The following is a 115,343-nucleotide window of genomic DNA, read 5'->3' on the forward strand; positions in this document are numbered from 1 at the left end:
GTTTTTTGCTCGTATTTCCGCTTTTCAAAGCAATCGATTTGTGGTATACACATGCAGGGTTTGGTATGATAATACTACTGCCCAATATGCAAAAGAAAGGAACATCCATTTGAACGAACAAGAAACGATTCAGGAGAAAGCCATTTTAGTCGGATGTCAGCTGCCGCATATCACGGATGAGCATTTTGAAAATTCTATGGAAGAGCTAGCATCTCTGACGAAAACAGCAGACGGAAAAGTACTGACCAGCGTCACACAAAAACGGAACAGGGCTGACGCCGCTACATATATAGGAAAAGGGAAGGTAGAAGAGCTGAAGGCACTGGTGGAAGAGCTTGAAGCTGATCTCCTCATCTTTAATGATGAACTGTCGCCAAGTCAGCTGAAGTCATTGGCAACAGCAATTGAAGTGAAGATGATTGACCGCACGCAATTGATATTAGATATTTTTGCAAAGCGGGCGAGAACGAGAGAAGGCAAACTTCAAATTGAGCTGGCTCAGCTGCAATATGCACTGCCGCGTCTGACGGGACAAGGGATCAACCTTTCCCGGCAAGGCGGTGGAATTGGGGCAAGAGGTCCCGGGGAAACGAAACTGGAAACCGACCGCCGCCATATCAGAAATCGCATTCATGAAATCAACACACAGCTTTCCACTGTCATTCGCCATAGAAGCCGATACCGTGAAAGAAGAAAGAAAAACGGTGTGCTTCAAATTGCGCTTGTCGGCTATACAAACGCAGGGAAATCAACATGGTTCAACCGTCTGACGAGTGCTGACAGCTATGAAGAAGACCTCCTGTTTGCCACGCTCGATCCGATGACCAGAAAAATGGTCCTGCCAAGCGGCTACAGTGTTCTTCTATCAGATACAGTAGGATTTATTCAGGATCTTCCGACGACATTGATTGCTGCATTCCGCTCAACGCTTGAGGAAGTAAAAGAAGCGGATTTAATTCTGCATTTAATTGATTCTTCAAATGAGGATTATGCGGGACATGAAAAAACAGTGCTTCGGCTGCTTGAGGAGCTTGAAGCAGATGATATCCCGATGCTGACGGCTTACAATAAACGTGATCAAAAACTGCCTGATTTTATACCGACCGCCGGAAGGGATCACATTATGGTCAGTGCGAAATTTGAGGACGACGCTGCAGCCTTTAAAGAAGCGATTCAGCGCTATTTGCGCCAAGAACTGTTAACGTCTTTTGAAGCACATGTGCCGGCAAGTGAAGGGAAGCTCCTTTCCAGAATCAAATCGGAAACGATGGTAGACCGCTTCTATTTTAATGAAGAAAATGAACAGTATGACATATCCGGCTATGTCCAAGAAGAGCAAAGTATCATCGGTGAATTAAAGAAGTATATGTAGGAAGGAAATATAAAGACATGTTTGACACATTAACACACGGAGAATTATTGAAGAAAACGGCAATGGAAGTGGAAGCGGACATTGCCGGCATTCATAAACAAATAGAAGAAATCAGCGAGCGAAATGAGTGGAGAGTGCTTCAAAGCTATAGAAAACACAAAGTAAGCGACACTCATTTCACGCCGTCTACTGGATACGGCTATGATGATATCGGAAGAGACACGCTTGAAAGCATATATGCGGATGTGTTTGGCGGAGAAGCGGGGCTTGTAAGGCCGCAAATCATTTCAGGCACACATGCCATCTCAATTGCTTTGTTCGGTGTCCTCAGACCGGGGGACGAGCTCCTTTATATCACGGGCAAGCCGTATGATACGCTAGAGGAAATTGTGGGCGTCAGGGGTGGAGAAAACGCTGGATCGCTAAAGGATTTTCAAATCGGCTATAATGCGGTTGATCTGACGAAAGATGGAAAGATAGACTATGATGCAGTCGCCGCTGCGATCAATCCGAAAACCAAAGTAATCGGCATTCAGCGCTCAAAAGGATATGCGAATCGCCCTTCTTTCTTAATTAGTGAAATAAAAGAAATGATACGTTTTGTAAAAGAAATCAATGAAAACCTGATCGTCTTTGTGGATAACTGTTACGGAGAATTTGTGGAAGAGCTTGAGCCTTGCCATGTCGGAGCCGATCTGATGGCGGGATCTCTCATTAAAAATCCCGGCGGCGGCCTTGCGAAAACAGGCGGCTACCTCGTCGGAAAAGCGAAATGGATTGAAGCTTGCTCATACCGTATGACGTCACCAGGCATCGGCAGAGAAGCGGGGGCATCTCTTTACTCGCTCCAAGAAATGTACCAAGGCTTCTTTTTGGCGCCTCACGTTGTGTCTCAAAGTTTAAAGGGAGCGGTGTTTACAGCGAGATTCCTTGAAAAACTGGGCTTCACTTCAAACCCGAAATGGGATGCGAAAAGAACGGATTTGATACAATCCGTTGAGTTTTCTGACAGAGAAAAGATGATTGCTTTTTGCCAGGCTATTCAATTTGCATCGCCAATCAATGCTCATGTGACGCCTTATCCAGCCTACATGCCGGGATACGAAGATGATGTCATTATGGCAGCAGGCACTTTTATTCAAGGAGCAAGCATCGAATTATCAGCTGATGGCCCTATCCGCCCGCCGTATGTAGCGTATGTTCAGGGAGGATTAACCTATTCGCATGTGAAGAATGCCATATGCAGTGCAGTGGATTCATTGATGGAAAAGCAATTAATTTAAATTTTTTAAAAATTTCTCTGGATTCGATGTTAAGAATCCTTACATCTTATTGACACAAAATATAACATCACCTATAATGAAACTAAGTTAAGAAAAGGAGGAAATTGAGATGAGTGATAATATTCGCCGCTCAATGCCTTTATTTCCAATAGGAATTGTCATGCAGTTAACTGAGTTATCAGCAAGACAAATTCGATATTATGAGGAAAATGGACTGATATTTCCAGCCAGAAGTGAAGGGAATAGACGATTATTTTCATTTCATGATGTAGATAAACTGTTAGAAATCAAGCACCTGATAGAACAAGGTGTAAACATGGCAGGAATTAAACAGATTCTGGCGAAAGCCGAAGCCGAGCCAGAACAAAAACAAAGCGAGAAGACGAAAAAACCAATGAAACATGATCTGTCCGATGACGAACTGAGACAACTCCTGAAAAACGAGCTCATGCAAGCCGGCCGTTTTCAAAGAGGGAATACATTCCGTCAAGGCGACATGTCCCGCTTCTTTCATTAATCCGTTAGCAACTGTTTTGCTATATACATTTACCTTTTAAGAGGAGGAATTTTACCAAATGGCAAAGTACACTAGAGAAGATATCGAAAAATTAGTAAAAGAAGAAAACGTGAAGTATATCCGCCTTCAATTTACTGACATTCTTGGAACAATCAAGAATGTTGAGATTCCTGTAAGCCAGCTTGGAAAAGCGCTTGATAATAAAGTCATGTTTGACGGTTCTTCTATTGAGGGATTCGTTCGTATCGAAGAGTCAGACATGTACCTGTATCCAGATCTAAATACATTTGTTATCTTCCCATGGACAGCTGAAAAAGGTAAAGTAGCACGTTTCATCTGTGATATTTACAATCCGGATGGCACACCTTTCGAAGGTGACCCGCGAAACAACTTAAAACGGATTCTGAAAGAAATGGAAGACCTCGGCTTCAGTGATTTTAACCTTGGACCTGAGCCTGAATTCTTCTTATTCAAATTGGACGAAAAAGGCGAGCCGACGCTTGAACTAAACGACAAAGGCGGATATTTCGACTTAGCTCCAACTGATTTAGGAGAAAACTGCCGCCGCGATATCGTACTTGAGCTTGAAGAGATGGGCTTTGAAATCGAAGCGTCTCACCACGAAGTAGCACCTGGTCAGCACGAAATCGACTTTAAATATGCTGGAGCAGTCCGCTCTTGTGATGACATCCAAACATTTAAACTAGTTGTCAAAACAATTGCCCGCAAACACGGCCTGCATGCGACATTTATGCCAAAACCATTGTTCGGTGTGAACGGTTCAGGTATGCACTGCAATCTATCACTCTTCAAAAATGGTGTTAACGCATTCTTTGATGAAAGCGCAGATCTTCAGTTAAGTGAAACAGCGAAACACTTCATCGCAGGTATCGTGAAGCACGCAACAAGCTTTACAGCAGTAACAAACCCGACAGTAAACTCTTACAAACGTCTTGTTCCTGGCTATGAAGCACCTTGCTATGTAGCATGGAGCGCGCAAAACAGAAGCCCGCTTATCCGTATCCCGGCTTCTCGCGGCATCAGCACACGTGTTGAAGTACGCAGCGTAGACCCAGCTGCAAACCCATACCTTGCACTTAGCGTATTGCTTGCTGCAGGATTAGACGGAATCAAAAACAAACTGGAAGCGCCGGCTCCAATCGACCGCAACATCTATGTGATGAGCAAAGAAGAGCGCATGGAAAACGGAATCGTTGACCTTCCAGCAACACTTGCGGAAGCACTAGAAGAATTCAAATCAAACGAAGTCATGGTCAAAGCGCTGGGCGAGCACCTATTCGAACACTTCATCGAAGCAAAAGAAATCGAATGGGATATGTTCCGCACACAAGTACATCCTTGGGAGCGCGAACAATATATGTCTCAGTATTAATCTTTCAACCCCTTGGCACTATTGGTGTTAAGGGATTTTTTATGTTAATAGGTAATAATTTATGGAGCAGCACTGCTAAAAAGCAGGGTCACTTTTATCTATGTCACTAATAAGTCTATGTACTAAATTTTTAATTAGGGAAATAATTCCATGCTTAAGGAAGCAATACGCATAAATAATTCGACAAACTCTGTGATAATTCCATTGTTCAATACTTCTACCAGCAATAATAAGATGAGTGGGTAGATGTTTATCATTGACATCATAACCAAATAAATCAATAATTACGATGAAATCTAAATCAATTTTCAAAAAGGAGATTTTATGAAAAAATTGACTATCTTCTCCGGGGGATTAGGAGTGGTTTTTTCTATACTGGCTCAACTGTTTGCGGTTATAGATGACTCTTACACTTTGGGAAATTTATGGTTTTTAGGTGCTTTGGCGGGAATTATAACCATGCTTGCTTCAATCCAGACAAATAATAAACCAGTCTTCAACATATTATTAATTGCTAGTTCAGTAATAGGTCTACTTGGAACTGGTCTTGTATACATCATACCAACACTGTTCAATATAATAATAATTTATAAATTTTCAAAAGTAAGCCAATAATCCAATGGAAAAATTAGGGTTCTTTTTTTATTTAACATCCCTTTGACAAGGTCGGTGATGAATCGCAGAATGCTTATGCTTGCAACTGGACCACACAGCTGGGGTATCCGTGGGCATGATTATCGAACGCCATATTTCTAGGATACCGGAATTGAAACATTTGCTGAGGCATTTCGTGAAGCTGATCACCAAATGACCATTTTCATAGAGGCACGTCTAAAGAAGCTATCATAGGAGGACAACAATGTGTGGAAAGCTTTAAGTCAATTACTCAAGAAACAGAAAAATCAAAGCCCAAGCGATGAAGATTATATACAGATTCCAGAAAAGGATTTTAATCTAGAATTAAAACAAATGATATTTGAGTTGGAGAGCCAGGGGGAAGTAGTATCGAAAAAGCTGCAGAATAAGTATATAGATGTTTTTGAAGCACAGGGTAAACCAAACCTTAGCATCAAAATTTGTAGAGACATAGATGGAGATGTGCTAAATGATTTTACAGCTGAGAGATGTTTTGAAAAAGAGTACCGTTCACAAATAGCAATTAATTACTATCAACCTGCAATAGTCTGTGATGAAGAATTAGACTGTTTCACAATGGATTTGTGGTATTACTACGGTGGATATAAGGGTACAGGTTATGGAACATTATTCGATTTAAATAATAATGACTTAGAAAAAGAAATTGAAGAAACGCTAATATTTTTACTCAATGACAAACAATTCAAGAAATAAAAAAGAAAGCCGCAAAGAGCTTTCAATCAACGTTCATTTGCTTAGTTGTCTTGATCCTTGTCCATTTTATGTTGGTAAAGCAGGGTGGGGAACTAGGCACTCCATTCAGATATTTCTTTATTAACTCAGTCAATTTTTAAACGTTTCTTCACTTATATCTAGGATTTGATAAAAATAAAGAATAATTGTTTTTTTTTGTTATATTAAATATATAGCGTTGGAAATATGAAAGGTGGATTAAAAATGAAATATGATAAAGTTTTAGATTCAACATCTCCATATGGGCCTCAAGGTCTTTTGGAAAAAGAGGGGCTTTTAATATCTACTAGATTCTGGGCAAATACTCAAGCGGATATTCTTACTGGAACGGGTTTACCTGTGAGCGATGAAGAGATGAAAACTTATCTGGCTATACCGGATGACGTTGAAATTCCTCAAGATTTTCAAAAAATATATGATGTTTATAACGAATATAAACAGTTGTGTAACTGGTGGATGAAGAATTTATTCAGCAGTGTTCTTAATATGGTTAACGATATTAATAATATTGGATCCTTGGCAACTAGAACGATAAATAGTGATATAAAATTATTACAAATAATGTCTATCGATAGCAATGAACAAGGAAGACAAGAGGCTGCGAAGCAATTTCAGTCTTCCTGTTCAATGCTTGCTGGAGAACTCAATCAACAACAACAGTCTATAAAAGAGGTTCAAAACCAATTAAATTCCCTCCTTCAAGGTAGTAACGACTGTATAGGTGTTAGACAATTGAATAATTCTTTAGAAAAAGAAGTCGCATATTTAGATTCACAGTATAATGATGAGAGTGAGATACATGATTCAATAAATATGTTTTTAGAATTAAAAAAATTATTGGGTATATTTGTTGAAGGTCATGATATTAATGAGAAAGTAAAATTCAGCTTTGATCTAGGGCCTCTATTTGGTTTTATTGTATCTGAAATATTAGAGTGTTCTGATATACAATCAGTTAAACAACAAATTGATCATTTTCTGAATATGTTAAACAATATGGATGCACAACTTTCTTTAGAAGTAAAAGTTTTGGGGATGCTTCACAGTATCAATATAGACCTGGTTAATGTAATAGCCCAAGCAGAAAAGTCTAAGGAGTTTATAGGACAAATCGAAGGCATCTGGCATTCTATAGCAAATCAATTTTATTCACTCGCCCAAGGGTTTGAGAATGAGGATATCAATAAGCTTTCTGCGGATCTTGATCATGCTGCCGCCACTTGGGAAGCTGTTGCTAATAAAGCAAAAGGGTTTGTAACAAATTCATACCAAGGGTAAAAGAAAAATAAGGGCCTGAAAGGGCTCTTTTGCTTATAGTCATATTTCCCGAAGTATTACTTTTTTGGATTTATTGAATTTTAAAGCGTGTTTGTTGCACTGAATTCATAGTCAAAAGGGGAATGTTTTTATGCTTGGAATCAACGTTGAAAAATCAAATGAAAACTTAATTATCAATTGGCAGCTATCCAAAATTGAAATCCCAATCAAAGAAATCAATGATGTATTTCTTGATCCAAACTATGGGGGAGAGGAAAAAAGTGCAGTTAGGATCGGGTTTCCTTATGGCTCTACGGATAGGGTAGTGATTAAAACAGCAAATCACACTTACATTTTGTTCACCACTAATGCTGCTTTAATTATGAATAAAATTGTTTCTTTATAAACAGTTTATGCCCCTTTTAAATTTATTTATTAATGTTCTGTGTGGGAAAAATTTAATGAGGTGATTTAAGGAGGAGCATTTATGGAAGAAGGAAAGTTAGTTCACATGACTCTAGATGGTATTAAGAAAGCAGTTTCTAAATATGGTACATTCCCTATGTTTCATCATGGAGGATATGTCATGGAAGATGCTACTTTTCATTTCAAAGATCCTGCTAGTCCTCAAGAAATTAGCGATATAGAACAGAAGCTATGTGTTACTTTCCCTAATGACTATAAAGAGTTTTTGTTACAGCACAATGGGATGGAAATGTTTGATGGGATTGAAATACTTAGCTTAGAGGGAATCATTGAATATAATGAGGTTCAAGATTTCCCAGAGGGATACGTTTTAATTGGATATCATTTTGATGGAAGATATGTCATAGACACAAACAAATCAAAAAATGGATTAGGCTATATGCTATATCTAGACTCAATTGATGATATTGAAGATGCGATTAACTTAGATTCTAATTTCGAGATATGGTTTGATATGCTAGTGTCTTCAAATGGAACGAAATATTGGGAAGTAAATCCGAATCTCCAAGAGTATTATAAACTGGTTTCAGAATAACACTTCGGCAAAAGAAAAAATTATGACTAATTTCAACAACCAAAGAAACTGCAATTTGAGGGAAGTATAATGACAATTTACGAGCAAATTAAGGATGCTTTGAAAAATAAAATCAATGAGTTGGTTTCACCTCAAGAAGTAAAGAAAACCCTTCAAGAAAAATACGGAACTAATCCGGATAGCATTATTTTATCAGATTATTGTTATAACCGGTATAATAAGGGGATTTCTTTTAATAAGCACCTCTTTGAATATATGAATAGAAGTTCTTACAAATACTTAGGTGAAAACTCTCTTTATACAGGACTTATTTTCAGAAAATCAAAAGGGGAAGATAAGGAAGTTATCGTAGGCGAATGGGTAAACGGTGTTAAATCACTCCGAGAAGCTTCTGTTACTAATAACCAAATAAATGATCAAGCCGAAATCATTAGTAAAGAACAACTTGTAAACCTTTATAATGAATATAACCAAATCCTGAGATATGAAATGAATGTATTGAACTGTAAGCCTACAGAATTGAGGCATTTAATTGGCAGAATCGGTGAATTCATTTGTGCAATCCAAACCAACGGCACTCTGGCACGTCAAACTAATCAGCATGGATTTGATGCTGTGAGTGATGGCAGACGGATTAGTGTAAAAACAACAGCTCAATCAAGTGGTTTTATTTCGATAAATAAAAATACATTTTATGATTTTGATGATTTTTTTGTAGTTCAATACGTAAATGATGATTTTAAAGTTATTTTCTTCGGCTCAAAGGAAGAAGTGCAAAAAATAAGCAGAATTTATGGAAGCCAATACGAAGTTGAAATTTCACTTCTTAAAAAGCTTAATAAGGAATACCAATTAAATTAAACAATCTTGTTGGTAACAAACATCCTCTTACTTATTGTAAGAGGATGTTTGTTTAATTCTTACATATTTTATCTTTGCAATCTGGCTTACGAGTTGCATCCACAGTAAATGATCTTACTTCGTCTTTAGTTTTGTCATAAATTCCCCATATTACCCCTCAGAGAAGGATAGGGGGATTATTTTGGAGAATCATATTCCATTGCTTGTTCACAGTCAGTAATCCTTGAGTTGTTCTAGCAAGAGGCAATATTGTTGAATAAGAATAGTTTTAAAGAGGTTATTGTTGTCTTCATATTGAAATAAAGATTAAGTATATTAGAGGGGAGTTGCTTTAATGCACATAACAACAAAAAGGTTATTGATACGTGAATTTGAATTCAAAGATTGGCAAGCAGTATATGAGTATACATCTGATAGTAATGTAATGAAGTATATACCTGAAGGGGTTTATACTGAAGAAGATGCAAAGGCATTTGTAAATAAAAACAAAGGTGATAACGCTGAAAAATTCCCTGTCATACTAATAGATGAAGACTTTCTTATAGGCCATATTGTTTTTTATAAGTATTTTGGTGAACATACATACGAAATTGGGTGGGTGTTTAATCCCAATTATCAAAATAAAGGGTATGCTTCTGAGGCAGCCCAAGCTATCTTGGAATATGGATTTAAAGAAATGAACTTACATAGGATTATAGCTACGTGTCAACCTGAGAATATTCCTTCATACCGAGTTATGGAGAAGATCGGAATGAGAAGAGAAGGATTTTTTAAAAAATGTATTCCGAAAGGCAATGAATGGTGGGATGAATATTATTACGCTATTTTAGAGGAAGAGTGGAATTGTAAGAGGGGTAATGCAGGAATTTGAAACCATAACAGCTATAGAACGTATAGTGATAGTAGGGCTTATAGTGCTTAATATGAATGATGTGAGAGGGGTATCCAAATGCAAATTCATCTCACCAAAAGCGGAAAACAAGACAATCATCATAAATGGTTAGGAACTGTCTTGCTCAGTTGGGGAACATTCGTATTTGCTTTGTTTTTTGCTACTTTAGTCGGTTCAATGGCTAGCCAAGCAGGAGCTTCCAAGCTTTTGAAGCAAGGCATCCAAGCAGGTTTAGTCACATTAATAACTGTCCCGTTGCTCTACATTCTTCTTAAACGGATGTCTAGTAGACCCTTTTATTCTATAGGACTGTCTGGGTGGCGGCAAGCCATTCCGAAAGCCATAATAGGAGCAATATATGTGATTGTACTATCCGGGTCTGGTTTCGCTATCGCCCATTTATTAGGCTGGATCAAAGTTACACAATTTCACTTCTCTGTCCATTTAGTGACAGCATTGCTCTTAAATATGATTATCGCTTTCTTTTATGAAGCTTTTCCAGAGGAATTAACTTTTCGGGGGACGGTGTACTATGCTCTAAATAAGCGTTGGAACTGTTTTATGGCCTTACTCCTACAGCCGATCCTGTTTGTGCTTGCACCAATAACTGTAAGTGGCTTGCAATATATAGTTGGAATTGAATCATCTGCTATCACATTAGATTACATTGTTTTATTGTTGGGTTTTGGATTCATCCTTCAACTCCTGCGTATTGTAACAGGAAGCTTATGGACGTCTATCGCTTTTCATCTAGCCTTTCTTGAAAATTCTCGGTTCTTCGTCCTGCAGGGGGAGGAGCGCTTTATTACCTATGAAGAAATTGTTCCGGGAACAGGTGCGCTGTTTGTGATCTTTTTTATGTTGCTTATTGTCGGTACTCTACTATTAATACCTGTTGCAATAACTCGCCGAAATACTATTCAATTGCGGAAGAATGAGAAATGCGACCAAGATGTTTAATTTCTAAGTAGAACAGTAGTTTTAAGGAGGATCGACAATGTTGAAGAAGCATTCATTAAGAAAGAGGTTATAAACATGCAAGTTTTAAGGATTATATTTGTTCATGTCTTGTCCGCGTTATCAGCTGCTGTTGTTTATGTTTTTGGCATTGGTTATGACGGCTACATACCATACTTCCTAATAAGTGTTTTTCTCTTTATCTTTTATTTAATCTTTGCTGCACCTGTTCAATATTTCTTAAATCGCAATCCAAAAAGGTTTAACGCGAAATATTTACTCATATACATATTCTTTTCCTTCTTAGTATGGTTATTCTTCGCTTTCATTACTGATCCAAAAAACACCTTAAACTTTCTGATGGGATATGAAATTTACTTGTTTAGCATCTCATTTGCTGTGATATTTTGGATATGGGACTCGGTTTTTCTGCAAAACATTGGGAGGGTAGCAGCGTAGCTTAAATCATCATAATCCTTTTCCTTATGTACAGTCAAAAAACCCTTTCATTTACCGAATTATGCCATAATTGTGTAAGGGAGAGAGGGATGAAAAGGGTTAATCGTTTAACTTTGGTTTGCTTAGGCTTAGTCTCAAGTTTTAATCTTCCGAATGCTGAAGCAAAGCTAACGGTGGATTAAACAAATGTAGACTTTGTTTTGAGCGAGGAATCAACAATTGTCTTCATGGCAGATAATTTCGACCGGAATTCCGACCGCACTTGGTTATAAATTCACAATACACAATAATAAAGACTGTACTCTAAATATGAAACTTAGCAGAATAGCTCTAACTGATGGATATTTTCAAGGAGCGAGAAAGAATTCCAGGAAGTTATTTGGACTACAGTGCAGCAGATCGAGTAGAAGGTGATCAGTTGGAAATAACAAAAAGTTCAGGCTTCGGCGATGTGTGGATAAAAGGTACTTATGGATTTGAACATGAAGAGCGGGATTATTAAATTCAGCGAGGTCAAGGATCCATTATAAACTTAATGATCATTTTAAGTGATCAAAAATAACTAAAAGGTGAGAATATGATTAAATCAAAGGTAAAAACGATTATAGACCAAAGAAAGATCAGTATCCGGAAACTTTCCAGAGATATTGATCATGAGTATCCAACTGTCAGAAAGCTATATAATAACGAAATGGAGCGGTATCCGAGAGAGCTGTTTGATAAAGTCTGGCCCTATCAAAACATCGAACTGCATGAGTTGTTGATATTCCAAAAAGATCATATTCCTAAAGTGAGAATGTCTAAATGAAGATAATGGAGTATATGGAGGAAAGGTTTCAAAACCTCGAATTCATTCCTAGCATCTATAATCAATGGGGCATAGGAATCCATTTTTGTCTTGGGGAAAATATCTATCAACTCAAAGCAAATGAAGAATTGAATCTAAAGATGTTTCGGGTTGTATATGAACAAACCTCAATCATTTTTAATGAATTATTTGAACAAAACGATGACATATTCCTCGTAACGAATATGTATAAGCACAAGAAAGAGAAATGTATAAGAAAATTAAAGGTCTATCAACCGTTTCTAAAGTGTAAAAATCATTTGAATCAAATTCTGGTGAAGACATATCCCTACCCTTTCGAAATCAATAAAGCTGAAGAATACGAGATGCAACAATTTTCCTTGTTATGCAAACCTCGAGACTTACGTGTAACTGAATTACTTAAAGCAGCCAGTAACGAGGATTTTCCATTAAAACCGAAATTCGGAGGTTACTCTATTGATTACCCTGATGTTTTCTTTGTGAACATTACAAAAGACATTATTTTCTTTATCTATGATGATCGTGGATGTGAAGTCATAGCTCTTGATTTCAAACGAATACGTCCACTTTATGAAAAATATCACGACTGGGTAGAAGAGTATAAGTGCATGTAATACTCTTTCATAAAACGATTTATACCAGAAAAAGCAGAATTAGATTATGGGGGCCTTACATACTAAACGGTTATTGAAACTAAGAAACTTAGAATTTTTTCAGTTGGTATTGATGATGAGAGATCTGCATTTTTATTAGTACTTGATGAAAGATTAGTAGATTTTGATTCTCAAGGTGGAAACCTTATTAGTGTTTATTTAGTTACTCACTTTGAGTTATCTGATCAATCGTATAAAGATGTATTAAGCTTTAATGATGATCTTTTGGGTATGAAGCATAATTGTTCGTATTCAATGGATATTCTAAGCGTTAAAGAGGAATTTGATTTGATTTCCCATTTAATATGCTTGCAATAAAAAGCTATGTACAAGAATTAATAAAAATGTTAGGGATTGATATCACTCTGCCTGAAATGAAAGAAAGAGATTTTGACAAACTTTCTCAAGACTAAATAAAACTACAATTTTAAGGAGAACGGAGACTTGCTTTCAATATGAATGTTAAAAAAGCTGCAGCTGTTTTTTCAATCACTATTCCAATTATCTCAGCCATCTTAATTATTAATTTTTTTACAGGATTTATGTCAATTCCATGGCAAGGAATGCTGGTGTTTTTTCCATTATTACTTTCTCCTATAGGAATCATTTTAGCGTTCGTTTCAATAAAGACAAATAAACGGTGTGCTGTATATGGGATTGTCTTAAACGCAATTATGTTTTCTATTTCCTTTTTTCTGGTTTATCGGAGGGGCTTTGTTTTTTGGAGTTTAAAATCCGTTAAGCATTACGCTTATACATTGGTATTTTCGAGCTTGTCAAAAGAAGGAATAAAAAAATTTCAGAATTGCTTGGCTTTACTTTATTTTGAAAGGGGTCGAGTAAGATGGATAGGAAAAAGGATGAAATACAAAGAAAATATAGGGAATAATTGAGGGAGAAGAAAGATCGAGAAAAAGAAGATGGCAGTTCACATGCTTTTGAGATTGTTGTTGTAATAGCCATCATTATTTTAATGTTGTTCTTTAATTCAGTATCAAGGCCTTTTAGATAAAAGAATCCTTTTAAAATGACCTTCAATCCAATTCTGAGTACTGATACTCAATTTATTTTTCTTGTGAGAAAAGGGTTTAAATGAGTTTGTGGTATTTACTACATGAAACAAATTGAGGGCTTAAGAAAAATCAAGAAACAATTGAATCTTAGTAATCATACAACAAATATTAGGGAGGTAAAAATGAAATTGTATAATGAATTTATCAATATAGCTAAAACGTTTAATAAAGAGTTAGGCATAATTCCATTATTATATGGCTCTTTAGGTCTTGAAAGGGTAACTGGGTTGGACTTTTCCCCAGAAGATATTGATATCCTTATTCCTTTAATTTTTTTAGAGGAAAAGTGGGAAAAACTAAATAAACTTATGGAACTGCAAGGGTACAAAATGGTTGATTTACATGAGTATGAATTTAAAAAAACTAATACTAAAATAGGCATTGCTTACATCGAGGATTTAAAACCATTTGCAGATGTAGACTATAATAACTTAGAGGTATTTGAGGATGGTGGAGCGAAATATCATTTGCTAACGATTGATGATTACCTCAAGGTTTATAAAAAGTCTTTATTAGATGGCTATAGAAGAACAAAGAAGAACTATAAAGACCAAAGGAAAATCAATATATTGAATAAACTAATACAGAACTGATTTCTGTATTCCTCTTTTGTTCCAATTTCAATAACAAAGTCGCAACAAAAGACAACATGGAATTTGCTTGGATTCTTAATTTAATATTTAGATAAATAGTGTTTGGCTCATAACATAAGCCACTCTGGCCAATCCTTCTTTCAATTATGTTTCAAGACCAGACTTGTCATTAACCAAAACGCACGGCTAACAGTCTTCCATAATTATCTGTGATCAACTTTCTCAAACTCTAATTGCAGCTTACCGCTGCTAACCACTTCCTTGTTTCGCATAGTTCACATTGTTGCCATATGATTGAACATAAGAATCCTGTTTTCTTAGTCTTTGGAATGATTATGAGTAAGTAACAAACTGTAACAAAAAGACTGGGTGTCATTAATTGATACGTGCATTCTTAAATATTATTCGAGACAATGCTTAAACTTTCTGAAAAAGCTGTTGAAAAAGTCGAAAGGATTTTATAATATTAAATCAAGTTAGTTTGTTCGATCAACAAACTAATAAGATGAACTTTCATTGTCCACAAGATAAGGTCTTACTGAATATGGATGGAAGGGGGATAAGAGGGTCGATTTAATGGAGCTAAACAATATAAGAAACGAAAGAATGAGGCTTTTATCCTTTTCCAGGTATATAAGGTATGACGAAAAAAGATGAATTTTTTGCTTGCTGATCACCATATTTTTTTGCACTGTTTTGAAAGCGCTTTTATAAAAGTTTACTGACCGTAAATTCGAGAAATTGTTATACCGTTTCACACTGTTCCATATTAAAGGATCGAAAAGGGGAGAAATCATGCTCAGTGAAAATGTAAAGAAGATTAGCATGGTTGAAAAAGTTGGATATGCGTCTGGAGATTTTGCTTGTAATTTAATTTATGCAACAGTGTCTACGTATCTTTTGTTCTTCTATACAGATGTTTTTGGTTTATCGGCAGCAGCAGCCGGTACTATGTTTTTAGTGGTTAGAATAATCGACGCTCTCGCTGATCCTTTTATCGGAACAATAGTTGACAGAACGAACAGCAGATTTGGACGCTTTAGACCGTATCTTTTATTCGGAGCTTTTCCATTTGTCATACTGGCAATACTCTGTTTTACAACACCAGACTTTTCGGATATGGGGAAATTAATATATGCCTATATAACCTATGTTGGCTTGTCGCTTACATACACAACGATAAACGTTCCATATGGCGCGTTAACTTCTGCAATGACTAGAAATAATCAAGAAGTTGTTAGTATAACTTCTGTTCGCATGTTATTTGCGAATCTTGGGGGACTTGTCGTTGCATTTTTTGTTCCCTTACTGGCTGCTTATTTAAGCGATACTTCCGGCAACGAGTCTCTTGGCTGGCAACTAACCATGGGTATTTTGGGAATGATAGGCGGGTGCCTTTTAATCTTTTGTTTTAAAAGCACAAAAGAGCGGGTCACTCTTCAAAAATCCGAAGAAAAAATTAAATTTACGGATATATTTGAGCAGTTTCGTGTTAATCGTCCACTTGTTGTATTAAGTATTTTCTTTATTATTATTTTTGGAGTGAATTCCATCAGTAATTCGGTTGGCATTTACTACGTAACGTATAACTTAGAAAGAGAGGATTTGGTGAAGTGGTACGGTTTGATAGGAAGCTTGCCCGCTTTGGTCATTTTACCGTTTATTCCAAGGCTTCATCAATTTTTGGGGAAAAAGAAATTACTAAACTATGCATTATTACTGAATATTATCGGCCTCTTAGCTTTACTGTTTGTTCCGCCAAGTAATGTTTACCTCATACTTGTCTGTCGATTAATCGCTGCTGCTGGAAGTCTCACTGCCGGGGGATATATGTGGGCGCTTATTCCTGAAACAATTGAATATGGAGAGTACAGGACTGGGAAAAGAATGGGTGGGCTCATTTACGCTATAATCGGATTTTTCTTTAAGTTTGGTATGGCCTTAGGAGGAGTTGTTCCGGGTCTGGTTCTTGATAAGTTTGGATATGTAGCAAATCAGGCACAAACCCCGACGGCATTAATGGGGATTTTAATTACAACAACCATTATTCCCGTGTTCTTGCTTGTTCTAGCTTTAATTGATATTAATTTCTATAACTTAGATGAGAAAAAATATAAAAACATGGTTCGAGAATTAGAGAATAGAGACAAAGTTTATTTGGATCATATTGATGATTTCAAGGCTTAAAAAAGAAAATAAACTGAGGAGGAGTCCCAAATGAAGATTACCAATCCCGTACTTAAAGGATTCAATCCCGATCCAAGTATTTGTAGAGCAGGAGAGGATTATTATATCGCTGTATCTACATTTGAGTGGTTTCCGGGAGTCCAGATACACCACTCAAAAGATTTAGTAAATTGGCACTTAGTTGCACATCCATTACAGAGAGTTTCACAATTAGACATGAAAGGAAACCCAAATTCAGGTGGAGTTTGGGCACCATGTTTAAGCTATAGTGATGGGAAGTTTTGGCTGATCTATACGGATGTTAAGGTAGTAGATGGCGCATGGAAAGATTGTCACAATTATTTAGTTACCTGTGAAACGATTAATGGTGATTGGGGGGAGCCGATTAAATTAAATAGCTCGGGGTTTGATGCTTCTTTGTTCCATGATACGGATGGAAAAAAGTATTTATTAAATATGTTATGGGATCACCGTATTGATCGGCACTCATTTGGAGGAATTGTTATACAGGAATATTCTGATAAAGAGCAAAAATTAATCGGTAAACCAAAAGTTATATTTGAAGGAACGGATAGAAAACTGACAGAAGCTCCGCACCTTTATCATATCGGGAACTATTATTATTTATTAACTGCAGAAGGAGGAACACGGTACGAACATGCTGCTACAATTGCCCGTTCTGCAAATATAGAGGGGCCATATGAAGTTCATCCCGATAATCCAATCTTAACGTCATGGCATGACCCAGGAAATTCATTGCAAAAATGTGGTCATGCATCCATTGTTCAAACACATACAGATGAGTGGTATTTAGCTCATTTAACAGGACGTCCTATTCATCCTGACGATGATTCAATTTTTCAGCAGAGAGGATACTGTCCTTTGGGCAGAGAAACAGCTATTCAAAAACTTTACTGGAAAGATGAATGGCCCTATGTAGTAGGTGGAAAAGAAGGAAGCTTGGAGGTAGATGCACCTTCTATACCCGAAACAATATTTGAAGCAACGTACCCGGAAGTTGATGAATTTGAGGATTCAACATTAAATATAAATTTTCAAACTTTAAGGATTCCATTCACGAATGAATTAGGTTCATTGACTCAAGCGCCAAATCATTTACGATTATTCGGTCATGAATCATTGACCTCGACATTTACTCAGGCATTTGTAGCCAGACGCTGGCAAAGTCTCCATTTTGAAGCCGAAACTGCTGTTGAGTTTTATCCGGAAAATTTTCAACAAGCCGCTGGATTAGTGAATTACTACAATACAGAGAACTGGACGGCTCTTCAAGTCACGCATGATGAAGAACTTGGCCGCATTCTTGAATTAACAATATGTGACAACTTTTCTTTTTCACAGCCATTACACAATAAAATTGTTATTCCTCGTGAAGTAAAGTATGTATATTTAAGAGTAAATATTGAAAAGGACAAATATTATTATTTCTATTCTTTTAACAAAGAAGATTGGCACAAAATTGACATTGCACTGGAATCGAAAAAATTATCAGATGATTACATCCGTGGGGGAGGATTCTTCACAGGGGCCTTTGTAGGGATGCAATGCCAAGATACCAGTGGTAATCATATTCCGGCCGACTTTAGATATTTTCGTTATAAAGAAAAATAATTTGCACATGAAAAAGGAGATTTCTATTTTAGAACTCCTTTTTCATATGAGAAGGTGCCTATGTCACTATTGCTTCAGAAATACTCCTAGAATAAAAAAACTCATCTTTAAAGATGAGCTGTCCATTCCATTAAAATTACATTGTAACCATGTCCAGAAAATGATCAATCACAATGGAGGACATTCCTAATGCCGGCGCATTCTGTCCTAAGGAAGATGGCAATAATTCATAGCTATTGCCTAATTGGGAATAAACCCTTGACGACACTTCACTTCTCATTGAATTTAAAACCATAGGATGCGATTCAATTATGCTATTTCTTAAAATTACGGCCTGTGGGTTGAAAGTATTTAAAATATTGGTAAGGCCTATTCCTAAATAGAATCCAAAATTCTGTAATGCGTTTAAGGTTCCGATATCATTCAGATGGGCGAGGTCTATGATATCTTGATAGGACAGTTTTTTCTCTTTGGTCTGAAGAGATTTTAATAAAGCCTTCTCTGAAGCATACAATTCCCAGCAGCCTCGGTTTCCGCAACTGCATTTAGGACCATTAAAGTCTATTGTCATATGTCCCATTTCTCCAGAGAAGCCGCTTACTCCTCTATATAAATGATTGTTGATAATAACACCGATCCCTATTCCTGTGCTGATACTTACGTAAATAATGTTATCGTGATTTTTTGCAGCTCCAAATACTTTTTCTCCATATGCGCCAGCATTTGCCTCATTTTCAATAAAAACAGGCACATTGTACTTCTCTTGTATTGAAGATTTTAAGTCAATATCTCTCCAGTTGGAGTTCGGAGTGAAAACAATTTTTTGATCTTTATCAATGAGTCCAGGCACGCAAATACCTATACCAATAAGCCCGTACGGAGATTGGGGCATTTGCGTAATAAAGTGATGAATCATATCAATCAAAATGTCTTTCGTTATTTCTGGAGAATTGGATTCCAAATGGCGGTATTGATCAAGAACGATTGTTCCTTCAAGGTCTGTTAAAATGCCATTGATATAATCCACACCAACATCTATTCCTACGGAGTATCCTGCCTTTTTATTAAAAACAAGCATGACAGGTCTTCTTCCGCCACTTGATTGTCCTTGACCTATTTCAAATACCAGATTTTCTTTCATTAACGTGCTTACCTGTGATGAGACAGTTGATTTATTTAATCCAGTCATTTCAGATAATTTTGCTCTTGAAATAGGTGAATTTTTAAGTATTTCTTTTAATAATAACTTTTGATTTACTTTTTTAACAAAGGCTTGATCTGCGATATCCACTTCATCCACTCCATTTGTATAACCTTTAAATTAAGTATGAACATAGTACATAGCGAATCTTATCTTTATTATATCTAATATGTTCATAAAAAACTAAAAAAAATATTGAAAATACTGACGAGGTTATATAAGATGAAAATAAGTTAGTTTGTTTAAACAACAAACTAATAGGTAACTTACAAGATGAAATAAAATGCATTTGTATTTGAATGATCATGTTTTGAATTTATTTTTAAGGGGGAAATTACATGGCTCAATCTCATTCCAGTTCAATCAACTATTTTGGAAGCGCAAACAAAGTGGTTTACGAAGGGAAAGATTCGACTAATCCTTTAGCATTTAAATATTATAATCCTCAAGAAGTAATCGGCGGAAAAACGATGAAAGAGCATTTGCGATTTTCTATTGCCTATTGGCATACATTTACCGCTGATGGAACAGACGTTTTTGGAGCAGGTACGATGCAAAGACCATGGGATCACTATAAAGGCATGGATCTAGCGAAGATGAGAGTAGAAGCAGCATTTGAGATGTTTGAAAAACTAGATGCACCATTCTTTGCTTTTCATGACCGGGATATTGCACCAGAAGGCAGTACGCTAAAAGAGACAAACCAAAATTTAGATATGATCGTGGGCATGATTAAAGATTACATGAGAAATAGCGGCGTTAAGCTATTATGGAATACCGCAAACATGTTTACGAATCCCCGTTTCGTCCATGGTGCCGCGACTTCTTGCAATGCAGATGTGTTTGCGTATGCTGCAGCACAAGTGAAAAAAGGGTTAGAAACAGCAAAAGAGCTTGGCGCTGAGAACTATGTATTTTGGGGCGGCCGTGAAGGATATGAAACATTGTTAAATACCGATTTAAAATTTGAGCTTGATAATTTGGCTAGATTTATGCATATGGCAGTGGATTATGCGAAGGAAATCGGGTACACAGGGCAGTTTTTGATTGAGCCAAAACCAAAAGAGCCGACCACCCATCAATACGATACAGATGCAGCAACAACCATTGCCTTTTTGAAGCAATATGGCTTAGACAATCATTTTAAATTAAATCTTGAAGCCAATCATGCCACATTAGCCGGGCATACATTCGAACATGAATTACGCATGGCAAGAGTACATGGTCTGCTTGGCTCTGTTGACGCAAACCAGGGTCATCCTCTTTTAGGCTGGGACACGGATGAATTTCCGACGGATTTATATTCTACGACATTAGCAATGTACGAAATCCTGCAAAATGGCGGCCTTGGAAGCGGCGGATTAAACTTTGACGCGAAGGTCAGAAGATCTTCTTTCGAGCCTGATGATCTAATATATGCCCATATTGCAGGGATGGATGCATTTGCAAGAGGATTGAAAGTTGCCCACAAATTAATCGAAGATCGTGTGTTTGAAGATGTGATTCAACATCGTTACCGCAGCTTTACTGAAGGGATTGGTCTTGAAATTATAGAAGGAAGAGCTAATTTCCACACACTTGAGCAATATGCGCTAAATCATAAATCAATTAAAAACGAATCTGGAAGACAGGAGAAATTAAAAGCGATATTGAACCAATACATTTTAGAAGTATAACAGGATAAGCTCCAGATCCTGCTATCAATACCAAATCACTGAATTACCCGTCATGATTCCTTTCCTATTGCTTGTTGTTATGACGGGTAACTTCTATAATTAGGATTTATTTAGAGTGAATGGTTTTTTAAAAGGGCAAGGAGTGAAAAAATGAAGTATGTCATTGGAATAGATCTTGGAACGAGTGCTGTTAAAACCATTTTAGTTAACCAAAACGGCAAGGTTTGTGCAGAAACGTCCAAAAGGTATCCGCTCATCCAAGAGAAGGCGGGATATAGTGAGCAAAATCCTGAAGACTGGGTGCAGCAAACAATTGAAGCATTGGCTGAATTGGTTTCTATATCCAATGTTCAAGCCAAGGATATTGACGGGATAAGCTATTCGGGACAAATGCATGGATTAGTACTGCTTGACCAAGATCGTCAGGTGTTACGTAATGCAATTCTTTGGAATGATACCAGAACAACGCCTCAATGTATAAGGATGACCGAGAAATTTGGCGATCATCTTCTTGACATCACAAAAAACCGTGTTTTAGAAGGGTTTACATTACCTAAAATGTTATGGGTAAAGGAACATGAACCTGAACTTTTTAAAAAAGCTGCTGTGTTTTTGCTTCCGAAAGACTATGTGCGATTCCGTATGACCGGTGCCATTCACACCGAATACTCCGATGCAGCAGGAACTTTACTTTTACATATTACTCGCAAGGAGTGGAGCAATGATATTTGCAATCAAATTGGTATTTCTGCAGATATTTGTCCTCCGCTTGTTGAATCTCATGATTGTGTAGGGTCGCTGCTTCCGCACGTTGCCGCCAAGACCGGGCTATTAGAAAAAACAAAAGTGTACGCTGGGGGAGCAGATAATGCTTGCGGCGCTATTGGAGCAGGTATCCTTTCTTCCGGAAAAACATTATGCAGTATTGGGACGTCAGGGGTCATACTTTCCTACGAAGAAGAAAAAGAAAGAGACTTTAAAGGGAAAGTCCACTTTTTTAATCATGGAAAAAAGGATTCTTTTTATACGATGGGCGTCACGCTCGCTGCAGGATACAGCTTGGACTGGTTTAAAAGAACGTTTGCACCAAACGAATCGTTTGAGCAATTATTGCAGGGGGTGGAAGCTATTCCGATAGGAGCCAATGGACTGCTATACACTCCTTATTTGGTTGGTGAAAGAACGCCGCATGCTGATTCTTCTATTCGGGGAAGCTTGATCGGAATGGATGGAGCCCATAATAGAAAGCATTTTTTGAGGGCAATAATGGAAGGTATCACATTCTCTTTACATGAATCAATTGAGCTATTCCGCAAAGCGGGAAAATCAGTTCATACTGTTGTTTCTATTGGTGGGGGAGCTAAAAATGATACGTGGCTGCAAATGCAAGCTGATATTTTCAATACGAGGGTAATTAAGTTAGAAAATGAACAAGGGCCAGCTATGGGGGCTGCAATGCTGGCTGCCTTTGGAAGCGGATGGTTTGAATCCCTTGAAGAATGTGCAGAGCAGTTCATTCGTGAGGCTGCTGCATTTTATCCAAAGGCACAAAATGTTCAAAAATATAAAACACTATTTGATTTGTATAAGAACATTTATACTCACACAAAGGATCTCAATACAGCTTTGAAGAGCTTTCGAAAAAACTAATGATGTTATTGTCCGGAGATCAACCGAAAAACAATTAATGATCAATCATCATCAAAGGCCTTTGATGACATGGCTGCCTTCTTTTGAAAAGATGGTGAGAATAAGGTATCGCAACCTTTAAACAGTATTGGAGTTTCCAGCAGACAAAACGAACGAGCGGAACCGTATTCTGTCAGCGAACACTTCAAGAAGTGGGGAAGCTTAGGAATGCCAATGGGTAAGATGTATGAAACCGCGCTAACGACGGTAGAGGGATCTCTTGATTTTTGATGAAATAGGAAGGATGTTTACACACAAATAACCCCCTCACATTGACGTGAAGGGGTGTTTTTTATTGTTACTATACAGCGGAAATTTTACAGGCTAGTTGCATGATTTTAGCTTGATAAGCAGAATGGAAACTAGACACGCCATCATCTCTTTCTCATTCTTTGGAAACTGCATTCTGCTAGGTTTGCTGCTTTTTTTAACAAACAGTGTTTTTCTATTTCACACAGCCATTAAATCCTCTGTTCGTCACAAAACCGCTCTTACTCCAAATTGACAGTTTATCTGATTTTGCTTCTTGCTCATCTAGTCTGAATTGGTCTATGTATTTTGTGTTAGGCTCATATACATATGCTACTCTGGCCAATCCCTCTTTCAATAATGTCTCTTGAACAGATTTGCCGTCAACATATACGTATGCTAACAGTCTTCCATACTTATCTCTGCGATCGCCTTTATCAAATTCCAGCTGTAGCTTACCGCTGTTGACCAATTCTTTATTTCGTTTCGACGCATCCTCACCGTATGGTTGAACACAAGAATTTGGTTTCTTCGTCTCAGGTGTATCAACGAGCAAGTAGCGAACTGTGTCTTTCTTTCCGTTGTAAATAACCTTAATCGTATCTCCATCTATTGCTCTATCTAATGTAACATTGACCAATTTCTTCTGCTTTTTTGAATGAGGCGTGCCGGCCTTTTGTTCTGTCTGATTATATTCATTAGATTGAGTATCTTGAGAGACTTGCTCCGTCCCATTAGAATCTGAATGGTTTTTGGCTGCGTGATGTGATCCGCAAGCTGCCAAAGTAATACTTAAAACGATTGCGATCATACTGATCAAAATCTTCTTCATATTGATTCCCTCTTTATCATTTTCTCTTTTCGCGATTAAACATCATCATTATAACGATATGGACATTTTTTGTGAATGGAAAACTTCAAGGGAACTTATAACACTCAAATTGCCAATAGTTAACTTCACAACGAGATGATCAAAACATCACCATCACATAGCGGAAATAAATAATCCTGAAAATAATATTGACTGAAAATGCTTTTGGAATTATGATAATATGAGAAATGACAATGATGTGACAAAAACATTACTACAACATAACAATTAATAGCTTAGGTTTATTCTATTGACTAAAAATGTAAACGGTTACAAATCCAGAGGCGAAAATCTAAGATAGAGATGACTTTAGTTTTGACTCAATATCCACACTGAAAGAGCTTATTAAGTATTCTTAATAAAGGCAGGGGAAATGGATATGAATGAACATCGAAATCGAAGGTTGAAATTAATAATGATTTCAGCAACTTTTGGAGGGCTTCTCTTTGGATATGACACCGGAGTTATAAATGGAGCTTTACCTTTTATGGCAAGGCCAGATCAGCTTGATTTAACACCGGTTACAGAAGGGCTTGTTACGAGTATTCTTTTATTAGGTGCCGCGTTTGGAGCGTTGTTATGCGGAAGATTGGCTGATCGATATGGCCGCCGTAAAATGATCCTTAATCTTTCCTTTTTATTTTTCCTGGCATCACTGGGAACAGCGTTAGCACCTAACGTTTTCATCATGGCGGTCTTTCGTTTTTTACTGGGGCTGGCTGTTGGAGGAGCCTCGGCGATGGTGCCGGCCTTTTTAGCAGAAATGGCACCGCATGAAAAGAGAGGGCGTATGGTAACCCAAAATGAACTAATGATTGTTGGCGGGCAATTTTTAGCATATGTTTTTAATGCGATCCTCGGTGTAACAATGGCAAATACGGGACATGTTTGGAGATACATGCTTGTCATTTGTGCTGTACCGGCTATCATGTTATTTGCCAGTATGCTTAAGGTACCAGAAAGCCCCCGATGGCTAATCTCCAAAGGCAAAAACAGTGAGGCGCTGCGAGTTCTTAAACAAATTCGAGAAGATAAACGTGCAGAAGCTGAATGTAGAGAAATTCAAGAAGCGGTAGAAAAAGATACAGCACTAGAAAAGGCATCACTCAAGGACTTTTCTACACCATGGCTGCGCCGTCTTTTATGGATTGGAATCGGTGTTGCCATAGTGAATCAAATTACAGGTGTGAACTCGATTATGTATTATGGCACACAAATCCTTAAAGAATCTGGTTTTGGTACAAAAGCGGCTTTAATCGCTAATATTGGAAATGGGCTGATATCAGTTATTGCAGTTATATTTGGGATTTGGCTGGTCGGAAAAGTGAGACGGCGTCCAATATTATTGATTGGTTTGGCGGGGACGACTACAGCGCTCCTATTGATTGCGATTTTCTCAATTGTGCTTGATGGATCTATGGCACTTCCTTATGTAGTGCTTTCTTTGACCGTTTTATTTCTTGCCTTTATGCAAGGGTGTGTAGGACCTGTGACTTGGCTTGTCATAGCGGAAATATTCCCTCAAAGGTTAAGAGGACTTGGTTCTGGGATAAGTGTTTTTTTCCTTTGGATATTAAACTTTGTGATCGGTTTTGCTTTCCCGATCTTGCTTAGCTCTGTAGGTTTGTCTTTTACATTCTTTATATTTGTGGCTTTAGGTGTATTGGCAATCGGTTTTGTATACAAATTCATGCCGGAAACAAAGGGGCGTACACTTGAAGAATTAGAAGCGCATTTTCGTTCTCGACACGATCATAATACTCCTGAACAATCAATTATTGAGGTATAAATATGTTGAAAATCTCTCTTCTTATAGGAGGGATTTTTTTAGTTTCAGAAAAAACAAAATCCCTCTGGTAGAGGGATTTTGATTCAGCATTTTAAGATGTTCTACACGTATAATACTGGAGTTGATACTTTAAAAATCTCGCCATCTCTTATATAAAAACGAGGGATGCGGCGGCTTAATGTAGACACGACTTCATAGTTAATCGTATTGAGCATTTCAGCCACTTCATCAACGGAAATCTCGGCTCCTTTTTGCTTACCGTAAATCACGACTTCTTCTCCTTGTTTACCTTCACCGTTTTCTCCTAAACTGACCATGATCATATCCATTGTTACTCTTCCCGCCACTGGCACTCGTTTTCCGCGATGAAGAACAAACCCGCGATTGGAAAGGGCACGAGAATAGCCGTCAGCATAGCCAATCGGGAGTGTAGCAATTACTTCATTAGGTTCTGCGACGTATGTAGCACCATAGCTAACGGTTCGGGGTTCTGTACGCATGGTTTTCACATAAGCGATGCGCGCCTTTAAACTTAACGCAGGTTCAAGCTTAACGAGATTTAGTTGTTTAATATAGGCTGAAGGATATAAACCATATAAGCCGATACCTAAACGGATCATATCAGCGCTAAATTCCGGAAATGCGATAGCTGCAGCCGTGTTGCACATATGCACGGTGGGCAGCTCAATCCCCTGTTTTTTTAAAAAGCTGAGAAAACTGATGAATTTTTCGTGCTGCAGCTTTGTGAGTGTTGTGTCCGGTTCATCAGCTGTCGAAAAATGTGTGAAAATTCCTGTCCATCTGAGGAATTTACTTGCCTTTAAGGCTTTCACTACTTCTAAAAGTTCTTCCTTTGTGCGTACACCTAATCGTCCCATGCCGGTATCCACGTTAATATGAATGGCCAGCCGGTTAGCACTCGCTTCTTTTTCCAATATCTCGTTTGCTTCTTTCATCCAATCAACCTGAAATGCTGATAATGTTATATTCCAAGCTGCTGACTTCTTTACACAACTAAGGGATGTAAAACCAAGCACAAGGATAGGCGCTGTAATCCCAGCTTTTCGTAAAACGATTCCTTCCTCCACACTGGCAACAGCGAGCTCACTCGCCCCGTGTTCCAGTGCATGGCGTGCCACTTCTATAGACCCGTGACCATAACCGTTCGCTTTTACGACAGCCATAATTTTGCTCTTATGTGGAATATGACGGCGGATCGCTCGCAAATTCTTTTTAACGGCATCAAGATTGACTTCGATCCAAACTTCTCGGCAAAGCTTTATCATCAACGCTTCCTTCCTTCTTATGGATTGTAAATACCACCTATTGCCGCAAGAATAAATGTTAATTGTTGGATGATTCGATCTTATTTTATTCAACTTTATTTGAAATCATTCAACAGCAAATCCATGTGATACGAGAAGGTGCCTATCAATGTTCGAATAATAGCAAGTACGGGATACATGAGGCTTGTAAGTGGGGTGTTAATGGGTACGGCGACCGAGGATTACAAAAATGATTATTTGTTTTGGGACATTTTTTTCTAAGGGTAGATGATAACGAGAAATCTAATCAGGAAATACTTACCGTTCATCAATACAAAGGATACAGGTTAGAATTAGTGATGTTTGATGTTTGATGTTTGATGTTTGCAGTATAGAAGCACAGAAAAAGCAAGGAAGTAACAGCAATCTTCCTTGCTCCATTGGATTCCTATTAGAGAGCACGCACTTTTGCAAAAGCTTTTATCTTAGCTCCATCATCATTTTGACAGCGAATATAATATGTTCCGGTTTTATAGTGTGATACGTCAAGAGTTAGAGTTACACTTTTGCCAGGTTTAACTGTATAGCCGGAAGCGATTGTTCCACCACCTGGTTTTACAATTTTGAATTCAAATGGATTGCTTCCTGTATTCTCAACAAAAACTCTGATTTCGCCATCTTCACTTCCATAATAATCAAAATAAAATTTTCCGTCACCTCTAAACGTTTCTTCCTCTTCTAGTATAATATCGGATTGTGCGGCAAACGCAGTGACTTTTTTAGGTGTGTGGTCAATTGATGCAGCTGAAGCATAAGTAGAGCTTAATCCTGTAATTGAACTAACTAAAATCGAACCTACCACAATTTTCTTAAACACTTTTCTTCATCTCCTATATAAGAAATAAATTACAAAATTATACATTCGGTAAAGAGTTGGAAAGACCTTTGGGAAATCCTATAATTCACAAGAAATACAAAAAGGGTATGTTTATTTCTGGTGAATATTTATGACGGAGTAAATATGTCATAACATCAGGATGATTAAAGCGTAATCAAGTACGGTCTGAGACAAGCAGGACACTACATATGAAGGCACTGACTGGCTAACTTTTCTCAACAAAGACAAGAGAACAAGAGGGCGTCTATTGTTATGAACATTGAAGAACCTTTTAAATGAGGAGGGCTGAGGAAATTCTGTAAAAGATAATCGGTTGAAAAGGCAGTCGATTCCTTGTTCCATAAACCTAACATTAGAGTATATAATTAAACTCGTACTCACAAAAATCGTTTAAGTAAGGGGTATACGTGAGTAGGGGAGTTAGTTTTCAAATACCGAATGAATATGGAAATTTTCTATGGAGAATACTGCAGCCGGTAGAAATAGCTAATTAGAGGTGGCAAACGAGTGGGGAATCTTATTTTGTTGTAGAAGGAGAGCTCGATGATGAGGAGCTTTTTCATGACTACGCAATTGTTGAAGGGGCAGTTTTTGAGCAACAATTAAAAACGAATCAGTACTATACCATTTTCGTTGAACTGAAAGCATTTCCATATGGAAAAATGGTTAATCAAGTCAATACATATGAAGAGTTTGCTGACAGTGATTGCGAACTTGTCCTTTTGATAGCAGATAATAGCTACGTTTCGATTTACTGTAAAAACAAAAATATCATTGAAAAACTTTACTTCAATGCTTTACAGAATGATTTTGAAGACGTTCAATTTATAACTGATGAAAATGACACAAGAACAAGCCTTACTGTATGGATAGTCAATAAAAATTAAAGGAGCTAGTACATGACAATGCAAATTAAAATCAAGTATCTAGATGAAACACAAACAAGAATCAGCAAAATTGAGCAGGGAGACTGGATTGATCTTCGGGCAGCTGAAGATGTAACAATCAAAAAAGATGAATTTAAGCTTGTCCCATTAGGTGTTGCAATGGAGCTGCCTGAAGGTTACGAAGCACATGTCGTCCCTCGTTCAAGTACATATAAGAACTTTGGCGTTATTCAAACAAATTCAATGGGTGTTATCGATGAGTCATATAAGGGAGACAACGATTTCTGGTTCTTTCCTGCTTATGCATTGCGTGATACTGAAATTAAGAAGAGTGATCGTATCTGCCAGTTTAGAATCATGAAGAAAATGCCGGCGGTTGAATTGGTTGAAGTCGAGCATTTGGGAAACGAGGATAGAGGAGGACTCGGTTCAACAGGTACTAAGTAAACAAAATAAATCCTTGGCTGTCTTCATGCTGTGTGATTGATCAATGGAGGTTTCAGCCAAGGTACAAAGAAATACTTTTATCTAAATTTTTATAAGTAGGGGAAGGCAACTACAAACTAGTAATGCCACTAATAATAAGCCAAGTTAAATGACATGTGTTCATTAATAATTGAATTTACAGCAGCCATGAGAACAAGTTCAAAATATAAGATGAAATGAGACATAAGACTTCACAAAAAAATCTGAGTATCGTCGATAAATATCATAAAAAAGCCCCCGGTATGTCGCCGGGGAATAAATAGACGTTTAAGAGATTTAGTGATGTTTTTTATATGATTCGACAAAATCATAATAATGATCATCGTCATCATAATACTTTTTTTCGTAATGATAATCGTGATCATCGTAATACTTTTTATCATAATCATAATGTTTTTTATCATGATCATAATACTTGTCGCAATCATAATGCTTCTTATCATTGTCGTAATACTTTTTGTAATATGTTTTTTTCCAAGTGTAATACTCTTCTTTATATTTTTTATAATAACCCAATTAAATTCCTCCTTTATGTTATTCGAATTTAATTTATGAAGTTTAAATGATATGGTATGGTCAAATGAAATAAGAATAGTAAAAAGAGGCTGTTTAAAACACTTTCTGAAAAACAAAACGGATAGCTGTTTAAGAGCGAGAGAGCACTCAATCACTGTAAAATAATAGTAAAGTGTATAGAGAAGATTAGTATACGTAAAAAGGGACTTTCTCATTGAAGAATATTTGAACGTTATGGTTAAGTTTCAAGAGCTCTATGATGTGATTTTTAACACTGCTTTTGAAGGGTTTAGAGTTAGACATCAAAAACAAACATCAAAACCGGTTAGAAACAGATCATATAAGGAATGAACCGCTGCCAAATATCATAAAAAAAATGAATGAAATTAGAGAGAATTTATTTTAAAGAAAGCCCAATTGCACATGGACAAATGACAATTGATATTGAGGTAAAATACAATGCATTAAATCAGAAAAAGCTATTGGAGGATTTAATGTGTTTAGACAATTTCCAATTTGGTATACACAAACACCTGACTATTTGAATTTTTATGTGCCGCAATATCAAACCATTTCTTATAATCCTCAACAATGTTATCAACGGTGTATGTACCAAACTGGCGGTAACTATGAGCTATGTGACAGACTATGTTATGGAGAAATACAGGTGTAAAAGAGGGGGTTATTAACTCCTCTTTAAACACACAGTGAGTGGAATAAGATCCTCACTTTATCTGCGAGTGCTTAGTATTTGCGATAATATTGCATTCGTAATAAATTATGCTTAGAACTGAAAATGAAAGAAGGATATGAATAGTTATGACGCAATTCGATAAACAATACAATTCAATTATAAAGGATATTATAAATAATGGAATCTCAGACGAAGAGTTTGATGTGAGAACCAAGTGGGACTCAGATGGAACACCGGCACATACTCTAAGTGTAATCAGTAAGCAAATGAGATTCGACAACTCAGAGGTTCCGATTTTAACGACAAAAAAGGTTGCCTGGAAAACAGCCATTAAAGAGTTGCTCTGGATTTGGCAGCTGAAATCTAATGATGTTAATGATTTAAACAAGATGGGCGTACATATTTGGGATCAGTGGAAACAAGAAGACGGCACCATCGGACATGCATATGGATTTCAGCTGGGGAAGAAAAACAGAAGTCTAAATGGAGAAAAAGTGGATCAGGTAGACTATCTTCTTCATCAATTGAAGAACAACCCATCTTCACGGAGACACATTACAATGCTTTGGAATCCTGATGAATTAGACTCAATGGCCTTAACACCATGTGTATACGAGACACAATGGTACGTTAAACAAGGGAAACTCCATCTGGAGGTAAGAGCACGGAGCAATGATATGGCGTTGGGAAATCCATTCAATGTATTTCAGTATAATGTGTTGCAGCGCATGATTGCTCAAGTCACAGGTTATGAGCTTGGTGAATATATCTTTAACATTGGGGATTGCCATGTGTACACACGTCATATAGACAATTTGAAAATTCAAATGGAAAGAGAACAGTTTGAAGCACCTGAACTATGGATCAATCCTGAAGTGAAAGATTTTTATAACTTTACCATTGATGATTTCAAATTAATCAACTATAAACATGGGGACAAGCTTTTATTTGAGGTAGCGGTTTAATGCTGCCTTTTTATTGTGCAGTGAATGGATAGCAGGTATCCTAATTTCATTAAGCAATCTGGAAGATGAATAAAAATTGAAGGACAAACACGTATAATACATAAAAAAGATTAACTCTACAGTTAATCTTTTTTATTCAGAAGAAAATATCCTAACTTTGAAACTAAATACAAAGTAAAAGCAATCATTACAGTTCTAGATATTACAATTCCATGAATAGCTAAATCATATCCAGCAGGTACCAACGCATTTGTATTACACATAAAATATATAGATATTAGAAGTGCTACAATAACTAAAATCATTCCAAAAAGACTTGATTTTTCATATTTCATACCAATTTCCACCCTTATTAAAGTTAGGTTTAAACAAAAGAGCTGAAGAAACGAACTATGACCAGTATGCTCCAATGAAAACCGCCAGACAATGCTGGCGGCTTTTTGCTGCTTCGTTTATTTATGAACAGAGATCGTAACGTTATTTCCTGCAACTGAAACCTTTGCGAAATCCTGTGTATCTACCACAGGAGTGACGGCTTTATTGTCGATTGTGATGTTGTTAAAAGATGTCGAAAAGGTTGCTTTGATCGCATCACGCTGGCTTTCATACGAAACAGCCGCGGTAGCAAGGGTTTTCCATTTTGAAATCGTGCCGATGTTGGTTCCTTGAATTTCTGTGATAATCCGTCCGGTGTAGCCGTCATTGTTCGTTCCCCAAAGGGTCATGCGCGTATTTCCGCTTAAATTTTTATAGATTGTCATTTGGACTGTGCTTCCAGGGCGGAAGCCTTTATTGTATGTGAATTTGTCTTTTCCTTCGATGTACGTTTCTTCATTTTTGGACCCAACCTTCATGAGGGGCTTCCAGACGTTGTATTGTTTGCTGTACTGAAGCCCGATATCGGCTTCAGTTCCGCTTGTTGCCCTAAATCCTGAATAAATATAAGGAGTAGAGACCGTATCATATTTTACAGTGTCAGGAAGCGTGATTTTAGCTGTAAAAACGGCGCCCGTACTGTTCAGGTAGACACGGCCGCCGATTCCGTTAGGCAGCTGGGATGCTGCTTTTGCGACTTGAGCGTCTGCCGCGGGTAAGCCTGGTATACCTGATGAAAGGGTTCCGAAAAGAACTGCTGTTCCTACTGCACCTGCAATCAATACTTTTTTCACCAAAATTCCCCCTTTAGATAGTGGTTTCGCCATTTATTATACCTTATTTTGGAACTGGATTGATGTATATAAATCGACAAAATATTTCATTTTGAATGATGTTAGGGACGAAAAGCTTCGCCAATCTGAAAGCTATGTAACTTTATCAGAGGAAAGAACGAGATCACAATCGTTTTAACCGATTTGAAATTTTCCCCAAAATAAAAGTACAAATGCTTAAAGAAACGATCATTAAAAGAATGCCCGCTATCGTTTCCCAGCCTGTAAAAAAGAGGTGACGTTTCATCAATGTCTGTCCTTGTAAAATGATAAAAGCACAGATACCGACTAAGAAAAGAAAACAAACACTTAGGATTGCTAACGCTTTACGTGAGTATGTTTTCATTTCATCTTTAAAATACAGCAATACGAAAACAAAGCAGATAACATTGGCTATTGTGCTTATCACCTCAAAGCTTTTCATGACAACTGATATAAATAGACAAAGTAAAATGAGATAAAATACGATGTTTCTATACAAAAAACCTCTCCTTTTATGTATGATCCTCAAAGAGTTTATAAAAGTTTCTTTGTAACTGCAATAAACTGAATGCGCTCACTTATGAACTAACCAAACTATGTACTAAATATTCACTATTCTTTTTTAGACTCAGTCACCAAGGTTTTCATAGAAAGGGAAGCTTCAGAAATATACATAAAGTGCATAAACAAAAAAGACCCGGCAATAGCCGGGGGAAAGTAAAAACGAGGAGATGTTAATGGCGTTTAGTAGTGTTTTTTATGCTTTTTATACTCTACAACATAATCATAGTCTTTTTTATCGTGATCATAATATTTTTTATCATAGTCATCATATTTTTTGTCGTAATCACAGTCATCATATTTTTTATCATGGTGGTCATAGTATTTTTTATCATATTCGTAATACTTCTTATAATACGTTTTTTTGACCGTATAATACTCTTCTTTGTATTTTTTGTAATAACCCATATATACTCCTCCTTTATTTTTACTACGCTTTATTATACGGCGAGTAGATTTTGCGGCTTGGACAGTTAAAATCATAGAAGGAAAAAAGGGCTGTCCAAATGATAAAAAAAAGACAGATGACACAAATACAAATCAAAATAAAGAGCCGATTTTTCATCGGCCCAAACGATTTATCCTACATTTGTTTGTCTTCTTTGTTTTCTGAGTCATTTTTTCTGATATCCTGAGTCAGTCCGCTTGTTGCTTGTTTAAATTCTGATAAGGCTTTTCCTGCTGCACGGCCAAGCGCCGGCAGTTTATCAGGCCCAAATACTAAAAAACCCACAAACAAAATAACGAGTATTTTTGTGAAGCTTAATTCCATATCCTTTTCCCCCTGATTGAAGTACAACCTTTTAAACAAATTATAAGAGATAGCAGTACAAATGGGAATGCATTTATTTTGAACATTTTAAAACCAGCACAAAGGCAGATTCATAAAACGGCTGCTACTGAATATAATGTCCAATGTCATCTGCCTAAGAAGCAGTGAGGCAGGCTGGGTCAATTATGTAGCTCTGCCGGAAATGATACAAACGTATCTACGGCTATTATTGAAATAGAGGAGTGGTGTAGCTGATGAGATTCACTAAGGTAGTTGGATTTTTGTCTGTTTTAGGATTGGCTGCGGTTTTTCCATTAACGGCACAAGCAGAAAAAGCCGGAACTGCGGGGGCTGGAGAGTGGGATAAGTTGGGGACTTACACATATACTTACTCAAGTCCGACGGTATACTCGACCGGAGGAGATTTTAGAGTGTGCCTTTCAGGAAGCACTCCTTTTTCTGTTTCACTGCACTTGTATGAGGATGATCCCGGTGACAATCCTGATGATTATGTAGGGGCAAACTATTTTTCACCCGGAGAATGCCGCACCTTTGGCAGTATTGGAAAATTTGTAGATGGGAGCAATAACAAGGCCGAGTTCTTTGTTACCGATTACTCTGGTAAATCTAAAACTGTTACGTTTTATGATTGATGGACTCAAATTGTGAAGTATAACCCTTGGGAAAGAACAAAAAAGAGAGATACTCTCTCTTTTTTATTCTTCGATAGCCTTACGAAGCCGTTCATTTACAATGCCAGTCCAGCCGCCATCCATCTTGCCGCGAACGACGGAGCTTTTCTCGTTTGCTTTGCCGATCACTTCATTCGGCTCTTTCCAGCCGCTGTGAATAAGGGTAAACCCTGTCTTTTCCCCCAAGTCTTCTAATTGAAAGGTAACGACCCATCCTTCTGTATCCCATTCAAAAGAAAGTTCAGTTGGAGCTTGAACAGCCAAAACTTTACAAGGGGACGGCCCAAACGGTGATTGTAAGTGAAATTCTTGTCCTTCTTTGAGCTGAAAGTCATTGGGCATAAACCACTTGGCAATGCCTTCTGAAGTAGAGACTGTCTCCCAGACTTTCTGAATGGGAGCCTCTAGGGTAATGCTTTTTGTAATATCTGGTAATGTATTTTCGTTGTTTTGAGCCATTTCGTTTACCTCTTGACAAATGATGTTTTTTCAATTCAATCATATAATAACTAATAAGATCATGTCCATAGCGTGCATTATTTATGCTAGAGCTGCTGTTCAACAGCGTGTCAGTCGCCAGTCTGATCTGTGAATGGGAGAATTCTGCATGTTCGAGAAAGAGAGAGACGTGTATGTTGTCATTTCGTTCATGCTTGTTTGCTCAGCCGCAACTGTTATGTTTGAACTGGAATTCCTGTTCAGCCAATTTATTTTGCGATTTTTGTTTTAATAGTAAATGAGCCATTTTCTAAAACAGGAGGTTTTTTATGCTTGGAAAAATCAAAGCAGCCATTGATAACAGTCCAGGGAAGCCGGCCAGAATTTTAGTTAGTGAAAAAGCGTTTCAGCAATTAGAGGAAGAAATGCGCTTTGTTTACGTTTCCAAACCGAAAACGATAATGGGGATTCCTGTGGAAGTTTCAGATCAGGCAGAAAGCTTCAAGCTGGAATTTTAGTTTTCCCAGACTGCTAAAAGGCTCATTTTGTGTTAATTATGCAAAATGGTCAGGTTGATTTCTTTAAAAGCATGATGAAATGTTCATCATGCTTTTTTTATTGAGAAAAAAGACGAACATAAAAAATAGGTATACGGGAAAAATAATCCTATTAGAGAGAGGGGAAATGACAGATGGATAACATGATATCAACACTTACTGATTGGAATGTGTGGTTTCAAGCGTTAGTAGTATTTCTCGTTCCATATGTAATCTATAAAGTGTTTACTTGGATTCATGTATAAGAAGGTGCAATGATGAGGTGGCGGAACAATCAGTACAAAACACAGAAGCAGCATAAATCAGATTATTCGACAGCTGAAAAGCAGGATCAGGATGTGTTAACCGGTAACATCGGATACGACTTAGAACATGTAAAAAGAAAAATAGGACATAACGGGGACGTTCATTTCCGTGAGCTTGAAATCACTCAATTACATGTGAAAGCGGCATTGATCTTTGTTGAAGGACTGTCTGATCAGGACTTGATTAATAAAGGACTATCAGTGTTAGTCATGAATCAACCTAATCAGGTAAGCGATGAAATTTCTCAATCCGGCAAAGGTATTTTAACTTCGAAACAGATAAAAAATCAAATCGTATCAATCGGTGATGTCATAGAATCAGAGAAAATCAGTGATATCGTGTTGAATGTTTTCATGGGTTCGACAGCGCTTCTCATTGATGGAATACCGCAGGCCTTTCTTCTGGGAACTGTAAAAAAACAAAATCGAAGTATCGAGGAGCCGCTTTCAGAAGCGCTTGTCAGAGGGCCGCGCACAGGCTTTACAGAAGAGTTGAGTACGAATACAGCTCTTTTGAGACAGCAAGGAAAAAATGATCAATTAACATTGCAGAGATTTGAAGTAGGAACACGATTAAAAAAGGATTTAATCATCGCTTATATGAATGACATTGCAGATCCAAAAGTAGTCGAGGAAGTAAGAAAAAGAGTGAGAGGGATTGAGATCGATCATTTGCCGGAGTCAGGCTACGTTGAACAGTTAATTGAGGATAATTATTTGAGCCCGTTCCCGCAAGTACAGAGTACAGAACGTCCTGATCGCGTCATAAGCGGATTAATGGAAGGAAGAGTAGCCATTCTGCTTGACGGCACTCCGTTTGCTTTGATTGTTCCAGTCACTTTCAGCATGATGCTTCAATCGCCTGAAGATTATTATGAACGGTGGTTCCCGAGCTCGCTCATCAGATTGCTGAGGTTCATCGCAGCAATGATAACGTTATTCGCACCCGCTTTATATATATCATTTATTTCTTTTCATCCGGGGTTAATTCCGACCAAGCTGGCGATTTCAATTTCCGGGACGCGCCAAGGTGTTCCGTTCCCATCCCTTATTGAAGCCTTATTTATGGAAGTCGCAATCGAAATTTTAAGAGAGGCGGGGCTTCGTCTGCCAAAACCGATTGGACCCGCAATTGGCATAGTTGGCGGATTAATCATCGGGGAAGCAGCTGTGCAGGCGGGGATTGTCAGTCCAATCATGGTCATTGTTGTTGCGCTCACAGCAATTTCTTCATTTGCCATCCCGCATTATAGCACAGGTATAGCACTTCGGATGCTTCGGTTTGGCGCGATGTTTTGTGCGGCGGTGTTTGGATTGTTTGGAGTCATTATGTATTATCTGCTGCTAAGCAGCCATGTCGTAAAACTAAAGAGCTTTGGTGTGCCATACGCAAGTCCGGCAGTGCCCTATCAATTAAAAGATTGGAAAGACTTTGTTATCAGAATGCCTCTTTTAGTCATGAAGCGCCGGCCTAAAATGATGAATACAGATAATACAAAACGGGTGAAGTGATGAACTTAACAGGATGGTGATAAAGTCTCATGTTCAGCCCAACCAGTAAAATCACAACCGCTCAGGCAACGATTATCATCATTAATTATATGCTAGCTGCCGGAGTTCTTACGCTCCCTCGGACAGTAACAGAACAAACACAATCTCCTGATGGATGGATTTCAGTTTTATTAGGCGGGGTCCTAGCGGTAATAGCCGGGATGATTATAGTTAAATTAAGCCAGCAGTATCCTCAGGAGACCTTTTATGAATACTCCCGACATATTGTAGGAAAATGGCTCGGGCATTTAATCAGTATTGTTTTTATTACTTATTTTCTTGCACTCGGTGCATTTGAAGTCAGAGTCATGTCCGAAATCGTGGATTTTTTTCTCCTCGAAGGGACACCGTCTTGGGCAATCATTATGACAGTTCTTTGGATTGGGCTTTATTCAATTACACAAGGCCTAGATCCGATTGCACGGCTTTTTGAAATGATTTTTCCGATTACGGTCATCATCTTTTTAACGATAGCCCTCATGAGTTTAGGCATATTTGAGATCAACAATTTGCGCCCTGTATTAGGTGATGGAATCATGCCAGTTCTCAGAGGTGTAAAGACAACGAACCTTTCATTTACATGTTCAGAAATTATGCTCATTTTAGTAGCATTTATGAAAAAGCCGAAAAATGCGGTGAAAGCGGTTGTGATCGGGACAGGTGTTGTGACCAGTTTTTATATGATTACGCTGATTATGGTAATCGGTGCACTATCAGTTGAGGGAGTTGTGACGAGAACATGGCCGGGGCTTGACCTGATGAGAAGTTTTGAAATACCTGGTTTAATATTTGAACGGTTTGAATCATTCCTGCTTGTGATTTGGATTATGCAGCTTTTTGCTACGTTTATTATCACTTTTTATGCAGCTTCCCTGGGAGTCTCACAAGTTTTTAAAAAGAAACCCCTTTCATGTATGTTTGTGCTGCTTCCTGTTATTTATATCCTCTCTTGCATGCCGAAAAATGAAAATGACGTCTTTATATTGGGCGATACGGTCAGTCATATCGCTTTGTATATATTTGGCGCTTTGCCGATTTTGCTGTTAGTCATTTCGAAATGGAGGAAAAGAGGTGAAAAGTAAACTAAAACGTCAATTGCCTGCTATGGTCATGGTATGTCTGCTGATGATTTGCGTAACAGGATGCTGGAGCAGTCGGGAAATAGAAGATCTGGGTCTCACATTCGCTATCGCAATTGATAAAGGAAAAGAAACGAACACTGAAAAAGAGTTAAAAGAAGAGGGCGGGAGCTATCCGAAAAAAGACAACATTACGCTGACCTATCAATTTGTTAATGAAAAAGCGGCAGGCGCGGGCACAAGCGGGGGAGGCGGTAGCGGACAAGGAGCGCAAAAAGCGTATATTAATATAAGTGAAACAGGGGATTCATTACAGCAGATCGGAAGTGAGGTTGCATTAAGACGGGACCGAGAAGTGTTTAGCCCGCATTTAAAAGTTGTTGTCATGAGTGAAGATGTGCTGCACACATTTCCTATCGACGAAATGCTGGATCAATTTTTTCGTGATAATGAAATCAGGCTGAGCTGTCTTGTTTTATCTGCTAAAGGGGAAGCAAGAGACGCTCTCCAGCTGAAAGAGAACGGAGAAATTCCGGCATTTCGGCTGATTGGATTAGGTGAAAATGAACATAAAGTTTCCAGAATTCTTCCCCCTATGACACTCGCGAAACTAATTGGAAAACTGCATTCTGGCAGCAGTTTTTTACTGCAAAATGTGGTTGCGGCCAATGGAGCGGTCAAGTATTCCGGAGCAGCTGTTATCAACGGAAAATCGAAAAAAATGATAGGCACTTTAAATGAATATGAAACTGAGGGAATTACATGGATTAGAGGAGAAGGGAAAGGCGGAGTTGTCAAAAGCCATGATAAAAAGAGCCAACAAACGATAGCGTACGATATCAATAAAATCAAAAGCAAAATTCAGCCAATCGTAAAAGGGAAAAATATTTCATTCCATGTCGATATTGAATCAGAAGGCGATTTGGTTGAAAACTGGAACACAAAAGAGGCGTTGGACACCCAGTTTATAGATCGTCTCGAAACGACTATTGAAAACGAAGTAAAGAAAATAGTTGGTCAGGTATTAAAAAAAATTCAGCGTGATTATAAAGCAGATGTTGCGGGTTTTGATGAATCTTTAAGACTTACATATCCCCACTTATGGAAAAGGGTGAAAAATAACTGGGATGACACCTTCAGTAAAGCCGACATCACATACAGTGTGAACGTCACAATTACTCATTACGGCACGGTTAAAACTCAGTAATGAATCCCAAGGAAGAGAAGGAAACCTCTCTTCTCTTTTTTATACTTTTTTTGGAGAGATATACACTTTTCAAATCGACCAATATGCTAATATAGGAATTGCTTGAAATAGAAGGGAGAAGGGGCTGTGAGGCAGAAACCGATTTATGTAGAAATTGAAATGAAATCTGATCTGGATACACTCTGGGAATATACACAAAACCCATCACTGCATAAGGAATGGGATCTCCGGTTTTCAAATATTACGTATTTGAATAGACAACCATGCGAAAAACAGAAGTTTCTTTACGAAACAAGGGTAGGCTTTGGATTAAAGGTGTCAGGTACAGGAGAAACCGTCGGTGTTTTCAACAAATGTTCATCTGAAAGGTCTTCTTCACTGGCTTTTGGCTCTAATCATCCGTTATCTCTGATTCGGCATGGAAGCGGCTACTGGAAGTATATACAGAGAGAAAATGGGAAAATGACGTTTTTAACACAGTACCAATACAAAACAGCCTACGGACTGCCGGGAAGATGGATCGATCGTTTATTATTTCGACCGCTGCTTGGCTGGGCGACTGCCTGGAGCTTTGATGCATTAAGGCTTTGGGTAGAGCAAAATAAACATCCGAAGCGCTTTATTCGATCCGCTATCATCTATGTGTTCATGTGTCTGTTTTTCAGCCTGTTTTGGTTCTATCAAGGCTTTGCAGGTGTTGAGACAAGCATATTGGCAGGAACAGCGGAGATAGGCTTAGCTATTTTGTGGCTGATTCCTTTAAAAAGAAAATGGATCATTCATGGTGTCCAGGCTTGTATTTTTGCTGGGTTTGCTTGTCTAGGTTCCGAAATATTCATGTGGGTTCTATTGAGTGTGTTTTCCGCTGCAAGCGGCGCTCTTAGCCTGCAGCTCCCCAGTGCCAGGCGCACAAAACGAAAGAGAAAGAAGTGACATTGTGAGTTCGATTTATGAAAAATCAATTATTAACTATCATTTGCTGCATCCCAAGCTGCAGAAACGGTACCAATTAGACGGGTCTCATACATTCAGCGGGACGGGAACGATGTCAGAAATAAGCGGAGGCTCTTTTCTGGTTAGAATGCTGTTAAAGCTGGGTGTTTTTTTCAGATGCTTCTTTTCAGAAAGAGGCAAAGACATTCCATTTACAATACAAAATAGAACTTGTCTTTTGAAATCACAACATACAGGGATAGAATGGAATCGTACATTTTTCTTTAAAGGCAAAAAACGTTTCTTTGACGCGATAATGATATATGACGAGAAAGAAAATAGAATACTTGATTTCTTCGGCAAACCTCATCTGCTGTTGTCTGTTTTGACGTTCGAGGCATCTCTTGACGGCTCTCTTACAATCACATCGGGAAAGCAATGGCTATTGATATTTGGAAAAAGAATCCCGTTGCCGAAATGGCTGACCGGTACATCCGTAGTTTGCGAAACGTTTGATGAAAAAAAGAATTGTTTCACCATTGAAGTGCATGTGCAAAATACAATTCTTGGCACTCTTTTCTTTTATAAAGGAACGTTTCAGGAGGAAGAGAGAGAATCATGAAACGAAATGGCATAGTCAGTGCGCTTTGTTTTATAGGATTTCTTGCAGCGGAAGCACCGGATATTTCAGTGGCAGAGGCACTCGTTTTGTTATCAATTCTATTTTTTGTGCCGGGAATTTTCCCTTTTGTTTTTCGTCAATCGCCGGTTCGTGCTGCTCAGTTTATGGAATATGGGCTAATCCAGTGCTATCCGGTAGCCGCATTCTTTGCGGTGCTGGCTCTAGTGACGGAGGTTGGAGGTTTCGCGCTAATCTGGTGGATGTACACAGTTTTTATTGCATTGTATGCGATCCTCCGCCTTTGGGAAACAAAGATACATAGAATCGAAGAGACATCAGTTTTGTTCGGTCTTATTTATTTGGCGGGAGGAGGATTTTGGTTTTTTGCTTATGCTGCCCATTTGCAGATCATGCAATTTGGCCCTCTCATCATTTTGCTTACTGCTGTCCACTTTCACTATTCTGCTTTTCTGATCCCGATCTTCAACGGATTACTCGGCAGAACCATTAGAAAACATCGGATGTTGTATAGTTGGATAACATGGGTGATTTTGCTTTCGCCCCTTCTTATCGCACTGGGCATCACATATTCAAAAACACTTGATGTCATTGCGGTTAGCATTTATATGGCGGCGATTTATCTTCATGCATTTTTGGTGTTCACGGCAGCTTTTCGCACCAAGACGGGGACATTTCTTATTCGGCTTTCTTCCGCTGTTTTAATGATAACGATTGCTTTCTCGATGATTTATTCATTTGGTGTATTTCGGCAAGAAGTTACATTGACCATCAATCAGATGATTTGGATTCACGGTTTTGTCAACGCGTTTGGTGTTATCTTGCCCGCTCTCATAGGGTGGAGAATAGAGGATCCGAAGTCATTTGATGCAGACAGTGTAAAGACATTCAGCCGTATCTACGGAAAAAGAAAGATTGGAGAAGAATTTTTAGCTAGCATTCAAGCTGAAAATAACGCTCGGTACAGCGGACTTGTGGATGATATGGGCAGCCTGCGTTCAAAAGATTTTTCACCAGAAAAACTGGCGCCGCTCATTCTTTCGTTTTATGAACAAACCATCGAATACAATATTAAAGCAAAAGTAACATGGAGCACGTGGTTTCGGCCGCTTGCAATTATTTACGAATGGTTCAGCAGAAGATTCGGCCAAATACATCTTTCGACGAACCCTGACTGGTATAGGATGTACAGCAAGATAAGAGGTGTTCATTCGAAAAAAGACGGAAGGGAAAGAGTACGTGCCTGGATTAGAACAAATGAAAAAAACGAAACCATTTTTACCGCTCTTTATTCAGTGTATCGTTCAAATGGAGAGGGGTATATGAATATTTCTTTACCGCTTCCATTCAGCAGCATGACAGGTATTTTAAAACCATATCATCATCAGGAGAAGCTGGTTTTAACAAGCAGGCGGAGAAAAAGCAGAGCGGGGGATGAGGGGATTTATCTGCAAACAATAGCGGGAACTTGTCCGCTTCCTTTATCTGAAACCTTTCTGATAGAAGCTGCACATGACAACAAATTAACCGCTGTTCATCATATGTGGCTGTTTGGAATAAAATTTCTAACTGTTCATTACAGCATTACACATATTAACCAGCCTATTGAAAGAACCTAACACAAAGAAGAAGCTTCGTCTGCCAGTTGTAATAGATGCACTGTTTTAAAAAAATTCTGCGCCGCATCAAGACAGGAAAGGAAGGGTTTATGGTGTTTTATATCAGTTTATTTCTGATTCTTTGGCTGGCTGCGGGGTTTGCAGTGGGAATGAAACAAGTGTATGTCGATCAGCTGTTTGATAAAGCTGTGATCGAAAGGATGGAAAAAGAAGCGAATGATCATGGACACGCTGACCGGATGATCAAACAGCGCGCCCTTTATATTGCAGCAGTGACATTAAGCGGGTTTATTTCTGTTTATTATGAAATGAAAACAATCCCGCAAAGGCGAAACATAAGAAAAATTGAAAAAAACATCATGAAATTAAATCAAGCAAAAAAACGAAGAATGAAGAGAAAATAAAAATGCACAGGCCAAAGGGCAGGTGCATTTTTGTTTTGTATGGAAATGGGGGAGGTGGTGCCAGCTTACTTTTCATAAATTCAAAAATGAGAAGAACAGCGCCCGGGCTAATGGTATATAATATTGTGAATTTAACAAAAATTTAACAAGGAGGACAAGAGAATTCGTGCTAAAGCCTCAAAGAGACCTACATCCTGTTGATTTGGACTTAGAGGCGGAGTAGATGAAACCGGCCAAAGTATCCCTGCTCCGCCGTTTGCTCCATTCCTTGAAGCATGTTGATTGTAACATAGCCAAACGTTTTCCATCAACTATTAAAATTGTAAAATTATTGTTTATTTTTATGGTATTTACTCCGATTTCTTCAATTTATGCTGAAGATGTATATCAGAATTTTGAGGAATTAAAAAACAATGAAGATCCTTCTGATTACGACATTTTTACGAAAGAAACCGGAAGCCCTGTTCTTGTTTTAGCTATTCACGGAGGAGGTATTGAAGGCGGGACAAGTGAAGTAGCGAGAGAGCTCAGCAAAGAGTACTCGATGTATTTATTTGAAGGCTTAAAATCGACAGGAAACTCAGTCCTGCACATTACGAGCACGCACTTTGATGAACCTCGGGCCCTTAAAATGATGGGAAATCATGAATATGTCATTTCATTACACGGGTACGCAGAAGAAGATCAGCAGATCGAAGTCGGCGGTACAGATCGCGTAAGAGCGGCAGATTTAGTTGAGAAATTGCAGCATGCCGGTTTTCCTGCTGTATTGCTCAATACGGACCATCCGCATGCGGGCGTTAGTCCGAATAACATTGCAAATAAATCAAAAACAGGTTTAAGTATCCAGATAGAAATGAGCACAGGCTTTAGAAAGTCTTTGTTCGGCATCTTTTCTTTAAAAAGCAGAGCTGTTACTCAAAATGAGAGGTTTTATAAGTTTACAGAAGTGATGTTCCGTTTTCTCAAAAATAGCTACTGAAAAATAGGAGGCGATAAGACAGCCTCCTATTCCTTATGCTTCTCTTTCGTTTCGGGAAATAGCTCGTCCGCGGCTTCCGTTTGATACTGCAACGTGTTATCTCTCGCTGACAGTTCATTTCGGAAATTTTCATCAAGCACATTTTTCAGTAAATACCGATGAAAAAAGTATTCAAAAACAGTAAGACAGGCAGCGGAAAGGAGAGCTGCTCCAAATGGTGAGAAATCGTTTCTTGTTTGGGTTAAAACAAATACCCAAAGAATAACGAATGAAAGGCCAAAGTCAGCCAATGAAGCTGTAATATTGTTTGTTCTGGGTAAGACGAGCATGTCACCAGAAAGATAGGAAACAAAACCTAAGAAAAGTGCAATAAACATCACACTTAAAAAGGATGCGTGATAGACTCTGTCCAAAATCACATATAAAAGGGCGAGAGTGAAAGCAATCTTTGAAGCAAGCGCAATGATATGTTTCATTTGACCACCTAAATTGTTATTTTTTGAAGAAAATTCTTGGGCGTAAACAAATGATAAATAATGAAATTCAAAACCATTCATAATGGTCATGTTACTATTTTAAACAGTCCGTTTTTGTTTACACTGGTATTTTTTTTCAGCAGTATGAAACTCTCTTATGAAAAAAGACGTATATGTGGATGATCAGCTTTCAAGGGGGGAATGATTTGTGGAGATAAAAGGAATCAATCATTGTTATTTTCAGTTTCGCATTTGGATACATCGATTGATTTTTATCAAAAAGTGTTTGATGCAAAGCTTTTGGTAAAGGGAAGAACAACTGCATATTTTGACATGAACGGCATCTGGCTAGCGCTTAATGAAGAACCAGACATCCCGAGAAATGACATTAAGCTTTCTTATACCCATATTGCTTTTACAATTGAAGATCATGAATTTGAGGAGGTATCAGCTAAATTAAAAAGACTTCATGTCAATATTCTGCCTGGCAGAGAACGAGATGAACGCGATCGAAAATCAATTTATTTTACCGACCCTGACGGTCACAAATTTGAATTTCATACCGGAACCCCTCAAGACAGGCTTCGATATTACAAACAAGAAAAAAACCATATGCACTTTTATGATGAAACGGCCTTTTGATATCACACACCATATTTCATATAAGGTTAAATTTAAAGAAGGGTGTTGGTGGAGACTTTATGTTTGGGGAAGGTTTCTACCCGATTAGTTCAACGATGCCATATCTTTTGAACTGCACAAGTGATTGGGTGCAGGTGAAATTGAAATACATATTACATTTTATATGAAGAAAGCGAGCTGTTTTAACAGAGTGTTGAACTACCTAAACTATGTACTAAATTTTCAGTTATATCAATTGCCTCGCCCTTTAATAAATATAAAACCGCATCCTTCCACGACCTAAAAAATGAAACGTTTTTAAGAAGATAGCGTCTAATATTCTAAACGTACATATTTTGAACAAAAGTTTCCTGAAGGAAAGAAAATTTCTTGACTTCAACAATTGTTTGGTGGATAATTATGGTGTAAACATGATGTTCTTTTTCCTCCTATTCAGGCTCGCACCCAAAAGTCAGGGCGAGCCTGCTTTTTTTGAACAACAAACCCCCTCTCCGTAAAGGAAAAGGGGGTTATTTCATGCATCTGATAGATCAATAGATTAATGGACGGTTCTGAACACGCCAATCACTTTCCCTAGAATGCTGACATTCTGCAAAATGATAGGTTCCATCGTTGGGTTCTCAGGCTGCAAGCGAATGTGTGTATCCTCTTTATAGAATCGTTTTACAGTTGCTTCATCATCTTCTGTCATCGCAACTACAATTTCCCCATTGTTCGCTGTGTTTTGCTGTTTAACGATGACATAGTCCTTATCGAGAATACCAGCATCTATCATACTGTCTCCCATAATCTCCAGCATAAATACATGCTCGTCTGGAGGAACCATGCGGTCAGGGAGCGGAAAATATTCTTCAATATTTTCTACTGCAGTAATAGGAGATCCCGCCGTGACTTTACCGATGACTGGTACATTAACGACCTGGCTTTGCGGAATGTCTACTTCTTCATCAAGAATTTCTATTGCTCTTGGTTTTGTCGGATCCCGTCTGATCAGCCCTTTTGTTTCCAAGCGGGCCAAATGGCCGTGGACAGTAGAGCTGGACGCAAGCCCGACAGCCTCTCCGATCTCTCTCACGGAAGGCGGATATCCTTTTGATTTAACCTCTGCTTTAATAAAACGGAGGATATCAAGTTGCCTTTTTGATAGCTTCGTCATTTTTCGCACCTCAAAACGTCGATTTTAAGAAGATTATAGCATGATTTTCCTTACAGTACAAACATAGGTTCGAAAAAAACAATTGACAGAAACGTTTGTTCGTATATACTGAAATTATAAAAATGCGAACAAACATTCCTGTTGGAGGTTATGATCATGAGTAAAGAATCTATTATTTTTGTCGGTCTGTTCACAGTGATTTTGAGCGCGGTTATCCTTATGCTGTCATATACAAGCAGCGGCCAAGAGCTTAATCAGTATGTTAAAATAGAAGTCCAGCAAGGCGACACACTCTGGTCAATTGCTGATCAGGTAGCCGATACAAAAAAGATAAACAAAAATGATTTTATTGAATGGGTAGCTGATAAAAATCAACTTCAAACCTCTGATATCCAGCCGGGTGATGAGTTAGTGATCCCATTGAAAAAGAAGCATCAGGATGCATATGAATTAGCAACTGTAAGATAGAGAGGAAAGAGAGATAAAATGAAAGCACTCATTTATGCCCGTGTAAGCACAAATAAAGAACAGCAGGAAACGTCATTAAAACGGCAGGAGGAGGAGCTTACGGCCATTGCAGCGGAGAACGGCATGGAAGTGGTCAAAGTGATTTCAGAAAAAGCCAGCGGATATGAAATGGATCGGGATGGTGTATTTGAGCTGCTTGATGAGATTAAGAACGCTGATATTGATGTCATTTTGGTTCAGGATGAGACAAGGCTCGGACGGGGAAACGCAAAAATCGCACTGCTTCATTGTATTTATAGAGAAGGTGTGAAAGTCTATACAACGGCTCATAGAGGTGAACTGGAGTTATCGGAGGCTGACTCAATGGTCTTGGAAATCGTCAGCATTGTGGAAGAGTATCAGCGAAAGATTCACAACATGAAAATCAGACGGGGAATGAAACGTGCAGTAAAAAACGGTTTTAAACCGCAAAAAAACTTAAAAAACCAACATGGGAACAGTGGAAAAGAAAAAATAGAGGTGCCAATCTCAGAGATCGTCCGCCTGAGAGCGAATAAACTGACGTTTGCTGAAATCGCGGCTACCCTAAGAGGGTTTGGCTATGATGTCTCTAAAGCAACCGTTCACCGGCGTTTTCAGGAATACATAGAGAATGAAGAGACAGCAGAGTGAATCAGTTGTAAAACTTTTTTTGATCTAGTACTATATAGACAAAATGCAATAAAGGAGTTTAACATGATTTCAAACGCGAAAATTGCCAGAATTAATGAACTTGCTGCCAAAGCTAAAGCTGGCGTTATTACAGAAGAAGAAAAAGCCGAACAGCAAAAGCTCCGTCAAGAGTACTTGAAAGGTTTTCGTTCTTCTATGAAGAACACGTTAAAAAGTGTGAAAATCATTGACCCAGAAGGCAATGATGTTACACCAGAAAAGCTAAAAAGAGAACAAAGAAATAACAAACTTCACTAATATAAGAGGAATACGGCAATATCGTATTCCTCTTTTGCATATACTATAATCAAAACTCTTATATGACAAAATTCAACAAGTTTCTCTCAAATTTAAGCTGAAACAGTTGAGAAAAAGTCGTCAGACATTTATGATGTAAGGGTACAACACATAAGGAAGGGGATTTTTATGGATACAATTGAAAAGAAATCAGTTGCTACCATTCGCACACTGTCAATAGACGCTATTGAAAAAGCAAATTCTGGTCACCCAGGGATGCCGATGGGAGCCGCTCCAATGGCATACACGCTGTGGACAAAATTTATGAACGTAAGTCCGGCAAACCCTGGCTGGTTTAACCGTGACCGTTTTGTTTTATCTGCTGGACACGGGTCAGCACTATTATACAGCATGCTTCATTTAAGCGGGTTTGATCTTAGTATTGAAGATCTTAAGGGATTCCGCCAGTGGGGCAGCAAAACACCAGGACATCCGGAATTCGGACATACTGCCGGTGTTGATGCTACAACAGGTCCGCTTGGCCAAGGAATTGCCATGGCAGTCGGTATGGCAATTGCTGAACGCCATTTAGCGGAAACATACAACCGCGATTCATTTAACGTAGTCGATCATTATACATACAGTATTTGCGGTGATGGTGATTTAATGGAAGGTATTTCTTCTGAAGCCGCTTCACTCGCAGGCCATCTTCAGCTTGGCCGTCTGATCGTACTATACGATTCTAATGACATCTCTCTTGATGGAGACCTCGACCGTTCATTCTCTGAAAACGTGAAACAGCGTTTTGAAGCAATGAATTGGGAAGTTCTTTATGTTGAGGATGGAAACAATATTGAAGAATTAACAGCGGCTATCGAAAAAGCACGCCAAAATGAAAAGAAACCTACATTAATTGAAGTGAAAACGACAATCGGATTCGGTTCACCTAACCGTGCCGGCACATCCGGTGTTCACGGTGCGCCGCTTGGTAAAGAGGAAAGCAAATTAACAAAAGAAGCTTATGCGTGGACATATGAAGAAGACTTCTACGTTCCGTCAGAAGTTTATGAGCATTTCGCTGCAGCTGTTAAAGAATCAGGTGAGAAAAAAGAACAAGAATGGAATGCTCAATTCGCTAAATATAAAGAAGTTTATCCTGAACTTGCTGAACAGCTTGAACTGGCAATCAAAGGAGAGCTTCCGAAGGACTGGGATCAAGAGGTTCCTGTGTATGAAAAAGGAAGCAGCCTGGCATCCCGTGCATCTTCCGGTGAAGTTCTCAACGGACTTGCGAAAAAAATTCCTTTCTTTGTCGGAGGTTCTGCTGACCTAGCGGGATCGAACAAAACGACTATTAAAAATGCCGGTGATTTTACAGCGGTTGATTACTCAGGCAAAAACTTCTGGTTTGGTGTACGTGAATTTGCGATGGGTGCAGCCTTAAACGGTATGGCGCTTCATGGCGGTCTTCGTGTATTCGGCGGAACTTTCTTTGTCTTCTCTGATTACCTGCGTCCTGCGATTCGCCTTGCAGCGTTAATGGGCCTTCCTGTGACATATGTCTTCACACATGACAGTATTGCGGTTGGTGAAGACGGTCCGACGCACGAGCCTGTTGAACAGCTTGCTTCACTCCGTGCGATGCCTAACCTTTCTTTGATCCGTCCAGCAGACGGCAATGAGACAGCAGCAGCATGGAAGCTTGCAGTGCAAAGCACTGACCACCCAACAGCGCTAGTGCTTACACGTCAAAACCTTCCTACCATCGATCAAACAGCTGAAGAAGCATTGGCAGGAGTAGAAAAAGGTGCATATGTCGTTTCTAAATCTAAAAACGAAACACCTGACGCTCTTCTTATCGCTTCCGGATCAGAGGTAGGTCTTGCAATTGAAGCGCAGGCTGAATTGGCAAAAGAAAACATCGATGTTTCTGTTGTCAGCATGCCTTCAATGGACCGTTTTGAGAAACAATCTGATGAATACAAAAACGAAGTCCTTCCTGCAGATGTGAAAAAACGTCTTGCAATTGAAATGGGCTCATCATTTGGATGGGGCAAATACACGGGGCTTGAAGGTGACGTTCTCGGCATAGACCGATTCGGTGCATCTGCTCCTGGTGAAACCATCATTAACGAATACGGCTTCTCAGTTCCGAACGTAGTGAATCGAGTTAAGGCATTAATCAATAAGTAAGCTTTTGAAAGAGGATGAGTCAAATCATCCTCTTTTTCTTGTTTATCCGACAAAAATAGTATTGGCTGTTTAACAGTAATAGACAATTCTTTCTTTTCTTCTTTTGTATAATAGAGAGCAAATGAAATGCTGCTGGAAAAGGGGATGAAAAGATGGAACGTCACTACTATACGTACCTGATCAAAGAGGAATTTGCCAATCACTATTTCGGCCGGGAATCGGTTATGTTTGAGCTGTTTCAAGACTATCATTGGACAAGCCTTGATAAGCAGCAGTATGAAATGACAGAGAAACAGATTCAATATATTACACAACCAATCCCGATTTTACATATGCATCAGCGGTTAAAAATGAATTTAAACAAGACGGATTACAGGCAGCTGGATTATATTTATAGAATAGCTTTGCCGAAAGCAAAAGGCCACGCGACGTTTATGATGAAGGAGCACATGATAGAAATTGTGGCTTCGGGAGATTACGAGGCAGAAACGATATTCTTTGAAGTGTTAAGAAAAGTAAGCCCTTGCTTTTTAGCAATGGATTTCAATTCGAAGCGTTACGGATGGCTAAATCCGGTGAAAGAAAGAAATTTTGTCTAAAACCGAAGAAAAAGAGATGTAAATGTTGTATAATAGCTTTTGGTTTAGTACACTTTAAACTAGACAACATGAAGGAGGAAATAAAATGACTTTATGGGTTGGCATCCTAGTGGGCGTTGTTGCATTGCTCATAGGTGTTGCACTCGGGTTTTTTATTGCTCGTAAATATATGATGAGCTACCTGAAAAAGAATCCGCCTATTAATGAACAAATGTTACGCATGATGATGATGCAAATGGGAATGAAACCTTCTCAGAAGAAAATCAATCAAATGATGAAAGCCATGAATAATCAAACGAAATAATACGTAAAGATTATGATATAGAGAAACATGGTTATAAAATAAAAAACCCTTATACGGGTTTTTTATTTTGCAATCATTCATCACCCGCTACTGCTCGAAGGCGCTGCTTTTGATATTGTATGAGAAGATGGTCAAGCTCCTGACTGAGCTCTATCGTAATATGAGATGTCATTCCGTTCGCCATGACAATTTGCAGCAGCTCTGCTCTTTTTTTTTCAATTTCTTTTAATAGATGCTCTCTAATCACAGGGATGTATCCTTTCATACATTAGATCTTCAAAGTGAATGTTTATATTATATCCATATTTATACTAATTTTCAAATGAGAAGGAGTATAATGTCTCAATGTCAAATTAAATTATATAAGTTTTTTCTGAAAATAGAAATCCTTCAAGTGAAAGTGTTAAAAAAATGAAATGATTTTGTCATAACTTGAAGGAATGTCAAATCATGAAGGGATGATGACATGGGAGACGTGAATTATTTTTTGACATTCGGTGCGGGGTTTTTATCCTTTATTTCGCCTTGCTGCCTGCCGCTTTACCCAGCTTTTTTGTCATATATTACAGGGGTCAGCATGGACGATGTAAAAACAGAAAAGCTGCTGCTGCAGAAAAGAAGCCTGTTTCATACTTTGTGTTTTTTGCTTGGCTTTTCAGTCATTTTTATTGCTTTAGGCTATGGAACATCTTTTATTGGCAGCCTGTTTAGGGATTATCACGATGCGATTCGGCAAATTGGCGCGTTGCTTATTATTTTGTTCGGTTTCATTACACTCGGTGTGTTTCGGCCTGAGGCTATGATGAAAGAGCGGAGAATCCATTTTAAGCATAAACCAAGCGGGTTTTTAGGGTCGGTCTTAATCGGAATGGCATTTGCAGCTGGATGGACACCATGTACCGGTCCGATATTAGGTGCTGTTATCACACTTGCAGGCACCAATCCGGGTTCAGCGGTGCCATACATGATGTTATATGTACTCGGTTTTGCGGTACCGTTTCTTTTATTGTCTTTTTTTATCACAAAGCTGAAGTGGATAAGGAAGAACCAGCTTTTCATTATGAAAGCTGGCGGCGTTTTGATGATTGTGATTGGTGTGCTGTTATTCTTTAATTGGATGAGCCTGATCATTATTTTGCTGTCAGATCTTTTTGGAGGCTTTACTGGTTTTTGACGGTAAATTACTTTCGTACTACTACTAATCCTTTTGTTTTTGGTACAATAAGACTATTATCTGTGGAAATCGATTGTTGGAGGGGAATATGACAAGAGTTTTAGTTGTAGACGACGCCAAGTTCATGAGAGTGAAAATCAGAGAGATCTTGGAAGATGCAAATTACATAATCGCAGGCGAAGCGGCGGACGGTGAACAAGCAGCGGATCTGTATAAAAAACTGCGACCGGACCTTGTGACAATGGATATTACAATGCCGGTGAAAAACGGCATAAAAGCGCTTCGTGATATCTTAACCTTTGATCCTAAAGCGAAGGTCATCATGTGCACCGCCATGCGCCAGCAAAGAATTGTAACGGAAGCAATTGAGCTGGGGGCAAAGGATTTTATTGTTAAGCCGTTTGAGGAAACAAAAGTGCTGGAAGCTGTAAGCCGCGTTATGGGACATTAAAGTCATTTCTTTTCAAAATGGTTTTTTTTATTGTTTTGGAGTATAGTATATAGTATCAACACTCCGAGAAACAAAGGAATGATAAGTATGATGATTATAGTTTCATCGATTATTGCTGTGTTAATGGCTGTAGCTGTGATGGTGGTCAGAATAAAGTCCTCTGACAAGCCTGTTTCACCAAAAAAAATCATTCTTCCGCCGATTTTTATGAGTACGGGAGCGTTAATGTTTTTATTTCCGGTATTTTGGGTAACTGGTGCAGAGTTTTTGGAAGCATTCACTTTAGGTGTGATTTTCTCTATTTTTCTAATCAAAACTTCTAAGTTCGAAATTAAAAATAATGAAATTTACATGAAACGCTCTAAAGCATTTGTTTTTATATTAGTCGGTCTTTTGGTGATCAGAATCGTGATGAAATCCATCTTGAGCACATCAATCGATTATGGTGCACTGAGCGGAATGTTTTGGATTCTGGCTTTCGGTATGATTGTGCCTTGGAGAATCGCCATGTATTTATCATATCGAAAACTTCATAACGAGCTGCAGTCAGCTAATATTCAAATGAATTAAAAAACCTTTCCTCTTGTCAGGAAAGGTTTTTTATTTGAGAAGGGTCTGATAAGGTTCCAAATCGATTTTTTTGTCCCGCAGATGCCTTTTTAAGAAGGTATGGTCTCTTTTAGGAGTTGCGAGAATATAGCCTTTGATCATAAGTTGCTGATCAATCTTTGCTACCTTTTCTTTTAATGCAAGCTCACCGATTTTGCCTGCGATTTTGGCTTTTGCTGCATCTCTGAACAGTTCTGGCACCGGCGCAGTCAATTCATCTAGAAACTGTTTGTTTTCATCGTTCCATAAATGTCTGCTGTTTTCAATATAGTAATCCTGCCAATCAAGCTCTGATCTGCCGTCCTCTTTTGGTAAACGCTTTAAAAACTTTCGAAACATGAAAAAACCGCCGATTGATAATAAGACTACCATCATGATCACCCAAAACAGAATAAACCATAAAAACCATCCTTCCAGCATCAATCATTCCCCCTTATTCTAACCATATTGTATACGAAGAGAGATTAGAAGAACACAGTAAAAAAAGAATAGAAAAAAGTGATAGACGTCTAGTCAAAAGAGATAGTAGATCATATTCTATTGTATAGTGAATCTGCTATTTGGCCATGGGAGAGTCACTAGAGGGTATTTGACGATAAATGGACGGAAAAAAAAGTCACTTTCATAATAGGGGATGAAAGTGACTTTTTATGTTTAGCTGAGAGGAAATTGAAGAGAAAAAGAAGAGCCATCTTCTGTTTCTTTATTGACGGCGACTGTGAGTATTTGATTTTCGCATTCGGCTTGAATTGTTTTGTCATTAAAATAAAAAGGAAGCATCATTTGTTTTTCAAAAGTCTGTCCTGACGATTTGACAGTTAAGATGAACTCGCATCCAGAAAGGGTAACTGTTACTTGTGTAGGCTGTAAAAAAGTCAGATCCGCTTCTATAATATACTGCTGACTAGTTTCATATAAATCAATAGGCAATGTTTCGTCGTACCAGGCGAAGGGGTCTTCAAAAAATTGCCGAAGCCATTCATCCATACTATCGAAATCATTTGCATCGTTGCGTTTTGAATGGTCCATGGAAGCATTCCTCCACATATCAACCTTGCTTAACATCATATGCGGTGGATTATAAATGGGTGAACGCATAAAAAAACAGACACTAAGGTCTGCTTTTCTTACATATCATGGCTTGAGTTGTGCTTTTGTCTTGTATGGTTTCGGTTCTTTACCTTTTTGCTTCCGCTTAGAGGCTCAGGTTGGCCGGGATTGTGTCCTTTGGGGGCGTTTTTATGCATATCTTTACTTGTATTCTTATTGGTCATAAAATGAGAACCTCCTTAAAAGAGTTCGGTGTTATTGATTGGTTTTTCTTTTTTTGTTATTTTGGCGTTCTGCTTCAGTCAGTACAAGCTGGTCGTTTTCAATATAGCCGGCGCCTTTGCCTTGGCTTTTTGCGTCATTCATTCCGTTAATGACGTGATTCGCTTTTCTTTTGACCATCATTATCACCTCAATCATAATATGGCTCCTTTTATTGTGTTATATGAGAGAGCGTAAACAGTAAAAATTACCGGTACATTTTTCTCATAAGCCGAACTTATTGTATTTAATAAAAACATTGATATTTACTTATGTATGATTTTGTTTTAATATGAAATTGTGAGAAAATTGTGATGGAATGTAATGTTCATCTGAGAATGATCTGATCTGAAGGGGGATTTTGGAGAATGGCAAACGAGCAAAAAACTGCAGCAAAAGACGTTTTCCAAGCGAGAAAAACGTTTACTACAAATGGGAAAACATATCATTACTACTCTTTAAAAGCGTTAGAAGATTCAGGTATAGGAAAGGTTTCGAAGCTTCCTTATTCCATCAAAGTTCTTTTAGAATCAGTATTGCGTCAAGTTGACGGCTTCGTTATCAAAAAAGAACACGTGGAAAATTTGGCAAAATGGGGAACTGCCGAATTAAAGGATATCGACGTTCCGTTCAAACCGTCTCGTGTTATTTTACAAGACTTCACAGGGGTTCCGGCAGTAGTAGATCTGGCTTCACTGCGTAAAGCAATGGCAGCTGTCGGCGGAGATCCTGATAAAATCAACCCTGAAATTCCTGTTGATCTCGTTATCGACCACTCTGTACAGGTAGATAAAGCGGGTACAGAAGATGCATTAGCAGTAAATATGGACTTGGAATTCGAAAGAAATGCAGAGCGCTACAAATTTTTAAGCTGGGCAAAGAAAGCGTTTAACAATTATCAGGCAGTGCCGCCTGCAACAGGTATTGTGCACCAGGTCAACCTTGAGTTCTTGGCAAGTGTTGTCCATGCCATTGAAGAAGACGGCGAGCTTGTAACGTATCCTGATACGCTTGTCGGAACAGACTCACACACAACAATGATTAACGGTATCGGTGTTCTCGGCTGGGGTGTCGGTGGAATTGAAGCTGAAGCGGGAATGCTTGGACAGCCTTCTTACTTCCCAGTTCCAGAGGTAATCGGAGCGAAACTTGTCGGCAAGCTTCCAAATGGAACAACAGCTACTGACTTGGCGTTAAAAGTAACACAAGTGCTGCGTGAAAAAGGCGTTGTCGGTAAATTTGTTGAATTCTTTGGACCGGGAATTGCTGAACTGCCGCTTGCAGATCGCGCAACAATTGCGAATATGGCTCCGGAATACGGTGCTACATGCGGATTCTTCCCAGTAGATGAAGAAGCGCTTAACTACCTGCGCCTGACTGGCCGTGATCCTGAACATATTGATGTTGTTGAAGCATACTGCAGAAGCAATGGCTTGTTCTACACTCCAGATGCGGAAGACCCTCAATTTACTGATGTGGTTGAAATTGACCTGTCTCAAATTGAAGCAAACTTATCGGGTCCAAAGCGTCCTCAGGATTTGATCCCGTTATCTGCTATGCAGGAAACGTTTAAAAAGCACTTAGTCAGCCCTGCAGGTAACCAAGGATTCGGTTTAAATGCTGAGGAAGAAAATAAAGAAATTAAGTTTAAACTCCTTAACGGTGAAGAAACAGTTATGAAAACGGGTGCGATCGCCATTGCTGCGATTACAAGCTGTACAAATACATCAAACCCATACGTTCTGATCGGCGCCGGACTGGTAGCGAAAAAAGCGGTTGAGTTAGGGCTTAAGGTGCCTAATTACGTGAAAACGTCACTTGCACCGGGTTCTAAAGTTGTTACAGGATATCTTGTGAATTCAGGCCTTCTTCCATACATGAAAGAGCTTGGCTTTAACCTCGTTGGGTACGGCTGTACAACATGTATCGGGAACTCAGGTCCGCTTTCACCGGAAATCGAAGAAGCGGTTGCGAAAAATGATCTTCTGATTACGTCTGTCCTTTCCGGAAACCGTAACTTTGAAGGACGTATTCACCCGCTTGTTAAAGGCAACTATCTTGCTTCACCGCCGCTTGTTGTGGCATATGCGCTGGCTGGAACGGTAAACATTAACTTGAAAACCGATCCAATTGGTGTGGGCAAGGATGGTCAAAACGTATACTTTAATGATATTTGGCCGTCAATGGACGAAATCAATGCACTTGTTAAGCAAACTGTTACGCCAGAGCTATTCCGCAAAGAGTATGAAACAGTATTTGATGACAACAAGCGCTGGAACGAAATTGAAACAACAGATGAAGCTTTATATAAATGGGATAGCGAGTCAACTTACATTCAAAATCCGCCATTCTTCGAAGAAATGTCTGTTGAGCCAGGCAAGGTTGAACCATTAAAAGGTTTGCGTGTTGTCGGTAAATTCGGCGATTCAGTCACAACTGACCATATTTCTCCTGCGGGGGCAATCGGAAAAGATACGCCTGCCGGAAAGTATTTGCAAGAAAAAGGTGTTTCTCCTCGTGACTTTAACTCCTACGGTTCCCGCCGCGGAAACCATGAAGTCATGATGAGAGGAACATTTGCAAACATTCGCATCAAAAACCAAATTGCACCGGGTACAGAAGGCGGATTTACGACGTACTGGCCGACTGGTGAAGTAACATCCATCTATGATGCGTGCATGAAATACAAAGAAGATAAAACTGGTCTTGTCGTATTAGCAGGAAAAGACTATGGTATGGGATCTTCACGTGACTGGGCCGCAAAAGGAACAAACCTTCTCGGCATCAGAACGGTCATTGCAGAGAGCTTTGAAAGAATCCACAGAAGCAACCTTGTATTCATGGGCGTGCTGCCGCTTCAGTTTAAACAAGGTGAAAATGCGGATACACTCGGCTTAACGGGTAAAGAAGTCATCGAGGTAGATGTTGATGAAACAGTTCGTCCTCGTGACCTTGTGACTGTAAGAGCAATCAATGAAGACGGCAATGTAACAACTTTTGAAGCAGTCGTCCGCTTTGATAGTGAAGTTGAAATTGATTACTACCGCCATGGCGGCATCCTTCAAATGGTGCTTCGTGAAAAAATGAAGCAGTCCTGATGAATCAATAGGAAGAGAAGGCATTTCGCTTTCTCTTCTTTTTATGACACAATGTGCTGCGGAGGAGGCATATGCTGAAAAAATGGCTCGCAGGGATTCTGCTTATCATGCTTGCCGGTTATACGGGATGGAATTTATATCAAACATACAGCAAAAAAGAAGTCGGAATTCAAGAGGGGCAACAAGCACCTGATTTTTCTTTGAAAACGTTGTCAGGAGAGAAAAGCTCTTTACAGGATGCAAAAGGCAAAAAAGTGCTGCTCAATTTTTGGGCAACTTGGTGTAAGCCGTGCCGTCAGGAAATGCCTGCGATGGAAAAGCTGCAAAAAGAGTACGCCGACAAACTTGCGGTTGTTGCGGTAAATTTCACTTCAGCTGAGAAAAGTGAGAAACAGGTCCGAGCGTTTGCTGATACGTATGATTTAACGTTCCCCATTCTGATTGATAAAAAAGGGATCAATGCTGACTATAACGTGATGTCATATCCAACGACATATATCTTAGATGAAAAAGGTGTTATCCAAGACATACACGTTGGCACCATGACAAAAAAAGAAATGGAACGAAAACTGGATCTTGATTAGATTCAGTTTTTTTTATGCTCAAATATGCTTACAAGTTTTCAGAATTGGAAAAAATAAAAGAATATGCGGAGGTGAGAAGCGTGAAGAAGATGAGAAAACGTTCTTTTCATGAGCTCGTCATGGAAAACAAAAAAGAGCTGATGACCAATACAGAGTATTTAAATCAGCTTGAGGAAAAGCTTGAACAGCGATTTAAGCAAAAATAACCTTTAATTTGTATTCATGTTTACCCCTCCTTTTGAGAAACCTATCTGTTGAGGAGGGATAAACATGGGAAACAACAAGAAAAACGGTCAGCCTCAATATGCTCCAAGCCACTTGGGTACAAAGCCTGTAAAATATAAAGCCAATAAAGGGGAAAAAATGCATGATACTTCAGGTCAGCGGCCGATCATCATGCAGACAAAAGGCGAGTAGCGAAAAATCGAGTTTATTTCTAGGAGGTACATCCGAATGACAAAGAACCAAAATCAATATCAGCAGCCTAATCCTGATGATCGCTCTGACAATGTGGAAAAATTGCAGGATATGGTTCAAAATACAATTGAAAATATAGAAGAAGCAGAAGCATCAATGGAGTTTGCTTCAGGAGAAGATAAACAGCGTATCAAAGAAAAAAATGCAAGACGCGAACAGAGCATTGAAGCGTTTCGTAATGAAATACAGGACGAATCTGCAGCGAGACAGAACGGATACCGTTCTTAAAAAACCAGGGAAACCTGGTTTTTTTCTTTCTGATTTGATTATGGTAAAATGGGGCTAAATTGACGTTAAGGGAGCAGAGTAATCTTGCATGTATCAAAAAAAGAAATAGAAGTGCGTTATGCAGAAACAGATCAAATGGGAATTGTCTATCACGCAAATTATCTTGTGTGGATGGAGGTCGGCAGAACGGCCTTAATTAAGGACTTAGGCTTTTTATATAGTGATATGGAAAAAAGAGGCGTTCTGTCCCCAGTCGTTGATATCAACATTTCCTATAAAAAGCCGCTTCATTACGGAGAAACCGCGGTTGTACATACATGGATAGAGGAATATAACGGCTTTAAAACCGTCTATGGTTATCACATTTATAATCCGGCCGGTGAGCTTTCCATCAAAGCCACCTCATCTCATATTTGTGTGGATAAAGAAAGCTTTAAGCCAATTCAATTCCGCAAAGCTTTTCCTGATTGGCACACAGCATATGAAAAGGCCAAAAAATAGGGAAGTGAACGGGATATGGCGTTTGGTGTGAAACGGGAGGAACTTAACCGGTGGAAACAAGCAGTGAAAAGAGGAGAAATCGCATTTTTAACACATTACTGGCTGGATGACCGATTTCCAGAAGCAAGGACTGTGACAAAAGCCGGCTGTGCAGACATTGATAAGCTGGTTCAGTGGGGAGCGGCGTACGGGTTAAAAAAAGAATGGATCCATAAGAAAAGTGAATTTCCTCACTTTGATCTGCTGGGTGAAACACAAAAATATGTTTTGGAACAAGAAAACCTAACCGATCATCTTATACGATTTCATTTGTAAAAAAAGAACGCACATGAAGTGCGTTCTTTTTTATTGGTATTCAAAAACCGGTTCATCAGCGTCTTCTGAATAGCTTACGAGAAGGTCGTGGTTATCAAAGTACCATAAATCACTTTCTTCAATAAAGAAGGTAATGCCGTCAGCTTCTGCGGTGACTCCAGCCTCTTGTGGCGCATCTTTCGCTACACCGAGAGAAAAACCCTTTTGAACGTTGCTGCAGCCTCCATAACGGACGAAAAAGCGAACCTGGTCTCCGCTTTCCAAATCGAGTTCTTCTTTATACCAGTTCAATGCGTCTTCGTTAATTGTCATATTCATAACAGAACACCCCTTTGTTCTTCATTTGAATTTTCTCTATTATAAACGTATTAGGCTATTCTGTGTCAAAAGAGAAGTTTTTTAAGCTTATAACCATTTTACTTTAGGTTCTGTTTTATTGATAATTCGTTTAATGTTCGCCCGGTGTCTGTATATCACAAAAATAGTGAGCAGGGTAACGACAATCAATAAATACGTATCATGGACAAAGAAACTATATATAACAGTATAGATCCCTGTTAACATCGATGAGAGAGAAACAAATTTAGTCAAGTATAAAAAGATGAAGAATACCGCAACCATCGTGATAAATAACAGGGGTGCATAAAATAGCAAAACGCCTCCTGATGTCGCCACGGCTTTACCGCCTTTAAATTTGGCGAAGATGGGAAACACGTGGCCTAAAACCGCAAAGACTCCTGCAAGAAGCGGGTGAATATCAACATGCATGAGAAAAGGCAATGCCGTTGCCAGTGTCCCTTTCAAAATATCTCCGGCTATGACGACCGAACCAGCTTTTACTCCCAATGTGCGGAATGCATTGGTAGCGCCTAAGTTGCCGCTTCCGTGCTCCCGAATATCAATTCCCTTGGCAAGCTTGCCCACAATTAAGCCAGATGGAATGCTGCCTATCAAGTAGGCCAAAATAATCAATAAAGCTATTAACATCTACATTTCTCCTTTTTCAAATTCCCTTCTTTTTATTTTAACATGAGATGTCATGATCTGATGATAAGTTTTTTTGTAAAGTTTGCTTACAAATCCAATCAAACATGCATCATATTTTGATTTCTCCTGTTTTGATCGTGTAAAATAAGTGGAAAAGGAGTGACACACGATGCAAAACCCTTGTAAAGCGGAAATTAAAGAGATTCTTCAAAGAAGCAAACGTATAGCCGTAGTAGGGCTTTCAGACCGTCCGGATAGAACGTCACATATGGTTTCAAAAGCAATGCAGGACGCGGGTTATGAAATTATCCCTGTGAACCCGACAATTGATGAGGCGCTAGGTGTCAAAGCCGTTTCATCTTTAAAAGAGATTGACGGTCCGATTGACATCGTAAATGTATTCCGGCGCTCAGAACAGCTTCCTGGAGTGGCGGAAGAGTTTTTAGAGACAGATGCGCCAGTATTTTGGGCACAGCAAGGGCTAGTTAATGAGGAAGCATACCAGATGCTAAAAGAAAAAGGCAGAACGGTTATCATGGATCTGTGCATAAAAGTGGCACACGCTGTAACAAAATAGGTGCAGAACTGCAAAAATCCTTGTAAATTCAAGGATTTTTGCTTTTTAATTTTAAGATATTGTTTGCGTATTACGGTGAAACAGATACAATAAAGCTTGAACAGCTTTTTTTGAATACCTTGTCCAGCTGGGTTTCGGCCGTTCGATTTGCGAAGGTCTGCTGCTTTATATATAATAAACAAACATACGTTCTCATAGTGTAAAAACAGCACTAGCCGATGTTTTGAGAAGAACTGATTCGTTAGCTCTATGTTGCGATTGCAAACATATTGGTTATAATGAGGAGTCCAAGGCAGTACTGGCTCGAGGCGAGGTTTATAAAAAATATCTTATATACAAATGATGTGTAACACTGAAAAAGAGAAAGACAATGTTAGTTTTTGAAAGGGGTTTGTACGTTTGGCTAGAAAACAGCAATTTGATTACAACGAAGATGCCATACAGGTGCTCGAAGGCCTTGAGGCTGTCAGGAAAAGGCCGGGTATGTATATTGGCTCTACTGACGCGCGGGGTTTGCACCACTTGGTTTATGAAATTGTAGATAACTCTGTCGACGAGGTGCTTGCCGGCCATGGAGATCACATAATCGTCAAAATACATAAAGACAATAGTATTTCTGTACAGGATAGAGGCCGCGGCATGCCGACCGGAATGCATAAGCTCGGCAAACCAACCCCTGAAGTGATTTTAACGGTGCTTCATGCCGGAGGAAAATTCGGCCAAGGCGGCTATAAGACAAGCGGTGGGCTCCACGGAGTTGGTGCATCAGTCGTGAATGCTTTATCTGAATGGCTGACGGTTACCATAGAGCGGGACGGTTTTGTCTATCAGCAGCGATTTGAAAATGGAGGAAAACCGGTTACATCTCTCGAAAAGATCGGCAAAACAAAAAAGACGGGAACTCTTACACACTTTAAGCCAGATCCAACGATGTTCAGCACAACCACTTATAATTTTGAAACGCTCTCTGAGCGCTTAAGAGAGTCTGCGTTTTTGTTAAAAGGATTGAAAATTGAGCTGATTGATGAACGCAATGACCAGCATGAGGTCTTTTATTATGAAAACGGCATAGAAGCGTTTGTTGCTTATTTAAATGAAGAAAAAGACGTCTTGTCTGAAGTGGTCTCGTTTGAGGGTGAGCATCATTCTATAGAAGTGGACTTTGCGTTCCAGTTTAACGATGGTTATTCTGAAAATATTTTGTCGTTTGTCAACAATGTCAGAACAAAAGACGGCGGGACGCATGAGTCAGGTGCAAAAACTGCGATGACGCGTGCTTTTAATGAATATGCACGAAAAGTGGCTTTGCTGAAAGAAAAGGATAAGAACCTTGAAGGCACCGATATAAGGGAAGGGCTTTCAGCCATTATTTCTGTCCGCATTCCTGAGGAGCTTCTTCAATTTGAGGGACAAACAAAAGGAAAGCTCGGTACCAGTGAAGCAAGATCAGCGGTTGATGCGATTGTTTCAGAGCAGCTTGCTTACTTTTTAGAGGAAAATCGGGACACCGCAACGCTTCTTGTCAAAAAAGCAATCAAGGCGAGTCAGGCGCGCGAAGCGGCACGCAAAGCCCGTGAAGAAGCAAGAAGCGGCAAAAAACGAAAAAAATCAGAAGCGACTTTAAGCGGAAAGCTGACGCCTGCGGGTTCAAGAAACCCGGCAAAAAATGAATTGTATCTCGTTGAGGGAGATTCAGCAGGCGGGTCAGCCAAACAGGGAAGAGACCGCAGATTCCAAGCGGTTCTGCCTTTACGCGGTAAAGTCATTAATACAGAAAAAGCTAAGCTTGCTGATATCTTTAAAAATGAAGAGATCAATACGATCATTCATGCGATCGGCGGGGGAGTCGGAGCAGATTTCTCAATCGATGACATCAACTACGACAAAATCATCATTATGACCGATGCCGATACTGACGGCGCCCATATTCAAGTGCTGCTTCTTACCTTTTTCTATCGCTATATGAAGCCGCTCATTGAGCATGGCAAGGTGTTCATTGCGCTGCCACCTTTATATAAGGTCAGTAAAGGAAGCGGGAAAAAGGAAATCATTGAATATGCATGGTCTGATGAAGAGATGGGTGATGTCCTGAAAAAAGTCGGCAAAGGCTATACCATTCAACGATATAAGGGTCTTGGAGAGATGAACGCAGACCAGCTGTGGGAAACGACGATGAATCCGGAGTCCCGCACACTTGTTAGGGTCAAAATTGACGATGCGGCACGTGTAGAGAGACGTGTAACGACGTTAATGGGAGACAAAGTAGAGCCGCGCAGAAAGTGGATTGAGAAAAACGTCGCTTTCGGCTTAGATGAAGAAAGCAATATTTTAGAAAATGAAAACTTATCGGTCGCTGAGGAGGTTTAATGATTGTCACAGCCAGAATTATTTCATGATTTACCATTAGAAGAGGTGATCGGCGACCGTTTTGGACGCTACAGTAAATATATTATTCAAGACAGGGCGCTGCCCGATGCGAGAGACGGATTAAAGCCGGTACAGCGCAGAATTCTGTATGCAATGCATACAGATGGAAACACGTTTGATAAAAACTTCAGAAAAGCGGCCAAAACGGTCGGTAACGTCATCGGTAACTATCATCCGCACGGTGACAGCTCGGTTTATGAAGCAATGGTGCGGATGAGCCAGGATTGGAAAGTTCGTAATGTGTTAATCGAAATGCATGGAAACAATGGAAGCATCGACGGAGATCCCCCGGCAGCCATGCGTTATACAGAGGCACGATTATCTCCGATTGCATCTGAGCTTCTTCGGGATATTGACAAAAACACGGTTGAATTTGTGCCGAACTTCGATGATACAAGCAAGGAGCCTGTCGTACTCCCGGCGATGTTTCCTAACCTATTGGTCAACGGATCTACCGGGATTTCAGCAGGATACGCGACCGACATTCCCCCTCATCATCTGGGAGAAGTCATTGATGCTGTCATTAAGCGTATTCAAATGCCATCTTGTTCTGTTGATGAACTCATGGAAGTCATTAAAGGGCCTGATTTTCCGACAGGCGGTATTATTCAGGGCGTTGACGGGATAAGAAAAGCTTACGAAACCGGAAAAGGAAAAATCATTATCCGCGGAAAGGCTGAAATTGAAACAATCAGAGGCGGACGAGAACAAATTGTCATTACTGAAATTCCATTTGAAGTAAATAAAGCAAACCTTGTAAAAAAAATGGACGAGTTCCGTATTGATAAAAAGGTTGAAGGCATCTCAGAGGTTCGTGATGAAACGGATCGAACAGGGCTGAGAGTGGTCATTGAACTGAAAAAAGAAGCTGATGCCAAAGGCATTTTGAATTTCTTATACAAAAATACTGATTTGCAGATCACATATAACTTCAATATGGTGGCTATCCATAACCGCCGTCCGATGCTGATGAGCCTGCCGTCTATTTTGGATGCATATATCGGACACCAAAAGGAAGTTGTCACAAACCGGTCTGTTTACGAGCTTCAAAAAGCAAAAGACAGACATCATATCGTAGAAGGGCTCATGAAAGCTTTGTCTATTTTGGATGAAGTGATTGCAACAATCCGTTCTTCTAGCGATAAACGTGACGCTAAAAACAATTTGATCGCGAAATATGAATTTACGGAGCCTCAGGCTGAAGCCATTGTGTCATTGCAGCTATATCGTTTAACCAATACAGATATTACAGCGCTTAAGGAAGAGGCAGAAGAGCTCGGTAAAAAAATTGAAGAGCTCGAATCTATTCTGAGCAATGATAAAAAACTGCTAAAAGTGATTACAAACAGCTTAAAAGCATTGAAAAAGAAATATGCAGATACGAGACGCTCCGTGATTGAAGAAAAAATTGAAGAAATTAAAATCAATCTCGAAGTCATGGTTGCATCTGAGGATGTATATGTAACCGTTACGAAGGATGGTTACCTAAAACGGACGAGCCAGCGCTCATTTGCCGCTTCCAACGGTCAGGACTTCGGAATGAAAGATACGGACAGGATGCTGCATCAGTTTGAAATGAATACGACAGACGTGCTGCTGCTCTTTACGAACAAAGGAAGCTACATCTATTGTCCTGTTCACCAGCTGCCTGATATCAGATGGAAGGACATGGGCCAGCATTTTTCAAATCTGATCACTATTGACCGTGATGAAACGATTGTAAAGGCCATACCGATAAAAGAATTTGATCCGTCGGCATATCTTCTATTCTTTACGAAAAACGGGATGGTGAAAAAGACAGAGCTCACCCATTATAAAGCACAGCGTTATTCTAAGGCGCTTGTGGCCTTAAATCTGAAGGGTGAAGATGAACTGATTGATGTACATGTAACAAATGGGGAAAGCCAGATCTTTATGGCCACTCACTTAGGGTACGGTCTATGGTTTGGAGAAGATGAAGTGAATGTAGTTGGCGCGCGTGCGGCAGGTGTCAAAGGGATTAACTTAAAAGAGGATGACTTTGTTGTCTCCGGTGAGATCCTTCAGCAATCTGATTCAATTGTCTTGTTCACACAGCGGGGAGCGGTAAAACGCATGAGTCTTTCTGAGTTCGAGAAGACATCCCGCGCAAAACGCGGTGTCGTAATGCTAAGGGAACTGAAAAAGAATCCTCACCGAGTTGTAGCACTGTTCGCTTGCGGTCTTGAACAGCGACTAATGGCAGAAACAGAAAAAGGCGACAGAAAAGAACTGCAGGCAAAAGAGTTGCGGACAAACGACAGATACAGCAATGGCTCTTTCTTTTTTGATGAAGAGGAATCAGGCAAGGTTACAGCTGTTTGGCGCCTTCATACAGAACAATAATAAAAAACCCGCTCATATAGTATGAGCGGGTTTCGTTTGTTTTTTATCAGCTTTCATGGTTGGTGAAAAGATCTGCTACCGCATGAATGACTTCAATTCCCTGCCATACAAATAAATTCAGCGCTGTGAAAGAGAATAAGCCTAAAATCACCATTCTTAAGATAAACAACATGTTAAACAGCCTCCTCATATTTTCGTTACATAATCGGGTGATGTTGAACATGAAGTTTGCCGAAATAAGACGATTGATAAAATTTGGCCAGTATAAAGCTTTTTTTCCGCTGACGTCTGCGGGAGTATCCCGTACTTTTGCTTTCAGCGGTCAGCAGCAGAACAGCCATTGCCCATAAAGCGGTCAGTGTAAATGCCCCTGTGATGGATTTCTTCTCATCATCAGCATTTTGGCCGGCTTTCATTTCATGCATTTCCTGCTGGTCGGCTACGGCTTTATAATGATGACCGATATCAAAGGCGTGGGGAATTGAGAGCAAATGAAAACTGGCAATCGCCAAGAATAAGATGGATGCTTTCAATATCGTTACTTTTTTCAAATGATCTCCCCCTCCTTTAATATTACTGAATATTTTTATAATAATACCCCAATCCATCCTAAAAGTAAACCTGATTTATTAAATTTAAAAATAAATTTCACTTTGTTAAGTATATATCTTTTTACTTATCTTTGAAAGAGAAACATTCTTTTTTTAGTGTATGTATACCCGATTTATGTTGTGAATAAAAGCATATTTTAGATGATATGTTTGTTGTTTAGGGTTTATTACTTTATTTAAGAGCTAAATCATAGGGAAGGCAAGAGAATGGGAAGAAATCATTACATTGTTAATAGGGCACTCTTTTTTTAAAGCCAGCTTGCAAGGAATGTTTTTATTCGTAGGAAAATAATAGAGAAGGGGTCGACAGAATAACATCTGGCTATGACAATATTCTTCTCGAAAAAACTTCCTAATTCGTCATATTGTGATATAATAAAACTCGTTATGTTAAAAAATCTAACATCAAAATCGAATTCGTATTGAATTGATGAAAACGGGAGGTAAATATGGAGTCTTTTTTCAATAGTTTGATTAATATTCCAAGTGATTTCATCTGGAAATACCTATTTTATATTTTAATAGGGCTTGGATTATTTTTTACCATACGTTTTGGTTTTATCCAATTCCGTTATTTTATTGAAATGTTCAGAATAGTAGGGGAGAAGCCGGAAGGAAATAAAGGTGTTTCATCTATGCAGGCATTCTTTATTTCGGCCGCATCCCGAGTCGGCACAGGGAATTTGACTGGTGTCGCCTTAGCAATTGCGACAGGCGGACCAGGCGCTGTATTTTGGATGTGGGTAGTGGCTGCAGTAGGTATGGCTTCAAGCTTTGTTGAGAGTACGTTAGCGCAGCTTTATAAGGTGAGAGACGGGGAGGATTTCCGCGGAGGGCCGGCCTACTATATTCAAAAGGGTCTTGGTGCCAGATGGCTTGGCATCGTATTTGCAATCTTAATTACCGTCTCATTCGGCTTGATTTTTAACGCTGTTCAAACAAATACAATTGCTGGAGCATTGGATGGCGCATTCCATGTGAATAAAATAGTTGTAGCCATAGTTCTGGCGGTTTTAACTGCGTTTATCATTTTCGGCGGTTTAAAACGTGTTGTCGCTGTTTCACAGCTAATTGTGCCGGTTATGGCAGGCATTTATATCCTTATCGCTTTATTTGTTGTCATCACGAATATTACGGCTTTCCCTGGCGTTATCGCTACAATCGTTAAAAATGCTTTAGGTTTTGAACAAGTCGTCGGCGGCGGAATAGGCGGCATCATCGTTATCGGTGCGCAACGCGGACTTTTTTCAAACGAAGCAGGAATGGGGAGCGCACCAAACGCGGCTGCGACGGCTCATGTATCCCATCCGGCAAAGCAAGGCTTTATTCAAACATTAGGTGTATTTTTCGATACATTTATCATATGTACGTCCACAGCATTTATTATTTTGCTGTACAGTGTAACACCAAAAGGCGACGGCATCCAAGTAACACAGGCTGCTCTTAACCATCATATTGGAGGCTGGGCGCCGACTTTCATCGCAGTCGCAATGTTCTTGTTTGCATTCAGTTCAGTTGTCGGCAACTATTATTATGGCGAGACAAACATTGAATTTATTAAAACAAGCAAAACATGGCTGAACATTTACCGTATCGCTGTAATTGCTATGGTTGTGTATGGATCTTTATCAGGCTTCCAAATCGTTTGGGATATGGCGGACCTCTTTATGGGTATCATGGCGCTGATCAACTTAATTGTGATTACGCTGCTGTCAAACGTTGCTTACAAAGTGTATAAAGATTACGCGAAACAGCGTAAGCAAGGACTTGATCCTGTGTTTAAAGCGAAAAACATCCCAGGGCTGAAAAACGCTGAAACATGGGAAGATGAGAAACAAGAAGCATAATATAAATATAAAACAAAGCTGCATTCAATAGTTGAATGCAGCTTTTTCATTATTGGAAATAAATTTAATTTTTCGACTCGAATGAAAAATGACGTGTAAAGTCCCAATTCAGTCCAGTTTTCTTTGTTCTATATGTGTCATGTGTGTCTTATTCAATGGAGATAGAGTAAATTGACAGGCTTTTAAACCTCACAAAAACAAGAAATTAGGTTGATAGACAATCATGAGAAAGATTTTTACAATGAGTTCGTGCTCATAAGAAGTTGAGAGCCAAAATGATGCGAAGGAGGAAAAGATCAGATATGAAACGGTCAATCTCGATTTTTATTACGTGTTTATTGATTACGTTATTGACAATGGGCGGCATGCTGGCTTCGCCGGCATCAGCAGCAGGGACAAAAACGCCAGTAGCCAAGAATGGCCAGCTTAGCATAAAAGGTACACAGCTCGTTAACCGAGACGGTAAAGCGGTACAGCTGAAGGGGATCAGTTCACACGGATTGCAATGGTATGGAGAATATGTCAATAAAGACAGCTTAAAATGGCTGAGGGACGATTGGGGTATCACCGTTTTCCGTGCAGCGATGTATACGGCAGATGGCGGTTATATTGACAACCCGTCCGTGAAAAATAAAGTAAAAGAAGCGGTTGAAGCGGCAAAAGAGCTTGGGATATATGTCATCATTGACTGGCATATCTTAAATGACGGTAATCCAAACCAAAATAAAGAGAAGGCAAAAGAATTCTTCAAGGAAATGTCAAGTCTTTACGGAAACACGCCAAACGTCATTTATGAAATTGCAAACGAACCAAACGGTGATGTGAACTGGAAGCGTGATATTAAACCCTATGCGGAAGAAGTGATTTCCGTTATCCGCAAAAATGATCCAGACAACATCATCATTGTCGGAACCGGTACATGGAGCCAGGATGTAAATGATGCTGCCGATGACCAGCTAAAAGATGCAAACGTTATGTACGCACTTCATTTTTATGCTGGCACACACGGCCAGTTTTTACGGGATAAAGCAAACTATGCACTCAGCAAAGGAGCGCCTATTTTTGTGACAGAATGGGGGACAAGTGATGCTTCCGGAAATGGCGGTGTATTCCTTGATCAATCGCGGGAATGGCTGAAATATCTCGATAGCAAGACCATTAGCTGGGTGAACTGGAATCTTTCTGATAAGCAGGAATCATCCTCAGCTTTAAAGCCGGGGGCATCTAAAACAGGCGGCTGGCAGTTGTCAGATTTATCTGCTTCAGGAACATTCGTTAGAGAAAACATTCTCGGCACCAAAGATTCGACGAAGGACATTCCTGAAACGCCAGCAAAAGATAAACCCACACAGGAAAACGGTATTTCTGTACAATACAGAGCAGGGGATGGGAGTATGAACAGCAACCAAATCCGTCCGCAGCTTCAAATAAAAAATAACGGCAATACCACGGTTGATTTAAAAGATGTCACTGCCCGTTACTGGTATAAAGCGAAAAACAAAGGCCAAAACTTTGACTGTGACTACGCGCAGATTGGATGCGGCAATGTGACACACAAGTTTGTGACGTTGCATAAACCAAAGCAAGGTGCAGATACCTATCTGGAACTTGGGTTTAAAAACGGAACGCTGGCACCGGGAGCAAGCACAGGGAATATTCAGCTCCGTCTTCACAATGATGACTGGAGCAATTATGCACAAAGCGGCGATTATTCCTTTTTCAAATCAAATACGTTTAAAACAACGAAAAAAATCACATTATATAATCATGGAAAACTGATTTGGGGAACAGAACCCAAATAGTTTAACTTTTGGCGGGCATCAGCAATGATGTCCGTTTTCATTATCTTATCCAGTAAAACAAGGAGGTTTGCGTTGTGGATGAAATACTGAAACAGTATATGGTGCTGTACAAAAAAATGAGTAATATGATAAATGGTCCGGACTATCCAGGTAAGGAAAAAGACATCCAGCATCAAAAAGATCAGATCGAAGTTTACGAAAAACAGCTGCAGCAAGGATTTTCTACAGATTATGACTATGATGTGTTTGCTGATTCTGTTATCAAATGCGCATATGGCGATATGACGCTGGAGGATTTAGAAGCCGTTTATTATGGATTGACAACACCATTTTTTTGATTTGTCAGTCAGCAGTAAAATTTCAAAATTTCAATTTCTGTCTCACTAACTTAAGTATACTTTGATATTGAGACAGAAATTTATTTATTTTCTTTACTTCCTAGAATATATATTATGTAAACTAGAAAAGATGAAGATTAAAGCTTTGCTGTTTTTATGTACATCCTTTCTTCTTCCTGTAATTCAGCAACAAAATAAAAAAGCGATTTCCCAATCGGAAAAATCGCCAATTCAGACACTCTATTATTTTTGTGTGTCTTTGTGCTCTTAACGATTTACAACAAATGTTGTTACGCTTTGAGCTGGAAGATGGGCCCAAAAATGATTGCCTGATACAGTGAGATTCGTTCCAGGTTGTAGATTGTTGCTGCTGCTCGTGATCCATCTAGATACGTTTGAAGCAGATCCATTCTGCAAAACAAAGTTTTGGTTGACTCCTGTGTTGCTTTTATTGATGGCAACAATAACGACCTTGTTGTCACCTTTATAGGCTGACACGTAAACGTTCGCATTAGGGTTTTTCGTTGCATCAATCCTTACATAGCCGGGACGCACAAACTTTGAGAAATGAGCCATATTGTAGCCGCGTTTGCTGATCGTACCATCTTCTTTCATAGGTCCATATGATCTTCGGATGTACCACCATACATAAGCTTGAAAGTCCCCCTCTACCATCGCATTGTGAATATGCTGTGAAACATCCAATGCCTCAGGCCATCGATCCGCCGAGTTGTTATCACTGTTTGGATAGTATACTTCCGTCATCCAAAGGTCCTTCCCCGCTCCTTTTTGTTTGAAAAGAGGATAAGGGAATTGGCTGACCTGGGTGCCGTACAGGTGAGTTCCGAGAATATCCATATTGGCAAGAGCCTGCGGATCGTTCAAGATCGGGTCCGACAAATTCTTTAAGTATTGAAAAGACTCAGGTGCAATGACGCGGGCATTGATCGAGCCGGCGTTTTCTCTCATAAAGCGAAGTATTTCTTGCGGCGTCCACCACGTCCACTCATGAGCGTAATCAGGCTCGTTTTGGACCGAAATCGCATAAAGATTCACACCATTATTTTTCATGAAGGTAACAAAATCGTTAAGATGCTGCGCGTATGCGGCGTACTTATCGTATTTCAGCCGCTTAGCTGATGTGTCACCATTCCGATTGAAGGTCTCAACCATATCACTTGGAGGATTCCAGGGAGATGCAAAAACGATTGCCCCATGTTTGACCGCACTCTTGGCAGTCTCCACCTCTTTATACCAATTATTTCGATTTTCATCTACATGAATTCTTAAGATTGAAAATCCTAACTGGTTCTGTCCATTGCCAAAAGCAGTTTCTCTTTGAGCTGCTGTAAGATCCCCAGCCCAAGCCGGATGGTTCATCCCTCCAAAACCGCGAATCACTTGTTTCTCTGCAGATACATTAACTGTTACATCACTGGCTGCCAAAACTTCAGTAGCGCCTGGCCCTAACATGACTGACAGCATAGTGAAACATACTAATAGTACACAAATTGTTTTTTTTATGCGTGGAATCATTTATTCCTCTCCTTCGTCATGTGTCTTTTACGGTATTAAAAAATCTGTATGGCATATCCATAATGGCGGGCTGTTCCGGTGATGGCTCGTACTTCACCCGCCTCGTTTTTAAGCGGTCCCATTACGAGTCCTATCTTTGCGTAAACTGCCAGTAATCAAAATGAAACAAGTTTCCTGTACCTGTTCCGGTAAATACAAAGAATACTTTGTGCACACCGGTTGCCCCGCTTACTGCAGTTTCTATTTCTCTCCAGGTTTGCGCTCCGCCTGTTGAAGGCACATTCAGAGTTCCAACAAGCTTACCATCAGCATTGTCGAGGCGCACTTCTATTTTCCCGCCTGAACCTGAAGTGGATGCTACATTTGCTTTAAATGACCTGGCACCGCCCGCTCCGAAGTCTGCATTTCCTACAGCAATCCAGTCTCCATTTTGAATGCTTGTTACATGCTGATTATTTACTGGCCCGCCGGGTGCTGTGGACTTCTCTGTCAAAATGCGTCCATTCCAAGCAAACGTTTCAGCTTCTACCCGGTTATAAGGATTCAAATTGGAAAGCTGTGTTACACCTGCATAATTTGCTGCTACCTCTTGGATGGATCCATCTGGGTTATGCACCAGCTTATTAATATGGGGAGAACGGTATCCTTTGCCGGCCCCGAACAGAGCGGAACTGACAGTTTGCGCGTGGTACACCACATACCACTCGTTTTTAAAATTGAAAACAGCATGATGGTTGTTTCCGCCACCTCCGAAAAATGCACCCGGATTTTTCAGGAAATGCCCTCTATATGTAAAGGGACCCATGGGATTTGAACTGGTCATGTACCCGATCTCACCCGGGGGTTTATCGGCCGGGTGCGTGCCGCCGAAATTAATGCAATAGGAGTAATAATATGTTCCGTTATACTTGTGCAATCCCGAATCTTCAAACATGAAAGGCGCATCAATTGTAGATGCACTTCCAACAACACTCGTCATATCAGGCCCCAATTTTATGACTCTAGCCGTTTTAGGATTGGCCCATTGTCCCTGCGTTGGATTTGAACCGCCAGGAACGCCTCCCCCGGCATACAGGTAACCGGTGCCGGCATCATCTACAAATACTGCCGGATCAAAAAGCCATACAACACCAGACATTCCTGGCGTACTTGGCGTTACGAGCGGTTTTCCGATTGGATCGGTCCATGGACCAATCGGGCTGTCTGCGGTGAGAACCCCGATACCTCCGCCGCTGTTTGCGAAATAAAGGAAGAATTTATCCTTGCCATTGATTTTTTTTACTGCGATTGACGGTGCCCATGACGCCCCTGCCCATTTTGCTATCCCACGGCCACCATTAGTTCCATTGGCACCTGCTACTGGAATGGCTCCGTGGTCTGTCCAGTTCACCATATCCGCTGAAGAAATGACGAATACTTTATTCAAATTGGCAAATGAATTATCTTTAATCGTTCCGTTGCTATTATATTCATAGTCATCACTTGACATATAAATATAGACTCTCCCGTTATAGGTCAGCGCAATCGGATCTGCGCCCAAATGATGGTCGATAAGCGGGTTTGAATTCCCTACATGTTTTGCAATTGTACTACTGGTGGCAGCATACGCAGACTTCCCAGATAAGCAGCTCAATAATAAAACTAGAATCCATAAACATACGCTACACTTTTTCCTCATCACTTCACATCCTCCTTTTTCCTTAAAATGGGGGATTTTCTTTTGGGATTTGATAACAACAGGTCACGAAGATTGCACGCATAAAGTAGCCGGAAGCTGTTTAGCAATGTTCCCAGTTGTTCTGAAAGCTCATCTTCATGTGTCTCCATTCTCTCCTTTCTTCGAGGAGATCGCACCACTCCTTCAAAATTGTTCAAAAAAACTTCCCCATTCCTAGCGACCATTGTCCAGAAAATAAAAAGACAGGATTGTTCATTGCCTCCCACTAATCACATTGAACGGAGATTACATCATTATCCAAGATATCCCTTTATCTAACATCCTACATCATTAAAAAAATTGTGTATAGAAACTTTTGGAGGAGTTAGTGTTCGATTCTACAAAGGAACTGGATACATTTATTCATTGATAAGATGGGGCTAACACTCCGTTTATATTTGTATGTTTTCAGACACAAAAAACAGCCGTTCAATGCGGCTGTTTTTTTCAAGTGTATAAGAATTATTGAGCGGTATACCCGCTTTTTCATGTTTTGTTCATATTTTATTAATTGTTTATTCAACACTGTCCGCTATAGTAATCCATATCAACAAATATGACTGCCACTCGCATCTTTTATGAAGGGAGGTTCGTTACGCTGAAAGAAAAAATAAAGACATTAGGCCGTTTTTGCACCGTAGGCGTCGGCAATACGCTGATAGATTTTGGTGTCTTCTTTCTTCTTACCAATTGTCATGTCTCTTATCTGCCGGCGCAGATCTGCTCCTATACTGCAGGTATCGTCAACAGCTATGTGTGGAACCGGAATTGGACGTTTTGTGTGAAACGTAAGGCTGACGGGAAAGAGATCGTGCGTTTTCTCATGATTAATATTGCCGCGTCGGGGATCACCTTTTTGCTGCTTTATTTGTTTCAAAATTGCGGCTGCTCGCTTTTGGTGAGTAAGCTCGCCGCCACTATCGGCGGAATGATGATGAATTTTATCGGAAACCGAATCTGGGTATTTGGAGATTCACTGAAAAACATACAGGATCAGGAGTGAGGATGAATGAGAAAAAAAGTGAGAAAAGCAGTTATTCCCGCAGCGGGTTTAGGAACGAGATTTCTGCCGGCGACAAAGGCGCAGCCTAAAGAAATGCTCCCAATCGTCGACAAACCAGCAATCCAATATATTGTAGAAGAGGCCGCAGAGTCAGGAATTGAAGATATACTGATTATTACAGGGAGAAACAAACGCTCGATTGAAGATCATTTTGATCGGTCGGCGGAATTGGAATTCAATCTCCGGGAAAAAGGCAAGACGGAGACACTTAAGGAAATGCAGCAGATTGCCGATTTGGCCAACATTCATTACATCCGCCAGAAAGAACCGCTCGGATTAGGCCATGCGGTGCTGTGTGCGGAGCATTTTATCGGAGATGAGCCTTTTGCTGTTCTCTTAGGTGATGATATTATGGTGTCTGAAACACCGGCTCTTCGGCAATTAATGGATGTATATGACGTTTATGGCACAGAGGTTGTCGGTGTACAGTCAGTTCTCCCTGAGGATGTCAGCAAATATGGTATTATAAATACATCAGGGTCTCAAGGGCATGTATATGAAGTGAACGATTTAGTGGAAAAGCCTTCTCCTGAAGAAGCACCTTCGGAAATCGCAGTAATGGGACGTTATGTGCTGAATTCTTCGATCTTCTCCGTTTTGAAGACAATTGGCAGAGGCGCGGGCAACGAAATTCAGCTGACAGATGCGCTTCGTGAGGTTTGCCGTAAGGAGCCGATCCATGCCCGGCTGCTGGAAGGAAATCGATATGACATTGGCGATAAGCTGGGCTGTTTTAAAGCGAGCACCGAAATCGGCTTAATGCGTCCCGAAATGAGATCTCAGCTTTTGGCCTATTTAGAAGATGTGATCAAACGGGAAACGAAAGAAATGCTGCGGTAAAAAAATTGTAACCATCTTGCTCGTCAATCAGTCATATAATAGTGAAAAAGATTAGGACAGGTTGTGAAGAATGTGGGCAGTTTGATAAGCGAAATTTTAACATGGCTGACGAACATGGGATATGCGGGTATTGCGATTGGGTTAATGATTGAAATCATTCCGAGTGAGATTGTATTAGCTTATGGCGGCTATATGGTATCGGAGGGCACGATTGGATTTATTGGCGCAATTATTGCGGGTGTTATCGGGGGCACCATTGCCCAGATCTTTATTTACTGGATCGGCCGCTATGGCGGCAGGCCATTTCTGGACAAATACGGGAAGTATTTATTGATTAAAAAGCATCATATCGACATGTCGGAAAACTGGTTTCAGAAATACGGCGCCGGAGTTGTCTTCTCGGCTCGTTTTATACCGGTTGTCAGACATGCCATATCCATTCCGGCAGGTATTGCCAGAATGCCTTTTCTCAAATTTGTGGTACTGACTGTGCTTGCTATCATTCCATGGTCTATTCTGTTTGTTTATTTAGGCATACAGCTAGGAAGCCAGTGGGATGATGTTGAGAATATAGCAGGCACTTATACAACACCGATTATGATATTGGCTGTTGTCGTGATAGCCCTTTATTTTGTGATTAAGAAACGTACAGCCATATTTAAACGATAGCTAGCAGATATGCATAGGGGTGACTGACGCTCCCCTATGCATATTTTTTTACTTCCGATGTTGATTTGCCAGCTTCAGATTCTCCGCTAAAAATGCGACAAACACTTCATCCCGCACGAGCGATGCGGCATAATTTCTCTTAATAAACCATTCTGCCTCTTCAAACGCTGCGAATGTTTCGTCTTGGGTTTCTCCGTTAATTTGAATATTCCATTCGTTGTCTAAAGGGAAAAGAAAAAATCTCATTTGTGCGCGATTTTCATATAATGATCCATTCGCAGATCCCTTTAGATTATAGATGTTACGGAAGGCATCCGGCCGTACAGGATCAATACGGAAAGCTTCAGCTACAAACAACTCGTATACTTCATCGGTTATTGAACAGCCGGACGCTTTTGCATGCCCTCCGCCGCCATATCGGCCGGCGATTTCTGACACATCGATGTAATCATGAATGGTGCGGAGACTGACTCGTTTTGACCCCATGCTCAAAATCGCAATGTAATCGAGGTGCGGATTATCTTTCCCTAGCCTGTTCCCCAGCTCTGAATGGTACGATTCAGCGTGAACGATGCCTACACAGTGTTCGTGAACAAAGGTTTGTACCATTTCCCTTTTCTTTCTGCGGAGGTAGCGCTCGATTTTTTCGTCTTCTAAATCAAGCAGTTTTTCTTCAAAATCATCGAAGAAAAATTCGTCATGCGCGGAAAGGCGCTGGATCATTTTTGCTTCAAATTCATCGATTGACAGCAAAAAGAAAAGATCATTAAGCCGCTTCGCCTGTTTTTGATCGTACCGCTCCCACTCCCATGTATCGTATTGGCGGACGAGCTCTGTGAATTGATCTAAGGCGTTTGTCGGTTTCATGAAGCCATTTTCAACGAGATAGCCATATAAAAGCGATGTCGCGGATGTGAGCCTTCCATCATCGTATTCCACCTGGACAAATCCCCATTCATGCTCATTCAAATGAAGGGCTGTTTTATGATGGTCAATGAGCTTCACTTTGCCCCCTGCATGAACATACTCATTCAATCTCTCTTCGTTTTCTTCATTGACGGCGAGATCGGTGATGAATAACGCGTCCTGTCTGTTGCTCTCCTTCGCTTTTTCTAAAAAGTACTGCACCTGTGCGTTTAAGCCGTTGACAGAGTTATACCGGACCTCTACGTCTTTTCCGAATGCTAATTTTGCTACGATTCCGCACCCTACTCCGTCCAAGTCGTTATGTGAATATAAATGATACATAATGTGGGCCCCTTTTTATGATAAACTGACAATTGCCGCTAGAGGTGCGGCAGCCTTTATTTACTATTCTAAAAAACAAAGTGTTTTATGCAAATGTAATTAGTTGACATAATGTTGTTATTGTAAATATATAAAGGAGCGCTTTTTACGCTCCTAAGTTCTTGCTTTTATACTGGATAAACCGGATGCTTTCGATTGGTAAATGTCATTTCCTTTGTCATGTATGCCTTGAGCCGTTTGGCCAGCTCATCACGCAGCGAATTGGCTGGGATAACAGCATCAATGATCATTTCTGAAGCCAGACGGTAGATATTGATGTCCTCTTTGTATTCCTCCCGTTTGCTGCTGATAAATGCGGCTCTCTCTTCTTCTGGCAGCTCGGCGATTTTTTTAGCGTAGACAGCGTTTACAGCTGCCTCAGGGCCCATGACGGCGATTTGGGCGGTTGGGAGCGCTAGACAGCAATCCGGTTCAAATGCCGGCCCTGCCATTGCATACAACCCAGCCCCGTAAGCTTTTCGGACAATGACAGAGAGTTTTGGAACAGTTGCCTCCGACATCGCAGAAATCATTTTCGCTCCGTGTCTGATAATCCCAGCCTGTTCTACTTTTGTGCCAATCATAAAACCGGGGATATCGGCTAAGAACAGCAATGGGATATGAAAAGCGTCACATAAGGTAATAAACTTAGCCGCTTTGTCTGCTGAATCGTGGAATAAGACACCTCCTTTTACCTTCGGCTGGTTTGCAACAATGCCGACAGGCTGTCCGTGGATTCGTGCGAGGCCCGTCAATAATTCCGGTGCAAATAAGGCTTTGATCTCAAAAAATGAGTCTTCATCTATGACCCGCTCAATCAGCTCATGCATATCAAAAGGTGCGTTTTGATTTTGCGGAATGACGTCGGCAAGCGGAGTGTCGAAGTGTTTTGGCGGGCGTTTCTTATGAATGGGCGCTTTTTCTTGAAAATTTGCCGGAAAGTAAGACAAATAAGCCCGCGCCAGCTGTATGGCTTCTTCTTCAGTTTCTGCAAGAATATCTCCGCAGCCGGAGATTGAGCAATGCATACGGGCGCCACCCATTTCTTCAAGAGACACTTTTTCGCCAATAACCATTTCCGCCATCCTTGGCGAGCCTAAATACATGGAGGCGTTACCGTCTACCATAACGACGATATCACAGAAGGCCGGAATATAAGCGCCACCTGCCGCAGATGGTCCGAAAAGCAGACAGATTTGCGGAATGCGTCCCGATAATTTGACTTGATTGTAAAAAATTCTTCCTGCACCGCGTCTCCCTGGAAAGACATTGATTTGGTCGGTAATTCGGGCGCCTGCTGAATCGACTAAATAAATGAGCGGACAGTTTAATTTTTCGGCGGTTTCTTGAATTCTGATGATTTTTTCAACTGTTTTTGCTCCCCATGACCCCGCTTTCACTGTTGAATCATTCGCCATGACGCAAACAGTTTGGCCGCCGATTTTGCCGATAGCGGTTACAACTCCATCAGCGGGAAGCCCGTCTGACATACATTCCGCAAAAAAAGCGTCTTCTAGCTCAATGTCATCGTCAAAGAGAAGGGAAAGCCGCTCTCTGACAAAGAGCTTGCCTTTTTCCCGATTGCTTTGATGATACTTTTCCGCTCCGCCTTTTCGAATCCGTTCAGCCCGTTCTGTTCGTTCCTTTTCATAATCCATCAGCATTGCCTCCCTTTTATATTCCCTTGTATACGGCCCGTCTTTTTTCTTGAAAGGCCTGAAGCCCTTCTCTCCTGTCTTTTGTCGGGATGGTTTGTTCATACGCTTTTTGTTCAATCGCAAGGCCTGTAGCGAGATCTGTCTCCAATCCTTTATTGATTGCAAATTTAGCCTGACGGACAGCGATCGGCCCGTTGGCAGAAATGGCTGCGGCCAGTTCCTCTGCTTTTGGCATAAGGTCACAAGGAGCGGTGACATGCTCTACAAGGCCGATTTCTTTTGCTTCGTGTGCGGTCACGCGTCTGCCTGTATAAATGAATTCTTTTGCTTTTCCTCTGCCAATCAGCCGGGGCAGCCTTTGGGTCCCTCCAGCGCCCGGGATAATAGCTAACCCTGTTTCCGGAAGTCCCAGCACAGCTGATTCAGTTGCGATTCGAAGGTCGCATGCCAATGCCAATTCTAGTCCGCCGCCTAATGCGCTTCCATTTATCGCAGCTATGACCGGCTGAGGCAAGGCATCAAGTAAAGCCGCCGTTCTTTGAATGAGAGATACACTTTCCAGAACCTGATCTTCTTTCAGTTTTATCCGTTCCTTCAGGTCTGCCCCTGCACAAAACGCTTTTTCACCGGTGCCTGTGAGGATGACGCAACGGATGTTTGAGTTGAATTCAATTTCCTGGATAATCATTTGCAGGTTTCTAAGCATTTCCGCTGAAAGAGCATTTGCTGCCTGAGGCCTGTTTAAGGTGATCAACGCAATATGTTCATTTTTAACAGTAAAAAGAATAGAATCTCCCATTGTATGCGTCCTCCCTTTTATCAAGATGATTTAAACACCTGTAAATTTCTGCTCGGCAGCGGTTTGCCCATTTTTTCTTCAATCCATTTGGCCGCAGATAGCAGTTTTTCTAGCTTTACATTTGTTTTGATATCCATCTGTTCAAACATGTACACGATATCCTCAGTTGCGGCGTTTCCTGATGAACCTGGCGCATATGGGCATCCCCCAAGCCCGCCTGCCGAGCCGTCGAACACCGTGATGCCCATTTGGAGTGCTGTGACCATGTTGGCCAGAGCGGTTCCTCTCGTATCATGAAAATGCAAGGCAATTTGATTAGCCGGGAATCGTGCCAAAAGAGCTTCAAGTACAGTTTCCACTTGGGCGGGATTAGCCGCTCCAATCGTATCTCCAAGCGAAAGTTCAGAAATCCCAAATTCAAATAGAGCTTCTGAAAGGCGAATGACTTGTTCAATGGGGACATCTTTTTCGTACGGACAGCCGAAAACAGTCGAGAGGTAGGCTCTTGTTGTGAGGTTTGCTTTTTGTGCGTCGTTGTTTACTTGTTTGAGTATATGAAGGGATTCAGAAGTGGATTTATTGATGTTTTTTCTGTTGTGCGTCTCGCTGGCGGACATAAAAACGCAAGCCTCGTTAATGCCTCCTTCAAGTGCATTCTCCAGTCCTCTTTGATTCGGGACAAGTGCCGCGTACGTTACCCCTTTTTCTCGGTCGATGCCTTTTGCTACATCGATAGCATCTCGAAGCGCGGGAATCCATTTCGGGTGAACGAAGGATGTGATTTCAATATACGAAAGCCCTGTCCTGGAAAGCTGGTTGATCCAGGTTATTTTATCCTCTGTTGAGATCCATACGGGCTCGTTTTGTAAGCCGTCACGCGGGCCGACTTCTTTGATTGTCACTTTTTTAGGATATGTCATGGTCTTCCTCCAAATTATTGAGTGGAATCGCTCAGTTCGAGCAGTACGTCTCCTTCATTTACAAAGTCGCCTTCATTTTTTTTGACTTCTTTTACGATTCCGCTTCTATCTGCAACGATCGGGATTTCCATTTTCATCGATTCCAAAATGGCTACCTCCTGGCCCTTTTCGATTTGGTCGCCGGCTTTGACGTGGACTTTCCACAGGTTTCCTGCCATTTGTATGTTAACCGTCATGACAACTGCCTCCTTTATAGGTGTTGTTTCAAAAAGTCAGTCGTGACATCCCCTTCTTTAAATGCCTTTGTTGCCGCAGCCTGTATGAGAAGCGGAAGATTTGTTTTGATTCCCTCTACACGATAGTCGCGAAGCGCTGTCTCTAGTTTTTCAATTGCTTCTGTTCTGGTTTGGCCTTTGACAATCATCTTAGCGATCATCGGGTCATAAAAAGGGGTAACGGTGCTGTCTTTTGCTACCGCACATTCGTGTCTGACTCCTTTTTGGTCAGGAAGTGAAAACGCAGTGATCGTACCTGGTGACGGGAAGAAGGTCTTGGGATCTTCCGCGTATATTCGAACCTCTATCGCATGCCCGTTCCGTTGGATGTCTTTTTGGGAGAATGTGAGTGTATGGCCCGCAGCAATCCGCAGCTGCTGCTCAACTAAGTCCAGGCCTGTTATTTCTTCAGTCACGGGGTGTTCAACTTGCAGTCTCGTATTCATTTCGAGGAAATAAAAATTTTGCTTCTGGTCAACTATAAATTCGATGGTGCCTGCGTTCGTATAGCCGATTGCCTTCGCTGCTTTTACCGCTGTTTGCCCGATCTTCATTCTTAGTTCATCGTCTACAAATGGAGACGGTGCTTCTTCAATGACTTTTTGGTGGCGCCTCTGAACAGAGCAATCACGTTCAAACAGATGTACTGTATGGCCGTGTTGATCGGCCAAAAGCTGAACCTCGATGTGGCGCGCATGTTCAATAACTTTTTCTATATACATCGACCCGTCACCGAAAAAATCTGCTGCGCGCTTTTTGTTTCCCTCGTACGCTTTTTTTAATGCTTCTTCATTTTCAACACGCTGCATTCCGATGCCCCCTCCGCCCGCTGAAGCTTTCAGCATGACAGGATAGCCGATTTGACATGCGGTGCGGCAGGCTGCCTCTATATCTCCGAGGGATTCAGAAACGCCCGGCACCACAGGGACACCTGCAGCCTCCATTGCTTTTCGCGCTTCAATTTTGCTGCCCATCTTTGCGATGATATCAGGGGAAGGTCCGATAAACACGATGTTTTCTTGCTTGCAGCGTTCAGCGAACCGGCTGTTTTCTGATAACAATCCATATCCCGGGTGGATCGCGTCGGCATTTGCTTTTTTCGCCGTCTTTATGATTCTCTCTATATTTAAATAACTTTCACTGACTCTCGATTCTCCGATCAAATAAGCCTCTGTAGCGGCTTTTGTATGGAGCGCGTCCTTGTCTGCTTCTGAATAAACCGCAACCGTTTTAATGCCGAGACGGCTGCATGTTCGGATAATTCTCATTGCAATTTCTCCGCGGTTGGCGATCAGTACTTTTGTAAACATGATTTCACCTCATTGACTTGATGATAGGTTGAACATTTCAATCGTTTTATCTCGCAGTTTATATTTTTGAATTTTGCCTGAGGCCGTCATCGGATAGTCATCCGTAAAAATAACATAACGCGGAATTTTGTGGCGGGCGATTTTCCCTTTGCAATAGGCTTTAAGCTCATCAGGTGAAACGCTTTTACCGTCTTTCAGTTTAATCCAGGCTGCAGCTTCCTCCCCGAATTTGGCGTCAGGTACACCAACGACCTGTACATCTAAAACAGCGGGATGCCGGTATAAAAATTCTTCAATTTCCCGCGGATAAATGTTCTCGCCGCCTCTGATGAGCATATCTTTTAATCTTCCGGTGATGCGGCAGTATCCGTCTTCATCCATGACAGCAAGATCTCCGGTAAACAGCCATCCGTCATGATTGATTGCTTTTCTGGTCGCATCTTTGTCTTTATAATAGCCTTTCATGACGTGATAGCCACGGGTGCACAGTTCTCCCTGCATGCCTCTTTGAACTTCTTGACATGTCCCAGGTTCTACAATTTTCACCTCAGTATGTGGCAGGGCGCGGCCGGTTGTTTCGACTCTTCTTATGAAGGAATCATTTGCTCTCGTTTGCGTAATGACTGGCGAGGCTTCGGTTTGTCCATAGGCGATCGTAATGTCTTTCATGCCCATCCTTTCAATCACAGCTTTCATCACTTCACTTGGGCAGGGAGAGCCGGCCATGATTCCTGTTCGGAGCGTCGATAGATCATATGCATCAAAATCCGGATGATGCAGCTCGGCGATAAACATGGTAGGCACACCATGGAGCGCTGTGCATCTCTCTTTTTCTACCGTTTTAAGGACGGTAACGGGATCAAATTCTTGCACGGGTATCATGGCTGCCCCGACGGATACACATGCCAAAACCCCAAGGACGCATCCAAAGCAGTGAAAAAACGGAACCGGGATGCACATGCGGTCTTGAGAGGTTAAAGCCATACATTCAGCGATATTAGCAGCGTTATTGATGACATTGAAATGGGTTAGCATCACGCCTTTTGGAAACCCTGTCGTTCCTGATGTGTATTGCATATTAATCACATTGTCTTTATCCAGGCTGTTCATTCTCTCTTCAAGCTCAGCATCTGTCACTGTTTTCGCCAATATCTCTGTATCGTCCCAATGATACATGCCAGGCAACCGTTTATTGCCAATATAGATCAGCGTTTTTAAAAAGGGATAGCGTTCAGATTTCAGTTGGCCGGGCTTTGCTTCTTGCAGTTCTGGAATTAAACTGCTCACGATGTCTGGATAAGAAGTGCCCCTGTATGAATCCATGATAATAAGCGCGGCGGCATCCGATTGCTTTAACAAGTAATCAAGCTCGTGTGCTTGATAATTGGTATTGACGGTTACGAGCACGGCTCCGATCTTCGCAGTTGCGAACTGGACGGCAAGCCATTCAGGGATATTAGAAGCCCATATGGCGACGTGGTCTCCTTTTCCAATCCCCATCCGCATGAGACCTTTAGCGGTTTGACGGCACAGACTGTCAAATTGAGCGTACGTATAGCGGATATTTCGGTCTGGATACACAACAGCATCTCGATCGGGATACGCATCAGCTGTTTGTTCCAGCAGCCTGCCGATTGTGGAATGGATGAGTTCAGCCATTCATTGTTCCTCCTTTCTTAATGATAGGAAAGCGTTTACATTTTTATTTTAAAAGCTGTCTGGCGATCACGAGACGCTGAATTTCAGATGTGCCTTCACCGATTTCCATTAATTTTGCGTCCCGCAGCATCCGTTCCACCCCATACTCTTTCATATAGCCTGAACCTCCATGGATTTGAATGGCTTGATTGCAAGCTCTTGTCGCCATTTCAGATGCGAATAGCTTGGCGTACGCCGCTTCTTTGGTGAACGGGTGGTTATGGTCTTTCAGCCAGGCGGCTTTTAACACCATTTGCCGTGCCAGATCAATTTCCATCGCCATGTCAGCAAGCTTAAATTGAATCGCTTGAAAGGAAGAAATCGGCTGTCCAAACTGCTTTCGTTCTTTCGCATATGCCAATGATGCGTCAAGGGCCGCTTGAGCAATGCCGACTGCAAGAGCAGCGATGGAGATTCGACCACCGTCCAGCGTATATAGAAACTGTTTAAACCCTTTTGTTGGATCGCCGAGTAAGTTGGCCGCAGGCACTCTTACATCCTCAAGCAAAATTTCCGCTGTATTCGAACCGCGGACGCCCATTTTATCGTACGGGCTCGTAATCGTAAGTCCTGGTGTGTCAGTTGGCACGATTAATGCGGAGATGATGTTTTTTCCATCTTTGTTTTTGCCTGTTACTGCAGTCACAATAACTGTGCGTGCGTAGCTTGCATTAGTGATCCAGCACTTTTCGCCGTTGATTACATACTCGTCACCATTTGAAATCGCTTTTGTTTGAGTGCCTCCTGCATCTGAGCCTGCATTTGGCTCCGTCAGGCCGAATGATCCGAGTGCTGTGCCTGAAGCCAGCGGCGTCAAATGCGTCTGTTTTTGCTCTTCTGTTCCGAAGTAGTATAGAGGGCTTGCGCCTAGCGAGACCGCTGCAGCATAGCTTAATCCAGTACTGCCGCAGGCTTTGCCGACTTCTTCAACCGCTAAGGCATATGAAATCGTATCACCGCCAGATCCGCCGTATTCTTCTGGAAATGGAATACCCATCAGACCGAGTTCACCCATTTTTTTAAATGTTTGCATCGGGAACTCGCCTGTTTGATCTACATGTTCAGCGTGAGGAGCAATTTCTTTTTTCGCAAAATCTTTTACCATTTCACGCACCATTTGTTGTTCTTTTGTCAGCTCAAAATTCACATCGTTTCCTCCTTCACATCTTTGTAACATCCTATTAGGCGAGTTCTATAATCATTCCCTGACAAGAAAAGTCTGAAAATTAAAACTGAATCATTTTTTATGTGATAATTTCAGCGGAATGAGCAAATACATGCAGTAGGCGCATACCATCCATATCGCAAACGCAATAACTTGGCCCTTTGATAAAGCCGGGAAGATGAGGGAGATTCCAAAGGGAAATCGTATCAATCAATAAACCGACCGCTGATCCCCATATACCTAGCTTGATCACCGCGAACTGTGATTGATCGAGTTTTTGATAGAGAAAGAACACAAGGCATAAAACAAGAGCGGTGCCCGCTTCCAAGAGAAGAAAGTTCGTCAAAAAGGCTTCTTCAGCCGGATCAGTCAACACAGCATCTTCGAACAGCACAAAAAATAATGTGGCACCTAACCAGACTAGAAATGAAAAACGTAAAACACGTCCTGTACGTGTTTCTCTTCGATTTACTTAGCACTAGTATCTCAGATTCCAATAATGGAAAATGTCCAAACACCGCCTCCATATTCATGTGAATCTCACCTTTGTTTTTTAAAAAAATACAGCGGTTTACCATCGTTTCCTGTCTCCAAAATCACTAAAAAAGACGACTTAGAAAGCCGTCCTTCTCATTTCTTATTTTGTTGTTCGTTTGGAAGCCTTGCTTTCGTTATGAAGCCGGTCTGCTGAAGTGACATAATACGTATATTTCTTGTTAGGATCTGCCGTGTTATCTAAGAAGGTTTGCTGCTCATGTGTTTTTCTTTGCGTTGCCAGCAATGTTCTCTGCTTTTTCCCTTCGGCTCTGTATATCGCATAATAGGCTGTTTCTTTCGTTTTTTGATTTGATGGGTGATCTTTAATCTGCAGAAGATTGCCGTTTTTGTCTTCGGTGACTTTCGTAAGCTTCGGTTTTTTTGGGGCGGTATTGTCAAGCCAAGGCATTTGCGGAACAAGTGCCGGCTTGCTGTAAAGATCGGCGATAAGCCTGTCTTTGATGCCAAGCGGATTTTTGTTGAGGTCCTTGAGGCTGAAATGCATGCTTCCTTTCACCAGTTCAAGCTGGCGGTTCAAAGTGATTTGCCGCACATATTCCTCAGGGTCGGACCAAGGCGGATCAAAATTGTTATTGATTTTATATGCTGCCTGGCCAATATATAAGTGAACAGGTCTATTTTTGACTTCATTGCTCCACCAATCAGCCAGCACGTCGTAAGCCGCTGCGTTAAAGCCGATACTCCAATAAATTTGCGGAGCAATATAATCGATGTCGCCTTCTTGGATCCAATGTCTTGTGTCTGCATATAGATCGTCATAATTTCTGACGCCTGCTTTTGTATTCGATCCGGTCGGGTCATCTGCGGCGTTTCTCCATACTCCAAAGGGACTGATGCCGAATTTGACATACGGTTTTTCAGCTTTAATTGTTTGGTTGATTTGTTTGACAAGCTGGTTCACATTGTCCCGCCGCCAGTCATCGATATTAGCAAAAGCGTCTTTTCCGTATTGTTCATACTGTGCTTGATCAGGAAATTCCTGTCCTGCTATTTTATAAGGGTAAAAATAATCATCCATATGAACAGCATCGATATCATAATGTTTTACGACTTCTTCAATGCCTTTGACGATAAAATCTCTCGCTTCTGGAATGCCTGGATGATAATACAGCTGGTTTCCGTAGGCGGCAACCCAATCTGGATGTTTTCTTGCCGGGTGACTCTCAGACAATTTATTAAGATCTGTATGATTCATTGTAATACGGTAAGGGTTAAACCACGCGTGAAATTCCAAATTTCGTTTATGGGTTTCTTCAATCATAAATGCAAGAGGATCATAGCCCGGGTCCTTCCCTTGGATACCGGTTAAGTATTCAGACCAAGGCCCGTAAGCTGACGGATAAAAGGCATCAGCCGTCGGTTTAATCTGAACAATAACGGCATTCATTCCCATTTTCTGCACATCGTCCAGCAGTTTGATATACTCCTGTTTTTGCTCTTTCACAGATAACCCTTTTTTGGACGGCCAATCAATATTTAATACGGAAGCAATCCATACGGCTCTCAGCTCCCTGTCAGACTGCGCATTGGCCATAAACGGAACGGAAATGACAAACGTTCCGATGATCAAGCTGACAAGGAAACGGACAATCGACTTTTGGCAAACCTTCATTCTGTTTCTTCTCCCCCATTACATCACTTTCACTATTCGCTATTACGGTATTCCCGGTCTATAAAAGGGTGATTAACAGAATGTCTATCTCACTAAATAAACGAAAAAAGTCCTAAAGCATGTTGTGAGCCGCTTTTAGGACTTTTTATCATTCATCATGGTTTGCAGACTTTTTAACACGTCAATAAGTTTTACGCCGACACCGACAGCCGTTTCAAGGATCGCTTGTGCTCCGGCAATGGCTAAAATAAAGATCACCGGTATTGCAATACGAGGCAAAAAAAGATAGCCAAGTCCGATCAAAATGGCACACCAAACACCGGCACACCAGTAGCAATTGAGCATGTATCCAAAGTTAGAAGCCGGCACACTTTTTTCATCTACATGCCCGTTTTGATCAACAATCCTTTTCTTTTTCATAAAAGGTTTTCGGATAAATTCTGTGATTTTGTCAAATACAATCAAATGTGTCAGCCTGTAACTGGCTAGAATCAGCATGATAAACGTAAGAAAAGATAAATGATCCATGACAAGCCTCCAAGAAAAAGGATGATGTTATCATTCCCTAGTGTCATCGATCCATTCTTTGATACAAAAAGAAGCGGACAGAGAATGCCTCTGTCCGCGAATCTGTTCTATTGTTTGTGCGGGATTGCTTTATTTGAAGTGATCTTTTCTAAAATGTCAAGGATGATGTCAGCATTCTTTTCAGCATATGTTCCTTCCAGCATGTCTTTATGAGCGCCAAAACCCGTGTACTCGCTGTAGTTTCCACAGGCGCCTTCCCATTTCGTTAAGCCTGTATTCTCGCTGGTTTCGATTTGAATTCCAGCTTCGATGAAATGAATGCTTGCTTTGATGTGCCCTTCATTCAGCAATTGTGCCCAATATTCTTGATAGTTTCTTTTTTTCTTCATCACCTTTTCTCTGACTGCTTCAGGCAGATATGCTGCAGATTCGTCATTCTCGGTATCAATAGGCAAAGGCTGTTCTTTTAGATAAGCGTCCACGATAATGAAGTCGCTGACTTCTAATCCTTTGCGCTCCATAGCCTGTGCCACTTCAAAAGCCAGGTTTCCGCCTGCAGAGTAGCCTAATAAAACGTATGGGCCCTCAGGCTGTATGTCCGTCATGCAATTAACATATTGTTCAATGCGGGTGTCTTGTTCAATAAAGTGAAACCCGTATACGGCTGCCTTCTCATTCAGTAATAAAGCAAGGTCTTTAAAATAAATGCCAAATCCCGATATCGGCGGGAAGCAGAAAAGATTTTGCGCGCCGTGCTGGTTCAGTTTGATCACATGCTGTTCATCTGCCGCTGTCAGCTGTTTAGAATAAAGTTTTTCGGCAAGCTGAGCGATTGTCGGATGTTCGAACAAGAAATCAATCGGTATGTCAATGTTCTGCTGATGTTTTAGTGTATGTATGACTTGCAGTGCTTTTAGTGAATGTCCGCCAATAGCAAAGAAGTCATCATCAATACTGATTGTGTTAACACCGAGGACTTGCTTCCAAATGTTCGCCAATTCTTCTTCAACCAAGTTTCTTGGCAATATGATGTTCTGTCGTTTGGCAGGCTTATTTTCTGGAATAGGCAGCGCGCTGCGGTCTATTTTTCCGTTTCCGGTAAGCGGCATCCGCTCCACACGCACCCAGTGCTGCGGGATCATATAGTCTGGAAGCACACGCGCCAAATCGGCGCGAAAATCCGTATCTGTTTTTTTATGATCACCGACGTAATGAGTGTACAGCTGCGCCTCTCCATCTTTTTCTCTCAATGTCACTGCTGCTTCTTGAACGCCTTCCATTTCTAACAGGCGCGCTTCTATTTCGGCGGGCTCAATTCGTTTTCCGCGAATTTTCATCTGCCTGTCAATTCTGCTGATGTATTCTAAGTTTCCATCAGGCAGCCAGCGTGCCAAATCACCGGTACGGTAAATTCTTTCTCCAGGCAAGAAAGGATGAGGAGAAAAAACAGTATTTGTCATGTCATCTCTGTTCAAATAGCCTTTAGCGACCCCATCACCGCCAACACAAAGTTCGCCGGGAACGCCTATTGGCAAAAGACGTCCTTTTGTATCTAAGATGTAAGCGGTGCTATTGCTGATTGGTTTTCCAATCGGAATCGGCCCCGCATAGTCTCTCTTTATTTCAAAAAAGGTTGAAAAAGTCGTGTTTTCCGTAGGCCCGTAAATATTATGAAGCGCGAGATCTGGGCAGGCGTGCCTGACAGCATTCATCAGAGCAGGCGAAAGTGCTTCTCCTCCGACATATAACGTATGGAGTCCGCGAAACATGTCAGCTCGTACCTGTGCCAGCTGATTAAAAAGAGCTGTCGTTAAAAATAGCACTGTGATGTCATTTTCAAGCAAATACGCTCCAAACCGATCAGGTGTCAGCATTGTCGATTTATCAATGATATGAAGGCTTGCGCCATGTAAAAGTGACCCGAACATTTCAAAGGTGACGGCGTCAAAGCTGATAGATCCAGTCAGAATAAACCGGTCATCACCGGACGCAGACGTGTAATTGCTGTTTCTGACAAGGGACACGACATTGCGATTCGTGATCATGACCCCTTTCGGCCGGCCTGTTGATCCTGAGGTATACATGATATATGCAAGATCGTCTGGACTGGAGATGGTGTTGATAGGAAAATGGTTCTCTCCCATCAATGCCTGCGCATCTGCAATCATACATGTTCCTGAGAACGCAGCATTTTGCTCCAGCCCCTTTTGAACAATCAGCATTTTTGCTTGCGTTTCCTCAAGCATAAAGCTGACTCGTTCAGGCGGAAGTTCTTCATCAAGCGGGAGGTATGCTCCCCCTGCTTTTAATACGGCAAGCACACTGATCATGAATTCGGGAGAATGTGCAGCCAATATTCCGGCTGTCTCGTTTTTCCGAAATCCCTTTTGAATTAACTCTCTGGCGAGCGCATTAGAGCGTTTATCAAGCTCTTTATACGAAATAGACATATTGCCATACACAAGTGCGGTATGGTCTGGCGTCTTTTCTGCTTGTTCGCGAAATAAATCGATAATTGTATGATTCTTTGGATACTCCGTTTTTGTATTGTTGAACTGTGTGACAATCTGCTCTTTTTCTGTTGCATCAAGAAAAGAAAAATCAGCAATTGGCATATGAGGGTGCTGTGCAGCTGTGCTAAGCGCTTGCGTAAATTGCCTCTTGATACAGCTGATCCAGGCAGCATCGTAAACGAATGCATTATAGCTGAACTTGACGACAAGCTCTTCGCCGGGAGCAACGACAAGATTAAAGTTATATCCTGATTGCTCGGATACTTGAACTTGATCGATTTGCAGCGGTGAATCGGTTTGATCAGCGGAATCGGCGATTTTCTGCTGTAACGGATAGTTTTCAAAGACGATAATGTGATCAATCAGTTCCTGTTTTAATGCGGTGTTTGCCTGAATATCAAATAAAGGCTGGCAGGTAAACTGCTCAGCTTCCAGCATTTCTTTCTGGCATCGTATGAGCAGTTCTTGAAACGTTTCGTCTTGATGTGTTTTAATTCGAATCGGTATGGTATTGATAAACAACCCTATCATTTGCTCCACGCCCGGGATTTCTGACGGTCTTCCTGATACAACTGCGCCAAACACAACGTCGTCTGTGCGGTTATATTGCTGCAGCATCACACCCCAGACCGCCTGAATTAGGGTAGCGAGCGTGACGCCGTGTTGTTTGGCAGTCTCTTTCAGCTTGTCTGTCAGTGGTTTATTTAATGAAAATATCAAATCTTCACGGTGATAACCTTCTTTTGTTTCTTTATCAGACACACGAGGCAGAGGTGATGGAGTGCTGTAGTTTTTTAAATAGGTATCCCAGTAGGCTGCTGCTTTTTCTTTGTCTCGGTTTGTCAGCCAGGAAATATAGGTGCTGTACGGACGGACAGGGTCTAATGAAAGCGGTTTTCCTGCATGAATCGATTGATAAATTTGCATAAATTCCTGCATAACGATACCTAGGCACCATCCGTCCATTAAAATGTGATGGTGACTCCAAAGACAGACATGCTCATCTTCAGCTGTTTTGAACAGAGAAATCCGCATCAGCATGTCTTTTTGCAGATCAAAGCCTTTTTGCTTGTCCTTCTCCTTAAAGCGTTCAATATACTCATTCTGGTCGTTTGTTGGCAGATGAGAAATGTCTTCGCTGTACAAATGGAATTCACGTTCTGTCATCACGACTTGCCGAGGTCCCGACAAATGCGGGACGTGCGGCAAAAACACAGTTCTGAAAATATCATGGCGGTCGATAATGGCTTGAATGCTGCGCTGAAACCATTCATAGCTGAGGCTTCCTTTAATGGTGAAGAGCGACTGCTCAACGTATGCCCCCTCCTCTTTACGGAGGAAGGAATGAAACAGCATTCCCTCCTGCATATGACTCAGAGGATAAATGTTCTTGATTTTTTTGATGTTATCCATAGTGTCTGCACCTTTCTTCACGGTTTCATTAGTGAAAACTGAGCATATCAGCAATCTCTTGCAGGGCGTCCTCGGTTAGTTCTTGATCATCATAATCGCTGATCGTCTTTTCTGTTTCTCTTTTGTTCTGGCAGTGTTCGATCAGCTGTAATAAAAATTGACGGCATGTTTCGCTAAGCTGTTCGATGGTTTTGCGCTGAAAGCGGGCATTGTCATAAGTCATATTGACAGTCAATTTTCCTTCTGCAGCGATTGCGCTGATATCCAGCGACTGTTCACGGTTCCATGTTGTGCTGATATCACCTCCGGCACCAAGCGGAGAGAATGAGAAGGCGTCCTCCTCAGGTACTTCAGCTGAGCGGCCGCTTTCAAATTGACCAAGATAATTAAAGCTGATTTCTGGTGCACCTGTGAAATTGATGTCTTTTTTGCCAGGCGCCGTCAAATATTTGATGACACCGTAGCCGAATCCTTTGTCAGGTACACGTCTCAGTGTATCTTTTGTTGTTTTTAGCACATGAACCATGTATTCTTCCGAATCTGGCAAGTCTGCGTTCAATTTAACCAATAACGGATAAATGGCGGTAAACCATCCAACAGTCCGGCTCACATCTATTCCTTCTAATACATCCTCTCGCCCGTGGCCCTCTAATGATAGTTTGAAGGCGGATTGATTGGTCCAATGGCGCAGCGCAAGAATGACAGAAGCGAGCAGCATGTCCTGCGTATCAGTGTTATATGCGCTGTTGGCGTCTTTTAAGAGTGATGCTGTCTCTTTCTCGTTTAAGGTAAACGAAATCGTGGACCGTTGTCCCTCGTCTGCTCTAGTGCCATCGATGTGATCAAAAGGCAATGCCTCTGTTTGATACTCTTCGGCTTCGCGCCAATACTTGAGCTGTTTCATTAGCTGCTGGCTTTCAGCGTAGTCAAAGAGCTTTTTCGTATACGCTTTAAATGAGCTTGTTTTAGGAGGCAGCTGAATCTCTTCCCCGCCTGCAGCTTGGCGATACCCTAAAGCCAAATCTTCAAGCAGAACCCGCCATGAGATGCCGTCAACGACGAGGTGATGAGCCGATAAAAATAAGAAATCACCGTCAATTGTGTGGAAAAGACCGGCTTGCAGCAGCGGACCATTCTTCAAATCCATTTTCTGCTGAATATCAAGTACATGACGTTTGATAATAGGCTCATACGCTCTATTTCCATCATTGCCGTCCGGAGCTGATAAATCAATCATCTGAAGGCCGTACAACGCGTCGTCCGAATGACTGAGCGGCCGATTATATTGATCCCACTTTCCTTGTTCATTCTGTGTAAACACCATTCGCAGCGCATCATGATGACACGTTATTGCTTTTAACGTTTTGCGCAGTGCGTCTTCTTGTACAGAGGTGCTTCGATACAGCATTACGGACTGATTAAAATGGTGTTTTTCTTTTATATCTTGAGAAAGAAACCATTTTTGAACAGGCGACCATTGTACGTCTCCCTCAACCGGAGCTTGGCTGGAACTTGTATCTGAATCACGGATATAAGCTGCCAATTCTTGAATGGTCGGATGGCTAAACAAATCTTTCACTGCCATTTGCTTGCCTATCCGGTGAAGCCGCGCAGATACCTGTAACGCTTTGATTGAATCTCCGCCAAGTTCAAAGAACGAATCAGCTGTTCCGATCTTTTCTGCCCCCAGTACTTCTTGCCATATATCTGCCAGTATTTGTTCCATTTTGCTGGCTGGCGGGAGGAATGGACGTTCACCTTCGTGGTTGTATACAGGTTTTGGAAGTGCTCCGCGATCCAGCTTGCCGTTTGGTGACAATGGAAGTGAGTCCAGTTTTTCAATAAACGCAGGGTGCATAAACACCGGCAGCTTGTTTTGTAATTCTGAGCGTACAGCATTTGTGCTCAACTCTGGTTTTGCCACCACATAAGCACTTAATTCGGTTTGTCCTGACGCTGTTTCATGAGCAACTACTGCGGCGTCTTTTACACCATTTATACACCGGATGACCGATTCAATTTCTTTCGTTTCTACACGGTATCCTCTGATTTTGACTTGATCATCGATTCTTCCGAGATATTCGAGTGTACCGTCGGCCATCCATCTGGCGGCGTCTCCTGTTCGGTACATTCGTGTTTCGGGTTTAAATGGATTCTGCGTGAATGCTCTCTCTGTCAGTTCTGGAAGATTGACGTACCCTCTTGCAAGCCCTGTTCCTGCTATACAAAGCTCTCCCGCAACACCGATTGGCTGAAGCTGATGATTGCTATTTAAAATCAGCACTTGAGTCCCGTCAATCGGCTGGCCGATGCTTACGTATGCCTGCTTTTCCATATGTCTCATGACGGTAGTCGCCACGCTGTTTTCTGTCGGTCCATATTCGTTGGCGAGTTCGGTATGCGGACATATAGCTAAGCTGCGGTCGATCAATTCGGGGTCAGCCGCTTCTCCCGCCAGTGTGACGACTCTAAGCGTCTTTACATCTTCCGGCTGCACTACGTCCAAAAGCGCTCGATATAAAACAGGCACAATAATCATATGTGTAATCCGTTGACGAGACAGCTGATGCTTAATGGCCAGAATATCCTTCGCTTCCTCTTCATGAAGCAAAACGGCTTTTGCACCTGACAAAAGCGGTGTAAACATACTAGTTAAAAAGCCGTCAAATGAGAAAGAAAAGAGCTGCAGAATGGTATCTGTCTCGTTGAATGCATAAGCGTTTCGCCGCCACTGAAGAGTGTTGGCAATACCTTTATGCTCGACCATTACCCCTTTTGGACGGCCAGTCGTTCCAGAGGTATAAATGATATAAGCCAAATGATGGGCAGACGACATTTGCGGCAGCGGCGATTTGTCGTCTGCCTCTACACTTTCTATCGCTAAGATCTCTCCTTCAAAGTCAGCAAGTGCTTCCCGATCCGCTTCATTTATTGTCATCAGCAGTTTCGTTCCGCTGTCGCTAAGGATATAGCGTTTCCGTTCTGTCGGGTATTCAGGATCGATGGGAACGTAACAGCCTCCGGCTTTCCACACACCAAGTATGGATGCTATCATACTGAACGAACGATGCATCATGATGCCTACTGGTGTGTCCGGCTTAACACCTCGGCTGCGCAATGCACGTGCGATTCCATTGGACCACTCGTCAAGCTCCTGATAAGTGAGTGTTTTGTCTCCGCTGACAAGTGCAGAAGCTTTTGGTGTTCGTGCAGCTTGCTGCTCAAACAGTTGACTGATTGTTTGAACTCCGTATTGATTCGCTTGCCCGGTGTTAAACTCATTAAGCAGCTGGTGCCGCTCTTCTTGGGTCAGGATGTCGATATGGTTGAGTGTCACCTCCGGGTTTTTGCCGATGATGCTAAGTACATTTGTTAAATGCGATGCCCAGCGTTCAATGGTGGTTTTCTCGAACAATGCGGTTGAATATTCAAAAAGGAAATGAATGTTTCCGTCGCCTTCAGATGCCTGTAGTGTCAAATCAAATTTAGAAACGAGATGAGAAACTTGTGCCGGCTTCATTTGCAAATCATGAAGATGCAATGGCTCGTAATCATTATTTTGAACAACTAACATCGCATCAAACACTGGGTTCCGGCTCATATCCCGTGTCAATTCAAGCTTATCGACAAGCTCTTCGAACGGGTAATCCTGGTGCTCAAAGGCTTCCAATGCTGTCTCACGCACTTCCTGCAAATACTGTACGAATGGCTTCCCGCCCTCCGGGCGCGTCCGAAGCGCCAGCGTGTTCACAAACATGCCGAGTATCGGCTCAAGATCCTTGTGCGGCCGGCCGGCAATTGGCGAGCCGACGATGATATCTTCCTGTCCGCTTAAGCGTGACAAGAACGCGGTGTAAGCCGCAAGGAGCACCATGTACAGTGTGCTTCCGTTTTCTCGTGCCAGCTTGTGAAGGCCTGATGCAACCTCTTGATCCAGCGTAAATGAGACCTTGTCACCCGCGAAGCTTCGTACAGGCGGGCGGGCATGATCAGCCGGAAGATCCAGCACAGGCAGCTCGCCCTCGAGCTGCTTCAGCCAGTACGCCTCCTGCGTTTTGTACGCATCTCCTGTTTTGAATCCTTCTTGCCATACGGCATAATCTTTATATTGAATGCGCAGCGCCGGAAGCTTCCGATTATTGTACAGCTCGCCGAATTCCCGAATCAGAATGTTGACGGAAACACCGTCTGAAATGATGTGATGAATATCAACCAGCAACAGGTGCCGCTCATCTGATACCTTTACGATTTGGGCACGGAACAGCGGCGCTTGGCTGAGATCAAACGGTTTGATAAAGGCGGCTGCGGCCTCCTGTTCGGTTCGTTCGCCGAGAACTGTAGTCTGTAACGTAAACGGCACCTCGTCATGGATGCGCTGCACCGGATCGCCTCCTGCGTCCTGTTCGAAGGAGGTACGAAGCGACTCGTGGCGCTTGATCAGCTCTTTGAAAGCTCTGTCCATCCTTTCAGGGTTGAGCTTCCCTTCGAGCTCTAACACAGCCGGCATATTGTAGCCTGTCCCTCCGTCCTCCAGCTGCTGAAGGACATAAATCCGCTTTTGGGCAGAGGAAACCGGATAGGTTTCCTGTTTTTCAGCGGGCTTAATCGCTTCATATGGACTGTCCGTTCCTTCACGGATAACGGTAGCCAGCCCTTCGACTGTCGGATGGGCAAATACATCTTTTAGCGGCACCTGTACATCGAATTCTTTGGCAATCCGTGAGACAAGCGCCGTTGCTTTTAAGGAATGTCCCCCGCGGTCAAAAAAGTTGTCGTGAATCCCGACAGGGCCATTTTTCAGCACGTCCTCCCACAGCTGAGAAAGCTTCATCTCAGTCACGTTTCTCGGCGCTGTGTAGGTCTCCGCATCTGCCGCTCCGCCAGGAGCTGGCAGGGCGTTTCGGTCGAGTTTTCCGCTTGGCGTAACCGGCCACTGTTCCATCTCTATCATATAGGCTGGGACCATGTAGCCCGGCAACAGTCTCTCAAGCTGTGCCCGCACTTCGTTTTTTTGGAGCCCTTCTACATAAGCGCATAATTCCGGCTCGCCGCTGTCTGTCCGTACGGTAACGGCCGCCTCTCTTACACCTTCTATACTTCTTAGTGCCGCTTCAATTTCTCCCGGTTCAACCCGGTAGCCGCGAATTTTCACCTGATCATCCAACCGTCCCAGGAATTCAACATTCCCGTCAGGGAGCCAGCGCGCCACATCTCCTGTTTTGTACATGCGTTCACCCGGGTAAAACGGGTCTTCTAGAAAATGCTCCTCCGTTAATGCCGGCCGATTCAAATAACCTCTGGCAACACCTGCTCCGGCAATGTACAGTTCGCCGATACATCCAGATGGCAGCATCCGCTGATTCTGATTCAGGATATACAATCTGACATGATGAACAGGTTTTCCAATTGGAATCCGTTCAAGTTTTTCTTGCGGCGGACAATCAAAGAATGCAGCTTCTACGGTTGCTTCCGTTGGCCCATAGGAATTGGTTATTGAAACATTTGGAAGTAACTCGTAAAATCGGGAGACAAGATGGGTCCCCAGCTGTTCTCCTCCAGAAAACACTCGCTTGAGTCTGTTTGTCTTAATCGGTACAGAGCGATATTTTATATGTTCTAAAAATACATGAAGCATTGAAGGCACAAAATGCATAGCTGTGATCTTTTGTTCCTCTATAGCCTGCGCGATCACTTCAGGTTCTTTTTCGCCTCCCTGAGGAAGCAGATAAACAGAAGCACCGGCATAAGACCACCAAAACAGTTCCCATATTGAAGCGTCAAATGAATAAGATGTTTTATGCATAATCACATCTGATTGGTTCAGTTGATAACGGGACTGAAGGGAATTCAAAAAATTCACCGCTGATCGATGTTCAACTTCAACACCCTTAGGCCTCCCGGTAGAGCCGGATGTATAGATGACATAGGCTAAAGATTGCGGGAGAACGTCCACATTCGGATTGGACAAACGATGTTTCAGCCCGCTATTTGTCTGATTGAGATAGACAATCTCCCCTGCAAATGCCGGAACATGCAGGCCGTCAGACTGAAGCAGGAGAATGTTTGTACCGCTGTCCTCCAGCAGAAAGCTGATTCGTTCTTCCGGATAATCCGGGTCAATGGGCAGATAAGCGCCGCCAGCTTTAAGAATGCCAAAAATGCCAATCAGCATTTCAGGCGAACGCCTTCCCATAATGGCAACTGTTGTTTCAGATTTTACTCCTCGTCCGATCAGCTCCCAGGCGATACGGTTAGCCTGTTCATTCAATTCTTTGTAGGTCATCGCTCCATCTTCAAAAACAACAGCCGTCTGATCAGGCGTTTTTGCTGCCTGCTGTTCGAGTGCATAGTGGAGCGTTTGATTCATTGAATAGCCCGTCTCCTCAAACAGATGGCATGATTCAATGAAATCTCGCTCTTCTTCTTTTGTTAAGATTGGAATATTGTCCAATTCTGTTTCAGGACTGGCAGCTGTATGTTCCACAAGCGTGGTGAAAAGGCTGGCCCACCTTTGGATGGTTTCTTTCTCAAACAAAGCTGTACTGTATTCAAACTGACAGAAAAGCTCGGAATCATGTTCTGTAACGTATAGGGAAATATCAAATTTTGATATTGGGTGCACCAAGTCGTTCCACTGAAGCTGTACATCATTCATTTTTAGCTTTTGCTGTTCCATATTCTGAAGGACTAGCGTTGTGTCAAACAAAGGATTCCGGCTCATTTCCCGCTGCACACCGAGTTTGTCCACAAGCTCTTCAAACGGGTAATCCTGATGCTCATACGCTTCTAGTGCCGTCTGTCTGACTTCTTTCAGAAATTCCTCAAACGTCTTATTACCCGCCGGGCGTGTGCGGAGAGCCAGTGTATTGACGAACATCCCAAGAACAGCTTCAAGGTCGGCATGGGGCCGTCCGGCGATAGGTGAACCAATCACGATATCATCCTGACCGCTTAACCGAGACAAAAAGGCTGAATACAAAGCGAGAAGCGTCATATAAAGCGTGTTTCTGTTTTTATGGGCGAGCCGCTTTATGCGGGCCGTGATCTCTTTGTCCAATTGAAAGGTTACTTTTCCGCCTATGAATTGACGTTCTGCCGGACGTCGTTTATCTGTTGGAAGCTCCAGTATAGGAAGATCCCCGCTAAACTGCTGCTGCCAGTAAGTCTCCTGCTTTTGGTACGAGTCTCCCTTTTTAAATTTCTGCTGCCATACGGCGTAATCTTTATATTGGATCCGCAATGGCTTAAGCTGCCGGTTTGCATAAAGATCGGTAAATTCTCGGATTAGGAGCTGAACGGATACGCCATCTGAAATGATATGGTGCATATCCACCAGCAATACATGCTTCTCGTTTGACACTTCTATAAGGCCTGCTCTAAATAATGGCGCCTGGCTGAGATCAAAGGGACGGACAAATCCCTCGATAGTGGTCTCTTTACTTAACGTAAACGGCACTTCGGTGTGGATACGCTGAACCGGCTCGTCATCAGCTCCGGATACAAAGGAAGTTCGAAGCGGCTCATGCCGGCTGATCAGTTCTTTACATACAGCAGACAGTTTGGCGACATCCAGTGCACCTTCCAGTTCTAAGACCGCAGGCATGTTATAGGCGACACCCTCATCAAGCTGTTGAAGCACATAGATTCGTTTTTGGGCCGAAGATACAGGATATGTATCCCTTTTTTCTGCTGGTTCAATTGCTGCATACGGATTTTGTTCTGCCTCTCGAATGATTAAAGCTAATCCTTCAACAGTCGGATGAGCAAAGATGTCCTTAAGTGAAACTTGCACATGGAATTCCTTTGCGATCCGTGACATAAGCACTGTTGCTTTTAACGAGTGGCCGCCATTGTCAAAAAAGTTGTCTTGGATGCCTACATGCCCATTCTTTAGCACATCTTCAAATAGTTGTGAAAGCTTTGCCTCTAACAGATTTCGAGGGGCAGTATATGGGTTTCCGCTGATTGAAGCATCTGGCTCCGGAAGTGCTGCGCGATCTACTTTTCCGTTTGGGGTAAGAGGTATGCTGTCAACCCATACCCATTTCGCCGGAATCATGTATTCTGGGAGCTCACTAGCCATATAACTGCGTAAATCTATTGCATTCAGCTTTTGTACACTGCAATAGTAAGCGCATAATTCATGTTCACCGTTTTGATCTTGCCAGATGAGAATGGCAGCCTCACTAATGTCCGGATGATTCATTAGCGTGACTTCGATTTCTTGCGGCTCAATTCGATAACCTCTGATTTTCACTTGATTGTCTGCCCGTCCGATATATTCGATGTTGCCGTCTTCAAGCCGTCTGGCCAAATCACCTGTCCGGTACATAATCACACCAGGCCTGAATGGGTCGGATGAAAATTTGTCGCTTGTCAGTTTATCGTGATTGACATATCCTCTGGCAACACTTGCGCCGGAAATATAGAGTTCGCCTGGTACGCCGCATGGCTGAAGCTGTTTTTGATGATTCAAAATATATAGATCAGTACAGCCTATCGGTTTACCGATTGGCGGAAGCTCAGGAATAGGGTCTCCAGGATGAATGGTATACGTAGATACCACATGAGTTTCTGAAGGTCCGTAATGATTGTGCAGGTGTATGCCGCGTTCACGCAACACATTTTGGAAAAGGTCTGAAATCATTAATTGTTCCCCGGCTGCGATCAGGTGTTTGACGCCATCAGGAAACGAGTTCGCAAGTTCTCGCTCGCTGAAAATCATTTTGATAAAAGCAGTTGGGAGAAACACAATATTCGTCTGATGCTTGTTTATAAATGTAAACAGCTGAGGCACATCTCTTTTTATGTCTTCTGGAACGATGTGGAGTGTGCCGCCTTTCAGAAGCGCAGAAAATATTTCTTGATAGCAGACGTCGAAGGAAGGTGTCGCAAATTGCAGAACATCTGCTTCAAAGTCAATGCCGGAGTGAGTATATTCGAACTTCAGCAAGTTAGCCATGTTTCGATGCTCAAATTGAACACCCTTTGGTTTACCTGTTGTGCCTGATGTATAAATCATATACAGCAGATCGTCAGCATTGTTGACTGACTTTATGTTACTGCCGTCTACTTTGCTTTCGATTTCTTCTGGATAAGTGATAATGTAATTGTCTTCTAACGATGAGGAAAGATGCGCTTGTGAAACAACATGCGAACAGCCGCAATCATGCAGAATATAACGGATTCTGTCAGCCGGGTAATGCGGATCAACGGGAACAATGGCGCCGCCTGCCTTTAAGATTCCAAGAACGCCGGTGATAAACGCCGCAGAGCGATCCATCATAATCGCAACGGGTTCCTGTCTCACAACGCCTTTCATTCGTAAATGCCGTGCCAATCTGTTAGCCGCTTTATTCAGTTCTCTGTATGTTAATGAGCAGGATTGATCAATTACAGCATGAGCATCTGGTGTCTTTTCCGCTTGCTTTTCAAACATGGCATGGATGGTTTCGTAAACTGGTGTTCGATCTGTGATTTCTCCAATCAGCTGCCGCTTTTCAGTATCTGTCGTGATATCGATTTCTTCAGGTGGAAGATTCGGATTATTTAAGATTTGTGATACAGCATTCAGAAGATGCTCTTTGACAGAGAGCACAAAAGACCGATCGTGCTGCTCCGCATCATAGTTCATTTTGATATGAATTTCTTCCCCTGGCGCCACCATAAGATAAAAGCTGTAGTTGGTTTCATCTGCGACAGTGAAATTATGAATCTGAAAAAGATCAGTAGCATGTTCCTGTTTGTTCAGCATTTGAATCTCTTGCTGCACCGGATAGTTTTCAAATACGAGAATATGATCAATCAGCCCTTGCTTAACAGCTGAGCGGGATTGAATCTCATATAAAGGGTGGTAGCTGTACGCTTCAGCGGCAAGACGGTCTTTTTGCATATCTTTTATAAGTTGAAGAAATGGCGTTTTTGCCCCCTGCACCCGAACCGGCATCGTATTAATGAAAAGACCTACCATATGTTCAATGCCTTCGATTTCTGCGGGCCTTCCTGAAATGACAGAACCGAATACGGCGTCATCGTTATTATTATATTTTTGCAGCAGAATGCCCCAAATGGTATGAAAAATCGTACTGAGTGTCACTTCTTCTCTAGCAGCAAGCTCTGAAAGCCTGCTGCTTTCTTCCTTAGAGAATGAAAATGTAACGTGTTCCTGCCTGCTTTTTCCCTTTGTTTTTTTCTGCTTCGGGAGCACGGTTTGCTGTTCGTGGCCGGAAAGATAATGGTCCCAATAAGAAACCGCCTGCTCTTTGTCTTGCTCCATCAGCCATTTGATATACTTTCCGTATGGCTGGACCGGCTCCAATGTTATAGGGGATGCATTTACATAAGATGCGTAAATATGCAGAAACTCCTTTAGCACAATGCTGAGGCACCAACCGTCCATCATGATATGATGAAAGGTCCAAATGCAGGAGTACTGGCTCTCTCCTGTTTGAATAAGAGCGATGCGCATGAGCACATCCTTTTGCAAATGAAACCCCCGGTCCCGGTCCTTTTCTTTCCATTGCTCGATAAACTGTGATTGCTCCGCCTCGTTTAAATGAGTAATGTTTTCTTCCAGGACGATGACATTTCGTTCTCTCAGAACAACCTGCTGGGGGGAGGAAACATTTTGGCTGATAAAAATCGTTCTGAAAATATCATGTCTTTCTACAAGAGCGTTGATGCTGTTTTGAAAAAACTGCGGGTTGACTTTTCCTTCTATTGTAAAAGAAGCTTGCTCAACATATGCCTGTGAATCTTTTTGCAGGAGGGAATGGAAAAGCATCCCTTCCTGCATGTAAGACAGCGGATAAATATCCTGAATTGAATTCGCTTTTGTCATGTTCATGTCTCCTGTCACGATTTTCTACAATTCTTCCACCAAGCTGGATATGCTGTCCAAGTCCTCTGCCGTTAATGATTGACTGCTGAAATCGCTCAGTGTCTTTTCTGCTTTCTGTTGACCGGCGCAGTGTTTCATAATGTCCAGCAAAAAGTGTTCAATCCTGTTAATAAGCTGCTCCATTGTGTTTCTATGAAAGCGGGCTGGCGGATAACTAAGATTGAAATGGAGCTTTTTGTCTGCTGCCATTGCACTCATCTCAATGATTTGCTCACGCTTCCATGTATGAGTGATATCCTTTCCGCTTCCAAGGCTTGATGGACGGAAGGTGTCCTGTCTTTCGATGTCGTTGAACTGGCCCAAATAGTTAAAGCTGATTTCAGGTGTTTTTGAAAACGTAATGCTTTTATTTTCAGGATGTGTAAGGTATTTCAGCATACCGTAACCTACCCCTTTGTTTGGTATCCGGCCCAGTGTATCTTTAACGGTTTTTACTGAGGTTCCGAGCTCATCCCTATGATTTTCAAAGCTTATGAGGGCCGGGTACATGGATGTAAACCAGCCGACCGTCCTGCTGATATCTAACTCTGGCAGAATGTGTTCTCTCCCGTGTCCTTCCATAGCGATACGGAGCTTGCTTCCTCCTGTCCATTCACAAATCGCCAAGGATGCTGCGGTTAACAGAATATCTTGTGTATCTGTGCCATAGGCGTGATTGACGTTTTGCAGCAAGACGGCGGTGTCTGCTTCAGTCAGTGAAAAGCTTAATGAGTCCCTTTTGCTGAAGTCGATGTTCACATGATGCGGTATTTCATATGGCAGTTCTGCGGCTTGCTGTTCTTCTACACTTCGCCAATACGCCTCTTCGCGAATCAGCTTACTGCTTTGGGCATATTCCTGTATGCGTCTTGCGTATTCCTGGTAGGAATCCGTTTTAGGTGGAAGCTGGATCGTCTGGCCTGCAGCAGCTTGTTGATATCCGGCTGACAAATCCTCCAGCAAAATCCGCCATGAGACACCATCAACGACAAGGTGATGGATCGCAAGGAACAAGTAATCTCCGGTCAGTGTTTTAAACAAAGCGGCGTGCAACAATGGTCCTTCCTGCAAATTGATGCTTTGCTGAAGATCTGCAACTTCTTGTTTGATTTTCGTCTCCCAGCCGCTTTCTGACTGTGAAAGATCAGAGGTTCTTAAGCTGTATAGCTGTGACTCATGAATGCCTTGGTTGATTTGAATCCATCGCCTATCATCGTTGCGATAAACCATCCGAAGCGCATCATGATGCTCCGCCAGTTTTTTCAAGGCTGGTCTAATGGCGTTTTCAGATAAACGTCCAGAATGGAATAGCATGACAGACTGATTGAAATGGTGTCTTTCTTCAATATCTTGTGAAAAAAACCATTGCTGAACAGGCGTCCAAGGAACGTCTCCCTGAACGGGTCCTTGCTCTATGATTCTCTCTGACTTACGGATAAATGGTGATAAGTCCTTTATCTTTGGATGACGGAATAAATCACTTACCTGCAAGCTTAGTCCATAGCGCCCAAGGCGTGCAGAAACTTGAAGGGCTTTGATTGAATCTCCGCCCAATTCAAAAAACGAATCCTCTATTCCGATCCTCTGGATGCCGAGAACTTCCTGCCAGATCAACACAAGTTGGTCTTCAAGGTCATTTCGAGGTGGAGCGTACGTTTGTTTAGATGTGAAATTTGGTTCAGGAAGTGCTTTTCGGTTCAATTTGCCGTTTGATGTGAGCGGGAGAGTCTCCATTTCAATAATGTACGCCGGGATCATATAGTTTGGCAGCGAACGCGCGAGAAGTGAACGTACTTGTTCAGCATTCGTGCCTGCTTTTACGCTGATATAGCCAAACAGCTCTTTGCTCCCGGTCTGGGCTGTACGTGCTAACACTGCGGCTTCTTTGACCCCGTCTATTTGACGAAGTGCTGATTCGATTTCACCCAGCTCCACCCGATAGCCTCTGACTTTTACTTGATCATCAATACGCCCAACGTACTCAATTGTGCCATCAGGAAGCCAGCGCGCCAGATCACCTGTGCGATACAGTCGATCGCCAGGTGCAAATGGATTTGGGACAAATTTCTCTTTCGTTAGATCAGGACGGCCCAAATATCCTCTGGCGACGCCATCTCCGCCGACACAAAGTTCACCGACAGCTCCGACCGGCTGCAGCACTCCCCATTGATTTAAGATATAAGCGGTGGAATTACCAACCGGCCGCCCGATCGGAATGGAAAGTTCATATGTTTTTTGAATGTGAAGGCATGTCGAAAAAGTTGTATTTTCGGTAGGGCCATATCCATTCCATATAGATACTTCAGGGCAGACATTTCTGATTCGATTGACGTGGCTCGGCGACAAAGCTTCTCCGCCTATAATCAAATGTTTCAGCTGTGAAAATGTTTGTTCATTTTGTTCTGTCAAATGATTGAATAGAGAAGATGTCAGCCAAATCGTTGTGATTCCTTGATGTTCTATGTACCTCTTAAGCTGATGGGAATCGAGAAATGTTTGTTGATCGGACAGATGCAAAGCGGCACCATTTAGCAGCGGTCCGAAAATTTCAAATGACCCAACGTCGAAACCGATTGATGATGTCATAAGAAGGCGGTCTTCAGGTGTAAATGTAATATAATTGCTGTTTTTAACAAGACGAATTACACTTCGCTGCTCAATCATGACACCCTTTGGTTTACCGGTTGATCCAGAGGTATAAATGATATATGCAAGTGAATGTGGCCCTGCTGAAGAATCAACGTTCTTCGTTTTTCCTTGCTTTTGAATATCTTCGATTATGATTTGTTCACATTCAATGTCTAATAGCTGTTTTTCTGTTTTTTCAGATTGAAGGAGTAATGCCGTCCCGCTGTCTGACAGCATATAAGCTATTCGTTCAACAGGCAGATCAGAAGCAATAGGCAGATAGGCTCCCCCGGCTTTCAGAATGCCCAGCATTCCTGCAATGAGTTCTGGTGTTCTGCCTGTCAACAAGGCTACAACACTATCAGGCCCTACACCCTTAATCTGTAGAACTGAGGCAATTTGATTTGCCCAGCTGTTCAGGTCCTCGTAAGTGAATACTTGGGTGTCGCTGACAATTGCTACAGCATTAGGCGTTTGTTCAGCCTGCATTTCAAAGAGTCTGCTGATGGTTTCATTTCTTGGATAATCTATTTTTGTACGATTGAGCTCGTGGATAAGGTAATGGGTCTCATCCTCATTCAGGATATTTATTGTTCCGAGAGCGGCTTTGTTGTCTTTGATGATGGAGAGTAACATATTGATGAAGTATTGAAGCCACTTTTCTATCGTTTTTTTCTTATATAAGTCAGTACTAAACTCCATTTGGAACGTCAGCAAACCGTGGGGCTGTTCCTGGGCATATAGGGTTAAATCAAATTTGGACGTTTGATGCCCATTGTTTGCTGCAGGTTTGAGACAAAGTTCATCCAGTTCCAACGATTCCTGATCCATGTTTTGAAGAACAAACATTACGTCAAACAGCGGATTTCTGCTCATATCCCGTGTCAATTCAAGCTTATCAACAAGCTCTTCGAACGGGTAATCCTGGTGCTCAAAGGCTTCCAATGCTGTCTCACGCACTTCCTGCAAATACTGTACGAATGGCTTCCCGCCCTCCGGGCGTGTCCGAAGCGCCAGCGTGTTCACAAACATGCCGAGTATCGGCTCAAGATCCTTGTGCGGACGGCCGGCAATTGGCGAGCCGACGATGATATCCTCCTGTCCGCTTAAGCGTGACAAGAACGCGGTGTAAGCCGCAAGGAGCACCATGTACAGTGTGCTTCCGTTTTCTCGTGCCAGCTTGTGAAGGCCTGATGCAACCTCTGGTTCCAGCGTAAATGAGACCTTGTCACCCGCGAAGCTTCGCACCGGCGGGCGGGCATGATCAGCCGGAAGATCCAGCACAGGCAGCTCGCCCTCGAGCTGCTTCAGCCAGTACGCCTCCTGCGTTTTGTACGCGTCTCCTGTTTTAAATCCTTCTTGCCATACGGCATAATCTTTATATTGAATGCGCAGTGCCGGAAGCTTCCGATTATTGTACAGCTCGCCGAATTCCCGAATCAGAATGTTGACGGAAACACCGTCTGAAATGATGTGATGCATATCCACCAGCAACAGGTGCCGCTCATCTGATACCTTTACGATTTGGGCACGGAACAGCGGCGCTTGGCTGAGATCAAACGGTTTGATAAATGCGGCTGCGGCCTCCTCTTCGGTTCGTTCGCCGAGAACTGTAGTCTGTAACGTAAACGGCACCTCGTCATGGATGCGCTGCACCGGATCGCCTCCTGCGTCCTGTTCGAAGGAGGTCCGAAGCGACTCGTGGCGCTTGATCAGCTCTTTGAAAGCTCTGTCCATCCTTTCAGGGTTGAGCTTCCCTTCGAGCTCTAACACAGCTGGCATATTGTAGCCTGTCCCTCCGTCCTCCAGCTGCTGAAGGACATAAATCCGCTTTTGGGCAGAGGAAACCGGATAGGTTTCCTGTTTTTCAGCGGGCTTAATCGCTTCATATGGACTGTCCGTTCCTTCACGGATAACGGTAGCCAGCCCTTCGACTGTCGGATGGGCAAACACATCTTTTAGCGGCACCTGTACATCGAATTCTTTGGCGATCCGTGAGACAAGCGCCGTTGCTTTTAAGGAATGCCCCCCGCGGTCAAAAAAGTTGTCGTGAATCCCGACAGGGCCATTTTTCAGCACGTCCTCCCACAGCTGAGAAAGCTTCATCTCAGTCACGTTTCTCGGCGCTGTGTAGGTCTCCGCATTTGCCGCTCCGCCAGGAGCTGGCAGGGCGTTTCGGTCGAGCTTTCCGCTTGGCGTAACAGGCCACTGTTCCATCTCTATCATATAGGCTGGGATCATGTAGCCCGGCAACAGTCTCTCAAGCTGTGCCCGCACTTCGTTTCTTTGGAGCCCTTCTACATAAGCGCATAATTCCGGCTCGCCGCTGTCTGTCCGTACGGTAACGGCCGCCTCCCTTACGCCTTCTATGCTTCTTAGTGCCGCTTCAATTTCTTCCGGCTCAATCCGGTAGCCGCGGATTTTCACCTGATCATCCGTGCGCCCGAGGAATTCAACATTCCCGTCAGGGAGCCAGCGCGCCACATCCCCGGTTTTGTACATGCGTTCACCCGGGTAAAACGGGTCCTTAAGAAAACGCTCCTCCGTTAATGCCGGCCGATTCAAATAACCTCTGGCAACACCCGCTCCGGCAATGTACAGTTCGCCGGCGACACCAGAAGGCTGTACGGCTAAATGTGGATCTAAAACATACAAACGCGCACCGGGTACGGGCTTCCCAATCGGAATCCGCAAACGGTCCCTGTCCCGTTCTGGGTCCAACACGTAAAATGCCGCGTCTACCGTTGCTTCTGTCGGCCCGTAGCCATGGATTAATGATACCTGCGGCAAGATAGAAGCAAAACGGGCTGCCGTACGCGGCGCAAGCGGTTCACCTCCGGCGAATACACGCTTTAGGTTTGCCCCGTCACCGAGCGCTAACATTTCCGCTTGATCTAGAAAGCTGTTCAGCATAGCCGGAATAAAATGAGCCGTTGTCACGTTTTCCTGATGAATGGCTTTTACGATCAATGCGGAGTCTTTTTCCCAGCCGGGCGGAAGCAGATACGCCGAAGCACCGGAAAGAGCCCACCAAAACAGCTGCCACACAGACGCATCAAAGGAAAAAGAGGTTTTCACCATGACGATGTCATCTTCTGAAAGCGGAAACTGGTGCTGCATGCCGGTCAGAAAAGAAACAGCCTGGCGGTGCTCAACGGCCACTCCTTTCGGCTGCCCGGTAGAGCCCGATGTATAGATGACATAGGCGAGAGATCCGTCGCTAACAGAAGCAGACACATAACGTTTTACTTCTTCACGATCAAGAGATGTCATGTCAACTTCAAGCGTCTCTCCAGAAAAGCTCGGTGCGGAGCATCCCGGCTGTGTCAGCAAGAGCGATGCCCCGCTGTCTTTCAGCATGTAGCTCAGCCGCTCCTTTGGATACGCAGGATCAAGCGGCAAATACGCCCCTCCGGCCTTCAATACAGCAAGGACAGCGATCAGCATGTCAGGTGAGCGTTCAGACAGGATACCGACGATACTTTCGTTTGTGACGCCGCGTGCCGCAAGGTGCGCAGCCAGCCGGTTGGCGTACATGTCAAGCTCAGTGTATGTCAGCGAACCGCCGGAAAATCGGATAGCTGGCCGCTCCGGTGTGACTGCCGCCTGTCGTTCAAACAGCCCATGCAGGGTTGGGGCTTCAGGTGAAACAGATACTGTCCTGTTATTTTGAGAAACGATTTTCCGTGTTTTGTCCTCATCTAGCAATGTCATCTTTGACACAGGAAGAGATGGATCAGAGATGACGTCAGAGATCAAGTGCTGTAAATAATCTTTTATTTCGGACATCATATTTGGTTGATAAGTGCCTGTATGAAAATGAATCCGAACGTACAAAGTACGCCCTGGGATCACTTTGACACTGCATCTATAATTAGTTACCTCTTCCATCTCAAAATCTTTCACGGAGAAATCAAATGATCCAGCTTGATTCAGCTCTTCAATCTCTTGTTGAGTAGGTGTATTTTCAAAGACGATAATATGATCAATCAGCTCTTGTTTAAGAGCGCTCTGCGCCTGAATGTCATATAAAGGGAAGTAACTATACGCTTCTGCTTCAGTCATGTCCTTTTGCATTCCGCTGACTAGGTCAGAAAAAGACAGAAAATCACTTTGGACTCGAATAGGAATGGTATTGATAAAAAGTCCGACCATGTTTTCCACATCTTTTAGCTCAGAAGGTCTGCCTGATATAACTGATCCGAATACAGCATCGTCGCGGCGATTGAACTTTTGGAGCATGATTCCCCATAAAGCTTGGAAAACAGTGTTAAGTGTCGCACCACATGCTGCAGCGATTTTCTGTAATTCGGAGGTTTCTTTTTCAGGAATGGTAAACGTGATCTGCTGTAATGTCCCATCCGACATTTGATCTGTTCTTTTAGGCAGAGGTGAAGCTTTTTCGAAATGCTGAAGCCTCTTTTTCCAATACTCAGCTGCTTCTTCCCGGTCTTGCTGCATCAGCCATGTAATATACGTCCCGTACGGCTGTACGGGAGGCAAATCAGGAAACTGCCCTTTTCCAAGCGCTTGATAAATATGGAGAAAGTCTTTAATGACGATGCCTAAACACCAGCCATCCATTAAAATATGATGGTGGCTCCAGATACAGACATAATGATCAGGCGCCCATTTTAAAATAGATATTCTCATCAATACATCCGTTTGGAGATCAAAGCCTTTTGATTTGTCCTGTTCTTTGAATGCCTCTGTACAATGTTCTTTATCTTTTTCATTGAGGTGAGAAATATCTTCAACATAAACAGGGCAATGACGTTGCTTGAGCACGACTTGACGAGGTTTGGCTACATTTTTATAGATGAATGCTGTTCGAAAGATATCGTACCTGTCAAAAACAGCATCCATACTTTTCTGGAAACGCTCCAAGTCAAGCTGTCCATTGATCGTAAAAGAAGCCTGTTCAAAATAAGCTCTCGACTGCTCATCATACAATGAGTGAAAAAGCATCCCTTCCTGCATAAATGACAAAGGGTATATATCCTGTATTTCAGGTTGCTGCGGCATCAGTGAATCTCCTCTCCTATAGTTTGTTGACGGCTCCCATGATCTCACTCAATTCATCAAGCGTTAAGTCTTCATCAGTGAAATCAGATGCGCTCCACTCTCGGTTTTCTTTGCCCGTACAATGCTCAATGATATTTTCCAGAGTCTGTTTAAAATGCCCGGCAAATGTTTGAATGGTTTCTTCCTCAAATTGATGTCTGTTATAGATGATGTGCATGTTCAGGCACCCCGAAGAAACGGCGCCGCTGATATCCAGTGCATAAGGACGCTCCCAGTTCGGGCTGATCTCATTTCCTGGCTTGATGTCAGACACCTCAAAGGCATTTGATTGAATATCCTGATCAAACTGGCCTAAATAATTAAAGCTGATTTCTGTGCTGTTTTTCTCAGAGCCCCATCTTTTGCTGATATATTTCAGCACGCCGTAGCCCGCGCCTTTATGCGGTATACGGTGCAGCATATCTTTTGTCTGTTTAATAAGGTGGCCCAGCCGCTCTTCTTTGTCCTTATGATCGGAATCTCTCATATCAAGCCACACAGGATAAATAGAGGTGAACCAGCCAACAGTTCTGCTAATATCGATGTCCTCAAGATATGATTCCCTTCCGTGGCCCTCCATGCTGATTTTAAATTGGTTATTTCCCGTCCATTTCTGCAAAGCAAGACCTAAAGCTGTCAGAAGGATATCATTCATCTCCGTGCTGTAAGCTTTATGTGCAGCCGTTAGTAGTAATTCTGTGTGATGGCGAGATAGCTCAAAATCAATCACTTCTGTATCTTTGAATGTGTTATATGCTGCGTCATTGTCTTTTGGAATAGGCTGGATGTGACGGCTCTCGCACTCATCCCAGTACGCTGCTTCGCGCTGCACCTGGCGGCTTTTAGAGTAGTCAACTATTCTTTGTGAATACGTTAAATATGAATCTGTTTTTTGCGGCAGTTTAATAGATTTTCCTGAGACTGCCTGTTTGTAAGCAGCTGAAAAATCCTCGAACAAAATGCGCCAGGAAACCGCATCAACAACTAAGTGATGAATCGTCAGAAATAAATGGTCACCATTCTCGGTTCTAAACAATCCAGCGTGAAGTAAGGGGCCGGTTTCCAAACGAATATGTTCTTGCATCCGGCTGGCTGCTTCCTCAATCGTGTACCGTGCTTCTGTTAGGCTATCCTTTACATCAAACAGTTCAAGTGCATATAGCTCCTCATCTGAAAGATCTATCCCTCTGTTTATCTGCACGTGCCTGCCATCTTCATGCCGGCATACGATTCTCAGTGCATCATGATGAGTCACAAGGCTTTTTAGTACTTTTCTAAGCGCAGCCTCATCAAATTGTTCAGCCCGGTAGATCATAACGGACTGGTTAAAATGATGGCTTTCCAGAGATTGCGAGAAAAACCACTGCTGGATAGGTGTCCAAGTAATCTCGCCTTCGACCGGGCCTTGGTCAATGACGCGTACGTCTTTCCGAACCCGGGCGGACAGTTCACCAAGAGTCTGATGTTCAAACATCTCACGTACTGTCGTTTCAAATCCGCGCTGCTTCAGTCTGGCACAAACCTGCAGCGCTTTAATAGAGTCTCCGCCAAGCTCAAAGAAATTGGCGCTTACACCCAGATCATCTACATTAAGAAGCTCCTCCCAAATTTCAGCCATCACCGTTTCAATCTCATTTCTAGGACTGATATCATCAGCTGTATAAGCGTGTTTTTCAGGCTCTGGCAGGGCTTTCTGATCGAGCTTTCCATTAACAGTCACCGGGATGCTGTCAATTTGTATCATACGGGCAGGCAGCATAAAGTCAGGCAAGGCGTTTTTTAGGGAAGCCCGGATGTCTGATATATTCGCAGCCTGTTGATCTTTTATCACCATATATGCATATATAGCTGTTTGCCCTCGCTCGTCTGCTCTGGTAATGACAGCCGCCTCTTTAATCATTGGATACTGAAGAAGTGCCGCTTGGATTTCGCCTAACTCAATACGGTGCCCTCTGACTTTCACCTGCTCATCAATGCGGCCTAAGTATTCCAGCTCGCCATTTGACAGGCGCTTAGCAAGATCTCCTGTTCGGTATAATCTGTCTCCCGGAAGATAAGGATTGGATACAAAACGGTTAGCGGTCAGCTCATCTCTGTTGTGATATCCCCGTGCCACACCTTCGCCGCCTATATACAGCTCCCCTGGAACTCCGATCGGCTGCAGATTCATATGAGCATCCATCACATAAGCCTGCAGAGTTGAAAGCGGCCGTCCGATATTGCTTTTATTTTTTGCAATGTCTGCTGCGGACAATTTTTTGAATGTTACATGGACCGTTGTTTCTGTAATACCGTACATATTAATCAAATCAGTATGAGGATATTTTTTATTCCAGCTTTGAAGCATGCCGGGCTGTAAGGCTTCGCCGCCAAAAATCACGTAGCGGATGTTTAAATGATCTGTATGATTTTGATCTTCAAGCATCAAGCCGTAAAAAGCAGTCGGGGTCTGATTGAGTACAGTGACGCGCTCTTTTTTTAATAATAAACGGAATGCATGGGGGTCACGGGCTGTTTCTTTAGAGACCACGACTAATGTACTTCCGTTCAATAACGCACCGAACATCTCCCATACAGAGAAATCAAAGCAATAAGAATGAAATAACGTCCAGATGTCTTCATGGTTAAATTCAAAAGGCAGGTTTTGATGCTTCAAGAGACTGATCACATTGCGGTGCTCGACAATGACTCCCTTTGGCTGGCCAGTCGTTCCAGATGTGTATATCACGTATGCGGGCTGATCTGTTACTATTTCTTGAATGTTTACATCAGCCGGAATTGAGTCGTTTTCACATTCATCGATATACAAAATATGCCCGGTGTAGTCTGCAGGTTTGTTTTGACCGCGCTCTGTCAGCAGCCGTTTTGCTCCGCTGTCATTGAGCATAAAGCTAATACGCTCTTTGGGATATTCAGGATCAATCGGCAAATAGGCCCCGCCAGCTTTTAAAATCGATAAAACGCCAATGATCATATCAGGTGACCGATCGAGCATCAGACCGACGATATCGCCAGTTCTCACCCCTTGTTTGATCAGCATAGCAGCTGCCCGCTCGGTTTTTTCATTCAGGTCTCCATACGTAAGCTGAGAATGGCCGCACACCACTGCGATATGCTCTGGATATTTAGCGGCTTGCTTTTCAAATAAGCTTACTATGTTTTCATTTCTCGGATAAGCCGCATACTGTCCCATTTTTTCAAGGAGCAACCTACGCTCTGCAGCAGGAAGCAATTGCATGTCCGAAATTCTCATCTCGGTATCCGCCGTTACCCCTTTCACCAATTCAATAAAATAGGATGCCCACTGCGTAATGGTTTCTTCTTCAAAAAGAGCAGTGCTGTATTCAAAACGGCAGCGTATTCCACTCGGATGCTCCTCAGCGTGTAATGTTAAATCGAATTTAGATATATCATGTTTAGGAGTGACAGACGAAATCGACAGACCAGGCACTTCGAACCGGAAATCTTCACTGCTTTGAAGCACAAGCATCGCATCGAACAGCGGGTTGCGATTTATCTCTCGATTTGTATCGAGCTTATCTGCCAGCTCCTCAAAAGGATAATCCTGATGCTCGTAAGCGGTCAGAGCCAGGTGGCGAATGTCCTGCAAATAGGAGCTGAACGTTTTGTGGCCCTCGGGCTTGCTGCGCATCGCCAATGTATTGACGAACATCCCGATGACGCGCTCCAGATCAGCGTGCGGTCTTCCGGCAGCAGGCGAACCGACAACAATATCCTCTTGCCCGCTTAGCTTAGATAACAAAATAGAATAGACAGCCAGAAGAATCATATACAATGTTGTTCCCGTTTCAGCCATTAAACGGTGCAGTTCATCAGCCGTGTCTTTATCAATGTTGACTTCAATTGTTCCACCGCTGAAATCAGGGAGACGCGGCCTTGTTTTATCAAGCGGTAATTCTAGTGTAGGAAGACTCCCGCCAAGCTGACCAAGCCAGTAGGCCTCCTGTTTTTTGTATAGCTCTTTCGGGTGCTTCTCTTGCTGCCAAACAGCAAAATCCTTATAATGCAGGTTTAAAGCTGGCAACTCTTTTCCGCAATATAAGTCAGTAAATTCTTGGACAAGAGTGCTCATCGAGACACCGTCGGCAATAATATGGTGCATATCGAGCAGCAAAAAGCCGCGATTATTGCCCATTGTAATGACACATGCTCTAAAAAGCGGACCGGATGATAGATCAAACGGTTTGATAAAGGTCTCGATTGCAGACTCAAGCATTTG

Annotated in this window: 98 protein-coding genes and 12 pseudogenes (1 of these 110 only partly in view); 69 read left to right on the forward strand and 41 right to left on the reverse strand. The window is 41.6% G+C overall.

Features of this window, described 5'->3' with window-relative positions:
* Nucleotides 1–109 precede the first annotated feature (109 nt).
* The 20 genes and pseudogenes from hflX to NYE20_RS10745 all read left to right on the forward strand — a co-directional run bounded on the left by hflX (nucleotide 110) and on the right by NYE20_RS10745 (nucleotide 14,549).
* On the forward strand, nucleotides 110–1,372 hold the full coding sequence (hflX, locus tag NYE20_RS10650; protein WP_003245432.1) for a GTPase HflX: 1,263 nt from the start codon (nucleotides 110–112) through the stop codon (nucleotides 1,370–1,372).
* A 17-nt stretch (nucleotides 1,373–1,389) separates the two neighbouring features.
* Nucleotides 1,390–2,655, forward strand: a complete 1,266-nt coding sequence (locus NYE20_RS10655; RefSeq protein ID WP_029317829.1) for an aminotransferase class I/II-fold pyridoxal phosphate-dependent enzyme — start codon at nucleotides 1,390–1,392, stop codon at nucleotides 2,653–2,655.
* 109 nt (nucleotides 2,656–2,764) lie between these two features.
* Nucleotides 2,765–3,172 carry a transcriptional repressor GlnR gene (gene glnR / locus NYE20_RS10660; RefSeq protein WP_014476884.1) on the forward strand — a complete coding sequence of 136 codons (408 nt, stop codon included), beginning with the start codon at nucleotides 2,765–2,767 and terminating at the stop codon, nucleotides 3,170–3,172.
* A gap of 58 nt (nucleotides 3,173–3,230) precedes the next feature.
* Entirely contained in the window at nucleotides 3,231–4,565 is a 1,335-nt protein-coding gene (gene glnA, locus NYE20_RS10665) for a type I glutamate--ammonia ligase (protein WP_015252037.1), read from the forward strand.
* A 324-nt stretch (nucleotides 4,566–4,889) separates the two neighbouring features.
* The gene (locus NYE20_RS10670; RefSeq protein WP_161621592.1) at nucleotides 4,890–5,180 is read left to right on the forward strand and encodes a hypothetical protein; all 291 of its coding nucleotides are present in this window, start codon (nucleotides 4,890–4,892) and stop codon (nucleotides 5,178–5,180) included.
* A 246-nt stretch (nucleotides 5,181–5,426) separates the two neighbouring features.
* Nucleotides 5,427–5,915 (forward strand): hypothetical protein, encoded by a 489-nt coding sequence (locus tag NYE20_RS10675; RefSeq protein ID WP_041850804.1) that lies wholly within the window; start codon nucleotides 5,427–5,429, stop codon nucleotides 5,913–5,915.
* A 1,053-nt stretch (nucleotides 5,916–6,968) separates the two neighbouring features.
* A pseudogene (locus NYE20_RS10680) lies at nucleotides 6,969–7,232 on the forward strand (hypothetical protein); the annotation flags it as partial.
* A 130-nt stretch (nucleotides 7,233–7,362) separates the two neighbouring features.
* Entirely contained in the window at nucleotides 7,363–7,617 is a 255-nt protein-coding gene (locus NYE20_RS10685) for a hypothetical protein (RefSeq protein WP_015252034.1), read from the forward strand.
* A 180-nt stretch (nucleotides 7,618–7,797) separates the two neighbouring features.
* Complete coding sequence (locus NYE20_RS10690; RefSeq protein ID WP_080351423.1) at nucleotides 7,798–8,232, forward strand: SMI1/KNR4 family protein; 435 nt, start codon at nucleotides 7,798–7,800, stop codon at nucleotides 8,230–8,232.
* Nucleotides 8,233–8,301: 69 nt separating this feature from the next.
* Nucleotides 8,302–9,093 (forward strand): hypothetical protein, encoded by a 792-nt coding sequence (locus NYE20_RS10695; RefSeq protein ID WP_161621594.1) that lies wholly within the window; start codon nucleotides 8,302–8,304, stop codon nucleotides 9,091–9,093.
* Nucleotides 9,094–9,427: 334 nt separating this feature from the next.
* Complete coding sequence (locus NYE20_RS10700; RefSeq protein WP_049140100.1) at nucleotides 9,428–9,964, forward strand: GNAT family protein; 537 nt, start codon at nucleotides 9,428–9,430, stop codon at nucleotides 9,962–9,964.
* A gap of 78 nt (nucleotides 9,965–10,042) precedes the next feature.
* The gene (locus tag NYE20_RS10705) at nucleotides 10,043–10,945 is read left to right on the forward strand and encodes a CPBP family intramembrane glutamic endopeptidase (RefSeq protein WP_049140103.1); all 903 of its coding nucleotides are present in this window, start codon (nucleotides 10,043–10,045) and stop codon (nucleotides 10,943–10,945) included.
* Nucleotides 10,946–11,020: 75 nt separating this feature from the next.
* Nucleotides 11,021–11,401, forward strand: coding sequence for a UPF0715 family protein (locus NYE20_RS10710; RefSeq protein ID WP_049140105.1), 381 nt, complete (start codon nucleotides 11,021–11,023; stop codon nucleotides 11,399–11,401).
* A 337-nt stretch (nucleotides 11,402–11,738) separates the two neighbouring features.
* Nucleotides 11,739–11,903, forward strand: coding sequence for a hypothetical protein (locus NYE20_RS10715; protein WP_154213091.1), 165 nt, complete (start codon nucleotides 11,739–11,741; stop codon nucleotides 11,901–11,903).
* Nucleotides 11,904–11,978: 75 nt separating this feature from the next.
* Nucleotides 11,979–12,209 (forward strand): helix-turn-helix transcriptional regulator, encoded by a 231-nt coding sequence (locus tag NYE20_RS10720; RefSeq protein ID WP_032725791.1) that lies wholly within the window; start codon nucleotides 11,979–11,981, stop codon nucleotides 12,207–12,209.
* Nucleotides 12,206–12,844, forward strand: coding sequence for a DUF3885 domain-containing protein (locus NYE20_RS10725; RefSeq protein WP_161621595.1), 639 nt, complete (start codon nucleotides 12,206–12,208; stop codon nucleotides 12,842–12,844). The genes NYE20_RS10720 and NYE20_RS10725 overlap by 4 nt, the downstream gene beginning before the upstream one ends.
* Nucleotides 12,845–12,952: 108 nt before the next feature.
* Nucleotides 12,953–13,296: pseudogene (locus NYE20_RS10730) on the forward strand (hypothetical protein).
* A 42-nt stretch (nucleotides 13,297–13,338) separates the two neighbouring features.
* Nucleotides 13,339–13,615: pseudogene (locus NYE20_RS10735) on the forward strand (hypothetical protein).
* Nucleotides 13,616–13,727: 112 nt separating this feature from the next.
* Nucleotides 13,728–13,895 (forward strand): annotated as a pseudogene (locus NYE20_RS10740) (hypothetical protein).
* Nucleotides 13,896–14,078: 183 nt separating this feature from the next.
* A complete protein-coding gene (locus NYE20_RS10745; RefSeq protein WP_161621799.1) occupies nucleotides 14,079–14,549 on the forward strand; it encodes a nucleotidyltransferase family protein in 471 nt (156 codons plus the stop codon).
* Between the two features lie 85 nt (nucleotides 14,550–14,634).
* Here the strand turns inward: NYE20_RS10745 and NYE20_RS10750 are convergent.
* A pseudogene (locus NYE20_RS10750) lies at nucleotides 14,635–14,904 on the reverse strand (thermonuclease family protein); the annotation flags it as partial.
* 440 nt (nucleotides 14,905–15,344) lie between these two features.
* Between NYE20_RS10750 and NYE20_RS10755 the strand changes: the two are divergent.
* Nucleotides 15,345–16,736: an MFS transporter gene (locus NYE20_RS10755; protein ID WP_032725796.1), complete on the forward strand. Its 1,392-nt coding sequence runs from the start codon at nucleotides 15,345–15,347 to the stop codon at nucleotides 16,734–16,736.
* A gap of 30 nt (nucleotides 16,737–16,766) precedes the next feature.
* Nucleotides 16,767–18,368, forward strand: coding sequence for a xylan 1,4-beta-xylosidase (gene xynB / locus NYE20_RS10760; protein ID WP_021479228.1), 1,602 nt, complete (start codon nucleotides 16,767–16,769; stop codon nucleotides 18,366–18,368).
* Nucleotides 18,369–18,504: 136 nt separating this feature from the next.
* Here xynB and NYE20_RS10765 read toward each other — a convergent pair whose 3' ends face one another.
* Entirely contained in the window at nucleotides 18,505–19,659 is a 1,155-nt protein-coding gene (locus NYE20_RS10765) for a xylose repressor (RefSeq protein WP_038827888.1), read from the reverse strand.
* A gap of 248 nt (nucleotides 19,660–19,907) precedes the next feature.
* Here NYE20_RS10765 and xylA point away from each other — a divergent pair, with 248 nt between their 5' ends.
* From xylA to NYE20_RS10780, 3 genes and pseudogenes are all read left to right on the forward strand, one after another.
* Entirely contained in the window at nucleotides 19,908–21,245 is a 1,338-nt protein-coding gene (gene xylA, locus NYE20_RS10770; protein WP_041850794.1) for a xylose isomerase, read from the forward strand.
* Between the two features lie 150 nt (nucleotides 21,246–21,395).
* The gene (xylB, locus tag NYE20_RS10775) at nucleotides 21,396–22,895 is read left to right on the forward strand and encodes a xylulokinase (RefSeq protein WP_021479226.1); all 1,500 of its coding nucleotides are present in this window, start codon (nucleotides 21,396–21,398) and stop codon (nucleotides 22,893–22,895) included.
* 104 nt (nucleotides 22,896–22,999) lie between these two features.
* A pseudogene (locus NYE20_RS10780) lies at nucleotides 23,000–23,165 on the forward strand (glycoside hydrolase family 11 protein); the annotation flags it as partial.
* 214 nt (nucleotides 23,166–23,379) lie between these two features.
* Here the strand turns inward: NYE20_RS10780 and yncB are convergent.
* Entirely contained in the window at nucleotides 23,380–24,015 is a 636-nt protein-coding gene (gene yncB / locus NYE20_RS10785) for an endonuclease YncB (RefSeq protein WP_326153937.1), read from the reverse strand.
* 412 nt (nucleotides 24,016–24,427) lie between these two features.
* Between yncB and NYE20_RS10790 the strand changes: the two genes are divergently transcribed.
* A complete protein-coding gene (locus NYE20_RS10790) occupies nucleotides 24,428–25,843 on the forward strand; it encodes a sugar porter family MFS transporter (RefSeq protein ID WP_031314948.1) in 1,416 nt (471 codons plus the stop codon).
* A 101-nt stretch (nucleotides 25,844–25,944) separates the two neighbouring features.
* Here the strand turns inward: NYE20_RS10790 and alr are convergent, their stop codons facing one another.
* Nucleotides 25,945–27,129, reverse strand: coding sequence for an alanine racemase (gene alr, locus NYE20_RS10795; protein WP_021479223.1), 1,185 nt, complete (start codon nucleotides 27,127–27,129; stop codon nucleotides 25,945–25,947).
* Between the two features lie 430 nt (nucleotides 27,130–27,559).
* Entirely contained in the window at nucleotides 27,560–27,985 is a 426-nt protein-coding gene (locus tag NYE20_RS10800) for a hypothetical protein (protein WP_014479913.1), read from the reverse strand.
* A 428-nt stretch (nucleotides 27,986–28,413) separates the two neighbouring features.
* On the opposite strand from NYE20_RS10800, the pseudogene NYE20_RS10805 reads away from it, so the two are divergent.
* Together NYE20_RS10805 and dutA are read left to right on the forward strand one after the other, a co-directional pair.
* Nucleotides 28,414–28,893: pseudogene (locus NYE20_RS10805) on the forward strand (DUF2691 family protein).
* A 12-nt stretch (nucleotides 28,894–28,905) separates the two neighbouring features.
* The gene (dutA, locus tag NYE20_RS10810; RefSeq protein WP_032725805.1) at nucleotides 28,906–29,340 is read left to right on the forward strand and encodes a dUTP diphosphatase DutA; all 435 of its coding nucleotides are present in this window, start codon (nucleotides 28,906–28,908) and stop codon (nucleotides 29,338–29,340) included.
* A 315-nt stretch (nucleotides 29,341–29,655) separates the two neighbouring features.
* On the opposite strand, the gene NYE20_RS10815 is transcribed toward dutA, so the two are convergent.
* Nucleotides 29,656–29,895, reverse strand: a complete 240-nt coding sequence (locus NYE20_RS10815; protein ID WP_076458753.1) for a spore coat protein C — start codon at nucleotides 29,893–29,895, stop codon at nucleotides 29,656–29,658.
* A 380-nt stretch (nucleotides 29,896–30,275) separates the two neighbouring features.
* Here NYE20_RS10815 and NYE20_RS10820 point away from each other — a divergent pair, with 380 nt between their 5' ends.
* Both NYE20_RS10820 and NYE20_RS10825 read left to right on the forward strand, forming a co-directional pair.
* A complete protein-coding gene (locus tag NYE20_RS10820; RefSeq protein WP_003231643.1) occupies nucleotides 30,276–30,440 on the forward strand; it encodes a hypothetical protein in 165 nt (54 codons plus the stop codon).
* A gap of 274 nt (nucleotides 30,441–30,714) precedes the next feature.
* Nucleotides 30,715–31,554, forward strand: coding sequence for a thymidylate synthase (locus NYE20_RS10825; RefSeq protein ID WP_161621597.1), 840 nt, complete (start codon nucleotides 30,715–30,717; stop codon nucleotides 31,552–31,554).
* Between the two features lie 122 nt (nucleotides 31,555–31,676).
* On the opposite strand, the gene NYE20_RS10830 is transcribed toward NYE20_RS10825, so the two are convergent.
* The 5 genes from NYE20_RS10830 to tatAC all read right to left on the reverse strand — a co-directional run bounded on the left by NYE20_RS10830 (nucleotide 31,677) and on the right by tatAC (nucleotide 34,077).
* Nucleotides 31,677–31,964: a hypothetical protein gene (locus NYE20_RS10830; RefSeq protein WP_015252014.1), complete on the reverse strand. Its 288-nt coding sequence runs from the start codon at nucleotides 31,962–31,964 to the stop codon at nucleotides 31,677–31,679.
* Nucleotides 31,965–32,006: 42 nt separating this feature from the next.
* The gene (locus NYE20_RS10835) at nucleotides 32,007–32,726 is read right to left on the reverse strand and encodes a YrpD family protein (protein ID WP_161621800.1); all 720 of its coding nucleotides are present in this window, start codon (nucleotides 32,724–32,726) and stop codon (nucleotides 32,007–32,009) included.
* Between the two features lie 160 nt (nucleotides 32,727–32,886).
* Nucleotides 32,887–33,243 (reverse strand): YoqO family protein, encoded by a 357-nt coding sequence (locus tag NYE20_RS10840; RefSeq protein ID WP_101502306.1) that lies wholly within the window; start codon nucleotides 33,241–33,243, stop codon nucleotides 32,887–32,889.
* Between the two features lie 245 nt (nucleotides 33,244–33,488).
* A complete protein-coding gene (locus NYE20_RS10845; RefSeq protein ID WP_015713994.1) occupies nucleotides 33,489–33,713 on the reverse strand; it encodes a hypothetical protein in 225 nt (74 codons plus the stop codon).
* A gap of 175 nt (nucleotides 33,714–33,888) precedes the next feature.
* Nucleotides 33,889–34,077 carry a twin-arginine translocase TatAC gene (gene tatAC / locus NYE20_RS10850; RefSeq protein ID WP_003231634.1) on the reverse strand — a complete coding sequence of 63 codons (189 nt, stop codon included), beginning with the start codon at nucleotides 34,075–34,077 and terminating at the stop codon, nucleotides 33,889–33,891.
* Between the two features lie 78 nt (nucleotides 34,078–34,155).
* Here tatAC and NYE20_RS10855 point away from each other — a divergent pair.
* Nucleotides 34,156–34,315: pseudogene (locus NYE20_RS10855) on the forward strand (hypothetical protein).
* Nucleotides 34,316–34,331: 16 nt separating this feature from the next.
* Entirely contained in the window at nucleotides 34,332–34,730 is a 399-nt protein-coding gene (locus NYE20_RS10860; RefSeq protein WP_070549050.1) for a hypothetical protein, read from the forward strand.
* Nucleotides 34,731–34,793: 63 nt separating this feature from the next.
* Here NYE20_RS10860 and NYE20_RS10865 read toward each other — a convergent pair whose 3' ends face one another.
* Nucleotides 34,794–35,228, reverse strand: a complete 435-nt coding sequence (locus NYE20_RS10865) for an SRPBCC domain-containing protein (RefSeq protein ID WP_015713997.1) — start codon at nucleotides 35,226–35,228, stop codon at nucleotides 34,794–34,796.
* Nucleotides 35,229–35,376: 148 nt separating this feature from the next.
* On the opposite strand from NYE20_RS10865, the gene NYE20_RS10870 reads away from it, so the two are divergent.
* From NYE20_RS10870 to pghL, 10 genes are all read left to right on the forward strand, one after another.
* Nucleotides 35,377–35,499: a hypothetical protein gene (locus NYE20_RS10870; protein ID WP_015713998.1), complete on the forward strand. Its 123-nt coding sequence runs from the start codon at nucleotides 35,377–35,379 to the stop codon at nucleotides 35,497–35,499.
* A 37-nt stretch (nucleotides 35,500–35,536) separates the two neighbouring features.
* Nucleotides 35,537–35,725, forward strand: a complete 189-nt coding sequence (locus tag NYE20_RS10875; RefSeq protein WP_003231626.1) for a hypothetical protein — start codon at nucleotides 35,537–35,539, stop codon at nucleotides 35,723–35,725.
* Between the two features lie 293 nt (nucleotides 35,726–36,018).
* Nucleotides 36,019–37,581 (forward strand): spore germination protein, encoded by a 1,563-nt coding sequence (locus NYE20_RS10880; RefSeq protein ID WP_072175922.1) that lies wholly within the window; start codon nucleotides 36,019–36,021, stop codon nucleotides 37,579–37,581.
* A 29-nt stretch (nucleotides 37,582–37,610) separates the two neighbouring features.
* A complete protein-coding gene (locus tag NYE20_RS10885) occupies nucleotides 37,611–38,702 on the forward strand; it encodes a spore germination protein (RefSeq protein ID WP_021479211.1) in 1,092 nt (363 codons plus the stop codon).
* Nucleotides 38,692–39,906 (forward strand): Ger(x)C family spore germination protein, encoded by a 1,215-nt coding sequence (locus NYE20_RS10890; protein ID WP_038827867.1) that lies wholly within the window; start codon nucleotides 38,692–38,694, stop codon nucleotides 39,904–39,906. Before NYE20_RS10885 ends, NYE20_RS10890 begins: the two co-directional genes overlap by 11 nt.
* Before the next feature lie 126 nt (nucleotides 39,907–40,032).
* On the forward strand, nucleotides 40,033–40,839 hold the full coding sequence (locus NYE20_RS10895; protein WP_038827866.1) for a hypothetical protein: 807 nt from the start codon (nucleotides 40,033–40,035) through the stop codon (nucleotides 40,837–40,839).
* Between the two features lie 4 nt (nucleotides 40,840–40,843).
* Nucleotides 40,844–41,461, forward strand: coding sequence for a DUF4166 domain-containing protein (locus NYE20_RS10900; RefSeq protein WP_029726669.1), 618 nt, complete (start codon nucleotides 40,844–40,846; stop codon nucleotides 41,459–41,461).
* Nucleotides 41,458–43,098: a YndJ family protein gene (locus NYE20_RS10905; protein WP_161621600.1), complete on the forward strand. Its 1,641-nt coding sequence runs from the start codon at nucleotides 41,458–41,460 to the stop codon at nucleotides 43,096–43,098. The genes NYE20_RS10900 and NYE20_RS10905 overlap by 4 nt, the downstream gene beginning before the upstream one ends.
* An 89-nt stretch (nucleotides 43,099–43,187) precedes the next feature.
* Complete coding sequence (locus NYE20_RS10910) at nucleotides 43,188–43,502, forward strand: membrane protein (RefSeq protein WP_031314944.1); 315 nt, start codon at nucleotides 43,188–43,190, stop codon at nucleotides 43,500–43,502.
* Nucleotides 43,503–43,725: 223 nt separating this feature from the next.
* Entirely contained in the window at nucleotides 43,726–44,484 is a 759-nt protein-coding gene (gene pghL / locus NYE20_RS10915) for a gamma-polyglutamate hydrolase PghL (protein WP_161621601.1), read from the forward strand.
* A gap of 26 nt (nucleotides 44,485–44,510) precedes the next feature.
* Here pghL and NYE20_RS10920 read toward each other — a convergent pair whose 3' ends face one another.
* Entirely contained in the window at nucleotides 44,511–44,960 is a 450-nt protein-coding gene (locus NYE20_RS10920; protein ID WP_003245454.1) for a YndM family protein, read from the reverse strand.
* 208 nt (nucleotides 44,961–45,168) lie between these two features.
* On the opposite strand from NYE20_RS10920, the pseudogene fosB reads away from it, so the two are divergent.
* Nucleotides 45,169–45,602 (forward strand): annotated as a pseudogene (fosB, locus tag NYE20_RS10925) (metallothiol transferase FosB).
* Nucleotides 45,511–45,788 (forward strand): annotated as a pseudogene (locus NYE20_RS10930) (hypothetical protein). The pseudogenes fosB and NYE20_RS10930 overlap by 92 nt, the downstream one beginning before the upstream one ends.
* A 352-nt stretch (nucleotides 45,789–46,140) precedes the next feature.
* Here the strand turns inward: NYE20_RS10930 and lexA are convergent.
* On the reverse strand, nucleotides 46,141–46,758 hold the full coding sequence (gene lexA, locus NYE20_RS10935) for a transcriptional repressor LexA (protein WP_003238209.1): 618 nt from the start codon (nucleotides 46,756–46,758) through the stop codon (nucleotides 46,141–46,143).
* A 150-nt stretch (nucleotides 46,759–46,908) separates the two neighbouring features.
* Between lexA and yneA the strand changes: the two genes are divergently transcribed.
* From yneA to NYE20_RS10965, 6 genes are all read left to right on the forward strand, one after another.
* A complete protein-coding gene (gene yneA, locus NYE20_RS10940; protein ID WP_003231598.1) occupies nucleotides 46,909–47,226 on the forward strand; it encodes a cell division suppressor protein YneA in 318 nt (105 codons plus the stop codon).
* Between the two features lie 18 nt (nucleotides 47,227–47,244).
* Nucleotides 47,245–47,898: a recombinase family protein gene (locus NYE20_RS10945; RefSeq protein ID WP_003231596.1), complete on the forward strand. Its 654-nt coding sequence runs from the start codon at nucleotides 47,245–47,247 to the stop codon at nucleotides 47,896–47,898.
* Between the two features lie 63 nt (nucleotides 47,899–47,961).
* Nucleotides 47,962–48,195, forward strand: a complete 234-nt coding sequence (locus tag NYE20_RS10950; RefSeq protein ID WP_003231595.1) for a DUF896 domain-containing protein — start codon at nucleotides 47,962–47,964, stop codon at nucleotides 48,193–48,195.
* 168 nt (nucleotides 48,196–48,363) lie between these two features.
* On the forward strand, nucleotides 48,364–50,367 hold the full coding sequence (gene tkt / locus NYE20_RS10955) for a transketolase (protein ID WP_014476936.1): 2,004 nt from the start codon (nucleotides 48,364–48,366) through the stop codon (nucleotides 50,365–50,367).
* A gap of 152 nt (nucleotides 50,368–50,519) precedes the next feature.
* Nucleotides 50,520–50,966 carry a sporulation inhibitor of replication protein SirA gene (gene sirA, locus NYE20_RS10960; RefSeq protein ID WP_161621603.1) on the forward strand — a complete coding sequence of 149 codons (447 nt, stop codon included), beginning with the start codon at nucleotides 50,520–50,522 and terminating at the stop codon, nucleotides 50,964–50,966.
* 85 nt (nucleotides 50,967–51,051) lie between these two features.
* Complete coding sequence (locus NYE20_RS10965; RefSeq protein ID WP_003221221.1) at nucleotides 51,052–51,270, forward strand: YneF family protein; 219 nt, start codon at nucleotides 51,052–51,054, stop codon at nucleotides 51,268–51,270.
* Between the two features lie 73 nt (nucleotides 51,271–51,343).
* Here NYE20_RS10965 and ynzD read toward each other — a convergent pair whose 3' ends face one another.
* Nucleotides 51,344–51,517, reverse strand: coding sequence for an aspartyl-phosphate phosphatase YnzD (gene ynzD / locus NYE20_RS10970; RefSeq protein WP_010886518.1), 174 nt, complete (start codon nucleotides 51,515–51,517; stop codon nucleotides 51,344–51,346).
* A gap of 219 nt (nucleotides 51,518–51,736) precedes the next feature.
* On the opposite strand from ynzD, the gene ccdA reads away from it, so the two are divergent.
* The 3 genes from ccdA (at nucleotide 51,737) to NYE20_RS10985 (ending at nucleotide 53,465) form a co-directional block, all read left to right on the forward strand.
* Entirely contained in the window at nucleotides 51,737–52,444 is a 708-nt protein-coding gene (ccdA, locus tag NYE20_RS10975; protein WP_015383767.1) for a cytochrome c-type biogenesis protein CcdA, read from the forward strand.
* Between the two features lie 88 nt (nucleotides 52,445–52,532).
* On the forward strand, nucleotides 52,533–52,895 hold the full coding sequence (locus tag NYE20_RS10980; RefSeq protein WP_014476939.1) for a response regulator: 363 nt from the start codon (nucleotides 52,533–52,535) through the stop codon (nucleotides 52,893–52,895).
* Between the two features lie 78 nt (nucleotides 52,896–52,973).
* A complete protein-coding gene (locus NYE20_RS10985) occupies nucleotides 52,974–53,465 on the forward strand; it encodes a CcdC family protein (RefSeq protein WP_072174017.1) in 492 nt (163 codons plus the stop codon).
* A 30-nt stretch (nucleotides 53,466–53,495) separates the two neighbouring features.
* Here the strand turns inward: NYE20_RS10985 and yneK are convergent, their stop codons facing one another.
* From yneK to sspO, 4 genes are all read right to left on the reverse strand, one after another.
* A complete protein-coding gene (gene yneK, locus NYE20_RS10990) occupies nucleotides 53,496–53,924 on the reverse strand; it encodes a DynA interaction protein YneK (protein WP_003231580.1) in 429 nt (142 codons plus the stop codon).
* Nucleotides 53,925–54,158: 234 nt separating this feature from the next.
* Nucleotides 54,159–54,551 (reverse strand): outer spore coat protein CotM, encoded by a 393-nt coding sequence (cotM, locus tag NYE20_RS10995; RefSeq protein ID WP_072174018.1) that lies wholly within the window; start codon nucleotides 54,549–54,551, stop codon nucleotides 54,159–54,161.
* Between the two features lie 80 nt (nucleotides 54,552–54,631).
* Nucleotides 54,632–54,778, reverse strand: a complete 147-nt coding sequence (locus NYE20_RS11000; RefSeq protein WP_003221237.1) for a small acid-soluble spore protein P — start codon at nucleotides 54,776–54,778, stop codon at nucleotides 54,632–54,634.
* 31 nt (nucleotides 54,779–54,809) lie between these two features.
* Nucleotides 54,810–54,956: an acid-soluble spore protein SspO gene (gene sspO / locus NYE20_RS11005; RefSeq protein ID WP_003244839.1), complete on the reverse strand. Its 147-nt coding sequence runs from the start codon at nucleotides 54,954–54,956 to the stop codon at nucleotides 54,810–54,812.
* Nucleotides 54,957–55,183: 227 nt separating this feature from the next.
* Here sspO and acnA point away from each other — a divergent pair, with 227 nt between their 5' ends.
* The 7 genes from acnA (at nucleotide 55,184) to NYE20_RS11040 (ending at nucleotide 60,018) form a co-directional block, all read left to right on the forward strand.
* Nucleotides 55,184–57,913: an aconitate hydratase AcnA gene (acnA, locus tag NYE20_RS11010; protein ID WP_021479772.1), complete on the forward strand. Its 2,730-nt coding sequence runs from the start codon at nucleotides 55,184–55,186 to the stop codon at nucleotides 57,911–57,913.
* Between the two features lie 71 nt (nucleotides 57,914–57,984).
* Nucleotides 57,985–58,497, forward strand: coding sequence for a redoxin domain-containing protein (locus NYE20_RS11015; protein ID WP_161621604.1), 513 nt, complete (start codon nucleotides 57,985–57,987; stop codon nucleotides 58,495–58,497).
* Nucleotides 58,498–58,577: 80 nt separating this feature from the next.
* Nucleotides 58,578–58,703 (forward strand): FbpB family small basic protein, encoded by a 126-nt coding sequence (locus NYE20_RS11020; protein WP_003244964.1) that lies wholly within the window; start codon nucleotides 58,578–58,580, stop codon nucleotides 58,701–58,703.
* A 64-nt stretch (nucleotides 58,704–58,767) separates the two neighbouring features.
* Nucleotides 58,768–58,914 (forward strand): acid-soluble spore protein SspN, encoded by a 147-nt coding sequence (gene sspN, locus NYE20_RS11025; RefSeq protein WP_003231569.1) that lies wholly within the window; start codon nucleotides 58,768–58,770, stop codon nucleotides 58,912–58,914.
* A gap of 36 nt (nucleotides 58,915–58,950) precedes the next feature.
* Entirely contained in the window at nucleotides 58,951–59,202 is a 252-nt protein-coding gene (tlp, locus tag NYE20_RS11030) for a small acid-soluble spore protein Tlp (RefSeq protein ID WP_003231568.1), read from the forward strand.
* A gap of 84 nt (nucleotides 59,203–59,286) precedes the next feature.
* Nucleotides 59,287–59,703 carry a YbgC/FadM family acyl-CoA thioesterase gene (locus NYE20_RS11035; RefSeq protein ID WP_017696516.1) on the forward strand — a complete coding sequence of 139 codons (417 nt, stop codon included), beginning with the start codon at nucleotides 59,287–59,289 and terminating at the stop codon, nucleotides 59,701–59,703.
* 15 nt (nucleotides 59,704–59,718) lie between these two features.
* Nucleotides 59,719–60,018: a hypothetical protein gene (locus tag NYE20_RS11040; protein WP_021479774.1), complete on the forward strand. Its 300-nt coding sequence runs from the start codon at nucleotides 59,719–59,721 to the stop codon at nucleotides 60,016–60,018.
* A 30-nt stretch (nucleotides 60,019–60,048) separates the two neighbouring features.
* Here NYE20_RS11040 and NYE20_RS11045 read toward each other — a convergent pair whose 3' ends face one another.
* Both NYE20_RS11045 and plsY read right to left on the reverse strand, forming a co-directional pair.
* Nucleotides 60,049–60,336, reverse strand: coding sequence for a HesB/YadR/YfhF family protein (locus NYE20_RS11045; protein ID WP_003231562.1), 288 nt, complete (start codon nucleotides 60,334–60,336; stop codon nucleotides 60,049–60,051).
* An 87-nt stretch (nucleotides 60,337–60,423) separates the two neighbouring features.
* Nucleotides 60,424–61,005, reverse strand: a complete 582-nt coding sequence (plsY, locus tag NYE20_RS11050) for a glycerol-3-phosphate 1-O-acyltransferase PlsY (protein ID WP_003231560.1) — start codon at nucleotides 61,003–61,005, stop codon at nucleotides 60,424–60,426.
* Nucleotides 61,006–61,174: 169 nt separating this feature from the next.
* Here plsY and NYE20_RS11055 point away from each other — a divergent pair, with 169 nt between their 5' ends.
* The 3 genes from NYE20_RS11055 (at nucleotide 61,175) to parC (ending at nucleotide 66,373) form a co-directional block, all read left to right on the forward strand.
* The gene (locus tag NYE20_RS11055; RefSeq protein WP_161621605.1) at nucleotides 61,175–61,582 is read left to right on the forward strand and encodes a CoA-binding protein; all 408 of its coding nucleotides are present in this window, start codon (nucleotides 61,175–61,177) and stop codon (nucleotides 61,580–61,582) included.
* Between the two features lie 399 nt (nucleotides 61,583–61,981).
* Complete coding sequence (gene parE, locus NYE20_RS11060; protein ID WP_014479944.1) at nucleotides 61,982–63,949, forward strand: DNA topoisomerase IV subunit B; 1,968 nt, start codon at nucleotides 61,982–61,984, stop codon at nucleotides 63,947–63,949.
* Between the two features lie 3 nt (nucleotides 63,950–63,952).
* Nucleotides 63,953–66,373, forward strand: coding sequence for a DNA topoisomerase IV subunit A (parC, locus tag NYE20_RS11065; protein WP_014479945.1), 2,421 nt, complete (start codon nucleotides 63,953–63,955; stop codon nucleotides 66,371–66,373).
* A gap of 46 nt (nucleotides 66,374–66,419) precedes the next feature.
* Here the strand turns inward: parC and NYE20_RS11070 are convergent, their stop codons facing one another.
* Both NYE20_RS11070 and NYE20_RS11075 read right to left on the reverse strand, forming a co-directional pair.
* Complete coding sequence (locus NYE20_RS11070) at nucleotides 66,420–66,545, reverse strand: hypothetical protein (protein WP_258568502.1); 126 nt, start codon at nucleotides 66,543–66,545, stop codon at nucleotides 66,420–66,422.
* A 25-nt stretch (nucleotides 66,546–66,570) separates the two neighbouring features.
* On the reverse strand, nucleotides 66,571–66,924 hold the full coding sequence (locus NYE20_RS11075; protein ID WP_014476950.1) for a hypothetical protein: 354 nt from the start codon (nucleotides 66,922–66,924) through the stop codon (nucleotides 66,571–66,573).
* A 509-nt stretch (nucleotides 66,925–67,433) separates the two neighbouring features.
* Here NYE20_RS11075 and NYE20_RS11080 point away from each other — a divergent pair.
* The 3 genes from NYE20_RS11080 to NYE20_RS11090 all read left to right on the forward strand — a co-directional run bounded on the left by NYE20_RS11080 (nucleotide 67,434) and on the right by NYE20_RS11090 (nucleotide 70,971).
* Nucleotides 67,434–68,831 carry an alanine/glycine:cation symporter family protein gene (locus NYE20_RS11080; protein WP_021479777.1) on the forward strand — a complete coding sequence of 466 codons (1,398 nt, stop codon included), beginning with the start codon at nucleotides 67,434–67,436 and terminating at the stop codon, nucleotides 68,829–68,831.
* Nucleotides 68,832–69,133: 302 nt separating this feature from the next.
* On the forward strand, nucleotides 69,134–70,633 hold the full coding sequence (gene eglS, locus NYE20_RS11085) for an endo-1,4-beta-glucanase EglS (RefSeq protein WP_032725830.1): 1,500 nt from the start codon (nucleotides 69,134–69,136) through the stop codon (nucleotides 70,631–70,633).
* Between the two features lie 74 nt (nucleotides 70,634–70,707).
* On the forward strand, nucleotides 70,708–70,971 hold the full coding sequence (locus NYE20_RS11090) for a YnfE family protein (protein WP_003231535.1): 264 nt from the start codon (nucleotides 70,708–70,710) through the stop codon (nucleotides 70,969–70,971).
* A gap of 267 nt (nucleotides 70,972–71,238) precedes the next feature.
* On the opposite strand, the gene xynC is transcribed toward NYE20_RS11090, so the two are convergent.
* On the reverse strand, nucleotides 71,239–72,507 hold the full coding sequence (gene xynC / locus NYE20_RS11095; RefSeq protein ID WP_339185177.1) for a glucuronoarabinoxylan endo-1,4-beta-xylanase XynC: 1,269 nt from the start codon (nucleotides 72,505–72,507) through the stop codon (nucleotides 71,239–71,241).
* 130 nt (nucleotides 72,508–72,637) lie between these two features.
* A complete protein-coding gene (gene xynD / locus NYE20_RS11100; protein ID WP_161621606.1) occupies nucleotides 72,638–74,185 on the reverse strand; it encodes an alpha-L-arabinofuranosidase in 1,548 nt (515 codons plus the stop codon).
* A gap of 595 nt (nucleotides 74,186–74,780) precedes the next feature.
* Here xynD and NYE20_RS11105 point away from each other — a divergent pair.
* The 3 genes from NYE20_RS11105 to NYE20_RS11115 all read left to right on the forward strand — a co-directional run bounded on the left by NYE20_RS11105 (nucleotide 74,781) and on the right by NYE20_RS11115 (nucleotide 76,796).
* Entirely contained in the window at nucleotides 74,781–75,227 is a 447-nt protein-coding gene (locus NYE20_RS11105; protein ID WP_161621607.1) for a GtrA family protein, read from the forward strand.
* Between the two features lie 6 nt (nucleotides 75,228–75,233).
* Nucleotides 75,234–76,127 carry a UTP--glucose-1-phosphate uridylyltransferase GalU gene (gene galU, locus NYE20_RS11110; protein WP_003245127.1) on the forward strand — a complete coding sequence of 298 codons (894 nt, stop codon included), beginning with the start codon at nucleotides 75,234–75,236 and terminating at the stop codon, nucleotides 76,125–76,127.
* 72 nt (nucleotides 76,128–76,199) lie between these two features.
* Nucleotides 76,200–76,796: a DedA family protein gene (locus tag NYE20_RS11115; RefSeq protein ID WP_003231529.1), complete on the forward strand. Its 597-nt coding sequence runs from the start codon at nucleotides 76,200–76,202 to the stop codon at nucleotides 76,794–76,796.
* 48 nt (nucleotides 76,797–76,844) lie between these two features.
* On the opposite strand, the gene nrnB is transcribed toward NYE20_RS11115, so the two are convergent.
* The 16 genes and pseudogenes from nrnB to ppsB all read right to left on the reverse strand — a co-directional run.
* Nucleotides 76,845–78,044 (reverse strand): oligoribonuclease NrnB, encoded by a 1,200-nt coding sequence (nrnB, locus tag NYE20_RS11120; protein WP_017696504.1) that lies wholly within the window; start codon nucleotides 78,042–78,044, stop codon nucleotides 76,845–76,847.
* A gap of 167 nt (nucleotides 78,045–78,211) precedes the next feature.
* The gene (locus tag NYE20_RS11125; protein WP_072174027.1) at nucleotides 78,212–79,747 is read right to left on the reverse strand and encodes an acyl-CoA carboxylase subunit beta; all 1,536 of its coding nucleotides are present in this window, start codon (nucleotides 79,745–79,747) and stop codon (nucleotides 78,212–78,214) included.
* Between the two features lie 10 nt (nucleotides 79,748–79,757).
* Nucleotides 79,758–80,540 (reverse strand): enoyl-CoA hydratase, encoded by a 783-nt coding sequence (locus tag NYE20_RS11130; RefSeq protein ID WP_070549077.1) that lies wholly within the window; start codon nucleotides 80,538–80,540, stop codon nucleotides 79,758–79,760.
* Nucleotides 80,541–80,560: 20 nt separating this feature from the next.
* The gene (gene ldeG, locus NYE20_RS11135) at nucleotides 80,561–81,460 is read right to left on the reverse strand and encodes a hydroxymethylglutaryl-CoA lyase (RefSeq protein ID WP_128747127.1); all 900 of its coding nucleotides are present in this window, start codon (nucleotides 81,458–81,460) and stop codon (nucleotides 80,561–80,563) included.
* A 14-nt stretch (nucleotides 81,461–81,474) separates the two neighbouring features.
* Nucleotides 81,475–81,696 (reverse strand): acetyl-CoA carboxylase biotin carboxyl carrier protein subunit, encoded by a 222-nt coding sequence (locus NYE20_RS11140; protein WP_021479784.1) that lies wholly within the window; start codon nucleotides 81,694–81,696, stop codon nucleotides 81,475–81,477.
* 14 nt (nucleotides 81,697–81,710) lie between these two features.
* Nucleotides 81,711–83,045, reverse strand: a complete 1,335-nt coding sequence (locus NYE20_RS11145) for an acetyl-CoA carboxylase biotin carboxylase subunit (protein WP_041850777.1) — start codon at nucleotides 83,043–83,045, stop codon at nucleotides 81,711–81,713.
* Nucleotides 83,046–83,054: 9 nt separating this feature from the next.
* Entirely contained in the window at nucleotides 83,055–84,704 is a 1,650-nt protein-coding gene (locus NYE20_RS11150) for an AMP-binding protein (protein ID WP_161621608.1), read from the reverse strand.
* A gap of 43 nt (nucleotides 84,705–84,747) precedes the next feature.
* On the reverse strand, nucleotides 84,748–85,890 hold the full coding sequence (locus tag NYE20_RS11155; protein ID WP_021479787.1) for an acyl-CoA dehydrogenase: 1,143 nt from the start codon (nucleotides 85,888–85,890) through the stop codon (nucleotides 84,748–84,750).
* A 90-nt stretch (nucleotides 85,891–85,980) separates the two neighbouring features.
* Nucleotides 85,981–86,284: pseudogene (locus NYE20_RS11160) on the reverse strand (DUF5367 family protein).
* A pseudogene (locus NYE20_RS11165) lies at nucleotides 86,274–86,441 on the reverse strand (hypothetical protein). The pseudogenes NYE20_RS11160 and NYE20_RS11165 overlap by 11 nt, the downstream one beginning before the upstream one ends.
* A gap of 104 nt (nucleotides 86,442–86,545) precedes the next feature.
* Complete coding sequence (locus NYE20_RS11170; RefSeq protein ID WP_161621609.1) at nucleotides 86,546–88,078, reverse strand: glycoside hydrolase family 10 protein; 1,533 nt, start codon at nucleotides 88,076–88,078, stop codon at nucleotides 86,546–86,548.
* Nucleotides 88,079–88,213: 135 nt separating this feature from the next.
* The gene (locus NYE20_RS11175) at nucleotides 88,214–88,606 is read right to left on the reverse strand and encodes a DUF1360 domain-containing protein (protein WP_021479790.1); all 393 of its coding nucleotides are present in this window, start codon (nucleotides 88,604–88,606) and stop codon (nucleotides 88,214–88,216) included.
* Nucleotides 88,607–88,713: 107 nt separating this feature from the next.
* Nucleotides 88,714–92,553, reverse strand: a complete 3,840-nt coding sequence (gene ppsE / locus NYE20_RS11180) for a plipastatin non-ribosomal peptide synthetase PpsE (protein WP_161621610.1) — start codon at nucleotides 92,551–92,553, stop codon at nucleotides 88,714–88,716.
* Between the two features lie 7 nt (nucleotides 92,554–92,560).
* The gene (ppsD, locus tag NYE20_RS11185; RefSeq protein ID WP_339185186.1) at nucleotides 92,561–103,372 is read right to left on the reverse strand and encodes a plipastatin non-ribosomal peptide synthetase PpsD; all 10,812 of its coding nucleotides are present in this window, start codon (nucleotides 103,370–103,372) and stop codon (nucleotides 92,561–92,563) included.
* A gap of 24 nt (nucleotides 103,373–103,396) precedes the next feature.
* On the reverse strand, nucleotides 103,397–111,064 hold the full coding sequence (gene ppsC, locus NYE20_RS11190; RefSeq protein WP_161621612.1) for a plipastatin non-ribosomal peptide synthetase PpsC: 7,668 nt from the start codon (nucleotides 111,062–111,064) through the stop codon (nucleotides 103,397–103,399).
* 16 nt (nucleotides 111,065–111,080) lie between these two features.
* A protein-coding gene (ppsB, locus tag NYE20_RS11195; protein ID WP_161621613.1) for a plipastatin non-ribosomal peptide synthetase PpsB crosses the window boundary here: on the reverse strand, nucleotides 111,081–115,343 show its 3' portion. The gene runs 3,420 nt beyond the window's last position; the window shows 4,263 of its 7,683 coding nt (coding positions 3,421–7,683); its start codon lies beyond the right edge, outside the window; it ends in the stop codon at nucleotides 111,081–111,083.

Source organism: Bacillus sp. FSL R5-0416, from assembly GCF_037975425.1.
In the GTDB taxonomy this organism is placed as follows: Bacteria; Bacillota; Bacilli; order Bacillales; family Bacillaceae; genus Bacillus; species Bacillus subtilis.

Bases quoted from the DNA above. Each gene is read 5' to 3' on its own strand.
- NYE20_RS10905 (WP_161621600.1), top strand. From the start codon at position 41,458: ATGAAACGAAATGGCATAGTCAGTGCGCTTTGTTTTATAGGATTTCTT.
- NYE20_RS10820 (WP_003231643.1), top strand. From the start codon at position 30,276: ATGAAATTAGAGAGAATTTATTTTAAAGAAAGCCCAATTGCACATGGA.
- NYE20_RS10720 (WP_032725791.1), top strand. From the start codon at position 11,979: ATGATTAAATCAAAGGTAAAAACGATTATAGACCAAAGAAAGATCAGT.
- NYE20_RS11170 (WP_161621609.1), bottom strand. From the start codon at position 88,078: ATGAAGGTTTGCCAAAAGTCGATTGTCCGTTTCCTTGTCAGCTTGATC.
- NYE20_RS10885 (WP_021479211.1), top strand. From the start codon at position 37,611: ATGTTCAGCCCAACCAGTAAAATCACAACCGCTCAGGCAACGATTATC.
- ccdA (WP_015383767.1), top strand. From the start codon at position 51,737: ATGGGAGACGTGAATTATTTTTTGACATTCGGTGCGGGGTTTTTATCC.
- xynC (WP_339185177.1), bottom strand. From the start codon at position 72,507: ATGATTCCACGCATAAAAAAAACAATTTGTGTACTATTAGTATGTTTC.
- NYE20_RS10745 (WP_161621799.1), top strand. From the start codon at position 14,079: ATGAAATTGTATAATGAATTTATCAATATAGCTAAAACGTTTAATAAA.
- NYE20_RS11070 (WP_258568502.1), bottom strand. From the start codon at position 66,545: ATGTTGTTTATCTTAAGAATGGTGATTTTAGGCTTATTCTCTTTCACA.
- NYE20_RS10870 (WP_015713998.1), top strand. From the start codon at position 35,377: ATGTTCGAGAAAGAGAGAGACGTGTATGTTGTCATTTCGTTCATGCTT.
- eglS (WP_032725830.1), top strand. From the start codon at position 69,134: ATGAAACGGTCAATCTCGATTTTTATTACGTGTTTATTGATTACGTTA.
- NYE20_RS11015 (WP_161621604.1), top strand. From the start codon at position 57,985: ATGCTGAAAAAATGGCTCGCAGGGATTCTGCTTATCATGCTTGCCGGT.
- NYE20_RS10670 (WP_161621592.1), top strand. From the start codon at position 4,890: ATGAAAAAATTGACTATCTTCTCCGGGGGATTAGGAGTGGTTTTTTCT.
- tlp (WP_003231568.1), top strand. From the start codon at position 58,951: ATGACAAAGAACCAAAATCAATATCAGCAGCCTAATCCTGATGATCGC.
- NYE20_RS10695 (WP_161621594.1), top strand. From the start codon at position 8,302: ATGACAATTTACGAGCAAATTAAGGATGCTTTGAAAAATAAAATCAAT.
- NYE20_RS10980 (WP_014476939.1), top strand. From the start codon at position 52,533: ATGACAAGAGTTTTAGTTGTAGACGACGCCAAGTTCATGAGAGTGAAA.
- plsY (WP_003231560.1), bottom strand. From the start codon at position 61,005: ATGTTAATAGCTTTATTGATTATTTTGGCCTACTTGATAGGCAGCATT.
- NYE20_RS10655 (WP_029317829.1), top strand. From the start codon at position 1,390: ATGTTTGACACATTAACACACGGAGAATTATTGAAGAAAACGGCAATG.
- NYE20_RS10825 (WP_161621597.1), top strand. From the start codon at position 30,715: ATGACGCAATTCGATAAACAATACAATTCAATTATAAAGGATATTATA.
- NYE20_RS11045 (WP_003231562.1), bottom strand. From the start codon at position 60,336: ATGAATATGACAATTAACGAAGACGCATTGAACTGGTATAAAGAAGAA.
- tkt (WP_014476936.1), top strand. From the start codon at position 48,364: ATGGATACAATTGAAAAGAAATCAGTTGCTACCATTCGCACACTGTCA.
- NYE20_RS10715 (WP_154213091.1), top strand. From the start codon at position 11,739: ATGGATATTTTCAAGGAGCGAGAAAGAATTCCAGGAAGTTATTTGGAC.
- yneA (WP_003231598.1), top strand. From the start codon at position 46,909: ATGATCATGAGTAAAGAATCTATTATTTTTGTCGGTCTGTTCACAGTG.
- NYE20_RS10880 (WP_072175922.1), top strand. From the start codon at position 36,019: ATGATGAGGTGGCGGAACAATCAGTACAAAACACAGAAGCAGCATAAA.
- NYE20_RS10920 (WP_003245454.1), bottom strand. From the start codon at position 44,960: ATGAAACATATCATTGCGCTTGCTTCAAAGATTGCTTTCACTCTCGCC.
- NYE20_RS11145 (WP_041850777.1), bottom strand. From the start codon at position 83,045: ATGTTTACAAAAGTACTGATCGCCAACCGCGGAGAAATTGCAATGAGA.
- NYE20_RS10755 (WP_032725796.1), top strand. From the start codon at position 15,345: ATGCTCAGTGAAAATGTAAAGAAGATTAGCATGGTTGAAAAAGTTGGA.
- NYE20_RS10690 (WP_080351423.1), top strand. From the start codon at position 7,798: ATGGAAGATGCTACTTTTCATTTCAAAGATCCTGCTAGTCCTCAAGAA.
- acnA (WP_021479772.1), top strand. From the start codon at position 55,184: ATGGCAAACGAGCAAAAAACTGCAGCAAAAGACGTTTTCCAAGCGAGA.
- NYE20_RS10705 (WP_049140103.1), top strand. From the start codon at position 10,043: ATGCAAATTCATCTCACCAAAAGCGGAAAACAAGACAATCATCATAAA.
- NYE20_RS10685 (WP_015252034.1), top strand. From the start codon at position 7,363: ATGCTTGGAATCAACGTTGAAAAATCAAATGAAAACTTAATTATCAAT.
- tatAC (WP_003231634.1), bottom strand. From the start codon at position 34,077: ATGGAATTAAGCTTCACAAAAATACTCGTTATTTTGTTTGTGGGTTTT.
- galU (WP_003245127.1), top strand. From the start codon at position 75,234: ATGAGAAAAAAAGTGAGAAAAGCAGTTATTCCCGCAGCGGGTTTAGGA.
- glnA (WP_015252037.1), top strand. From the start codon at position 3,231: ATGGCAAAGTACACTAGAGAAGATATCGAAAAATTAGTAAAAGAAGAA.
- NYE20_RS10860 (WP_070549050.1), top strand. From the start codon at position 34,332: ATGAGATTCACTAAGGTAGTTGGATTTTTGTCTGTTTTAGGATTGGCT.
- dutA (WP_032725805.1), top strand. From the start codon at position 28,906: ATGACAATGCAAATTAAAATCAAGTATCTAGATGAAACACAAACAAGA.
- NYE20_RS10700 (WP_049140100.1), top strand. From the start codon at position 9,428: ATGCACATAACAACAAAAAGGTTATTGATACGTGAATTTGAATTCAAA.
- NYE20_RS10790 (WP_031314948.1), top strand. From the start codon at position 24,428: ATGGATATGAATGAACATCGAAATCGAAGGTTGAAATTAATAATGATT.
- cotM (WP_072174018.1), bottom strand. From the start codon at position 54,551: ATGTGGAGGAATGCTTCCATGGACCATTCAAAACGCAACGATGCAAAT.
- nrnB (WP_017696504.1), bottom strand. From the start codon at position 78,044: ATGTATCATTTATATTCACATAACGACTTGGACGGAGTAGGGTGCGGA.
- NYE20_RS10965 (WP_003221221.1), top strand. From the start codon at position 51,052: ATGACTTTATGGGTTGGCATCCTAGTGGGCGTTGTTGCATTGCTCATA.
- alr (WP_021479223.1), bottom strand. From the start codon at position 27,129: ATGATAAAGCTTTGCCGAGAAGTTTGGATCGAAGTCAATCTTGATGCC.
- xynB (WP_021479228.1), top strand. From the start codon at position 16,767: ATGAAGATTACCAATCCCGTACTTAAAGGATTCAATCCCGATCCAAGT.
- glnR (WP_014476884.1), top strand. From the start codon at position 2,765: ATGAGTGATAATATTCGCCGCTCAATGCCTTTATTTCCAATAGGAATT.
- yneK (WP_003231580.1), bottom strand. From the start codon at position 53,924: ATGCTGGAAGGATGGTTTTTATGGTTTATTCTGTTTTGGGTGATCATG.
- NYE20_RS11130 (WP_070549077.1), bottom strand. From the start codon at position 80,540: ATGGGAGATTCTATTCTTTTTACTGTTAAAAATGAACATATTGCGTTG.
- NYE20_RS11150 (WP_161621608.1), bottom strand. From the start codon at position 84,704: ATGGCTGAACTCATCCATTCCACAATCGGCAGGCTGCTGGAACAAACA.
- NYE20_RS11040 (WP_021479774.1), top strand. From the start codon at position 59,719: ATGGCGTTTGGTGTGAAACGGGAGGAACTTAACCGGTGGAAACAAGCA.
- NYE20_RS10845 (WP_015713994.1), bottom strand. From the start codon at position 33,713: ATGGGTTATTACAAAAAATACAAAGAAGAGTATTATACGGTCAAAAAA.
- NYE20_RS11125 (WP_072174027.1), bottom strand. From the start codon at position 79,747: ATGCTGATGGATTATGAAAAGGAACGAACAGAACGGGCTGAACGGATT.
- NYE20_RS10725 (WP_161621595.1), top strand. From the start codon at position 12,206: ATGAAGATAATGGAGTATATGGAGGAAAGGTTTCAAAACCTCGAATTC.
- ppsD (WP_339185186.1), bottom strand. From the start codon at position 103,372: ATGACAAAAGCGAATTCAATTCAGGATATTTATCCGCTGTCTTACATG.
- NYE20_RS10875 (WP_003231626.1), top strand. From the start codon at position 35,537: ATGCTTGGAAAAATCAAAGCAGCCATTGATAACAGTCCAGGGAAGCCG.
- sirA (WP_161621603.1), top strand. From the start codon at position 50,520: ATGGAACGTCACTACTATACGTACCTGATCAAAGAGGAATTTGCCAAT.
- NYE20_RS11080 (WP_021479777.1), top strand. From the start codon at position 67,434: ATGGAGTCTTTTTTCAATAGTTTGATTAATATTCCAAGTGATTTCATC.
- pghL (WP_161621601.1), top strand. From the start codon at position 43,726: ATGAAACCGGCCAAAGTATCCCTGCTCCGCCGTTTGCTCCATTCCTTG.
- xylA (WP_041850794.1), top strand. From the start codon at position 19,908: ATGGCTCAATCTCATTCCAGTTCAATCAACTATTTTGGAAGCGCAAAC.
- NYE20_RS10945 (WP_003231596.1), top strand. From the start codon at position 47,245: ATGAAAGCACTCATTTATGCCCGTGTAAGCACAAATAAAGAACAGCAG.
- NYE20_RS11105 (WP_161621607.1), top strand. From the start codon at position 74,781: ATGACTGCCACTCGCATCTTTTATGAAGGGAGGTTCGTTACGCTGAAA.
- xylB (WP_021479226.1), top strand. From the start codon at position 21,396: ATGAAGTATGTCATTGGAATAGATCTTGGAACGAGTGCTGTTAAAACC.
- NYE20_RS10865 (WP_015713997.1), bottom strand. From the start codon at position 35,228: ATGGCTCAAAACAACGAAAATACATTACCAGATATTACAAAAAGCATT.
- NYE20_RS11140 (WP_021479784.1), bottom strand. From the start codon at position 81,696: ATGACGGTTAACATACAAATGGCAGGAAACCTGTGGAAAGTCCACGTC.
- NYE20_RS11000 (WP_003221237.1), bottom strand. From the start codon at position 54,778: ATGACCAATAAGAATACAAGTAAAGATATGCATAAAAACGCCCCCAAA.
- NYE20_RS10985 (WP_072174017.1), top strand. From the start codon at position 52,974: ATGATAAGTATGATGATTATAGTTTCATCGATTATTGCTGTGTTAATG.
- NYE20_RS10910 (WP_031314944.1), top strand. From the start codon at position 43,188: ATGGTGTTTTATATCAGTTTATTTCTGATTCTTTGGCTGGCTGCGGGG.
- sspO (WP_003244839.1), bottom strand. From the start codon at position 54,956: ATGGTCAAAAGAAAAGCGAATCACGTCATTAACGGAATGAATGACGCA.
- lexA (WP_003238209.1), bottom strand. From the start codon at position 46,758: ATGACGAAGCTATCAAAAAGGCAACTTGATATCCTCCGTTTTATTAAA.
- sspN (WP_003231569.1), top strand. From the start codon at position 58,768: ATGGGAAACAACAAGAAAAACGGTCAGCCTCAATATGCTCCAAGCCAC.
- NYE20_RS10710 (WP_049140105.1), top strand. From the start codon at position 11,021: ATGCAAGTTTTAAGGATTATATTTGTTCATGTCTTGTCCGCGTTATCA.
- NYE20_RS11175 (WP_021479790.1), bottom strand. From the start codon at position 88,606: ATGGATCATTTATCTTTTCTTACGTTTATCATGCTGATTCTAGCCAGT.
- NYE20_RS10950 (WP_003231595.1), top strand. From the start codon at position 47,962: ATGATTTCAAACGCGAAAATTGCCAGAATTAATGAACTTGCTGCCAAA.
- ldeG (WP_128747127.1), bottom strand. From the start codon at position 81,460: ATGACATATCCTAAAAAAGTGACAATCAAAGAAGTCGGCCCGCGTGAC.
- ppsC (WP_161621612.1), bottom strand. From the start codon at position 111,064: ATGCCGCAGCAACCTGAAATACAGGATATATACCCTTTGTCATTTATG.
- xynD (WP_161621606.1), bottom strand. From the start codon at position 74,185: ATGAGGAAAAAGTGTAGCGTATGTTTATGGATTCTAGTTTTATTATTG.
- NYE20_RS11055 (WP_161621605.1), top strand. From the start codon at position 61,175: ATGCAAAACCCTTGTAAAGCGGAAATTAAAGAGATTCTTCAAAGAAGC.
- yncB (WP_326153937.1), bottom strand. From the start codon at position 24,015: ATGAAGAAGATTTTGATCAGTATGATCGCAATCGTTTTAAGTATTACT.